Genomic DNA, 111,412 nt, shown 5'->3' with positions numbered 1-111,412 from the left:
GCCTTGTCCTTCGCGCGCACCTGGTAGCTGTACGAGGTGGCCGCGCTCAGGCCGCCGTCGGTGTAGGTCGTCGCGGTCGGCGAGGCGATCAAGGCGCCGCCGCGCAGCAGCTCGTAGTTGGCGACGCCGCTGCCCGCGTCGGTCGACGCCGCCCAGCTCAGCGTGATGCTGGTCGTGGTGGCGCCGCTGGCGGTCAGGCCGCTCGGCACGGTGGGCGGCGTGGTGTCGTTGCCGCCGCCGGTGTCGCAGGCGCCCAGCGACTTCCACACATCCCACTGGCCCGCGTTGGTCGCGGGCGAGTTGTTCTGCGTCCACCACTTGGCCTGGTACGCGGTGTTGTTCTGCTTGGCGAGCATGTTGGCGGTGTAGACCGCCGACGCGCTCCATTCGGGGACGGCGCTGCAGTCGTAGGCGTGGGCGCTGCCGGCCGTCATCGCGGCGGCCAGCGCGATCCAGCGCAGGCGAGCCAATCGGTTCGTCATGTCGAGCTCCTGGTTGTCGGGGTTGGTGGGTGGGAGGTCTTCGGGATCACTTGCGCACGGCCGTGGTGGCCGCCTTGGCCGTCGAGGCCTTGGCCGCCGCCGCGGCCGGCACGCCGCCGCGGCGCGCTTCCTGCGCCAGCGCGTAGCTGCGACCGTTGAAGGTCACGGTCCAGTTGCTGGGCATGGGCATGGGCAGGTAGTAGTTGATGGTCAGCGTGACGCTCGCGCCGGGGGCCAGGCTTTGCCAGCTGGGCAGCTTGAAGCTGGCGCGGTGGAAGTCGCTCTTCAGGCCGCCGACGTTGTTGCCGGACGGGTTCGAGCCGTTGCTGATCACCGTCAGCCCGAAGCCGCTCTGGTCCGTCACCGTCGAGGGGATCGCGGTCGGGACGTCGAACTGGAACTCGGCGCCGCCCGGCAGCGTCTGCGTGCTGTTGTTGGTCAGCGTGAGCTTGGGCGTGATCGGGTAGTTGCTGTCGCCCAGCGCGAAGCCGGCCAGCGCGAAGCCGATGTCCAGGGTCTCCGCCGGCAGCGTCGCGGACGTGAGGCGATTGCCGTAGGCCGGCGCGGTCTTGAGCTTGTTGTAGAGCAGGGCGGTCAGCGTGTTGCCGATGAAGTACTCGTTGCGCGCGGTGTCGAAGGCATAGTCGCCCGCGAACTCCCAGAACATGACGCCGCCGATGCCGCGGTCCGCGACGTACTGCGCCTTCACGCCCAGGGACTGCTCGTCCTCGATGCTCAGGAAGACCTTCTTCTGCGCGTTCCACAGCCAGGGCGCGACCAGCGTCGCGTCATAGTTGCGGACGTAGGTGCCGGTGAGCTGGTCGGCCGGATTCGTCGCCGGGTTCAGGCCGTAGGCGGCCAGGTAGCTGCCCGGGCGTCCCGAGGCCAGGTTCATCGTGTGCCACAGCGGGTTGGAGCCGGCCGGCACTTCCTTGCTGGCCACGTCCAGGTCATGCCACAGGTTGTCGATGCCGACCGCGCCGGCGCCGCACTTCTGCACCGTGCCGCCGCCGGTTCCGGGCGGGCACTTGCTCTGGTCGGGCAGCGCGGCCTGGCCCCACAGGCCGTTGGTGCCGCCCGTCACGCCCTGCCAGCCGCGGGTGTAGTAGGGCACGCCGATGTTGATGCGGCCCGCCGGCATCGCGCCGCGGAAGTAGTGGTAGGCCCAGTCGGTGTTGAGGTAGCCGATGCGGGCGTACTGGCTGCTGGAGTAGTAGTTCCAGGCCGTGAGCTCCGCGTCCTTCCCGTCGTCGAAGAGCGCCGCGTTCGGCCCGACGAACTGGTTCCAGGCGCCGTGAAGGTCGTAGCTCATGATGTTCACGTAGTCCAGGTATTGCGTGACCTGGAAGGCCTCCATCCCGCGCAGCAGATAGCCGGAGGAGGGCGCCGCGATCGTGAGCAGGTAGTGGCGCTGGTCGGCCTGGCTGGCCGCGTCGAGCTTGGCGCGCAGCGTGCGCATCAGCACCACGTAGTTCTTCATCAGCGCGGCCCGGCGCGCGTTGCTGATGGCGAAGTCCACCGGATTGCCGGCGTCCTTCATGCTGGTGGGGTACTCGTAGTCGATGTCGACGCCGTCGAAGCCGTACTGGCGCAGGAAGACCACGGCCGAATCGGCGAAGGCGTTGATGCCGGCGGTGTTGGTCGACCCGTCCGCGTTGGTCGTCATCGTGTAGAAGCCGCCCGTCTCGGCCCAGCCGCCGACGGACACCAGCGTCTTCACGTTGGGGTACTGCTTCTTGAGCTTGTTCAGCAGGTTGAAGTGGCCCTTGTAGGCATAGGCCGGATCCATCTCCGCGCCGGCCACGCCGGGCCAGGTCAGGCCGGTGGCGGGATTGGCGGCATCGGCGGTGTCGCCGACCGAGAGCTTGTTGGCCGCATCCACATGCGCGAACGCGTAGTTGATGTGGGTCACCTGCGACCACGGGATCTGATGCGCGAGGAAGGCCGGCTGGCCGGTCTTGCCGGTGCGCCAGCTGGTGAAGTAGCCGATGATGCGGCGCGGCTTGTCGGCGCCCATCTTCTCGCGGCCCTGGTCGTCGTAGACCTTGCAGTAGGCGGGCGCGGTGCCGGCCGTGGTGAGCAGGCCCTCGGGCCGGCAGCGCTCGTCGCCGGTGACCTGGCCCTGCACGGTGATGCGCACCGCGGCGCTGGTGGTGGTGGCGCCCTTGTCGTCGGTGGCGCGGGCGGTGATGTCGGCCACGCCGGCAGTGGCCGTCCAGCTCACGCTGAAGGGCGCGGTCGTGTCCTCGGCGACCAGCGCCCCGTTCACGTAGAAGCCGACCTTGGCGACCGTGCCGTCGCTGTCCGCCGCGTTGGCCGACAGCGTGACCACGTCACCCGCCGTCGGGCTGGTGCCCGCCGACGGCGCGCTCAGCGACACCGTCGGCGCCTGATTCGTCCCGCCGCCACCGCCCGTGTCGCAGGCGCCGAGCACCTTCCACACGTCCCACTGCCCGGAGTTGGTCGCCGGCGCATTGTTCTGGGTCCACCACTTGGCCTGATAGGCGGTGCCGTTCTGCTTCACGACGGACGCGCCGCCGTAGGCGGTCGCGGCGTTCCAGTCGGACACGCCGCTGCAGTCGTAGGCGGTGGCCGAACCGCAGGCCAGGGCCAGCGCGAGCGGCACGACCAGCGGCAGCAACAGGGGCCAGGCGGGGTGCGCGTGGGGGCGGACTCTCATGGGGGATCTCCTTGATGTGTTGTGGCTCTTGTGGGACGAGGGGGCCGCGCGGCGGACCGCAGGGCTGAGCGATGCCACGCCGCGGCTGCGGAGGCAGCGCGGCGGGGCAGGGCTCGAGGGGAAGAAAAGGCGCCGGTGACGCTGTCCGGCCGGTGGCCGGACGGACGTCAGCCGGCCAACGCGGCCGGACGCGGAGACATCACGCCGGCCATTCGGGGACGGGGGACCTGTCGGGGTGGGTGGGCGCGGCCGGGAGCGATGGGGCCGGGATCGGCGCGAGACGGCAGGGCGCGCGCAGGGCGCGGCGGGCGGTCCGGGAGAAGGCGCGTGCAGGCATGGAAGTCATTCCTCGCGATCGACGTGCTGTCCGCGGGTCGTGTGTGCGCCGGGGTTCCGGCGGTCGCCCGCTGCGGCTAGGAGATCGGTACCGCGAGTGATCTCATAGTGGTATGCAATGTAGATACCACTAGAGTCCAGTTCATTCAGGTTAACCCTCGGACATCAAGTAACTCCCCGTAATGATGTCGCTGTAACCGTCAAATGGCGTCAGTTGAGGCGCAAATGAGGTTTTCTCTGAAGCACCGGGTGCTTTGTCAGAGAAAACCAATGTGGGACCAATGTTTGCCCGCGGGCGCGCGTCCGCGAGGGGCATCAGAACGCGCGGGTGAGGCGGACCCGCAGCCCCTTGCCGCCCGGCGACACCGCCAGACGCGTGGCGCCGATCTGGGTGGTCAGCGCGAGCGGGAACTCCGGGCGACGCGCCTGCGCGCCGCGCAGAAGGGCGGTGGTGAAGGCATCCGTCGCGAGGCGATCGGCGGCGGGCAGCAGCATCAGCCGGGGCGCCGAGGCGAGGCGGTGGCGGACGCCCCCGAGACCCGTCGGCATCGTCGAGTCCATCGCGGACAGGGACGCGGAAGGGGCGGCGGAGGCGCCGGCCTGGGCCGCGGCGCCGCCGGCCAGCGTGATCAGCAGGGGGGCCGCCGCGGCGGCACGGAAGAAGCTCATGGGACGCTCCCGGACGAGATGTCGAGTGTTGGAGCGCCCTGTGTGGGTGTCGCGCCGCGGCGCGCGGCGTCCGCGCGCCATGCGCCGTGAAGCGGTTCACAGGCGGCGTCGTCGGCCGGCGCGCGCCTTGCGAAAGCTCAAGTCTGTCGGGGATCGACGCGTTCCCACTGCCCCTCCCGGAGCAGCTCGTGCGGCAGGAAGCGCGCCTTGTAGGCCATCTTGTCGCTCTGCGCGATCCAGTAGCCCAGATACAGGCGCGGCAGGCCCAGGTCCTCCGTCTGGCGCAGTTGCCACAGCACGTTGTAGGTGCCGTAGCTGGCGCCGGCCTCGGGCTCGTAGAAGGTGTAGACCGCCGACAGCCCGTCGCCCAGGATGTCCAGGATGGACACCATCTTCAGCGCCCCGGCCGCGTCGCGGAACTCGACCAGCCGCGAGTTCACGCGGCTCTGCAGCAGGAACTGGGTGTACTGGTCGACGCTGTCGTGGTCCATGCCGCCGCCCGAATGCCGGCCGGCCTGATAGCGCAGGTAGAGCTGGTAATGCTCGTCGCTGTAGCCCAGGCGCATGACGCGGGCCTGCAGGTCGGCGTGCTGGGCCCAGGCGCGGCGCTGGCTGCGGTTGGGACGGAACTCCGCCACGGGGATGCGCATCGGCACGCAGGCCTTGCATCCGTCGCAGTAGGGCCGGTAAGTGAACATGCCGCTGCGCCGGAAGCCGGCCGCCACCAGGCTCGAGTAGGCGTCGGCGTGGATCAGGTGGCTGGGCGTGGCGACCTGCGATCGCGCCTGGCGATCGGTGAGGTAGCTGCAGGGGTAGGGCGCGGTCGCATAGAACTGCAGCTCGGCCAGCGGGAGTTCCTTGGGGTGCGTCACGGTGGGGCGGCGTCGGTGAGGCCCAGGTGGGCCCATAGGCGCGGATGATAGGTCCAATCCCCCGGCGCCTGCAGGCCCGTGTGCGCGGCCAGATGGGCCTCGAACGCGGTCCGCGTGACAGGTGCCGCGCCCAGCGAGGCCAGGTGCCGGGTCTGCTGCTGGCAGTCGATCCAGGGGATGCCGAACTCGCGGCACAGGCAGATCAGCGCGGCCAGCGCGATCTTGGAGGCGTCGGTCCTGCGCATGAACATGGACTCGCCGAAGAACATCCGGCCCAGGTTGACGCCGTACAGCCCGCCGGCGAGCTCGCCGTCCATCCAGGTCTCGACGCTGTGGACGGTCCCCTCGCGCGCGAGCTGCAGGTAGGCCTGCTGCATCTCCGGGACGATCCAGGTGCCGTCCTGGCCGTCGCGCGGCGTGCTGGCGCAGGCGCGCAGCACGGTCTCGGTGGCGGCGTCCACGCGGATCTCGCAGCCGGGCGTGCGCATGAACTTCGCGATCGTCTTGCGCAGCGAGCGCGACAGCTTGAAGTCCTCGGTGCGCAGCACCATGCGCGGGTCGGTGGTCCACCAGAGGATGGGCTGGCCCTCGCCGTACCAGGGAAAGATGCCGTGGGCGTAGGCCGCGCGCAGCCGGGCGGGGCGCAGATCGCCGCCGGCGGCCAGCAGGCCCGGCGCGTCGCTGCGCGGGCCCAGCGCGCGCCGCGTCGGCGGGAAGTCCAGGGAGTCGTCGTCGAGCCAGGGAATCATCCGCTTCATGGTAGCGTGCCGCCTTCGCATCCCGCTGTCCCCGACTCTGTCCCGACTCCCATGATCACCGTCTACGGCATCCCCAACTGCGACACCGTCAAGCGCGCCCGCACCTGGCTCGACGACCAAGGCCTCGCCTACCAGTTCCACGATTACAAGAAGCAGGGCGTGCCCGCAGACAAGCTGCCGGGCTGGATGAACGAGCTGGGCTGGGACAAGGTCCTGAACCGCGCCGGCACGACCTGGCGCAAGCTGGACGACGCGACCAAGGCCGGCGTCACCGATGCCGCCAGCGCCGCGGCGCTGATGGTCGAGCAGCCCAGCGTGATCAAGCGCCCGGTGGTGGAGTGGGCGGACGGCCGCCTGTCGCTGGGCTTCTCGCCCGAGCTGTTCGCGTCGCACGTCTGATCGTCAGGAGGATCCCATCATGTTCACCGGCATCGTCCAAGGCATCGCCAGCGTCGCGCGGATCACCGACAAGGAGGGGCTGCGCAGCTTCACGCTGGACTTCCCCGAGGGCTTCTGCCAGGACCTGGAGATCGGCGCGAGCGTCGCCTGCGACGGCGTGTGCCTGACGGTCACCGCGCTCCAGGGCGACACGCAGGCCGACTTCGACGTCATGCAGCAGAGTCTGAACCTGACCACGCTGGGCGGCCTGGCGCAGGGCGGCCGCATCAACGTCGAGCGCGCGGCCAAGGACGGCGCGGAGATCGGCGGCCACCCGCTGTCGGGCCATGTCGACTTCATGGCGACCATCGCCTCGCTGCGCCAGCCGGCCAACAACCACGTGATCCGCTTCGCCGTCCCGGCCCCGTGGATGCGCTACATCTTCGCCAAGGGCTACATCGCGGTGAACGGCGCCAGCCTCACCGTGGCGGAGGCCGGCCGCGAGGCCGACGGCTCGGGCTGGTTCGAGGTCTGGCTGATCCCCGAGACCCTGCGCATGACGACCTTCGGCGAGAAGGGCGTGGGCGCGCAGGTGCACATCGAGATCGAGCGTCAGACGCAGGTCGTGGTGGACACGGTGCGCGACGCCGTGGCCGAGAAGATCGGCGCGCTGCTGCCCGCGCTGCGGCTCTTCGCGAAGGAGCGGGGCCTGGATGTCGGCCTCGATTGAGACCTCCCCGCAACACTTCATGACCTAAGTCATGCCCGTCGGGGCAGGCCGGTGCGCGGGGCGCGCCGCGCCAAGTCCCTGACCGCCGCAGGGATCCGGGAGGATCCCTCGCTTCCCCGCGGGACGCGGGGATCCCGCTGCCCATCGGCCCTCCCGCCGCTCCCTGCCATGCCGCGCCGTTGCTCGCGATCGCGGGGTCAGGCCATGCCGTACGGCGTCTCGTGCGGCCTGCGTGCCGGGCAGCCTCAAGAGCGCACCGCGCGCCATCCCTCCGTCTAGGGTTCCGTGGCATCCACCACGATGGGGGCCTCGCTTTTTCCGATGCGCCACAGAACAATCCGCGCCATCCTTTGATCTCAGAATCATGCAGGGGGAGTAAAAAAATGATGGCCAGAGGCCTGATGGCAGCCGGACTGCTCGCCGCGTCGATCGCCGCGATCGCCCAAGTCCCGTACGTGTTCACGTACAACCCGGGTCCGACCCGGGGCACCAAGTGGGTCGCCAAGGCCTCCGACGGTGACACCGAGGGCTCCGCCCCGGTCATTTCCTCCGCCCCCCGCGCCGTCTGGGCCCGTGTCTGCTACACGATCGGTCCCTCCGACAGCACCGTCTCGCTCTACGCGCAGACCCGCAACGAAGACCCCCGCGCCCTGGAGATCGCCTGGGGCGGCTGCGCCGACGTCTTCGGCACCAACGTCTGGATCGGCAACCCGCACGGCCAACCGGTCGGCGGCTATTACGGCATCGCCCCCGCGACGCCGGCCGACTGATCCCGGACCGCCCCCGCTTCGCGTCGCGCACCCCCTCGGCTCCGTCCCCGATCCGGCGCGCCCCGACACGACGACCCCGCTCCCCCCGGCCGTTCCGGCCAGGTCTCTGACCGGTCCGGCTTCTCTCGCCCGTTCCGATAAAAACTGGAGGATTCCATGCTTGCCACTCCCGCCCGTCTCGCCAGCTCCGCGCTGAAGTCCGCTCTCCTGCTGTCCCCGCTGCTGCTGACCGCTTGCATGGCCACCGCGCCGACCATGGGTGACAACAAGGGCACCGTGTCCGGCGCCGCCGGCGGCGCGACGGCCGAGAACAAGAACAGCCAGCTCGAGCATTGCGACGAGACGCTGGGCACGCTGGCGATCTTCGAGGACACCAACGCCCCGTGGTGGGCGCAGCTGCGCGAGCGCCAGCTGGGTTCCACCCTGCCGGTCCTGCGCCTGATGGTCCAGCAGTCCAACTGCTTCGTCATCGTCGAGCGCGGCCGCGCCTTCGCCAACATGGAGCGCGAGCGCGCCCTGATGCAGTCGGGCGAGACCCGCGCCGGCAGCAACTTCGGCCAGGGCCAGATGGTCGCCGCCGACTACACGATGAGCCCCGAGATCCAGTTCGCCGGCAAGACCGGCGGCGGTGGCGGCGGCATCGGCACCGGCGCGATCGGCCTGCTGACCGCGGTGGCGGCCAACATCAGCCAGAACGAGGCCTCGACCACGCTGCTGCTGGTGGACAACCGCTCGGGCGTGCAGATCTCGGCGGCCGAAGGCACGGCCAAGAACTTCGACTTCGGCATCGGCGGCGCGAGCTTCTTCGGCAACGCCGCCGTCGCGGGTGGCGCCTACGGCAAGACCCCGGCCGGCAAGGTCATCGTGACCGCCTTCGCGGACTCTTACAACCAGATGGTCAAGGCGCTGCGCAACTACAAGGCGCAGACCGTCAAGGGCGGCCTGGGCACCGGCGGCCGTCTGGGCGTGCAGGGCGGTTCCACCGCCGCGTCGCAGGAAGTCGACGGCAAGGCCGCGACCACCGCGACCAAGCCGGCGCCGAAGCCGGCCGCCAAGTCGGCGCCCAAGAAGGCCACGACCACGTCGACGCCGCCGACCAACAACAGCGGCACCGGCAAGTAATCGCCCCCGCCTCCATGAACAAGGGCGCTGACCGCGAGGTCAGCGCCCTTTGTCGTTGGGGGCCGGCCGTTCCCCGAGGCCGGCCGTTTCCGGCCGACGCGATCAGGCCGCCAGCAGCTGCCGCAGCACGTAGGGCAGGATGCCGCCGTGGCGGTAGTACTCGACCTCGATCGGGGTGTCGATGCGCAGGATCAGCGGGACGCGGCGCTCGGCCGCGCCGTCGGCGCGGATCACCAGCGTGGCCTCGGACTGCGGCTTGATCTCGTCGCCCAGTTCGATGTCGATCAGCTCGGAGCCGGTCAGGCCCAGCGATTCCCAGCTGTCGCCGGCGCGGAACTGCAGGGGGAGCACGCCCATGCCGACCAGGTTGGAGCGGTGGATGCGCTCGAAGCTCTTGGCCACGACCGCCTTGATGCCCAGCAGCTGCGTGCCCTTGGCCGCCCAGTCGCGGCTGGAGCCGGTGCCGTACTCCTCGCCGGCGAAGATCACCGTCGGGACGCCAGCGGCGATGTAGTCCATCGCCGCGTCGTAGATGAAGCGCTTCTCGCCGCCCGGCTGGAACAGCGTCAGACCGCCTTCCTCGCGCGCGCCGTCCGGCTTGGCCGGGATCATCAGATTCTTGATGCGGACGTTGGCGAAGGTGCCGCGCATCATGACCTCATGGTTGCCGCGGCGCGAGCCGTAGCTGTTGAAGTCGGCCTTGAGGACGCCTTGCGCCTTCAGGTAGGACCCCGCGGGCGAGGCCTCCTTGATCGCGCCGGCCGGGGAGATGTGGTCGGTGGTGATCGAGTCCCCGAACAGCGCCATGATGCGCGCGCCCTTGACGCCGGCCTCCTGGGCCTCGGGGATCTGGGTGAAGCCGCCGAAGAAGGGCGGTTGCGCGATGTAGGTGCTGGCCGGCCATTCGTAGACCTGGCCGGTGACGCCCTTGATCTTCTCCCAGAGCTTGCCCGGCTCGGCCTTGACCTTGCCGTAGTTGGCGCGGAAGGCGTCGGGATTGAGCGCCAGCTTGAGCAGCGCGTGGATCTCGTCGCTGGTGGGCCAGATGTCGCCCAGGTAGATGTCCTTGCCGCCCTTGCCCTGGCCGACCGGCTCGGTCATCAGGTCGCGGGTGACGTTGCCGGCGATCGCGTAGGCCACGACCAGCGGAGGGCTGGCCAGGAAGTTGGCCTTGATGTTGGGGTGGATGCGGGCCTCGAAGTTGCGGTTGCCCGACAGCACGGCCGCGCAGACCAGGTCGTTGCCGGTGATGGCCTCGTTGATCTCCGGCGTCAGGTCGCCGGCGTTGCCGATGCAGGTCGTGCAGCCGTAGGCGGCCACGGTGAAGCCCAGCTTCTCCAGGTAAGGGAGCAGGCCGGCCTTCTCCAGGTACTCGGTGACGATGCGGGAGCCGGGCGCCAGCGAGGTCTTGATGTGCGGCTGCACCTTCAGGCCGGCCTCGACCGCCTTCTTGGCCAACAGGCCCGCCGCCAGCAGCACGCTGGGGTTGGAGGTGTTGGTGCAGGAGGTGATGGCCGCGATCAGCACATCGCCGTTGGCGATGGACAGGCCCTTCTGCGCGCCGCCCAGCGGGAACTGCTTCGCGAGCTTGTCGGCCGGCTGGTTGAAGCCGTTCTCGGCCACCGGCTTGCTGTACAGCGAGGTGAAGGTCTTGGCCAGATCGGTGATGACGATGCGGTCCTGCGGACGCTTGGGGCCGGCCAGCGAGGGGACGACCGCGCCCAGGTCCAGCGAGACGACCTGGCTGTAGCGGATGTCGCCGCCCTTGGGCACGCCGAACAGGCCCTGCGCGCGGAAGTAGGCCTCGAAGGCCTCGATCTCCTCCTGCGTGCGGCCGGTGCCCTTGAAGTAGTCGATGGTGCGTTCGTCGACGGGGAAGAAGCCCATGGTCGCGCCGTACTCGGGCGCCATGTTGCCGATGGTGGCGCGGTCCGGGACGGACAGCGACTCGGTGCCCTCGCCGTAGAACTCGACGAACTTGCCCACCACCTTGGCCTTGCGCAGGATCTCGGTGACGGTCAGCACCAGGTCGGTGGCGGTGACGCCCTCGCGCAGGCGGCCGGTCAGCTCGAAGCCGACCACGTCCGGGGTCAGGAAGTAGACGGGCTGGCCCAGCATGCCGGCCTCGGCCTCGATGCCGCCCACGCCCCAGCCGACCACGCCCACGCCGTTGATCATCGTGGTGTGGCTGTCGGTGCCCACCAGGGTGTCGGGGTAGTAGACCGGGTCGGCACCGCCGGTCTTGTGCACGCCGCGGGCCAGGTACTCCAGGTTGACCTGGTGGACGATGCCGAAGCCGGGCGGGACGACGCCGAAGGTGTCGAAGGCCTGCATGCCCCACTTCATGAACTCGTAGCGCTCGCGGTTGCGCTGGAACTCGAGCTTCATGTTCAGGTCCAGCGCCTTCTTGTCGCCGAAGTAATCGATCATGACCGAGTGGTCGACGACCAGGTCCACCGGGACCAGCGGCTCGATGGTCTTGGGGTCCTTGCCCTGCGCCAGCGCGACGTTGCGCATGGCGGCCAGGTCGGCCAGCAGCGGGACGCCGGTGAAGTCCTGCAACACCACGCGGGCGACGACGAAGGGGATCTCCTCGTTGCGGGCGGCATTGGGCTGCCAGTTGGCGAGCTGCTCGACGTGCTCCGCGGTGACGCGCTTGCCGTCGCAGTTGCGCAGCACCGATTCCAGCACCAGCCGGATCGACACCGGCAGGCGGTTCACGTTCGGGAACTTCGCCGCCAGCTGGGGCAGCGAGTAGTACTTGCCGGACTTGCCGGAAGCGGTCTTGAAGCTGGCGACGGTGTTGGCAAACGCGTGAGGCATGGCTACTCCTTGGCTTTTTGTTCGCGGCCCCTTCGCGCTCTGTTCACGGTCTGTTCGCGAGGCCGGATCGGGGCCGATTGTGGCCCTGGCGGGCCGCCTTGTGATGACTCGTTTGGGCGAGACGTGCGAGCGCGCAACGGGCCGGCCGGGCACGTCGCTTGCGCCTGTCGCCCAAAGTCCCCTGTCCGGGCGGGGCCGGTGGCCGGGGCCGCCCCCAAAGGGCGGGGCGCGTGGCTAATATGCCCTCAAGACTCCGGGCCGCCGGCGTCAGGTCAAGGTCCCGCCAGACCGCTGGCGAGCAAGAACTGACCCTCCGCCGCTTCCGACCCACATGCTTTCGACCCTTCCGGACGAGGACTTGCATGGATCAGGAACTGATGTCCCCCACGTCGCCGTCGGCCGCCCGCGCCGCCGAGGCGATCGCCAGCGCCGCGGGCACGCCTCCGCTGCCGCCCGCCGGCCTGACCTTGCTGCAGCGGCTGTTCTCCGCCTACCCGGGCCGCATGGGCCTGCGGCTGGGCCACTGGCAGACCTGCCTGGGCCGCGAGGCGGCGCCGGGCGTGGCGCCCGACTTCACGCTGGTGCTCAACGATCCGGCGGCCCTGCGCAAGCTGCTGCTGGGCCGGGATCCGTTGCGCTTCGCCGAGGCCTACTTCACCCAGCAGATCGACGTGGAAGGCGACTTCTTCGCCGCCCTGCAGCTCAAGGACCACCTCCCCGAGCTGACCCTGTCCTGGAGCGACCGGCTGCGGCTGGCCGTGCGGCTGCTGGCGCCGCCGCCCGGCGCCGGCGATGCGGAGCTGCGCTCGGGCCAGGTGCGCGGCCACACGCGGGCCGAGAACAAGGCGGCCATCGCCTTCCATTACGACCTGTCCAACGACTTCTACGCCCTGTGGCTGGACCCGGCGATGGTCTATTCCTGCGCCTACTACGAGACCGAGGACACGCCGCTGGCCCAGGCGCAGTGGGCCAAGCTGGACCACATCTGCCGCAAGCTGCGTCTGCAGCCGGGCGAGGAACTGCTGGACGTGGGCTGCGGCTGGGGGGCACTGGTGATGCACGCGGCACGCCATTACGGGGTGAAGGCCGTCGGCATCACGCTGTCCCAGCGGCAGCTGGACCTGGCGCGGGAACGCATCGCCGCCGCTGGCCTGCAGGGGCAGGTGGAGGTGCGCCTGTGCGACTACCGCGACATGCAGGGCCAGTTCGACAAGATCTCCAGCGTCGGCATGTTCGAGCACGTCGGGCTGAAGAACCTGCCGACCTACTTCGGTAGCGTGCACCGGCTGCTCAAGCCGGGCGGGCTCTTCCTGAACCACGGCATCACCCACGAGGAGGACGGCTGGGGGCAGGCGCTGTCGTCCAAGTTCATCAACCGCTACGTGTTCCCGGACGGGGAACTGGACCGGGTCAGCAACGTGACGCGGGTGATGGAGCAGCAGAAGTTCGAGCTCCACGACCTGGAGGGCCTGCGCATGCATTACGCGCGCACCCTGCGGGCCTGGGTGGCGAAGCTGGAGCAGCACCATGAGCAGGCGCTGCAGTACGTCGACGAGGCGCACTACCGGATCTGGCGGCTCTACATGGCGGCGTCGGCGCTGGAGTTCGAGAACGGCGAGCTGGGCCTGTACCAGATCCTGGCCAGCAAGCGCGACGGCGGGCCGGCCCCGGTCCCCTTGACGCGGCGCTACCTGTACGACGCGCGCTGATCGCACGGACCCCGGTCCGGGCCCCAGGGAATCGCCGGCCACGCGCCGGCGAAACTTTTTTTGCCGCGGCGATTTAAGTCGATCCGGCGGGAGGTCGTCTTGTGCTGGTGAGGGCAGCTGAATGCCCCGACCAACGAAGCGCGAAGGCGCTTGACCACTCTCTAGGAGCGAACACCATGTTGAGCCTGCACACCAATGCCGCGGCCCTGTCGACCCAGAACTCGCTGAGCTCGACGCAAAAGAGCCTGGCCACCTCGATGACCCGCCTGGGTACCGGCTACCGCGTCAACAGCGCGATGGACGACGCCGCCGGCCTGCAGATCGCCACGCGTCTGGACTCCCAGACCCGCGGCATGGCCGTGGCCCAGCGCAACACCCAGAACGGCATCTCGATGCTGCAGACCGGTGAAGGCGCCCTGAATGAAGTCAGCAACATCCTGCTGCGCATGAAGGACCTGGCCACGGAAGCCTTCTCGGCCTCCTCGACCGCCACCGACAAGACCGCCATGCAGGGCGAGTACGACGCGCTGGGCACCGAGCTGACCAACATCGTCAAGAACACGTCCTTCGGCGGCACGCAGCTGTTCTCGAACGGCACGACCATCGACGGCACGCTGGGCAAGATGTCCGCCGCGATGAACTTCCAGATCGGCGCCTCCGCCGGCGAAACGATGTCGGTGAACGCCAGCACGCAGCTGACCGCCCTGACGACCTCGCTGGCCGCGATCTCGACCCAGTACGCCGCCACCCCGGCCGCCGGTACCGAACTGTCGGCCACCGCCAACACGCTGCTGACCACCATCGGCACCGCGATCGACAAGGTCGGTGAACTGCGCGCCACCTTCGGTGCCGCCGCCAACCGTCTGGACCATGTCTACAACAACCTGCAGAACATGAGCACCAACACGTCCGCCGCCAAGGGCCGGATCATGGACACGGACTTCGCCGCCGAATCGTCGACGATGACCACCAAGCAGATGCTGATGCAATCGGGCACCGCCATGCTGAAGCAGTCCAACAGCATGTCCGGCCTGGTCATGTCCCTGCTGGGCTGATCGTCCGCGATCGACCCCGGAGCCCCGGGCGCCTCGCGCGCGCCGGGCTTCCGGTGGGCATCGACACGGCAAGGCCGGGCGGCGACGTCCGGCCTTTCTCTTTGGGAATTCCGCCCGCCGAGCGCCACGCGCCCGGCGGGCCGCCGGAGATGCTCCGGCAGCGCATGCGGAGGTGGCGAGGGACATGGCGGCTTCCGGATCGACATCGGGCGGCGTGAGCGCGATCGGGGCGATCGGCTCCGGCGCGAGCGGCGGCGCCGTCGGCGCGGTGACCGCGACGACGCGGCTGCAGCCGGTGCTGCGCGATCTCCCCGGTCTGGTGCCGGGCAGCGTGCTGCGCCTGGCCGGCGGCCCCATGCCCGGCGCGCCGGAGGCCGGCTGGCGCCTGGAGTCGCTGGACAGCGGCCAGGTGCTGACGCTGATCGAGCCGCCGCTGGACGACCTGCAGCCCGGTGACCAGTTGCTGCTGCGCGTGCGCACGGTGTCGCCGAGGCTGGAGCTGGAAGTGATGGAACGCCGCGCGGCCGGCGAGTCGGTGTCGAGGGCCTGGACCTCGTCCGGCGCGGGGAACGGCGGCAACGGGAGCGGCGTCGCGCCCAGCGCCTGGGGGCAGCTGTCGGCCTTGCGCGCCGACCTGGCGCAATGGCGCCGCCAACTGCTGAGCACGCCCATGCTGGAGGCCGCGTCGGTGCGCACCCCCGCCGCGCTGGTCTCCGCCTGGACGATCGCGCTGGCCCATGGCCAGGTGCCGGCCGGACCGACCGGAGAGCCGCTGTGGCTGCTGCCGCTGCCGTACTGGGTCCGGGTGGATCGCCCCACGACCCCGTCAGCGGATCGGCATCCGCCGGAGGAGGGGGCTTCGTCATCGCCGGGGGGCACCTTGCCGAACGACGAACCCGCGCTGAGCGTGCTGCTGCGCTGGCGGGGCGAGGCCGTCGCCCTGCAGCTGCAGGGCTCGCGCGCCGCGCTGGCCATCACCGTGCTGGCCGAGCACGAGGCCGTGCTCACGGCCCTGCGCGCCGAGCTGCCGCGCGTGCTGGCGGCGCTGGTGCGGGCGGGCTTCCGGCTCAAGCGCCTGAGCTGGCGGCGCCAGCCGCTGTGGGTGCCGGTGGACCCGTTCCCGCCGATGCGATCGGCGCCGGACCTGCTGGCCGCGGCGGCGGAACTGGTGGCGGCGCTCGCCTGAACGGGCGCGCGGGCACTATTCCCCGTTCGTGGGGGCATGCCACATTGACCACCCCCGGGGCCTCGCGCAAGATCACCCGCCATGGGGATCCGTCATCACGAAGTCCGGACCTGGCGGATGGCGGTCGAGCAGGGCGCCTTCGGCGTCTGGGACCTGAATCCGCCGCTGGAGCTGGTGCATTACTCGCCGCGCTGGAAGGAGCACCTGGGCTTCCCGCATCCGGAGCAGCCGGACAGCACCGCGTTCTGGCGCTGCCGCGTCCATCCGGAGGACCTCGAGCCGATGATGCTGTCGCTGAGGGCGCATTTCGACGGCTTCACCGACAGCTATGAGCAGCGATTCCGGCTGCGGAGCAACGGTTCGGGTTACCGGACGGTGCTGTCGCGGGGGCGGGTGGTGGCGCGCGACCATCGCGGCAATGTGCAGCGGATGCTGGGCACGATGGTCGATCTGACCGCGCGGCCGGTCGCGCCTTATGACGATCGGTATCTGGGGGAGAACTTCTCGCCGTCGGCGCTGGGCTGCACGCCGTTCCATGCGCTGCTGGGCGCGCACGACGCGACGGCGCCGGCCGCCGACTTGCTGCCGAGCGACGACGTCTCGCAGTTGCTGGACTTGGTGGCGGAGATCCTGGATCAGTCGTTCAGGCAGGTGATGGCCGCGCCGTGAGGCGTGGGTTCATCAGCGCCCGAAGACCCTCACCCCCGCCCTCTCCCGCAAGCGGGAGAGGGAGTGAACCTGCACCGAGATCAACCGAAGACAGCGAGCTCCACGACTCCCTCGCCCGCTTGCGGGAGAGGGCAGGGGAGAGGGTCTTTCGGGGTCGTCGCAGACCCGTCAAGTCACCGGCGCCGGATTGAACAACACCAGCGCGTTGTGCAGCCCATGCCGTTCCGCCCAGGTGCGCCGCCCGGAGGCGACGTCGAGCATCAACCGGAACATCTCCCAACCCGCTTCCTGGATGGACTTCTCCCCGTCGGCAATCTCGCCGGCGTTGATGTCCATCAGGTCATGCCAGCGGCGCGCCAGGTCGCTGCGCGTCGCCACCTTGATCACCGGGCACTCCGCCAGGCCGTAGGGCGTGCCCCGGCCCGTCGTGAAGACATGCAGGTTCATCCCCGCGGCCAGCTGCAGCGTGCCGCAGATGAAGTCGCTCGCCGGCGTCGCCGCGTAGATCAGCCCGCGCTGATCGCGGCGCAGCTTGTCCCCCGGCGACAGCACCCCGGAGATCGCCGAGCTGCCGCTCTTCACGATCGAGCCCATCGCCTTCTCGACGATGTTGGACAGTCCGCCCTTCTTGTTGCCCGGCGTGGTGTTGGCGCTGCGGTCCACGCTGCCGCGCTTCAGATACTCGTCGTACCAGGCCATCTCGCGGATCATCGCGTCCGCGACTTCCGGCGAGGACGCGCGAGACGTCAGCTGCGCGATGCCGTCCCGCACCTCGGTGTTCTCGCTGAACATCACCGTCGCGCCCGCCCGCACCAGCAGGTCGGCGCAGAAGCCCACCGCCGGATTGGCCGTCACGCCGGAGAAGGCGTCGCTGCCGCCGCACTGCACGCCCACCACCAGCTCCGACGCGGGCACCGTCTCGCGACGGCGCGCGTTCAGGCGCTCCAGATGGACCTTGGCCTGCCGCATCACCGACTCGATCATGGACATGAAGCCCACGTGCTGCGCGTCCTGCAGGCACACGACGTCGAGGCCGCCGGCCGCGGCCGCATCGGTCACCGTGGGCTCGCCGCGTTGATCCGCGATCGGGATGGAGCCCGGCGGCATCAGGCGCTCGGGCTGCAGCTTCTCGCAGCCCAGGCTCACCACCATGACCTCGCCGCCGAAGTTGGGGTTGAGGCTGATGTTGCGCACCGTGCGGATCGGAATCACCGCGTCCGGCGCGTCGATCGCGACGCCGCAGCCGTAGCTGTGTTCCAGACCGACGACGTCGTCGACGTTGGGGTACTTCGGCAGCAGCTCCTGCTTGATGCGCTCGACGGCGAACTCCACCACGCCCGACACGCATTGCACCGTCTGCGTGATGGCCAGGATGTTGCGCGTGCCCACCGAGCCGTCGGCATTGCGGTAGCCCTCGAAGGTGTAGCCCTCCAGCGGCGCCATCACCGGCGCCTTCACCGTGGCGATGGGCAGGCCCTCGAGCTCGCGCGCCGGCGGCATGCGCAGCAGGCGCTCGTGCACCCAGCTGCCGGCCGGGATGGCCTGCAGCGCGTAGCCGATGGGCACGTTGTAGCGGAGCACGGCCGCGTCGGCCGGCAGGTCCACGAGCGCGACCTTGTGGCCTTGCGGCACGTGGTTGCGCAGCACCAGGCCGGAGGGCAGCACCGTGCCTTCGGGCAGTCCGCCGTCGTTGGCGACGATGGCCACGTTGTCGGCCTCGTGCATCTGGATGGTCAGCGGGGAGGAGATCATGGGAGGTTCCTGGGTCGGATCAACCTGGGGAGGGTCAGGACTTGCGCGACGCGCGAGCCGGTCAGACCGGCTTGAGCTCGACGCGCTTGATCTCGCCGACGATGAGCAGATAGCTCAGCACCGCGACCAGCGCGTGGGCGCCGACGAAGACCAGCGCGCCGTTGAACGAGTGCGTCGTCTGCACGATGTAGCCGATGACGATGGGCGTCACGATGCCGGCCACGTTGCCGAAGGTGTTGAACAGCGCGCCCGACAGGCCCGCGATCTCCTTGGGCGAGGTGTCCGACATCACCGCCCAGCCCAGCGCGCCCAGGCCCTTGCCGAAGAAGGCCAGCGCCATGATGCCGACCACCACGGCCTCGATGCCCACGTAGTTGCACGCGATCATCGAGGTCGACAGCAGCATGCCGATCACGATGGGCACCTTGCGGGCGAAGGTCAGCGAGTGGCCGCGACGCAGCAACCAGTCGGAGATCACCCCACCGAGCACGCCGCCGGCGAAGCCGCAGATCGCGGGCAGCGCCGCGACGAAGCCGGCGTTGAGCAGCGACATGCCGCGCTCCTTGACCAGGTAGATCGGGAACCAGGTCAGGAAGAAGTAGGTCAGGACGTTCACGCAGTACTGCGCGATGTAGACGCCCAGCATCATGCGGTTGCCCAGCAGCTGCTTCAGATAGGCGAGCTTGGGACCCGCGTCCTTCTTGTCCGCCTTGCCGGACTTCGCGTTGCCGGACAGCAGCGCGCCGCCGACCTCGATGTGCTCGCGCTCGGCGGCGGAGACGGAGGGATGCTCGGCCGGGCTGTTGTGCATGGTGCGCATCCAGATGACGCTCATCACGATGCCCAGGCCGCCCATGAAGTAGAAGACCTCGGACCAGCCCACCGCATGGACGATCCACGCCATGATCGGCGCGAACAGCACGGTGGCGAAGTACTGCGCCGAGTTGAAGATCGCCGATGCGGTGCCGCGTTCCTTCACCGGGAACCAGGCGGCGACCATGCGGCCGTTGGCGGGGAAGGAGGGCGACTCGGCCAGGCCGACCATCAGGCGCATGAGGAAGAGCGCGCTCACCGCCAGCGGCAGGCCGAAGAGCATCGAATCCATGCCCATGTAATGGACCGAGCCCTGCAGCATGGTGAACAGCGACCACAGCAGGATGCTCCAGGCATAGACCTGCTTGGCGCCGAACTTGTCCAGCAGCCAGCCGCCGGGCAACTGGCCCAGCACGTAGGACCAGCTGAAGGCCGAGAAGATGAAGCCCATCTGGACCGCGTCGATGCCCAGTTCCTTGGACAGGACGGGACCGGCGACGCCGACCGTGGCGCGGTCGGCGTAGTTCAGGACGGTGACGATGAAGATCATCGCCAGCACGCCGTAGCGCACGCGGCCGGCGGTGCCGGCGGCGGAGGAGGAAAGGGATAACTGCATGTTGTCTCCGGATCGAAATCGAGGGCCGGTCTCTTGGGAGTCTCCGCATGCGGAGATCTCCAGCCGGCTTCCATGTCAGCGAACGGCGGGCGCCCCAGGGCCCGTCGTGTCCGTCGCGCATCTCGATCCGGGCCTGGACCCGGATCATGCGCGCGATCGGACTCGTGGTCAGTTCTGCATCAGGTCTGCATCAGGCTCGCATCACGCCTGGGTGTAGGCGGTCTTCACCGTCGTGTAGAACTCGGCGGCATAGCGGCCTTGCTCGCGCGGGCCGTAGCTGGACGACTTGCGGCCGCCGAAAGGCACGTGGTAATCGACGCCCGCGGTCGGCAGGTTGACCATCACCATGCCGGCCTGCGCGTGGCGCTTGAAGTGCGTCGCGTGCTTGAGCGAGGTGGTGGCGATGCCGGTGGCCAGGCCGAAGGGCGTGTCGTTGGCCAGGGCCAGCGCTTCGTCGTAGTCCTTGGCGCGGATCACGCTGACCACGGGGCCGAAGACCTCTTCCTGGTTGATGCGCATGGAGGCCGCGGTCTCGGTGAACAGCGCCGGCGTCAGATAGAAGCCGGGCGCGCCCGCCGAGTTGGTCGGCAGCGCCTCGCCGCCGGCGGCCAGGGTCGCGCCCTCGGCCTTGGCGATGGCGATGTACTCCAGGTCCTGCGCCAGCTGGCGCTCGTCGACCACGGGGCCGATGTCGGTGCCGGCCTTGCGGGCGTCGTCGACCTTGAGCGTCTTCATCTTGGCGACGACCGCGTCGATGAAGCGGTCGTGGATGCCTTCGGTGACGATCAGGCGCGAGGAGGCGGTGCAGCGCTGGCCGGTCGAGAAGAAGCCGCTGTTGACGGCGGCCGCGACGGCCACGTCCAGGTCGGCGTCGTCCAGCACGACGAACGGATTCTTGCCGCCCATCTCCAGCTGGAATTTCGCGCCGCGCGCGACGGCGGCGGCCGCGACGCGCTGGCCGGTCCCGACGCTGCCGGTGAAGCTGATCGCGTCGACGCCGCGGTTCTCGAGCAGCTCGGCACCGACTTCGGAGCCGCGACCCATCACCAGGTTGAGCACGCCGTCCGGCAGACCGGCGCGCTTGAGGATGTCGGCCAGGGCCCAGGCGGAACCGGGCACCAGGTCGGCCGGCTTGAGCACGACGGTGTTGCCGAAGGCCAGCGCGGGCGCGAGCTTCCAGGTGGGGATGGCGATGGGGAAGTTCCAGGGCGTGATCAGGCCGACGACGCCGATGGGCTCGCGGGTGACCTCGACGCCGACGCCGGGGCGCACGGACGGGATCGTCTCGCCGCCGACGCGCAGCGCCTCGCCGGCGAAGAACTTGAAGATGTTGCCGGCGCGCACGACCTCGCCGATCGCCTCGGGCAGGGTCTTGCCTTCCTCGCGGGCGAGCAGGTCGCCGAGCTCGGCGCGGCGGGCCAGCACTTCGTTGCCGGCGGCGTCGAGGATGTCGAAGCGCTGCTGCGGCGTGGACAGGCTCCACTTGCCGAAGGCGGCGCGCGCGGCGGCGATGGCGTCGCGGGTCTGGGCCACGTCGGCCTGGGCGTACTCGCCGACCACGTCGCGCGTGTCGCTGGGGTTGATGTTGCGGGAAACGCGCGGGCCTTCGACCCACTCGCCGTTGATCAGGTTCTTGAACATGGACTGCTCTCTCGTCGCTCTGTGCGCGCAGGTCGTGCTGGACGCCCGCGCCGGCTGCCGCCGATCGCCGTGGCCATCGGCCTTCTGAAGGGGAGGGGACGCGACGCCGGGCGCGGGGCCAGGTCTTGCGTCCCCGGGATCGCTTACTGCGGACCCAGCTTGGAGATCAGCGCGCCCAGCTCGTCGACCTCGGCGGGCTTGAGGTCGGACAGCGGCGGGCGGACCGGACCGGCGGTGTGGCCGATCAGGGTGGCGCCGGCCTTGACGATGGAGACCGCGTAGCCGTGGCCCTTGTTGCGCAGGGCGATGTAGGGCAGGAAGAACTCCTGGATCAGGCGGTCGGTGGTGGCGGTGTCGCCGGCGGCGTGGGCGTTGTAGAAGTCGATGGCGGTCTTCGGGATGAAGTTGAAGACGGCGGACGAGTACACCGGGCAGCCCATGGCGCGGTAGGCGCCGGCGAAGACCTCGGCGGTGGGCAGGCCGCCCAGGTAGCTGAAGCGGTCACCCAGTTGCTGGCGGATGGAGACGAAGGATTCGATGTCGCCGATGCCGTCCTTGAAGCCGATCAGGTTGGGGCAGGTGTCGGCCAGCTTGAGCAGCGATTCCGGCGTCAGGCGGCAGGCGCCGCGGTTGTAGACGATCACGCCGAACTTGACGCTCTTGCACACGGCCTGGACGTGGGCGACCAGGCCTTCCTGCGAGGCTTCGGTCAGGTAGTGCGGCAGCAGCAGCACACCCTGGGCGCCGAGGCGCTCGGCTTCCTGCGCGTACTGGATGGCGACGCGGGTGGGGCCACCGGCGCCCGCGATGATGGGCATCTTGCCTTTGCAGGTCTCGACGGCGACCTTGATGATCTCGCTGAACTCCTTGGGCTCGAGCGAGAAGAACTCCCCCGTGCCGCCGGCGGCGAACAGGGCGGTGGCGCCATAGGGCATCAGCCACTCGAGGCGCTCGGCGTAAGGCTTGGGCGCGAAGTTCAGCTGGCTGTCGAAGTCGGTCAGCGGGAAGGACAGCAGGCCGTGGGAGATGGTGGTCTTCAGGTCTTGGGGCGAGGTCATGGCGGGACTTGTCTCCGGGAGGAATCGTGGCGGTGAACGTGTTGGTAGCGGTACCAATCGGAATTGATGGTAGCGATACCAATGACTCGATTCAAGAAGAAGTCGTACGACTTCGGGTATCTACCTACCGTGGGATCGCGCGGTGTCGCTGACGCGACAAGCGGTGGCACGGCGCCGCCACCGGCCCGAGGCCAGAGGCCGACCCGGCGCGTCGCCAGACGCCGGAGCCCGTCGTCCCGACGAGCTTCCGGATCGCGGCACGCGCGGGTGCCGTGGGTGGATCAGAACATCGTGTTCTTGTTCGCCGCCTTCTCGGGCACGTCCTGGACGACGTCCCAGTGCTCGACGATCCGACCCTTCTCGACGCGGAAGATGTCGACGACCGCGGAGCCGCGGTCGGTGGGTTCGGCGCGGAAATGCACATGCAGATAGACCAGGTCTCCCGAGGTGGCGGTGCGCACGATCCTCGAGCTGGTCTTCGGGTGCTCCTTGAAGAAGCCGCTGAAGAAGGACACGAACGGCGCCTTGCCGTCGGGGACCTCGGGGTTGTGCTGCCTGTAGCTGTCGGCGACCACGCTCGCGGCGCTCACGTCGTGCTTGTTGAAGAAGCGGTCGTAGAAGTCGACCACCAGCGAGCGGTTGGCTTCCTCCTGCTTGAGGTCGCGGGCGTCGGGCGCCGCATGGGCGGCGCCGGCCAGCAGCATCGCGCCGGCCAGGAGGAAGGGCAGGGCGCGGGTGGGTTTGCGCATCGTCAACTCCGATTCGATGGGAGATCAGGAAGGGCTGGCGCACGGCTGGCACGAGCGCCGCATCCTAGCGCGCTCGATCCGCGCGCCCCACCCGCGCGCCTCAGCTGATCCGCCTTCTCCCCACCGCCCACAGCACCGGCAGCAGCCCGACCGACCACAGCAGGCCGGTCCCGGGCTCCGGCACGAAGGTCGGCGCGGGGATGTCGACGAGCGACGGACCGACGATGTGGCCGAAGTCGACGAAGCCCTCGTAGCCCGGCGGGCCGCTGGTGCCGCCCCCGGTGAACAGGAAGAAGTTGTTGGCCGGGTCGGTGCTCACGCCGCGCGTCGTCGAGAAGGAGAACACCAGATTCCCCACGAACGTGGCGTTGGCCTCGGTGCTGATCCACGACCAGTACGAGCCCGAGATCGACAGCGGCGGAGGCGCCCCGCCGGCGAGGATCACGAAGCCGAAGCCGTCGGGTTGCGTCCAGCGGCTGGGCATCGGCCCCGACCAGTTGGCCTGGAGGTTCTCGCGGATGGCGAACTCCACGTAGCCCTGCGACGAGAGCGCGCTCGCGTCGACCGTGTAGGTGTAGGTGTAGAGCTTGGTCGCCGCGTCGTAGTTCACCGCGCCGGTGACCGCGGAGGCGGCCCGCGCCGGGGTCGGCGCGAGCAAGGTGGCCAGCGCGAAGCCGGCGATGGTCAGGATGCGCTTCATGGGACTCTCCCTGGCCCCGGCCGCGGGAAGACAGCGAGAGCCCACCTGGACTCTAGGCCCCGGAGCCCCGAACACAAGGCATCACGCGAGAACGAAGCGCTTCAGAGGGACCTGGCGCGCGCCTTGCCCCTCGCCCATCGCCCATCGCCCATCGCCTGTCCGCGTGGCTTGCCCCTCGCCCGCTGCGCGGGAGAGGGGTTGGGGTGAGGGCCGTGGCACACCAGAGCCTGGCTGTTCGCCCGCCTGCGATTCACGCTCCGCAGCCTGCGACGGCCCTCACCCCCCGCCCTCTCCCGCGCAGCGGGCGAGGGGGCTGAGGGACCGAGGGCTTAGCCCAGAGTCCCCACGACCGCGATCTCCTTCTGATCCGGCACCTCGTTGTACGAGAGCACCGAAAGCCCCGGCGCGAAGAGCCGCGCGTAGCGCGCCAGCAGCGGCCGCACCTGCGGCATGACCAGCAGCGCCGGCGCGGTCCCCAGCGACTTCATCTGATCCCGCGCGCCCGGCATGTGCTGCTGCAGCTGCGACAGCAGCTGCGGATCCACCGGGTAGCTGTCCAGCTGCACCTTCGCCCCACCCGCGCGCGCCTGATTCAGCGCATTCAGCAGATGGTTCTCCAGCTCGCTCCCGAGGTTGAACACCTTCAGCGCGCCCAGGGCTCCCTGCGGCCCCTGCAGCTGCGCCACGATCTGCCGCTTCAGCGCGCAGCGCACCTCGGCGGCCAGCAGCACCGGATCCTTGGTCGCCTCGGCGTTCTCCACCAGCGTCGACGCGATGGTCTGGATGTCCTTCACCGCGACGTTCTCGGTCAGCAGCAGCCGCATCACCTTCAGCAGCTGCGCATGCGTGAAGGCCTTGTCCAGCGCGCCGCCCAGCTTGGGCGCGATCGCGTTCAGCCGCTCCAGCAGCGCCGAGACGTCGTCGAACTTCAGCAGCTCCGGCAACTGCTCGCGCAGCACCTTGGACACGTGCGTCGCGACCACGCTCGCCACGTCCACCACCTGGTAGCCCAGGCCCAGCGCGTGCGCCTTGTGCTCGGTCTCGATCCAGGTCACCGGCATCGCGTAGGCGGGATCGAAGCCCGGGATGCCGTCCAGGTCGCCCCAGACCTGACCCGAGGCGATCGCCATCAGGCGATCGGGATAGACCTCGGCCTGCGCCACGATCGCGCCGCTCAGCGAGATCGAGTACTGGTTCGGCTTGAGCGACAGATCGTCCCGCACCGACAGCGTCGGCAGCAGCACGCCCAGCGTCTCGCTCATCGACTGCCGCATGCCGCGCACCCGCGTGCGCAGCGGCTCGCCCTGCGCCGGGTCGATCAGGCCCACCAGCTTGTAGCCCAGCGTCACCGACACCGCCTCCACCACGGGCAGCGCGCGCCAGTCGATCTCCGGCGGCGTGGCCGCGAGGATCGCGCCCTCGATCGGGTCGGCGGGCTTGACGCGGTCCCGCGCGCGATCGCCCATGCGCCAGGCCGCGTAGGCCAGCGCCACCGCGAAGGCGCTGAAGGCCATCCACGGCATGCCGGGGATCAGCGCCAGCACCAGCATCACGCCGGCCGCGCTGTACAGCACCTGCGGCGAGGCCAGCATCTGCTCGCTGACCTGCTGCTCGAACTCGCCCGAGTCGCTGACCCGCGTCACGATGATGGCCGCGGCGGCCGACAGCAGCAGCGCCGGGATCTGCGCGACCAGGCCGTCGCCGATGGTCAGCAGGCCGTACTGGCGGATGGCCTCGCCCAGGCTCACGCCGTGCATGAAGGCGCCGATCGCGACACCGCCCACCAGGTTGATGATCAGGATCAGGATGGACGCGATCGCGTCGCCGCGCACGAACTTGCTCGCGCCGTCCATCGCGCCGTAGAAGTCGGCCTCGGTGCCGACCTCCTGCCGCCGCTTCTGCGCCTGCTCCTGGTTGATCAGGCCGGCGTTCAGGTCGGCGTCGATGGCCATCTGCTTGCCGGGCAGCGCGTCCAGCGTGAAGCGCGCCGAGACCTCGGAGATCCGCTCCGCGCCCTTGGTGACGACGATGAAGTTCACCACCATCAGGATCACGAAGACCACCAGGCCGACGATGAAGTTGCCGCCGATGACCACGTTGCCGAAGGCCTCGATCACTTTGCCCGCGGCATGCGTCCCCTCATGGCCGTGCAGCAGCACCACCCGCGTCGACGCAACGTTCAGCGACAGCCGCATCAGCGTCGTCGCCAGGATCACGCTGGGGAAGATCGAGAAGTCCAGCGGCCGCTTGCTGTTCACGCTGACCAGGATCACCACCAGCGCCAGCACGATGTTGAAGGTGAACAGCACGTCCAGCAGCACCGGCGGCAGCGGCAGGATCACCATCGCCAGGATCGCCAGCAGGAACAGCGGCGCCGCCACGCGCAGGTCGCGCAGCTGCGCGCCCAGGCGCGCGAGCCCGGAGGCGGACGCGGTCGACGGGGAAGGGGTCTTGGTCTTCATGGGGACTCCGGATCGGAGAGATGTCGCGGCACCGGCAGGTCGGCCGCCAGGCTCGGTTCAGTCGGACGACGGCCGGCCTGGAAGGCCTTCAGCTGCATGACGTAGCTCAGCACCTGCGCCACCGCCTGGTACAGCGAGGCGGGAATCTGCTGCTGCACCTGCGAGGTGTTGTAGAGCGCGCGCGCCAGCGGCGGCAGCTCCAGCAGCTGCACGCGGTGCTCGCGCGCGAGCGACCGGATGTACATCGCCATCTCGTCCACGCCCTTGGCGACGACGTAGGGCGCCTCGGCCTTGTGGCTGTCGTAGCGCAGCGCGACGGCGTAGTGCTCGGGGTTGACGATGACCACGTCCGCCTCGGGCACGGCCTTGCGCACGCTGCGCCTGGCCAGCTGCTGCTGCAGCTGCCGGATGCGCTGGCGGACCTCGGGACGGCCTTCGTTCTGCTTGTGCTCTTCCTTGACTTCCTGCTTGCTCATGCGCTGCTGGCGCAGGAAGAGCAGGCGCTGCAGCGGCACGTCCACCAGCGCATAGGCCATCAGCACCGCGGCCAGCGTCAGCAGCGCGTCCATCACCAGCGCCGCGGCCTGCGACAGCGCGTCGGGCAGGCTCATGGCCTGCAGCTGCACGTACTGCGCGGCGAAGCTCGTCGTCACCCAATAGAGCACGACCAGCACGCCGCCCGTCTTGAGCAGCGTCGCGGCGAGCTCGCTGTAATGCTTGGTCGTGAAGAAGCGGCCCAGGTTGGACATCGGGTTCAGGCGCGAGAACTTGGGCGCCCACAGGCTGGTCGTGAACACGAGGCCGCCGCCCAGCTGCGTCGCGACGATCACCGCCGCCGGCAGCGCCAGCAGCGGCATCAGCAGCTTGGCCAGCAGCCACAGGGAAGCCAGCGCCGCCTCGCCCCACAGTCCGTCCAGGCCGGCCAGCGCGTCGGGACCGTCCATCGGCGCGAGCGCCAGCCGGAACAGCCGCCCGAAGTCCTCGAGGTACATGGGCGCGATCAGGGTCAGCAGCTTCAGGCCCGCGAAGAGCCCGATCGCCGCGCCGATGTCCTTGCTGCGCGCGACCTGGCCCTGCTCGCGGGCCTTGCGCAGCTTCTGCTCTGACGGCTTCTCGGTCTTGTCGGCGCTGTCGGACTCAGCCATGCGCGCCTCCCGGTCCGGGCACGCCGCGCATGCCTTGCTCCAGCGTGCGCAGCAGCTGCTGCGTCATGCGCAGGTAGTGCTCCGGCACGTGCGCCAGCACCTGCGTGAGCATGAACAGCCCGAACAGCGTCACCAGCGAGTAGCCCAGCGAGAACAGGTTCAGCGCCGGGGCCACGCGGTTGAGGAAGCCCATGCCCAGCTGCACCACCAGCGTCGCGGCCACCACGGGCAGCGCCAGCAGCAGCGCGGCGGAGAAGACCCAGGCGAGGTTGTAGACCAGGTTCTGCAGCGTGAGCAGGGACAGTCCCGCGCCGATGGGCCAGGCGCGGAAGCTCTCGCCGAGCACGGCGGTGAACAGCAGATGGCCGTCCATCGAGAAGAAGGCCAGCACGCACAGCACGTTCAGCAGCGCGCCCACCACGTCGGAGGAGCTGCCGTTGATCGGATCGTTCAGCACCGCCATCGCCAGGCCCAGCTGCGAGGACAGCAGGAAGCCCAGCACGCCGATGACGGCCATCGCCAGGTGGAAGGTCAGGCCCATGGCCAGGCCCAGCACGGCCTGCTCGGCCGCGGCCAGCACGCCCTGCATCGAGAAGATGTCGATGTGCAGCGCCGTCGACTGCGAGACCGGCATCAGCACCACGGCCAGCACCAGCGACAGCAGCACGCGCGCGGACACCGGCATGCCGGCGTCGCCGATGGTGGGGGCCGCCGACAGCATCGCCACGACGCGGCAGAAGGGCCACCACAGCGCGCTGAGCCACAGCGTCAGCTGGCTGAAGTCGATCTCCACGATGCGGCCCTAGGTGACGAGCTGCGCCGCGCGCTCGAAGATCGAGACGCAGAAGTCCATCAGCAGGCCCACCATCCAGCGGCCCGCGATGCCCAGCACCAGCAGCGTCACCATCAGGCGGGGGAGGAAGGCCAGCGTCTGCTCGTTGATCTGCGTCGCCGCCTGGAACAGCGCGACCAGCAGGCCCACCACCAGCCCGGGGAGGATCAGCACCAGCACCAGCAGCATGGTCAGGTGCAGGCTCTCGCCGATCAGGTCGGTGGCGATCTCCGGCGTCATCCCGCCACCCCGCGCACGCTGGAGATCAGGGTGTTGACGGTCAGCGTCCAGCCGTCGACCAGCACGAACAGCAGCAGCTTCAGGGGGAGCGAGATCACCAGCGGCGACAGCATCATCATGCCCATCGCCATCAGCACCGAGGACACCACCAGGTCGATCACCAGGAAGGGGATGAACAGCATGCAGCCGATCTGGAACGCGGTCTTGAGCTCCGACAGCGTGAAGGCCGCCAGCTTCACCGGGAAGCTGTGCTCCTCGGGCTTGGCCACGTTCGTCTCACCGGCCAGCTGCGCGATCTGCGCCAGCGCGCTCTTGCTGGTCTGCGCCAGCATGAAGCGCGAGATCGGCTTCTCCGCGATCTGCAGCGCCTGCACCAGCGTGATCTTGTCGTTGTCGTAGGGCTGCATGGCCTGCTCCCAGATCTGCGTCCCGATGGGCTTCATCACCAGGATGGTCAGGATCAGGGCGACGCCGGTCACCAGCCGGTTGGGCAGGCCCTGCTGCAGGCCCAGCGCCTGGCGCAGCAGGGAGAGCACGATCACGAAGCGGGTGAAGCTCGTCATCATGAGCACCAGCACGGGCAGCAGCCCGAGCAGGGTCATGATGACCAGGACCTGCGTCTTGAGCGTGAAGTCGCCGCCGCCCGCGCCGGCGCCGGCGATGCGGATCGCCGCCTGGGCCGGGCCGGTGGCCACGGCCAGCAACGCCGGGAGCGCGAATGCCGCGACGCGCGTCAAGGCGCGCCCCGGCAGCGCGCTCGGGCGAGCGCGCGCCCGCGCGACGCGCGGATCCGCCTCGTCAGGGCGCGTGGCGGCGATCCGGGACCTCATGAGCCCAGCCGGTCCAGGTCCAGGCCGTCGATGTCCAGCACGCGCAGCGCGTGGCTGTCGCCGCTCACCACGACCTCCGCATGGCCGATGGGCGTGCCGTTGACCTTGATGATCAGCGGCGCGCCGGCCAGGGTGTCCAGCTCGACGACGCTGTCGGCCTGCAGCTGCGCCAGGTCGTGCAGCGACAGACGCGCCTCGCCGACCTCCAGCGTCAGCGTCACGGGGATCTTGCGCATCAGCGCGGGCAGGTCGCGGCCGGCCGGCTTGGGCTCGATCACCGGAACGTCCTGCACCGGTTCATCCAGCAGGCCCGCGATCAGATCGGTATCGCTCATCATCAATCACTCCAGGTCTTGGAAAGAGGTCAGGCACAACTTGCCCTGGTGCTCGGCCACGGCCGCGCTCATCAGCGCCGAGCCCTCGACCATCACGGTCGCGTCGGCCAGTCGGATCGGGATCAGCGCGCCCGGCGCCAGGTCGAGCACGGATCCCAGGTCCAGCTCGCGCTCCAGCAGCCGCGCCTGCAGCGTCAGCGTCAGTCGGCGCGTCAGCGGGGGCGCGCCCACCGCCGAGCCGGACCGCGCCGGGCGGTGCTGCTCGGACAGGCGGCGCAGCAGGGGCTGCAGGTAGGCGCCGTCCAGGATCAGGCTGAGAGTCATGTCTTGCGCGGGCGACGCCACCGGCGCGGCGGTCGACGCGTCGGCCGTGACCGGGCCGGACGGCGTCGCGGCGGGATCGGCCTGTTCGTAGGCGCCATCGGCCTCCGGCTCGGCCGCGGCGGGCTCCGGCTTGAAGGAGGCGTTCGCCGGCATCGCCGGGGGCAGGGCGGGCGTCATGTCGCGCATGGCCACCGTCAGCGTCCAGGCGTCGTTCAGCGTGGGCAGCGGACCGGATTGCAGCGCCGGCAGGTCGACCAGCGGGGTCAGGTCTTGCTCGGCCTCGTCCTCGGGACGCGCGGCCAGCGCCAGCCATTGCAGGCTCAGACCCGCGAACTGGCCGGCCAGCAGGTGCAGCAGGCGGTCCTCGGTGGCGGTGGGCGGCGTGTCGGCGGTGGCCAGGGCCGTGTCGGCGCCCAGGCCCAGGCGGCGCGCCATCAGCCCCAGCACCAGCGGCCGGTCGATGCGGCAGGCCAGCGGGCCGGCGGGACCGTTGGCCCGCAGCCAGCGCGGTGCCACGCCCGACGGCGCGAGGGCCGCGGCGTCCTGGCCGGCGGCGAAGGGCCGCAGCGTCAGCGCCTGCAGTTCATAGCGGCTGTGATAGCGGCGGTTCCACGGCTGGACCAGCGCGCGCTGCAGCGCCTCGCGCAGGCGCAGCGCGACCTGGGGCAGCAGATGCACCGGCCGACCCAGGGTGCGCGTGTCGAGCGCGACAGGCCGGGCGGGCGGGGTGGGGCGGGACGATGGGGTCATCGTGGATCCGGTGAGGGGTGATCGGGTGGGTCGGGCCGTTTCCGGCGACGCTCCGGATGCAGGTCATCCAAATGTCATGAGGAAATCAGCCATAACCCGCGAATTCTAGGAATCGATGGCGATTTAGACCAGCATTGGAAACGTGTACGTTAGCGGTCGGAGGAATAAATCACAAACAACGAGTCGCGAATCGCACGCGCACCAGGAAAGCGATTTAAGTCCCCGAAGTGGCGCGTCGTCATATCCCGGCAAGCCGCAGGTATTTTATTTTTCATCTTTATCAATACCGATACAGATCGGGCGCACAGCGTCCGGTCCGGCGGAGGTTTCGTGTCGCGTACCGTGAACTTCTTCACGGCGCTGAAACCTGCCTTGACGCAGTGCACAATTGGTTCTTGTTGCGGACGAACACACCGTCTACAGTCCGACACATCAGGGCACACCCGAACGAAAGTCGGGGTCGCAAAGCCTCCGGTCTACCATCCGACGCGCTTCATGAAGGAGCGCCGGATCACGATAGCGGGGTTGCCAGACCTGAGTCTGTGGGCTGCGTGACGCGCGGTTCCTAGGCACTCGCCTGCCAGGCCCCACCCGGGCCTGTTGTGACCTGCTCGGCTCCCGCCGAGGTGATGCCCGCCCCTGCAAGCCACTTGCATCAGAGAGGACGGACATGGTCATTCGCCGACAGCTTTTCACCCCCTGACCCGCATCGGTGCCGCCTGATCCTGGCGGCGCCTGGAGTTCCGCGCGGCTGCGCAGCCGCGGCGCTCCAGGGGGTTTCCGACATTCACGCGTTGTCGTCGCGTTGGTATCGCTACCGAGTTTATGAAAACTCGGCGCGAGGGATTCGCTTCGCCTGAATATCGGTGGTTGAAACTGTCTGTAAATACCGTCGAATATGTCGCGGAGAAAATACGCGCAACGAATGCGCGTCAAATTAAGCGGCGACATTGAGGTTCTCATCGAATCTTCTGAATCAGGGGATTCATGAAATGACGGCTGGTTCTGAGCCATTAACCTGAGGTAATGGGAGGGGCCGCCGATGCATCGGTCAGAGAAGTCTGAAACAGTCGCCGGGACGACAGATCGGGAAAACCCGAGTCGTGCCGGCCAACGCTCGGGAGCCCAGGAATGTCGGTCACGACGCTCAATTCGGCCATCGGCCAATCGGCCATGGAATCGCTGCTGAACCAGGACGCCGTACGTCTGCAGCGCGACGCGCAGTCCATGGCGCATGGTGCGGGCGATAACCCATCCATGCCTGCTTTCGAGCAGATGCTGCGCCGCGTGGACGACCGCGATCAGGACGCCGCCGCGCGCATGGAGGCGGTCGAGCGCGGCGAGAGCGACGACCTGGTCGGCGCCATGCTGGCCAGCCAGGAAGCGGGCCTGTCCTTCTCCATGCTGATGCAGGTGCGGAACAAGGTGGTCGGCGCCGTGGACGAGCTGATCAAGCTGCAGCTCTGAGGCCCCCGGGAAACACGCGATGAACGATCTGCAAACCCTCTCCGGCGGCAACGCCGAGCAGCCCGCCTGGCGTCGCCGCCTGGGCGGCCTGCTCAGCGGCCTGGGCCAGGCCGCGCCGGCCGCCGGCGCCGGACTGCGCGGCGCCGCGCCGCTGCTGGTGCTGGCCGCCGTGGGGACGGCCCTGGTGCTGACGCTGCTGTGGCGCGACCAGGCCGGCTACAAGCCCGTCTTCGGTCAGCGCGAGCACGTGCCGACCGCCGACGTGCTGTCGGTGCTGGACGCCGAGCACATCGGCTATCGCCTTCATCCGGACAGCGGCCAGGTGCTGGTGCCCGAGGCCGAGCTGGGTCGCGCGCGCATGCTGCTCGCCGCCAAGGGCGTGGTCGCCAAGCTGCCCGCCGGCCTGGAGCTGATGGACAAGAACGACCCGCTGGGCGTGAGCCAGTTCGTGCAGGACATCCGCTTCCGTCGCGGCCTGGAGGGCGAACTCGCGCAGAGCATGATGGCGCTGGACGCCGTCGAGTCGGCCCGCGTCCACCTGTCCATCGCCAAGAGCAGCTCGTTCGTGCTGAACGACGGCCAGAAGAGCTCCGCCTCGGTGGTGCTGACGCTCAAGCCGGGTCGCTCGCTCAACAACGAGCAGATCGCCGCGGCGATCAACCTGGTCGCCGGTTCGGTGGCCAATCTGGAGCCGGCCCGCGTGAGCCTGGTCGACCAGCAGGGCAACCTGCTGTCGGCCCGCGTCGACATGAGCGAGGGCTTCGACGGTGGCGCCCAGGGCAACGAAGCCCAGCGCCGCATCCAGGACGAGGTGCGCCGCAACGTGCACGAGCTGCTGGCCCCGGTGCTGGGCGAGCAGAACTATCGCCTCAGCGTCACCGCCGACGTCAACAACGACCGCGTGCAGGAGACCCGCGAGCAGTACGGCGACGCGCCCAAGCTGACCAACGAGGCCATGCGCGAGGAGCAGGACCGCGAGCGCATCGCGCTGGGCGTGCCGGGCTCGCTGAGCAACCGTCCGCCGGCCGCGCTGGCCGCCGCCGCGGCCTCCGCCGCGCAGGGCGAGGACCCCAACGCCGCGGCCAACGGCAACAGCAACACCGCGCGCAAGAACGCCTCGACGCGCCAGTACGCCTACGACCGCTCGATCACGCAGGTGAAGAAGAGCCGCGGCCGCCTGGAGCGCCTGAGCGTGGCCGTGCTGCTGAACACCGCCGCCGCGCCCGGTGGCGCGAAGGACTGGTCGCCGGCCGACGTCGCCAAGATCGAACGCCTGATCAACGGCGGCCTGGGCATGGACACGAACCGTGGCGACAAGCTGAGCGTCTCGACGCTGGCCTTCCCGCAGGCGCCGATCGCCGAGCCCTGGTACCAGCAGCGCGACACGCTCGTCGAGTTCGGCGGTTGGGGCGCCTACGCGCTGGCCGCGGTGCTGGGCTACTTCCTGCTGGCGCGTCCGCTGCTGCGCATGGGCCAGCACGCGCTGGGCATGGGCGGTCGCAAGGCCGCGAGCCGCGCGACCGAGCGCCGCCCCGGCGCGCCCGAGATCACGCCGCTGGAGCCGCTGCCGGGCAGCGGTGGCGCGGCCGCCGCGGCGCCCGCGCTCGGCGCGGACAGCGGTCCGGCGCTGGGCCTGCCCGGCCTGGCCGGCGCGCCCGCCGCGGTGCAGCAGTCCGGCTCCGCCGTGACGCCGCTGCTGGAGAACTTTGAGCTGCCGCCCCCGGGATCCCCGGTGGACGTGCTGGTGGACCACCTGAAGGTGCTCGCGGCCAAGGAGCCGGAGCGGGTGGCGGAAGTCGTCAAGCAATGGGTGCAGAAGAAAAATGGCCGAAGCGAGTGATTTCATTCCGCCCGGCAGCGCCGCGTCGCTGAGTCCGGTCGAGCGTGCCGCCATCGTGCTGCTGAGCATGGGCGAGGAGCCCGCGGCCGCCGTGCTTCGCTGCCTGTCGCGCGAGGAGCTGCTGGACGTCACGCAGGTGATGTCGCGCCTGTCGGGCATCAAGGTGGACTGGGTGAAGACGGCCCTGCAAGGCTTCTTCGACGACTACCGCGAGCAGAGCGGCGTGCACGGCGCGTCGCGCAGCTACCTCAAGCGCTCGCTGGACCTGGCCCTGGGCGGCCAGATCGCGTCCAGCGTGCTCAACAGCATCTACGGCGACGCCATCCGTCCCAAGATGCAGCGCCTGCAGTGGGCCTCGCCCAAGTGGCTGGCCGAGCAGATCAGCCATGAGCACCAGCGCATGCAGGCCGTGTTCCTGGCCTTCCTGCCGAGCACGCTCGCCAGCGAGGTCCTGGCCGCGCTGCCCGAGGGCGCCGCCGGCGGCCGCGACCGCGTGCTGCTGCAGATGGCCCGCCTGTCGGAGGTCGACGCCGAGCTGCTGGCGGAGCTCGAGGAGCTGGTCGAGCGCTGCCTGTCCGGCCTGGGCCAGCAGGGCGCCGCGGTCGAGGGCGTCAAGCAGGTCGCCGAGATCCTGAACCGTCTGCCCGGCCAGCGCCAGGAGATGGTGGAGCTGCTGCGCGCGCACGACGCCGCGGTGGTCGCCGAGATCGAGACCTCGATGTACGAGTTCTTCATGCTGTCGCGCCAGAGCGAGGCCACGCTCACCCGCCTCATCGAGGAAGTCCCGATGGAGCTGTGGGCGGTCGCGCTCAAGGGCGCCGAGCCGCCGGTGCGCGATGCGCTGCTGGCCGCGATGCCGCGCCGCCAGGCGCAGAGCTTCGAGGACCTGATGCGTCGCGGCGGCCCGATGCCGCTGAGCCGCGTCGAGCAGGCGCGCGCCGAGATCATGGCCCAGGTCAAGGCCCTGGCCGACGCCGGCGAGATCCAGGTCCAGCTGTTCGCCGAGGACGTCGTCGAATGAAGACGCTGCGCCCGCACCGCTTCCCGCCGCTGGCGCAAGTCGGCCGCGCCGCCGCCCTGGACGGCCAGAGCGGCGCGCAGCTGCAGGCCAGCCTGGCGCAAGGCTTCCAGGAAGGCCTGGCCAAGGGCTACGAGGAAGGCTACGCGAGCGGTCTGGGCACCGGCACCGACGAGGCCCGCGCCGCCGCCGAGGCGGCCGGCCACGCCGAGGGCCTGGCCGCCGGCCGCGAGGACGCCAGGGCGCTGCTGACCAGCCCGGTCGCCGCCGTCGACACCTTGCTGAGCCACCTGTGCCAGCTGCAGCAGGACTACCAGTCGGCCATGCGCCGCGAGGTGGTCGAGCTGGTCGAGCGCGTCGCGCGCCAGGTCATCCGCGCCGAGCTGACGCTGCGCCCCTCGCAGTTGATGGCGCTGGTCGACGAGACCCTGTCCTCGATGCCGCCCTCGCACGACGGCGTCGAGGTCTTCCTGAATCCCGAGGACCGCCAGCGCCTGCTGGAACTGGGGCCGGAGCGCGTCAAGGAATGGACGCTGCGCGCCGACGCCGCGCTGGAGCCGGGCGAGTGCCGCGTGCTCGCCGGCGGCCGCGAGGCCGACGCCGGCTGCCGTCAGCGCCTGACCGCCACGATGGCGCAGGTCCGCGGCCAGCTGATGCCGGAGACGACGATCGACGGTCAGGCAAGCCCTGACCCCGTGGCCGCCGCGACCGTCTCGAACGCCGCGACCGCCACCGACGGGGAGGTCGCGCCGTGATCAGCAACGCGCTGCGTCGTGTCGAGCTCGGCGACGTGCCGGTGGCCACGCCCACCGGCCGCCTCGTCGGCGCGTCCGGCCTGCTGCTGGAAGCGTCCGGCTGCACGCTGCGCACGGGCCAGCGCTGCCTGATCGAGGCCCAGGGCGACGGCGCGACCGGCGAATGGCTGGCCGCGCAGGTCGTGGGCTTCCGCGACCAGGTCGCCTACCTGATGCCCTTCAAGAAGCCCGACGGCCTGGCCGCCGGCGCCCGCGTGCTGCCGGCGCCGGAGCGCTCCTCGCTGATGATCGGCCCGCAGTGGCTGGGCCGCATCGTCAACGGCCTGGGCGAACCCATCGACGGCCTGGGCCGTCTCGGTGGCGACCAGCCGCTGCAGATGGTCCCGCCCAAGGTCAATCCGCTGCGCAAGAAGCCGGTCGAGGAACCCCTGGACGTCGGCGTGCGCGCGATCAACGGCCTGCTGACGCTGGGCCGCGGCCAGCGCGTCGGTCTGATGGCCGGCTCCGGCGTGGGCAAGAGCGTGCTGCTGGGCCTGATCACCCGCAACACCGTCGCGGACGTGGTCGTCGTCGGCCTGATCGGCGAGCGCGGCCGCGAGGTGCGCGAGTTCATCGACCTGTCGCTGGGCGCCGAGGGCCTGTCCCGCGCCATCGTCGTGGTCGCCCCGGCGGACGAGTCGCCGCTGATGCGCCTGCGCGCCACCGAGCTGTGCCACAGCATCGCCGCCCATTACCGCGACCAGGGCCAGCACGTGCTGCTGCTGGTGGACTCGCTGACCCGCTACGCCATGGCGCGGCGCGAGGTCGCGCTGGCGCTGGGCGAGCCGCCCGCCACCCGCGGCTATCCGCCGTCGGTCTTCAGCCTGCTGCCGGAGCTCGTCGAGAGCGCCGGCAACGGGGAGGGCGAGGGCAGCATGAGCGCCATCTACACGGTCCTGGCCGAGGGCGACGACCAGCAGGATCCGGTGGTCGACACCGCCCGCGCCATCCTGGACGGCCACATCGTGCTGTCCCGGGCGCTGGCCGAGCGCGGCCACTACCCCGCCATCGACGTGGCCCAGTCCATCAGCCGCTGCATGGCGCTGGTGGCCGACCGGCCCCAGCAGCAGCAGGCGCGCGAGCTCAAGCAGCTGATGGCCCGCTTCGAGCAGGTGCGCGAGCTGATGCCGCTGGGCGCCTACGTGCCCGGCGCCGATCCGGCCACCGACCGCGCCGTCGCGCTGTGGCCGCGCATCGAGCACTTCCTGCACCAGGGCACCCACGAGGGCGCGCCGCTGGCGCAGACACAGGAACGACTCCGGGAGCTGCTGGCATGAGCGCCGACAAGAACACCCTGCGCCGCCAGCTCGGCCGCCTGGCCGAGCTGCAGCAGCTGCAGCTGGACCGCCAGCAGGCCCGGCTCGTCGCGCAGCAGCAGCTGTGCCGCCGCGTGCAGGGCACGGTCGACCGGCTGGAGGCGCTGGGCGCCCACGCCACGCTGGCCGGCGCGCAGCTGCCCGGCCTGGCGCAGAACAGCGCCGCCTACAAGCAGGCCATGCTGGGCTGGGCCGACCGCCAGCGCGAGGAACTGGCCCGCGGCCAGGCCGAGCTGGAAGTGGTCCGCGCCGAGACCCTGGCCGCCGCCCGCAAGCAGGAGACCCTGCGTCAGCTGGTCGAGCGCGCGGACGCCAAGGCCCGCGTCGAGCAGGCCCGCCGCGAGCAGAAGGGCCAGGACGAGATCGCCAGCCAGGCGCCGAGCGCCCGCAACGACAGCGCCTTCGGCGGGCTGAGTGCCTTCGGGGCGCTGGTCGCCCTGAACACGACGCGGGGTCGCCATGGCTGATCGCGCCCGCCTGCTCGCCCGTTCGTCCGGCCGCCTTAAGTCCCGGCCGCTGCCGGTCGTCTTCCACCAGGGAAGTCCCAACCCTGGAATCCCTGGAGGAGCCCGTCATGGCCACTAGTTTCGATCCGACCTCGACCGCCACCAACCTGGCCACCGCCTATGTCCAGCCGGCGCAGACCCTGCTGGACGCCCAGACCAAGGCGGCCCAGACCGCGTCGACCGGACTGACCCAGCTGCAGAGCGCGCTGAGCGCCTTCAAGACGGCCATGGCCGCGCTGTCGTCCAAGCCGGGCCAGAGCGTGACGCAGTACAGCGCCACGCCCAGCGACACGTCCACCATGACCGCGACGGCGACCTCGGGCGCGCAGCCGACCAGCACGCCGCTGTTCGTCGAGCAGCTGGCGACCACGCACCAGGTCGCCTTCCAGGACCTGCCGGCGGTGCCGGCCGGCCCGGGCAGCATGTCCATCCAGCTGGCCAACGGCACGAGCTTCAACGTCGACCTGGCCAGCGCCGACGCCGACGGCGACGGCACGCTGTCGCAGACCGAGATCGCCCGCGCCATCAACACCGCCGCCAAGGGCAGCGCCACCGCCATGGTCGTGACCGTGGGCGGCGCCACGCAGCTGATGCTGAGCTCCGGCGTCAGCGGCGCCGGCGGCAAGCTGACCATCGACACCTCCGGCCTGTCGGGCCCGCTCAAGACCGCGCTGGACGACACGACCAAGCGCAAGGAGCTGGTCGGCGCGCAGGACGCGGTGGTCTGGCTGGGCGCGCAGGGCACCGGCGTGCGCCTGCAGCAGAGCAGCAACACCGTCACGGCGATCCAGGGCGTGACCGTCACGCTGAAGAAGGTCCAGAACGCCGGCGACGCGCCCGTGACCCTGAACGTCGCCCGCGACGACAGCGCCACCCAGACCAAGCTGCAGAACTTCGTCGACGCGTACAACACGCTGGAGAAGGCGCTGGACAGCCTGACCGTGGTCGGCAAGGACGGCACCGCCAACGGCGCCTTCGCCAGCGACGCCGGCGTGCGCGCCATGCGCGACCGCATCGGCAACCTGCTGCGCGCGGACTACGGCGGCAGCAACCTGCGCACGCTGGGCGTGAGCGTCTCCCGCGACGGCTCGCTGAGCCTGGACAGCACCAAGCTGGCCAAGGCGCTGACGGCGACGCCGGACGCGCTGGACAAGGTGATGGGCTCCACCGCGCTGAGCGGGTCCTCGGGCGTGCTGGGCGCGCTCGACAAGCTGGCCGACAGCTGGACCAACAGCTCCAGCGGCCAGATCAAGCAGCGCCAGACCTCGATCCAGGCGCAGCAGAAGAGTCTCAACGACCGTCAGGCCCGCCTGACGGACCAATACAACCAGGCGTACCAGCGCTACCTCCAACAGTTCACGCAGCTGCAGAACCTGCAGTCGCAACTGTCGGGCACAGGCAGCATGTTCGACGCCGTCTCGGCCTGACGGCCGGGAAGACGACCCGCCACCGATGAGTCACGACGCCTACCAGAGCTACCAGACCGTCAACCTGCATGCGCAGACCGCGCAGGCCTCGCCGCTCCAGCTGGTGCTGGTGCTGATGGACGGCCTGCTCGACGAGCTGGCCCGCGCCCGCGCCCACATCGAGGCGCGCCGTTTCGAGCTCAAGGCGGCCAGCCTGGAGAAGTGCGTCGCGATCATCAACGGCCTGTCGAGCGCGCTCGACCTGGAGGCCGGCGGCGAGGTCGTCGCCAACCTGGCGCGGCTGTACGACTACTGCGCCGAGCGGCTGTACCGCGCCGGCGTGGACCTGGACGTCGCGCCGGTGGACGAGGTCCGCGGCCTGCTGACGCAGATCCGCGGCGGCTGGCAGGGCGTGCTCGCCCGCAAGGCCTGAGGAGGGACGCGCGATGCCGGCCTCCTCCCCGATCACCGCCCGCCTGCAGATGCTGGGCGAGCGCCTGCGCGACGCCTGCGCGTCGCGCAACTGGACCTCCGTCGCCCGCACCGACGTCGAACTGGCGCAGCTGCTGGGCACCCTGGACGCCTCCCGGCTGAGCCCCGGCGAGCGCGGCGCGCTGCAGCAGCTGCGCCGCCTGCACGCGCAGGTGCGCGGCGAGTGCGAGCGCGAGCTGGACCGCGTCCGCCAGACCCTGGACCAGATGCAGCAGCAGCGCCAAGGCTGGTCCGCCTACGCGGAAAGCCAGGACTGGGGCTTGGAGGCGCAAGCATGACGATGACGACGACCCCGCGCGCGAACGCGCTGGCCCAGCCCGTGGCCAAGGCCCCCACCGATACCCGCACGAGCGCCCGCGCGGCGCGCGACGACGCGACCGCCGCCGGCGCGCTCGTCGAGGACGCGGATCCGACGTCCTCCGCCAAGGGCGGACAGGACGCGGGGCGCAATGCCTCGAAGGCAACCACGAACGGGACGAACGGTGCGAACGGCGCCGGCGCGAGCGACGCCAGGTCCGCCCAGGCTGGCCCCTTTGCCCGCCTGATGGCGCCGGCGGACGAGGCCGCGAACGCCGTCCCCACCGATGAACCGACGCCGGCCGAGCCGGTCGACGTGCTCGACGCCGCGCTGATGCAGGCGCTGGACGGCCTCCTGGGCCGCGCGCCGGGCAGCGTCGCCGGCACCGAGGCGGCCGCGCTGGGCGTGGTCGGCGCGGTGGGCGAGGGCGCCGACGGCGAGCGCGACGCGACCGCCAAGCCCCATGACGACGAGCAACCGCCGGCCGGATCGACGCCCGTGACGCTGATGTCGATGCTGATGCCGACGCTGCTGCCGACGGCCATGCCGCCGGCGCCGGCCGCGACGACGGACGGCTCGAGCCCGGCCGCCGCCGCGATGGCGCAGCCCTCGACCGCGTCCGCGATGGCGACCGATCCGGCGCGGCTGTTGTCGCTGCAGGCGCAAGGCGTCGCCGCGAACGACACGCCCGCGACCACCGCGACCTCCGCCAATGCCGACGGCGCCTGGCAGGGGCTGCAGCGCTGGAGCGCCGACCTGATGGCCGCGATGACGCCGGCCCCGTCCGCGCCCGCCGCGGGCACCGGCCCGGCACCCACGCTCGCGCTGCCCGCGTCGCGCGACGCCTGGCAGCAGCCGCTGATGCAGGCGCTGGGCGATCGGCTGCAGGTCCAGATCGCGCAGCGCAGCGACAGCGCGCGCCTGCACCTGGAGCCGCCGCAGCTGGGCCGCATCGAGATCGACATCCGTCAGCAGGGCGGGGCGCTGCAGGTGCAGCTGTCCGCCAGCCATGACGAGGTCCGTCAGCAGCTGCGCCAGATCGCCGAGCCGTTGCGCCACGAGCTGGTGCAGCGCCACGCGGGCGAGGTCTCGGTGCAAGTCGCCACGGGCGCGCAGGCGGCCGGTGACGGCCGCGGCCGCGACGGCGCGGCGGGTCAGCCGGGCAGCGGCGGCCAGCAGCGCGAGGCGCAGCGCCAGCCGGGCCGCGCGCTCGGCGACGACAACGACACCGCCGGTTCCGGCGCGTTGGCCTTCGCCGACGCGCTGGACGGCAACACGAGGAACATGCGATGAAGAGCAAGGTCAAGCTGATCGCCATCGTCGCGACGGTGGTGGTGCTCGCCGCGGGCGTCGCCGGTGGCGCGCTGTGGTGGATGCAGCACGACCAGGCCGCGACCGCCAAGGGCGCGGACGGCAAGGAGGCGGCCAAGGCCCCGGCCAAGGACGATGGCAAGCCCGCGCCCGACTACAAGTACGTGACCCTGGACAAGGTGCTGGTGATGCTGCGCGGGCCCAACGGCTCGGCGGTGTCGCACTACATGGCCGTGGACATCGTCTTCAAGACGCTGCCCGACCAGGAGAAGCGCACCAAGGACCACCTGCCGCTGCTGCGCACGGTGGCGGTCAAGGCGCTGTCGGCCTACACGGTCGAGGGCGCGCAGGCCATGAGCGTCGAGGACTTCGCCCGGCTGCTCAACAAGGCCTATGCCGAGAGCTATGCGGTGGACCGGCGCGAAGCGCCGTTCGCCGAGGCGCTCATCGGCAAGCTGATCATCGAATAAGCGGGACGCGCCATGCAGCACGCCTACGCCGAATGGGGCGCCGTCGCCTCCGCCGGACTCGGTGCCGACCTCGAGCAGCGCACGCTGCGCGAGTACGCGCCGCTGGTCAAGCGCGTGGTGCGGCAGCTGTCGGCGCAGGCCAGCGCGGTGATGGACCGCGAGGACATGGAGCAGATCGGCCTGATGGGCCTGCTGGAGGCGCTGCGCCGCTACGGCATGCCGGACGCGGGCTTCGGCGCCTTCGCCGCGCTGCGCGTGCGCGGCGCCATCCTCGACGAGCTGCGCCGCCAGGACTGGCGTCCGCGCACGGTGCGCCAGGAAAGCCACCGCCAGCGCGACGCGCTGCGCGCGCTCACGCGCCAGCTGGGCCGGGAGCCGGCCGAGGCCGAGGTGCTGGCGCACCTGAAGCTCACGCCGCAGCAGTACCAGGACTTCCTGCAGGCCGAGGTGGCCGAGGAGCTGGCCAGCTTCGACGAGCTGGTGGAGGAGCTGGCGCAACTGCCCAGCGACCACCGCAGCCCGGAGGCGCAGCTGATGGTGACGCGCTCGATCGCGCAGGCGCTGTCCGCGCTGAACGAGCGCGAGCAGAAGGTCATCCAGCTCTATTACGAATTCGACGCCAGCCTCAAGGAGATCGCCGCCGTGCTCGATCTCACCGAGGCGCGCGTCTCCCAGATCAACAAGGCCGCGCTCGCCAAGATGCGCGCCTTCCTGCAGCAGGCCTGAGCGCCGGAGAACGGACATGCAACCTCTCGTCGGAATCCTCATCGTGCTGGGCTGCGTCTTCGGCGGCTTCATGATCCATGGCGGCTCGTTCAAGGTGATCTGGCAGCCGGTGGAGCTGCTGATCATCGTGGGCGCCGCCGTGGGCGCCATCGTGCTGGGCAACCCGGGCCACGTGCTGTCGGAGATGCTGCTGCAGCTGCGCAAGCTGGTGCGCCGCAACAGCCACGGCCAGGAGTTCCAGCGCCAGCTGCTGCTGCTGATGTACGAGCTGCTGCAGGCCGCGGCGGGCGGCCTGAAGGCCCTGGACGCGCACGTCGAGGCGCCGCACGAGAGCCCGCTGTTCCAGCGCTATCCGCTGATCCTGCAGAACAGCAAGCTGCTGCACTTCATCGTCGACAACTTCCGCCTGATGGCGATGGGCAAGATCAACGCGCATGAGCTCGAGGGCGTGCTGGAGCAGGAGCTCGAGGCCATCCACGACGAGCTGATGCAGCCGTCCAAGTCGCTGCACAAGATCGCCGAGGCGATGCCGGGCTTCGGCATCCTGGCCGCGGTGCTGGGCATCGTGATGGCGATGAACCACGTCGCCGAGGGCGCGGGCACCGGCGAGATCGCGGTGATGGTCGCGGCCGCGATGGTCGGTACCTTCATCGGCATCTTCTTCTGCTACGGCGTGATGGACCCGCTGTCCAACATGATGAAGCAGCTGGTGCACGCGGAGCTCGCCTCGCTGGAGTCGGTCAAGGTCGTGCTGGTCACGCACGTGGCGGGCAAGCCGCCGCTGCTGGCCATCGACGCGGGCCGCCGCCTGGTGCAGCTCAACATCAAGCCCAGCTTCGCGCAGCTGGAGGGCTGGATCGACGCGCTGAACGGCAACGGCGACGACGCCGGCACGCGCCGCCGTCCGGGCGATCAAGGGGAGCGTCGTGCAGCCTGAACTCGCGACCAGCGGCGGCCGCCCCATCCGCGGCGACGCCCACCCCACCATCGTCAAGCGGTCCTCGCGCCGTCATGACGACGAGGGCCACGGCGGCGCCTGGAAGGTCGCCTTCGCCGACTTCTGCCTGGCGCTGCTGTGCCTGTTCCTGGTGCTGTGGCTGCTGGCCTCGCGCAACTCGGAGCGCATGCAGGTCGTGCTGCAGAACGCCGGGGCCAACCTGATCGAGGACGGCCAGGGCCTGACCAACTCGCTGGCGGCGGGCTCGCGCGGCAGCATGATCGAGCGCCACCCGGTGCCGGCCCGCAGCGAGGAGCTCAGCGCGGGCGACCCGCAGCACGGCTCGACCGACGCGCGCGTCGGCCGCCCCAGCCTGGATTCGCCCGAGCAGCTGCAGGCGCTGGCGCGCCGCATCGCCGGCCTGGCCGCGGAGGAGGGCCTGCAAGGCCATCTGCGCACGGCGGTGACGCCGCAGGGCCTGCGCCTGCAACTGCACGACACCGAGGCCAGCGGCATGTTCGAGCGCGGCAGCGCGCAGCCGGCCGCGCCGCTGCGCGCGCTGCTGCGCAAGCTGGGCCCGCTGCTGGCGGAGATCCGCAACCAGCTGCTCATCGTCGGTCACACCGACGCGACCGCCTACCAGGACAAGGGCCCCGGCGCCTTCACCAACTGGGCGCTGTCCAGCCATCGCGCCATGGCCGCGCGGCATGAGCTGCTGGCCGGCGGCATGCCCGAGTCCAGCGTGCTGCAGGTCAGCGGCATGGCCGACGCCGCGCCGCTGGACGTGCTGCATCCGACCGCCGCGGTGAACCGCCGCATCGAGCTGATGCTGCTGACCAGCGCGCAGGCCCAGACCATCGCCGCGCTGTACGGCCCGGCCGGCCTGCGCGATCCCGCGCCGGATCCGGCCGAGCAGCTCCGCGGCGCGCTGGCGCCGGCCCGTGCCGCGTCCGGCACCCCGAACACCGCCAAGCCCGCGACCGCGCCGGCGAAGACCGTCGCTCCGTCCTCCGCGACCGCCGCGTCCGCCGTCGCGGACCGGCCCGCCGCCCCGCCCGCCGTGCCGGCGGCCTCGCGTTGAGAGGCCCCGCATGCGCACCAGATCCAAGGGTGAACGAATGAAGATCACGTCCTCCGGCCCGCTGAATCCCGTCACCGGCGCGTCCTCCGCGCAGGTGGAGTCCATCGATCGCGCCGCGGGCGGCGCCACCGCCAGCCCCGCGCTGCAGGCCGCCGCGCTGGAGACCGATCTGCTCAAGCCCGCGCAGGCCGACCTGGCCGCGATGCCCGACGTCGACCAGACCAAGGTCGCCGCGCTGCGCGACGCGCTGGCCAAGGGCGAGATCCGCTTCGACGCGAACCGTCTGGCGCAGTTGATCCAGCGCTTCCATGGAGGCCGCTCGTGAGCGCGCTGCTGACCGCGTCGAAGGCGGGCAAGGCCAAGGCCGCCACCCAGGGCGCCGCGTCCACGCTGACCGCCGATGGCGCTCGCCAGCGCGCGCATGCCATCGGCAGCGCGGCCGAGATGATCCGCCAGCTGCACGCCGGCCTGACCGAGGACCTGCAGGGCTACGGCGCGCTGCGCGAGCTGCTGCAGCGCCAGTTCCACGCCGCGCTGAGCCACCAGGCCGAGGCGATCAGCGAGCTGTCCTCCGCCATCCTGACGCAGGCCGCCGAGCTCGACGCGCAGCGCGCGCGCCGCCGTGAACTGCTGGTCGCGCTGCTGGGCCGCCAGGCGCGCCCGGACCTGCGCACGCTGATCGAGAAGCTGCCCGACACCAGCGCCGCGCCCCTGGCCGCCCTGCGTCGCGCGCTCGACCAGGCGCTGAGCGAATGCAAGGCGCTGAACCTGCGCAACGCGCAGCTGATCTCGGAGCAGCAGGCGCTGATGCAGCAGTTGCTGGGCCGCGAGGAGCATGTCTATGAGCAGCGCTGAATTCGGCTTCGGCCGCGGCGCCGGGGAGTTCCCCGCGCTGGGCGGCATGAGCGGCGCCGGTGGAGCGAATGGCCGCGCGGTGCAGGGCAACGGCGCGGGCGCGGAGCGCTTCGATGCGCTGTTCCAGCAACTGAATCGCGAGGTCGTGCGCTACATCGAGCAAGGCGACGGCGGCACCTCCGGTGCCGTGGGCGGCAGCGCCGCGCTGAGCCCCGAGGGCGCCTGGGGACGCCAGCAGGCGATGTCCGCGTTCGGCGTGGACGGGCTGGGTCTCGAGGGTCTGGGGGGCGTCGGCGGTGCCGGCGTCGTCGACGGCGGTGTCAGCGACGAGCAGCGCCAGGCCTTCATCGACCAGACGCTGCCGCTGGCGCGCCAGGCCGGCGCCAAGCTGGGCGTCGCGCCCGAGGTGCTGACCGCGCAGGCGGCGCTGGAGACCGGTTGGGGCAAGTCGCCCCTGCGCGCGGCGGACGGCACGCCCAGCCACAACTACTTCGGCATCAAGGCCACCGGCTGGAACGGCGCCGTCGCGCAGGCGATGACGACCGAGGTCGAGCAGGGCGTGCCCGTCGCGCGCAGCGAGGCCTTCCGCGCCTACGCGTCGCCGGCCCAGTCCTTCGACGACCTGGCCCGCCTGATCGGCACGAGCCCGCGCTATCAGGGGGCGCTCAACGTCGGCAGCGACGCGCGCGCCTACGGCACCGCGCTGCAACGCGGTGGCTACGCCACCGATCCGGCCTATGCGGAGAAACTCGCGCGCGTCGCCGCGCGGGTGCAGGGAGCGTCGAAATGAACGCGCGGCGCGAGCGGCTCCGGGCCATGACCTTGAGCGCCCGGGGCGCCCGGGCTGTCCATGGCGTGCCGGTCGCGCCGTCGGCCGGTCTCGCGCGCGCCTCAGCGCAGCTCGGCGGGTTCGACCAGACCGGGCTCGAGCACACGCGCCTGGATCACGCGGCCGCTGGCGCTGTTGCGCACGCGGATCAGCGCCTGGCGCGCGCCGCTGTCCAGCGCCTCGCCCGCGCCTTCCACGCTGACGCCGCCGCGCGAGGCCTGGATGCGCACGGCGTCGCCGCGCCTGATCACGAGGGCCGCGGCCAGCAGCCGCTTCTGCAGCAACTGGCCGACGCGCAGCGTGCTGCGCGCGGCCTGGCCGGGCTCCAGCGTGGACAGCGCGTCGGGCGTCTGGCTGATGTCGCGGCGCTGCAGCTGCAGCGCGTCCTCGGTGACCGGCTGACCGCTGGCCACCGGCTGGGTCACCACCAGGACCTCCGCGCTGAGCGTGGCGCGCAGCAGGAAGTCCTGCGGCGGCACGCGCGCGGCGTCGTCGGCGCAGCGGGCCACCAGGCGCAGCCGCAGCAGGCTGCGGCTGTCCTGCAGCGCGACGTCCCAGCCGGCCGGGCAGGTCGGGCGGGCGCGGGCGGCGGGCTGCGTGAGTTGAACCTCGGGCGCGATCAGGCCGCTCTGCTGGGCCTGGTCCAGCAGCGCGGCGCGGGCCGCGTCCATCACCTGCGCCTCGAGCGCGTCGGCGCCGGTGGCGCGCGACGCGGCGGGCGCCTGACCGGGGGCGGTCGCGGCCAGGGCCGCGCCCGTCAGACCGGTCATCAGACACAGCGCTGAGACCGCGCGAGCGGTCTTCGGCAGGAACACGGAAACGAAGGAAGGAAGGGAGTCGCGCATGAGCATCGATTTCAGCAAGGCGGCCGGGGTGCATGACGACGCGCTGCGTCTGCGCGCGGAGCGGACCAAGGTCCTCGCCTCCAACATCGCCAACGTCAGCACGCCGGGATACCAGGCGCGGGACATCGATTTTGCCGCGTCGCTGCGCTCCGCCCTCGGAAACGGTGACGGATCGGGCGACGGCTTCGACGGCGAGCTGCCGCTGGACACCGGCGCGCAGGACGCGCTGTACCGCGTGCCCTACCACCCCGCGCAGGACGGCAACACCGTCGAGCTGGGCGTGGAGCAGGCCGCCTTCGCGCAGAACGCGCTCGATTTCCAGACCAGCCTGACCTTCGTGAACATGAAGCTCAAGGGCGTGGCCAAGGCCATCGCCGGCCAGTAACCGCAGCGACGACACCAGGAGCGATCCCCATGTCCTTCAAGCAGATCAGCCAGATCGCCGGCTCGGCGATGTCCGCGCAGACCGTGCGCCTGAACACCATCGCCAGCAACCTGGCCAACGCGCAATCCGCGTCGGGCAGCGAGGCCGCGACCTATCACGCCCGCAAGCCGGTCTTCGCCGCGCTGGCCGCGCGCGAGGGCCTGGGCGAGCAGCAGCTCGCCGGCTCGCGCGTGCAGGTGCTGGACGTGGTCGAGAGCCAGGAGCCGCTGCGCAAGGCCTACGAGCCCGAGAACCCGCTCGCCAACGAGAACGGCGAGGTCTATTACCCCAACGTCAATCCGGTGGCCGAGATGACCGACATGTTGTCGGCCTCGCGCGCCTTCGAGACCAACGTCGAGGTGCTCTCCCGTGTGAAGTCCATGCAGCAGTCCCTGCTGCGTCTGGGCGACGCCTGAAACGCCTGAAGCGAACGCCGAGGACCCCGCCATGACCACGACCGTCAACAACAACACGAGCTCGGGCAGCAGCACGAGCACCGACAACATCGCCTCCAACGGCAGCCTGAGCAACCTGTTCACCACGCTGCTGGTGGCGCAGATCAAGAACCAGGATCCGCTGTCCCCGCAGGATCCCTCGCAGTTCGTCAGCCAGCTCACGCAGCTCAGCCAGGTCGAGTCCATGCAGAAGCTGACCTCGCAGGGCCAGACCAACGCCAGCATGCTGGCCAGCCTGCAGCTGATGACGCTGGGCGCGCAGGTCGGCTCGACGCTGCAGGCCGCGGTGTCGCAGGTCCAGCTGTCGGGCACGCCCGTGGAGCTGCGCTACACGCTGGATTCGAGCAGCCCGGCCAACACGCTGGTCGTCACCGGCAGCGACGGCAAGGAGCAGCGCATCGACCTGGGCGCGCAGGGCAAGGGCGAGCAGCGCTTCACCCTGGACCCGGCCAAGCTGGGCCTGGGCGACGGCCAGTACACGCTGAAGTTCGAGGCCGGCGACAAGCGATCGGTCGCGGTGGAGGCGGTCGCCCGCCTGAACGGCGTGCGCCTGTCCGCCGACGGCAACGTGATGCTGCAGATGGCCGGCCTGGGCGAGGTGTCCAGCCAGGCCATCACTCAGTTCAAGGGCCGCGCGACGTCCTGACGGACCGACGCTTCCCCGATTCCCCGAGTTCTTCCAGTTCCCAGATTCCAACGCCTTCGGAGGCCCCCATGAGTTTCGAAATCGCACGTTCGGGCATCAACGCGGTCAACGCCAGCCTGGAGACCATCAGCAACAACATCGCCAACTCCGGCACCTACGGCTACAAGTCCAGCCGCAGCAACTTCTCCGCCATGTACGCGGGCAACAACCCGACCGGCGTCGAGGTGGGCTCGACCACGCAGAGCATCGAGAACGGCGGCGGCCTGTTCAACACCGGCCGCGGCATGGACGCGATGATCCAGGGCCGCGGCTTCTTCGCCGTGCGCGACACCTCGGGCCAGACCGTCTTCACGCGCGTGGGCCTGTTCAACGTCGACAAGGACGGCTTCGTCGTCGACAGCCTGGGCCGCAAGGCGCAGGGCTACGCCGCGCAGCTGGACGCCAACGGCCGTCCGGTGCAGGGCGGCGGCCTGGGCGCCTTCGGCGACCTGAAGGTGGCCACCGGCCAGATCCCGGCCCAGCCCAGCGACAAGCTGACCTACAACGGCAACCTCAGCGCCGACTGGACCGTGCCGGCCGTGGCCACCTTCGACAAGGACGATCCGCGCAGCTTCAACAGCTCGATCACCTCGACGGTCTACGACTCGCTGGGCACCAAGCACAGCGTCACCCAGTACTTCGTCAAGACCGGCATGGGCGCGGTCAGCGCGTACTACAGCTTCGACGGCGCGGCGCCGACCGGCGTGGGCGCGACGATGACCTTCGACGCGCAGGGCCAGCTGACGGCGCTGCCGGCCGTGACGCTCACCGCCACGCCCACCAACGGCGCGGCCCCGATCTCGATGAGCATCGACTACACCGGCCTGACGCAGTTCGCCGGCGACACGACCACCCGCACCAACGAGACCAACGGCTACGCCGCCGGCACGCTGACGGGCACGACGCTGTCGGAGGACGGCTCGCTGATCGCCAGCTACAGCAACAACCAGAAGCAGACCGTGGGCACGCTGGCGCTGGCCACCTTCGCCAACGAGTCGGGCCTCAAGCCCATCAGCGACACCAGCTGGACCACGAGCGCCGAGAGCGGCGTGGCGCTGTACTCGCGCCCCGGCGCGGGCACGGCGGCCAAGCTGTCGGCGGGCGCGCTGGAACAGTCCAACGTCGACATCACCGGCGAGCTGGTCAACCTGATGGGCGCGCAGCGCAACTACCAGGCCAACACCAAGCTGATCTCGACCGAGAACGACATGATGCAGGCGCTGATGCAGGCCGTCTGAGCCCGCGCCACGTCGACCTCCCCTTGATGACCTGAACGGATCACGACGATGGACGCCCTGATCTACACCGTCATGAGCGGCGCCGAGCGCATCCAGCGCGCGCAGGCCGTGCATGCCAACAACCTGGCCAACCTGGAGACGGCCGGCTTCCGCGCCAACCTGGAGCAGGCCTCGGCCGCCCAGGTGCAGGGCTACGGCTACGACGCGCGCCACCTGGCGCAGGAGCGCTCGGACGTGGTGAGCGCCAAGGCCGGCAGCCAGCGCGACACCGGCCGCGAGCTGGACCTGGCGATCCAGGGCGACGGGCTGTTCGCCGTCGCGCAGGACGGGCCGGACGGCCAGGAGGCCTACACCCGCGGCGGCAACTTCACCGTCGACGCCGACGGCACGCTGAAGCTGGGCCGCCACGTGGTGCTGGGCGAGGGCGGTCCCATCGTCGTCCCGCCGAACGACAAGCTGCAGGTGCTGGAGGACGGCACCGTCAGCATCCTCACCGCGGGCAGCACCGAGTTGCAGGCGGTGGACCGGCTCAAGCTGGTCAAGCCCCCGTTCTCGCAGATGACCAAGAACGAGGCCGGCCTGCTGGTCACGCGCGACGGCAGCACGCCGCAGGCCGACGCGACCGTGAAGGTCGCGGCCGGCAAGCTGGAGGCGAGCAACGTCTCGGCCGTCGAGGAGATGGTCGCGACGATGAACCTGGCGCGCGACTTCGAGCTGCAGATGCGGCTCTACAAGGCGGCCGACAGCATGGCCGAGACCGGCAACCGCCTGGTGCGCGAGTGACGCGCCCGGGACCGACCGCCGACCGACACGACAACCGAAACCGAATTCCCCGAAGGAGCCCCCGATGAACCCCGCCATGTGGATCAGCAAGACCGGTGTGCAGGCGCAGGACGCGAAGCTGCAGGCCATCGCCAACAACCTGGCCAACGTCAACACCGTCGGCTTCAAGCGCGACCGCGTGATGTTCGAGGACCTGTTCTATCAGGTCGAGCGCCAGCCCGGCGCGCAGACCGAGGACGGCACCGCGGCGCCGACCGGCGTGCAGCTGGGCAACGGCACGCGCATGGTCGGCACGCAGAAGGTCTTCACCAACGGCAGCCTGCAGACCACCGGCCAGAACCTGGACGTGGCCATCGTGGGCAACGGCTTCCTGCAGGTCGAGGGCCCCAACGGTCGTCCGGCCTACACCCGCGCCGGCCAGCTGCAGCCCAGTCCGGAAGGCCGCCTGGTGACCGCCCAGGGCCAGCGCATCCAGCCGGAGATCACCATCCCGGCGGGCGCCACCGGCATCACCATCGGCGAGAACGGCGTCGTCACCGCGACGCTGTCGACCAGCGCGGTGCCGCAGGAGATCGGCCAGCTGCGCCTGACGCAGTTCGTGAACCCGGCCGGCCTGCTGGCGCTGGGCGACAACCTGTTCCAGGAGACCGCGGCCAGCGGCGCGCCCACCGAAGGCGTCCCGGGCGAGAACGGCCTGGGCAAGCTCAAGCAGGGCGCGCTGGAAGGCTCGAACGTGCAGGTCGTCGAGGAGATGGTCGACATGATCGCGGCCCAGCGCACCTACGAGATGAACACCAAGGTGCTGTCCGCCGCCGACAACATGCTGCAGACGCTGGCGCAAGCCGCGCGCTGATCGGAGCCGTCATGAAGCGCGTCGCTCCGCTCTCCGTCCTGGCCGCGCTGGCGGTGCTTTCCGGCTGCGCCGCCATGGCGCCGCCGCAGCTGCCCAGCGCCGATCCCGGCCAGCTGCCGCTGCCGATCGCGGCCACGCCGCGGCCGCAGGGCGGCGGCGTCTTCGTCGCGGGCCGCAGCGCCAGCCTGATCGCCGACACCCGCGCCTTCCGCGCGGGTGACGTGCTGACGGTGGTGCTGGAGGAGGCGACGCAGGCGAGCAAGAGCGCCGCCACGCAGAGCGGCAAGAAGAGCGGCTCCGACTTCAGCCTGGACCTGAACGGCAAGTCGCGCGCGTACGGCATCAACGGCAACCGCGACTTCAACGGCAGCGGCAGCAGCACGCAGCAGAACACGCTGCAGGGCGCGATCACCGTCGTCGTGCAGGAAGTGATGGGCAACGGCCTGCTGCGCGTGGCAGGCGAGAAGAGCCTGACCCTGAACCAGGGCGAGGAGCTGATGCGCGTGGCCGGCTACGTGCGGCCCGCCGACGTCGACAGCGAGAACCGCGTGTCCTCGCAGCGCGTGGCCAACGCGCGCATCGCCTACAGCGGTCGCGGCCAGCTGGCCGACGCCAACACCCCGGGCTGGCTGAGCCGCTGGTTCAACAGTCCCTGGAATCCCATCTGAGCGACCCGATCGATCCGATCGATTCGCCTGATCCGACCGAAACGACCCGACCCGGGTGAACCGGCCCCATCGAGGATGACCGACATGAAGAAACTGCTGATCGCGCTGAGCCTGGGCCTGGCCGCCGGAGGCGCCTTCGCCGCGCAGTCGCTGCGCCAGCTCGTGGACGTCGAGGGCGTGCGCGAGAACCAGCTGCTGGGCTACGGCCTGGTGGTGGGCCTGAACGGCAGCGGCGACAGCACGCAGGTGAAGTTCGCCGGCCAGTCGGTGGCCAACCTGCTCAAGCAGTTCGGCGTGAAGCTGCCGGAGAAGACCGAGGCCAAGTCGCGCAACGTCGCGACCGTCATGGTCAGCGCCAGCTTCCCGGCCGGCTATCGGCGCGGCCAGGCCATCGACATCACCGTGTCCTCGCTGGGCGACGCCAAGAGCCTGCGCGGCGGCACGCTGATGCTGACCGAGCTGCATGCCGCCGACGGCGAGGTCTATGCGCTGGCGCAGGGCAACATGGTGGTCACGGGGCTGAGCGCGCAGGGACAGAGCGGCTCCAGCGTCACGGTCAACACGCCGACCACCGGCCGCGTGCCCAACGGCGCGACCATCGAGCGCGAGATCGCCACCGATTTCGACACCCGTCCCGACGTGGTGCTCAACCTCAAGCGTCCCGGTTTCCAGACCGCGACGCAGATCGTCGACGCGGTGAACCGCCGCTTCGGCGAAGGCGTGGCCTCGACCCGCGACGGCAGCAGCGTCGCGGTGCGCGCGCCGGCGGAGCCGACCCAGCGCGTGGCCTTCGTCGCGCAGCTGGAGGCGTTGTCCATCGATGCGGCGCAGGCGCTGCCGCGGGTGATCTTCAACTCGCGCACCGGGACGGTCGTGATCTCCGACGGAGTCAAGGTGCGGCCGGCGGCGGTGTCGCATGGATCGCTCAAGGTGGTGATCAGCGAGACGCCGCGCGTGAGCCAGCCCAACGCGCTGAGCCAGGGCCAGACGCGCACGGTGCCGCAGTCGCAGGTCAAGGTGGACCAGGGCGACGGGCGGATGTTCCGCTGGCCGGCGGGCACGTCGTTGCAGGCCATCGTGGACATGGTCAACAGCATCGGCGCGAATCCGGACGACCTGATGGCCATCCTCCAGGCGCTGGATCAGGCGGGGGCGATCGAGGGGGAGCTGCAGGTCATCTGAAGACCCCCTCGAAAGCGCCGGGCGCTTGCGGCCCCCTCGCCCACGGAGTGGGAGAGGGCGGGGGGTGAGGGACGGTGCAGGCCGGGAGCGTCAGTCGCGAGACCCCGAAGAGCGCTCAGGCCGTGCGACGGCCCTCACCCCCACCACTCTCCCGCGCAGCGGGAGAGGGGAATACGGAGAAAACATGACGAGATCGATCGAACTTCAGCAGGCGCCGCAGGCGGGCGACGCCGCCGCCGACGTCCTCCCCGCCGTCGACGCGCGCACCCAGGCCAAGGCCACCGATGCCGCCGTCAAGTTCGAGGCCTTCTTCATCAAGCAGATGATCAGCCAGATGCGCGCCGGCACGCGCGCGCTGGCCGACGAGGACAGTCCCGACAAGAAGCGCGTCAACCAGGACATGCTGGACCTGGCCGACGGCCTGGTGGCCGACACGCTGGCCCAGCAGCGCGCCTTCGGCATCGCGGACCTGATGCTCAGGCAGGTCCTGCCACAGGCCGCGCAGGCGCAGGCCGCCCGGGCCGCGGCCGGCGCGCCGGGCGCCGACTTAAGTTCCGGCGCCGCCGGGTCGCCTTCCCACGGGAAGACAGCGGCCTGATCGCCACCGGCCTCCCGCCGATGGCCTCACGCAAACGCCCGACGGCCCGGCCCGAGGGCCTCACGCACGAGCACCAGACACCATGAGCATGCTTCTCAACGGCCTCACCGGCGCCCAGGCCGCCCAGGCCGCGCTGACCGCCACCAGCCAGAACGTCGCCAACGCGATGACCCCGGGCTACACCCGCACGGGCGTGCTGCTGGGCTCGCTGCAGACGCCCACCGGCGGCGCGGGCGTGCAGGTCTCGGCGCTGCTGCGCTTCGCCGACAACTTCAAGAACGTGCAGCTCTGGCAGGCCACCAGCCAGCTGGGCCAGTACCAGGCCGGGCAGAACTACCTGACGCAGCTCGAGCAGGTCATGTCCGACGACACGGCCAACATCAACAACGGCATCGACCAGTTCTTCGCCGCGCTCAACGCCGCCAGCGTCCAGCCCGAATCGGGTCCGCTGCGCGAGGCGGTGATCACCGCCGCCGACGGCCTGGTCAAGCGCTTCGACTCGCTGCAGCAGCTCTTCGCCAACCAGCAGACCGCCATCGCCACGCAGCGCGACGGCGTCATCAACCAGGTCAACGCGCTGACCCAGGACATCGCGCTGCTGAACAAGCAGATCGCCGCGGGCCGCAGTGGCGGCACCAACGACGCCGGCCTGCAGGACGCGCGCGACGAGAAGATCAAGGCCCTGTCGGCCCTGGTGGGCGTGCAGGTGGTGGACACGCCGGACGGCGCCAAGAGCGTCTCGCTCAAGGGCGGCCAGCCGCTGGTGGTGGGCGCCGACGCGGCCACGCTGGCGGCCAACGGTCCGTCGCAGCTCACCGTCAACTTCGCCAGCACCTCGTTCAAGATGAGCGACGTGGGGCAGGGCGGCCAGCTGGGCGGCCTGGCCGACCTGCAGAAGCAGGTGCTGGGCCCGATGCAGACCTCGCTCCAGGAACTGGCCGTGGGCCTGGGCAACGCCTTCAACACGCAGCTGGCGGCCGGCTACGCGCCGCCGGCGGCCACGCCGGGCGCGCCGCTGTTCGACACCTCCGGCGGCCGGCTCAAGATGACCGGCATCACCGCCAGCCAGCTGGCCTTCTCCAGCAGCCCCACGGTCAGCGGCGACAGCGGCAACCTGAAGCTGCTGGTCGCGCTGAAGAACAAGCCGCTGACGATGACCACCTATGACTCGGCCGGCAACGCCGTGGGGACCGCGCAGGTCGTGACCGGCGACGTGTTCACGCAGCTGGTGGGCAAGCTGGGCGTGGCGAGCTCGCTGAACCAGGGCGCGCAGAAGACCGCAACCACGGTGCGCGACCAGGCGGAGGAGGACTGGAAGTCCAGCGCCGGCGTCAACAGCGACGAGGAGGCGATCAACCTCATGCAGTACCAGCAGATGTACCAGTCCAACATGAAGGTGGTGGCGGTGGCGAACCAGCTGTTCGACGCCACGCTGCAGATGCTGGGCTGAGCCCCGCGCGACGACTGAACCGACCGACCCCGAGACGCGAAGGACCGCCATGCGCATCGCCAGCAACCAGTACCACACGACGATGAACAGCGCGCTGCAGGCCGCCAACGAGGGCATCGCCAAGGCGATGAAGCAGATGGCGTCGGGTCAGCGCGTGCTGGTGCCCTCGGACGACAGCATCGCGGCGCTGCGCCTGGCGCGCCTGTCGCGCGACGAGGCCTCGCTGGGACAGTACCGCGACAACATCGGCGCGCTGCAGAGCCGGCTCAAGACCAGCGAGGTCACGCTGGACAGCATCAAGGAAGACCTGCAGGCCACGCGCGACCTGCTGGTGTGGGCGGCCGACGCGGGCAACACCGGGCCGGACCTGAACGCGATGTCGGGATCGCTCAAGACCCTGCACGACAGCCTGCTGTTCCTGGCCAACAGCAAGAACGCCGAGGGACGCTACCTGTTCTCCGGCACCGCCAGCGACCAGCCGACGGTGGATGCCGCCTACGCCTTCCAGGGCAACTCGCAGACGCAGGACGTGGCGGTGGCGGACAACATGACCGTCGCGGGCAACGTCTCGCTGGAGACCATGGGCAGCTTCCTGCAGCAGCTCAACGCGCTGCAGGGCCAGCTCGCGACGCCCGGCGTGACGGCCGACGGCGCGCATGCCAACGTGCAGGCCATGATCGACGCGCTGGACCAGCAGTTGAACGCGGTGTCCGGCAAGATCGGCCAGCTCGGCGGGCGTCAGAACATCCTGACCACGCTGGACTCGAACCACGCCTCGGTGAGCCTGGCGAACCAGCAGAGCGCCCTGGACATCGGCCAGATCGACTACGGCGAGGCCTCGACCCGCCTGAACAGCTACACGCTGGCGCTGCAGGCGACGCAGAAGGCCTACGCCAAGGTCAGCCAGCTGAGCCTGTTCGACGCGCTCTGATCGCGGCGCCTTCCCCGGCCTCGGCGCCTCTCCCACGACCGACTGAACGCCACCGCCGACCGCCCCTTCCGAACGACCTTCTCCGCGACGCTTTTCCACGATGCTGCCCGCCACCACCGGCTCGACCTCCACGACGTCCCCGTCCCATGCGCTGGCCGCGCCGGCGCAGCGCGGGCTGCTGAACGCGTCGGGGGACGCGCTGTCGCCCGGGGCGCAGCGCGCGGCCTGGTCCGGTGGCGCCGAGGCGGCCGGCCTCGCGACGCAGGCGTCGTCCGTCGCGGTCGCGACGCCGTCGCCCTCGACGCTCGCGCCGACGACCTTCGCGCCGACGCCGCTGCGCGGTGACGACGCCGCGCCCGCGGCGCGCGAGCCCGGCGCGCAAGGCCAGGTGGGCCGTCTTCAACAAGGCCTGGACTACCTCGATCGCCTCGCGGCGTCGATGCAGCAGCTCAAGGGCGGGCTGAGCGCCACGCTGGCGCGCCAGGCCGAGCCCACCGCCGCGCTGAACAGCCAGGTCGACCAGTTGCGCCAGCTGTGGTCGCAGCGCAGCCGCGACGCGGCCGGCCGGGTCGACGGCGACCTGCAGACCGCGCCGCAGGACGGCGCCTCGCGCCAGCGCTTCAAGCTGCGCGGGCTGGACCTGTCGGTGCTGGAGCAGGGCGGACGCGAGACGCTGCGCCTGCAACTGCCCGGGCAGTCGCAGGACGGCGGCAGCGGCAAGCCGGTGGCCATCGCGGTGACGCTGGACGGCGAGGGCACGCAGCAGCAGCTGCAGGCGCTGGCCAAGGCCCTGTCCCCCGCGGGCCTCACCGTGCAGACGCAGGGCCAGGAGATCGTGTTCAGCGTGTCGGAGTCGCAATGGCCGGCGCTGCGCGACGGCATGACGCTGCGCGGCGAGGGCAAGCGCTTCCCGAGCGGCCAGCCGGTGCGCGCGCTGCTGGATCCGGCGCCCGAGGCGATGCAGCCGCAGCGCTGGGACCTCAAGGATGCGGCGGGCCAGCGCCTGGCGCTGGGTCAGTTGCTGCAGGCCCAGCCCAAGCTCGCGCAGGCGCGCGAGCGCCTGAGCGAGCAGCTCGACGCCGTCGCCTCGCGCTCGGCCTCGGGCTTGGCGCCGGCGCAGGCCGGGGCCTTGGCGGACACCCTGTCGCGCTCGCTTTCCGGCGCGGAGTACACCGACGTCGGCGCGCTGCTGCCGGCGCTGCGCGGCATGCACCGCGATCGCGTGCGGCAGCTGCTGGCGGGCTGAGCGGCCCTCGACCTCATCGTGACGCCGCCTTGACGGCGTCCTGCGAGGCTGTCGCCGACGCAGGCGACGGTGGCCTGAGGAAAGGCACCTCGACGTGACGCTCCGGCGCGGTATCGTGCGCCGCCAAGGGAGCGAAGCATGAAACAGAACACTCGTCGGCTGGCGCGTGTCGCCGTCGGCCTGGGCACCGTGATCGGTGCCGCGATCGGCGTCCTGAGCAGCGTCGGTGTCGCGCAGGCGCAGACCGCCTCGGGCTGCCAGAGCGTCTACCTCGACCCGCAGAAGCGGTTCCCGCGCAACGAGGCGCCGGCGGCCGCGACTGTCGAGCCGCTGCCGACCGGGCAGGCGCTCGGACCGGTGAGCTACAAGCCGCGCGGCAGCACGACGGCGATCCCGCTCGAGGACTACTTCGGCAAGTTCTGCACGACCGGCTTCCTGGTGATGCATGAGGGCCAGATCGTCTACGAGCGCTATCTGCAGCATGCGCAGCCCACGACCTCGCTGCTGTCGGCGTCGATGTCCAAGACCGTCCTGTCGCTGCTGATCGGCATCGCGATCGGCGAGGGCAGGCTGTCGCTCGACGAGCGCGTGGCGGCCGTCTTGCCGGACTTCCGCGACAGCGCCTTCGCCGACGACACGGTGGAAGACCTGCTGCGCATGAGCTCGGGCGTCGCGCTGAAGAATTCGTTCCGGCCGGGCGAGACCTCGGACAACCAGGCGACGAATCCCATGATCGAACCGCTCACCGACGTGCGGGCCTACCTCGCGGCGAAGAAGGACAAGGATCCGGCGGGCAAGGTCTTCAACTACAACGGCGCGGTGACGGCGGTGCTGGGGCTGATGCTCAGCGAGCGCACCGGCATGAGCAACACCGACTACCTCGCCAAGCGGCTGTGGGCGCCGATGGGCGCGCAGGCGCCGGCCTACTGGGTCAAGAACCGCGCGGGGCAGGAGGGCGTGCAAGGGCAGTTCGTCGCGTCGCTGCGGGACTATGCGCGGCTGGGACTGCTCCTCATGAACGGCGGCCGCGTGGGCGAGCGCCAGGTCGTGCCCCAGGCCTGGATCGAGCAGATGACGACGCTGCGTCGCGACAAGCCGCAGCCGGCCAAGGTGCCGTACTACGGACTGCACATCTGGATCCCGCAGGTGGCGGGCGGCCGGTCCTTCGCATGGGGCACGAACGGGCAGAACATCTTCGTCGACCCGATCGCGAAGGTCGTGATCGTGCACACGGGCAACAGCCCGGACGCGGAGTTCAACGGGAACGATCACCTGTTCCCGCTGCGGGACGCGATCACGGCGGCGCTGACGGCGGAGAGGAAATAGAAAGGCGGTCCGACGTCGACATCGACGCTCAGCCGAACGCCGTGTCCATGAAGTCGGCAACCCGTCGGGCGACGACGTCATGCGACCGCGCGAGAGCCGCATCGGCCGCATCGCCCGTCAGCCCCGGGGTCCCGAAGCCGTGATCGCCGTCCACCACGGCGACGCGCATGGCCGCCGTCGAGGCGGTCGCGAATCGATGAAGGTCGCGCGGATCGCAATACGGGTCCTGGTCGCCGCTGACGAGCAGCGAGGGACGGTGGTCGGCCCGGAGCTCGCCGTAGTACCGTTCGGCGCCGTCGGTCGTCGCGAGGGGGGCGGCACCGGGCTGCGACAGCAGCGGCGTCAGCAGGACCGCGCCAGCGAGCAAGGCATCGGCCGCGAAGGCACGCGCGGCGACGACGGAGCCCATCGACTTGCCCGCGACGACCAGGCGATCCGTCCGTAGACGCGCGTCGTCACGCGCGAACGCGATGACCGCCTGCAGCTCCGCGAGCTCGACCGACAGGTCGTCGGAGGGCGCCCCTTTCGGCGTCACGTCGAGATAGGCCCAGTTGAAGCGGAGGACCGCGATGCCGCGCTCGCACAGCACCCGGGCGAGGCGATCCATCAGGGGCTTGCGCAGGTGGTAGCTGGCGCCAGGCGCGAGCACGAGGGTGGGCACAGGGTCCTGCCGTCCGGCGGGCATGTCGAGAAGGAGGGAGGCTGGCAGTGGCGTCGGCATTGGCGGGTGGACCTCGGTGGCTCGGCCCCCTCGGGGGCGCGGTGGCTGATTCTCCGCGCACGCCCGGCGTCCGCGCGCCCCACCTGATTGAGGGGCGCCGCACCCGGGCGAGACACCTGCGCGAGCGCCGCATGCTCCAATCGCCGCCATGCGCATCGCTCCCCACCCCATGGCCCTGGCGCCGGTGCTGGCCCTCGGCCTGCTGTTCTCGTCCGCCGTGCTGGCCGTGCCGGCCACCGGCAAGTCCGAGGTGGCGCCCGTCGAGGTGCAGCCCAAGGGCCTGCTGGCGGTCACGCCCATCTTCGGCGAGGTCTTCGCCCAGCGACTGCCGCAGGCCTTCAAGCCGCAGGCGGAGACCACGCAAGGGCAGATGTACATGCGGGCGATGGTCCTGGCCACCGACCCCGACCAGGGGCCGTGGACGCAGCGCGTGCTGCTGACCGCGATCAAGGATGGCGCCTCGCTGCCCAACGCCTCGGCGAAGACCTATGCGCTGTTCATCGCCAAGGGCTTCAAGGACGCCTGCCCGACGACCTTCACCGGCGGCGAGATGAGCCAGGGGCGGACCGAGACCGGTCACGAGACCTATGTCATGGCGTTGGCCTGCGGCAGCCACTCGCTGACCTCGGACAAGAAGCCGACCAGCGAGATCACCGTCGTCGCCACCTTCAAGGGCGACAAGAACATGTACAGCCTGCAATGGGGCTCGCGCGCCGCGCCGATGAATCGCGAGCCGGTGCTGGACCAGGCGCTGCTGCAGAAGCGGCTCGCCGAGATGACCCCGGTCCGCATCTGCCGCCTCGTCGAGGGCGAGCAGGCGCCGTTCCCGAGCTGCGTGGGCAAGCTGGGCGGCAAGGCGGCCAGCAAGCCGCGCTGACCGGGACGCGTGCCGATCGGGGCTGACCAGGCACCCCTCCCGCAGCGTTGGCACCGCAGGTTCATGGCGGCGATCGCGGCGCGAGGCCGCGGATCGCCGAAGCGCGCTCAGGCGGCGTTCGTCACCGCGCGGGCCGCGTCCAGCTGCGCGCGCAGCGTGGCGATCTCGGCGGCGAAGTTGTCGCGGGCGGTGGTGGCGCCGACCAGCTCCATCTCCGCCGCGAGGCGTGCGTCGGATTCGGTGGCGGAGGTCGCCACCTGGCGTTCCAGCTGCTTGCGCAGGTCGGCCAGCTGCGAGTCCTTGCCCGCGATGGCCAACTGATCCTTGGCCTTGCCCACCAGCGCGTCCGACGCGATGTCGCGCGCATGGCGCAGCTCGACGGTGAGGCGCTCGATGGCCGCGTCGCGCTCGGCCAGCTTGGCCAGCGCCTGATCGCGGTCCTCGGTCACCTGCGCGAGCTGCGTGCCCAGCGACTCGCGCTCGGCCTCGGACTGCTGGCTCGCGTGCAGCGCCGAGGCCAGATCGCTCTCGGTGCGGGACAGGCTGTCGCGCAGGGGCGCCGAGGCGTTCTCCATGACCTGCCGGGCCCAGTCGCCCAAGGCGGCGATGACCGCCTCGGGCACCTCCACGCCGACGGTGTCGTGGGGGCGCGCGGCGAGGGAGGGATCCAGGGGCGTGAGTGCTTGGCCAGACATGTCGATTTCCAGAGAGAGGCGGGGGCCGTCGATGCGACCGTCGGAAATGAAAAGGCGACCGCCTCGGGTCGCCGCTTAAGCCGATCGCGCCATCGCGGCGCCCGGTCGTGCAATCGTGCTCAATCCACCAGGATGTTCTTGTTCTTGAGCGTCAGGTGGATCTTGTCGCCGATGGTGTCCTTGTTGAACGGCTTGACCACGTAGCCCGACGCGCCGAGCTGGGCCGCGCGGATGATGTCCTCCTTGCGGCCCTCGGCGGTGACCAGCAGCACGGGCAGCGCCCGTATCGGGTCGCTCTCGGGCTTGCCGCGCAGCGCGGCCAGGAACTCGAAGCCGTTCATCACCGGCATGTTCACGTCGCTCAGCACGAAGTGCACCGGCTCGCCCGAGTCGGCGGCGCCCTCGATCACGCGCAGCGCGACCTTGCCGTCCTCCGCTTCCAGGATCTTCTTGAAGCCGAGCTCCCGCAGCAGGCCCGCGATGATGCGGCGCATGGTCGAGAAATCGTCCACCACCAGAAAACAGAACTCTTCGCGCTTGATCGTCGTGACCATGTCCAACTCCGTGAGGCCGGAATCGTAGCCTGAACGTTCTCCCACGCACCGCCGGAAGGGGCGATACCCGCGCCCTCACGCTCCCGCGTTGCCGCGCCCGTCGATATCCACCAAACGCCCATCACGATGCCCCCTCGCCCGCTTGCGGGAGAGGGTCGGGGTGAGGGTCTCCGGGGTCCCGGCCCGTCAGATCTTCGTATCCCACGCCTTCGACAGCCGCATCGCCCCGTTGATGATGCCGACCATCGAATACGTCTGGGGGAAGTTCCCCCACAGCTCCCCCGTGACGGGATGGGTGTCCTCCGACAGCAGCCCCAGGTGATTCCGCGACGCCAGCAGCGCCTCGAAGATCTCCCGGGCCTGATCGACCCGCCCGATGCGCGCCAGCGCGTCGATGCGCCAGAACGCGCAGATGTTGAACGAGGTCTCCGGCTTGCCGAAGTCGTCCGGCGCCTCGTAGCGCCGCATGTAAGGCCCGTCGCAGAGCGTCGCCTCCAGCGCGTCCACCGTGCTGACGAAGCGCGGATCGCGCGGATCGATGAAGCCGACCTCGGCCATCAGCAGCACGCTCGCGTCCAGGTCCTTGCCGCCGAAGCTCTCGACGAAGGCCTGGCGCTGCTCGCTCCACGCGTTGTCCAGAATCTTGCGCTTGATCAGGTCGGCCCGTTCGCGCCAGGTCGTCGCCCGCTCCGGCAGCTTGAGCTGCAGCGCGATCTTGGCGAGCCGGTCGCAGGCGGCCCAGTTCATCAGCACCGACGAGGTGTGCACCCGCGAGCGCGTGCGCAGCTCCCACATGCTCGCGTCGGGCTGGTCGTGGATGGCGAAGGCGCGCTCGCCCGCGCGCTCGAGCAGCGCGAACTCGTCGGCGCCCGCGCGCTGGTGCAAGCGGTGATCGAAGAAGGCCTGCGCCGAGCCGAGCACGATGTTGCCGTAGACGTCGTGCTGGAAGTGCTCGTAGGCCTGGTTGCCGACGCGCACCGGCCCCATCCCGCGATAGCCGCGCAGGTGCGGGATCATGTACTCGGTGAGCTTGCTCTCGAGCCCGATCCCGTACAGCGGCTGCACATGGCCGTCGTGCGACTGCGCCACCACGTTGCGCAGCCAGCGCAGGTAGTCCTCCATCGTGCCCGTCTCGGACAGGCTGTTGAGCGCCCGCACCACGAAGAACGCGTCGCGCAGCCAGCAGTAGCGGTAGTCCCAGTTGCGCTGCGTGCCGGGGGCCTCGGGGATGCTCGTCGTCATCGCGGCGACGATGGCGCCGGTCTCCTCGAACAGGCAGAGCTTGAGCGTGATCGCCGCGCGGATCACCGCCTCCTGCCACTCCAGCGGGATCGCCAGACGACGGGTCCAGTCGCGCCAGTAGTTGACGGTCTTCTCCTCCAGCGTCCGGGCCGCGTCCTCGACCGCGCGGTCCAGGGTCTCGTCGGGGCCGAAGATGAAGCTCATCGGCATGTCCAGCGCGAAGGGCGTCTCGTCGTGGACGTAGGTGAGCGGGGCGTTGGTGGTCAGGCGGATGGTGAAGTCCGGTCCGACGAAGCGCAGGTGGTTGCTGCCCCGCGTGCGAGACGGTTGCGCCGAGCCCCACTGGATCACCGGCCGGAGCACCACGCGGATGCGCGGATGTCCCTGCAGCGGCCGGATGCGTCGCACCAGCATCTCGGGCCGGAAGGGGCGGTCGTAGAGGAAGAAGCGCGGCATGAAATCGACGATCTCGATCGCGTTGCCGTGCAGGTCGTAGAGCCGCGTGCGCAGCACCGCGGTGCCGTGGCGGTACTCCTGCTCGCTGTGAGAGAAGTCCTCCAGCATGACCTGGAAGGTGCCGTCGGGGCCGATGCCTTCGGGCGAATCGATCAGCGCGTTGAACACTGGGTCGCCGTCGAAGCGTGGCGCGCAGGCCCAGACGACGCGGGCGCGATCGTCGATCAGCGCGCTCACCGCGCAGTTGCCGATCAGTCCCAGCTTCAGCGATGCCGCTTCCATGCGTGTGCTCCTCTTCTCGCGATGGGGAGGCCCGGCCCCGCCCGGCGGCAGGAACGGACCGGTCGCGCAGCGCGGCAAGAAGCGCTCCCGCGGGGGCGCAAGAGCCCGAAGACCCTCACCCCAACCCTCTCCCGCAAGCGGGAGAGGGGGCAGCCATCGCGCTCTCGCAAGCGGGAGAGGGGGCCGCCAGCGCGCTCTCGCAAGCGGGCGAGGGGGCCAAGAGAGCTCCTCTCCCATGAAGTGGGAGAGGGGTTGGGGTGAGGGCCGTCGCCCACCAGAGCCTGTCTTACTCCCTCGCCCGCTGCGCGGGAGTGGGGCAGGGGAGAGAGTCGTGGCATGCCAGAACCGTCTTGCCCCCTCGCCCGCTTGCGGGAGAGGGTAGGGGTGGGGGTCTTCGGGGTCTAGCGCGCGACCGTGGGAGCGGCGCCACGCAGGAAGAACAGCACCACCACCGCCGTCAACACCGTCACCAGGGCCAGTCCTTGCGCCAGCTGCGAGAACGCCTGCTCATAAGCCACCACGACGTCCGCGGACGACATTGCCGCATGAACTGCCGTTGCTTCGCCCAGCCGCCCGGTCGCGAGCAGCGGCGCCGCCGCCTGCATCTCCGCCGGCAACCGCGCCGCGATCAACGCGCTCAGCGTCGATCCCACGATCGCCAGCGCCACGCCTTCGCCAGCCACGCGGACCGTGCTGAAGATCCCCGCCGCCATTCCCGCGCGCTGCGGTGGCACGACGCTCACCGCGAGGCCGTCCATCAGCCCCCACGGCCCGCTGATGCCGATGCCGATCAGCGCCATCGCGGGGAGGGCCTCGATCCCGCCGGTCGCCCGCGACAGCCACCAGAGCCCCGCCGCCGCGACCAGCAGCCCCGCGCCGCACAGGGTCGAGGGCGAGCACCACCGCGTCGCGCGTCCGGCCACCAGCGGCAGCACCAGCAGCGGCGCCGACAGCGCCGCGATCAGCCAACCGGTGAGCGACGCGGACAAGCCCTCGATGCCGGCGAAGCGGATCGGCAGCATCACCAGCAGCACGACGAAGGCATAGGCCGGCGCGGCGGCCAGCAGCTGGATGCCGATGAAGCGCCGGTAACGGAACAGCGAGAGGTCCAGCATCGGCGCGGGACTGCGGTGCTCGATGCGGGCGAAGACGATGAAGAGCATCAGCGAGGCGACCAGCCCGGCGACGACGCCCGCATCCGACCAGCCGCGCTCCGACGCGTGCAGCACGGCCCAGGTCAGCGCCGACAGCGCCGTCGTGAACAGCGCGGCGCCGGGCCAGTCGAAGGCGGCCACCTGGTCGTCGCGCGACTCGCGCAGCGCGCCGGCGCCGATGAACAGGGCGATCGCCTGGGTCGCCATCACCAGCACGAAGATCGCGCGCCAGCCGAAGGCCGTCGACAGAAAGCCCGCGGAGATCGGCCCCAGGACCAGGCCGATGCCGAAGCTCGTCCCCAGCCAGCTGAAGGCCCGCGTGCGGGCGGGGCCGTCGAACTCCTGCGCGAGCAGCGCGGCGCCGCTGCTGAGGATCGCCGCCCCTGCCAGTCCTTGCAGGCCGCGCAGCAGGTTGAAGGCCCACATCGCCTGCGCCACCGGCAGCAGCGCCGAGGCGATCAGGAAGAGCAGGGCGCCCGCGCGGAAGACGCGGCGACGGCCGATGCGATCGGCCAGCGCGCCCGCCGCCAGCATGAAGCCGCCGAAGGTCAGCATGAAGGCGTTGGTCACCCAGGCCAGCGCGGCCGCCGAGGCGCCCAGGTCGTCGGCGATGCCGCCGAGCGCGACCGCCGCGCCGGTGAAGACCATCGGCATCGTCGCCGAGGCCATGCAGACGGACGCGAGCACGCGACCTTGGCGCGCGGTCTCGGCGCGGCCGGTGGCGAGCGCCGATACGGCGGGCGGGACGGCGGCCGAAACGGTCGGCGAGACGGTGTGCGAGACAGTCGGTGGGGCGTGTGGCGCAACGGCAGGCGAAGCAGCGTGCGGAACGAAGGTGGCGGTCGGGAGGGAGGATGAGGCGGAGGCGGGGTGGGAAGTCGTGGAGCTCATGGCGCCGATCAGGTCGAGTCAATCTCGCGATTGAAGATACGATCGATCGATTGATTGAAAAACAGGCCTTGATTCCAATCACTCTGGAAGGAAAGGATGGAATCGAGGCCGCAGAATCCCCACGCGATGGATCCTTCCTCCGGCTTTTCCGGCCTGCTGGCCTTCGTCCGCACCGCCGATCTGGGCAGCTTCGTCGCGGCGGGGCGGGTGCTGGGCATCTCGGCCTCGGCGGTGGGCAAGGCGGTGACGCGGCTGGAGCAGGAGCTCGGCGTGCGCCTGCTCCAGCGCAGCACGCGCAAGCTCGCGCTGACCGAGGAGGGGCGCCAGTTCCACGAGCGCTGCCGGCGCATCCTCGACGACCTGGAGGACGCCAAGGCCTCGGTCGCGCATGCGACCGCCGCGCCGCGCGGCCGGCTGCGCATCAGCGTCCCCATCGTCGCCTACCACCTGCTGCTGCCGCTGCTGCCGGAGTTCCTCGGCCGCTATCCCGAGATCGAGCTCGACATCGACTTCAACGACCGCCTCGTCGATCTGATCGAGGAGGGCGTGGACCTGGCGATCCGCAGCGGCGACCTGGGCGATTCACGCTTCGTCAGCCTGCCGCTGCGGCCCTACCGCCTGCTGCTGTGCGCCTCGCCCGACTACCTCGCGCGCCGCGGGGAGCCGCGCCATGTCGAGGACCTCGCCGCCCATGACGGGATCCGCTTTCGCTTCCCCAACTCGAGGCGTCTGCAGACCTGGCCGCTCGTGCCGGCGAGCGACAAGGGCATCGCGGACATGGTGCTCTCCGAGACCCCGCCCGAGCCGCGGCTGCGGCGCTCGCTGGTCTTCAACAACATGGAGGCGGTGCGCGGCGCGGCGCTCGCCGGCCTGGGCATCGCCTGCCTGCCCGACTTCCTCGCGCGGGAGACGTTGCGGGAGGGCCGGCTGCGCCGCGTGGTCGCGCTCCACGACCAGCCCGCCGGCCGCTTCCACGCGGTGTGGCCGACCAGCCGGCATCTGTCGCCCAAGGTGCGGGCCTTCGTGGACTTCCTGAAGGAGCGGCTGCGGGACGAATGAGCGCGGAGCGCTCAGCCGCGTGCCGGGTCTTGCCTGAAGAACTCGACGAAGAGCCGGTACAGCCGCGGCTGCTCGGCGAGCAGCTCGCGTGGCGCGACGAAGAAGGCTTCGACGGCGACGGCGTAGAACTCCTCCAGCGAGCTCTCGCCATAGGGGTCGATGAGCGTGGGCGCGCCCGCGTCGACCTGGCCGCAGAACCAGTCCCATTCGGCCTCCATCGTGGCCTGCCAACGCGCACGCAAGGCCTTGTCCGCGATCGGCGGCAGGCCCTCCGCGCCCTCCGGGGCGTCCATCGTGAAGATGTGGGCGAACTCGTGGATCACGACGTTGTAGACCGGATCCATGCCCTCCAGACGGTGGGCGGCCTCGGGGGTGATCTCGTTCCAGGCCAGCATCATCGGCCCGGCGCCGGGGGCCTCGCCGACCACCGGTTCCTCGTAGACCTGGACCACGCCGTCCTCATCCATGACCTCGCGCGTCGCCACGACCTCGCCCTCATGGACCACGATCACGAGGAAGCGGTCATACCAGTCCAGCCCCAATCGCAGCACCGGCAGGCAGGCCTGTGCGGCGATGGCCACGGCCATCTCGTCGGTCACCGCCAAGCCGCGCGCGCCGTGGAATTCCTTCGAGGCCAGGAACAGCGAGCACAGCCGCCGGAGCTCGGCGCGATCGGCGTCGTCGCGGCGCGCAAGAAAGGGGTAGTGGGCGAGCGTCAGCTGCCACAGCGGTTCGGCGATGGCGAAGCGCTCGAGCAGCTTGCGCTCGCGGTGCTCGCGCCAGCGCTGGAGCAGGCCGCCGATCATCGCGGTGTCGCGCCGCCGGACGTGGTGGAGTCCGGGACAGGCAGGCGGGTGGGCGCATGCGTGTGCGAGCCGGTCGCGGCCGGCGCCTGCGTGAGCGGCTCGATGCGACGCAGGCCGTCGGCGTCGATCACCAGCACGTCGCCGCGGGCGGGACCGTGGGCGCCGTCGTAGTCCCAATCGGACAGCACGGCGCGCGTCAGTCCCCCGCCCAGGTCATGGGTGAACGGGCGGTGCGTGTGGCCGTGGATCAGCGTGTCGCAGCCGGAGGCGCGCAGCCAAGCGCGCGCGGCGTCGTCGTCCACGTCGGCCCAGGTCGATGGATCCGACTGATGCAGGCGGCTCTTCGCCCGGAGATGCCGGGCCAGCGCGCGACGCGCGAAGAGCGGTAGCGCGCGCAGGGCCGCGAGGACCTCGGGCCGACGCACCACCGCGCGGGCGCGCAGGTAGCCGACGTCGCCCAGGCAGAGCTGGTCGCCATGGCTCAGCAGCCAGCCGCGGCCGAAGGCGTTCAGCCGCGTGGGATCCGCGAGCAGCCGCATGCCGGCATCCGCCGCCATCGGCTCGCCCAGGGCGAAATCGCGGTTGCCGTGCATGAAGAAGAGGGCGAGCGGCCGGCCGTCCGCGCGGCCGTGGCCGCTGGCGGTGTCGTGCAGCAGTTGCAGCGCGTGCTGCTCGAAGGTGTCGGCCTGCCAGCGCGCGTCGTCGCCGATCCAGGCCTCGAAGATGTCGCCGAGCAGGATGACCGCGTCGGCGGGCGTCGCCGCGAGATGGCCTCGCAGGCGCGCCAGCGTCGCCGGCATGTCCGGCGACAGGTGCAGGTCCGACAGCAGGTCGATCCGCCGCCAGCCCGGCGCCGCGTCCAGCGACGTCAGCGGGCCCGGCAGCGGGAAGTCAGCAGCGGACCTCGGGATCACTCGACCGCGACGGCGCGCTCGATGATGACCGGATCGACCGGCACGTCGTCATGGAAGCCCGAGCGGCCGGTCTTGACCTTCTCGATCTTGTCCACGATGTCCTGGCCGCCGATGACCTTGCCGAACACGGCGTAGCCCCAGCCGGACGGGGACTCGCTCTTGAAGTTCAGGAAGTCGTTGTCGACCGTGTTGATGAAGAACTGCGCGCTGGCGGAATGCGGCGCGTTCGTGCGGGCCATGGCCAGCGTGTACTTGTCGTTCTTCAGGCCGTTGTTGGCTTCGTTCTGGATCGGGGCGTCCGTGTCCTTCTGGCGCATGCCGACCTCGAAGCCGCCGCCCTGGGCCATGAAGCCCTTGATGACGCGGTGGAAGATGGTGCCGTCGTAGTGACCCTTGGCGACGTAGGCCAGGAAGTTGGCCACGGTGCCCGGGGCCTTGACGTCATCCAGTTCGATCGTGATCAGACCGTGGTTCGTGTGCAGTTCGACTTTCTTGCTCATGCTGAGACTCCTTATTTCTCGACCGTGGCCTTGTTGATGAGGATGGGGGTGTTGGGCAGGTTCTGGAACGCCGGGTTCTTCGGCGACTTCGAAGTCTGCACCTCGCGGATCTTGTCCACGACGTCCATGCCTTCCGTGACGTAGCCGAACACCGCGTAGCCGCGGCCGTCCGACGCGTAACCCGGGTCCAGGCCGGGGTTGTCCACGACGTTGATGAAGAACTGGGACGTCGCGGAGTTGGGGTCGCCGGTGCGCGCCATGGCGATGCTGCCGCGGATGTTCATCAGGCCGTTGCCCGCCTCCAGCGGGATCGGGGCCTTGGTCGGCTTCTGCTTCAGATCGGGCGTGTAGCCGCCGGTCTGGATCATGAAGCCGTCGATGACGCGGTGGAAGATGACGCCGTTGTAGTGACCGGCCTTCACGTAGGCCACGAAGTTGGCGACCGTCTTGGGCGCCTTCTCCGGATCCAGCTGGACCTTGATGTCGCCCATCGTGGTCGACAGCTTGACGACCTGCGCGTGCGCGAGCGAGCAGGCCAGCGACAGCGCGGCGGCGCCCAGCCCGAGCAGCAGTTTGGATGTCCTCATGGTGCGGATGGCAGTGAAAGAGATGAAGAAAGAGGCGCGCGGGCGGCGCAGGAGGCTCAGCGCGCCTGCGCGCCCTTGGCGTTGTTGAACGCGACCACGCGCTGCAGCTTGAGCTTGAGCGCCGTGTCGTCGCCCAGCGCCTGCTTGAGCGCGCGCTCGTAGGCCTGCTGCGCCAGACGCATCAGCACGTCGCCCAGGTTCTCCTGGGCCTGTGCGTGGTCGGGCTGCAGGTCCAGCGCGCGCATCAGGTCCTGGCGGGCGGCTTCGTACTCGCCCCGGGCTGCATGGATGACGGCCAGGTTGTTGTAGGGGTCGGCCAGGTCGGGGAAGTCCTCGGTCAGACCGGTGAACAGGACCCGGGCGCGCTCGAGCTGCTGCTGTTCCAGCAGCATCGTGCCCAGCGCGAAGCGCAGGCGAGGATCCTCGGGGGTGGTCTTGAGGGCGTCCTCCGCCATCTTGATCGCCTGGTCGCGCTTGCCGGCGGCCCACAGGCCCTGGGCGTCGTCGAGCACGGCGGCGTGAGACAGAGGAGCGAAGCCCAGTGCCGCCAGGACGAGGCAGCACGAGCGGAGCAGGGGGGTGATTCTTGGCATGGTCGGGCCGCTATACTGCCGGGCATTCTAGAGCGAGCTTTCGTCTCCCGCTCGTCACCCGGCCGGCCCTCCCGCCCCCACCGCACGACACGCCGCACTCCGACGCCCCGCAGCACGCTGCGGGCCCGGTGGTAGCGGCGTCCCGTGCCCGCGGCGGACCGGTGGAGTGGGCGTCCGGCGCGGCACATCCATGTCTTCCTTGCGCATCTACAACACGCTGACCCGTCAGCTGCAACCCTTCGAACCGATCGAGCCGGGCAAAGTCCGCATGTACGTGTGCGGCATCACCGTCTACGACCTGTGTCACATGGGGCATGCGCGCATGAACATCGCGTTCGACGTCGTCTATCGCTGGCTCTCGGCCAGCGGCTACGACGTCAACTTCGTGCGCAACATCACCGACATCGAGGACAAGATCATCCGCCGGGCGCTGGAGCGGGGCATCACGATCCGCCAGCTCACCGACGAGATGATCGCCGCCATGCACCGCGACTTCGCGGCGCTGGGCATCGCCACGCCCACCCACGAGCCGCGCGCGATGGACTTTGTCCCGCAGATGCTGGACATCATCGGCAAGCTCGAACAGAAGGGCCTGGCCTATCAGGCCGACGGCGGCGACGTGAACTACGCGGTGCGCAAGTTCGAGGGCTACGGCAAGCTCAGCGGCAAGTCCCCGGACCAGTTGCGCGCCGGCGAGCGCGTGGCCATCGACGACGGCAAGCGCGATCCGCTGGACTTCGTGCTGTGGAAGTCGGCCAAGGCCGAGGAACCCGCCGAAGCCAAGTGGGCCAGCCCCTGGGGCGAGGGCCGTCCGGGCTGGCACATCGAGTGCTCCGCGATGAGCTGCGCCCTGCTGGGCGAGCGCTTCGACATCCACGGCGGCGGCATGGACCTGCAGTTCCCGCACCACGAGAACGAGATCGCGCAGAGCGAGGGCGCCTTCGGCCATCCGTTCGTCAATGTCTGGATGCACAACGGCTTCCTGAACATCGATGGCGAGAAGATGTCCAAGAGCCTGGGCAATTTCTTCACCATCGCGGAAGTGCTGGAGAAGTTCGACGGCGAGTCGATCCGCTTCTTCATGCTGCGCACGCAGTACCGCAGCCCGTTCAACTTCAGCGACGTCAGCCTGGACGATGCGCGTACCGCGCTGCGCCGGCTGTACACGGCGCTGGACGCGGTCCAGGCCGACGACGTGGCCATCGACTGGACGCAAGGCCATGCCGCCGCGTTCAAGGCCGCGATGGACGACGACTTCAACACCCCGGGCGCGCTGGCGGTGCTGTTCGAGCTGGCCAACCAGGTCAACCGCGATCGCTCGTCGGCCGATGCCGGTCTGCTGAAGGCGCTGGGCGGCGTGCTGGGCGTGCTGCAGCAGCAACCGAAGAGCTTCCTGCAAGCCGGTGCCGGCCTGGACGAGGCCGCGATCGAGGCGCAGATCGCCGCGCGCGCGGCGGCCAAGGCGGCCCGCGATTTCGCCGAGGCCGACCGCATCCGCAAGGCGCTGGTCGAGCAGGGCATCGAGCTGAAGGATTCCACGTCGGGCACGAGCTGGGTGCGCATCTCCAAAGTCGGGGACCAGGCCTGATGGCGCGTGTGGCGACTGCCGGGGTCACCCCGGACTATTGGGACGAGGCCTGCCGTCATCTGGTCAAGCGCGACCGGGTCATGAAGAAGCTCATCCCGCAATTCGGCGAGGCCCGGCTGCAAAGCCGCGGTGACGCGTTCACGACGCTGGCGCGCTCGATCGTGGGTCAGCAGATCTCGGTCAAGGCGGCCCAGGGCACCTGGGACAAGCTGGCCGGACTGATGTCGGGCCCCTCGAACCGGATCAAGCCGGCCGAGGTGCTGACGCTGGACAAGGATGTGCTGCGTGGGGCCGGGTTGTCGGCCCGCAAGGTCGAGTACCTGAGCGACCTGGCGCAGCATTTCGAGTCGGGCCAGGTCCATGTGCGCCAATGGGCGCAGATGGACGACGAACCCATCATCGAGGAGCTGGTGGCCATCCGCGGGATCGGTCGCTGGACCGCCGAGATGTTCCTGATCTTCCACCTGATGCGGCCCAACGTGCTGCCGCTGGACGATCTGGGACTGCTGAAGGGCATCAGTCAGCATTACTTCAGCGACGAGCCGGTGTCACGGGCGGAAGCCCGGGAACTCGGCGAGGGCTGGGCCCCGTATCGCTCGGTGGCCACATGGTACATTTGGCGGAGCCTTGATCCGCTACCGGTGGATTATTGAATGAGCAAGAAACACTTCCTCGAATTCGAGCAGCCGATCGCTGAGCTCGAGACCAAGATCGACGAGCTCCGCTACGTGCAGAGCGAGTCCGCGGTGGACATCTCGGAAGAGATCGACCGCCTGGGCAAGAAGAGCCACCAGCTCACGAAGGACATCTACGCGAACGTCCTCCCGTGGCAGGTCTATCAGATCGCCCGACACCCCCAACGCCCGCAGACGCTGGACTACTGCTCGGAAGTCTTCACCGAGTTCCAGGAGCTGCACGGCGACCGCCACTTCGCGGATGACGCCGCGATCGTCGGCGGTCTGGCGCGCTTCAACGGCCAGGCCTGCATGGTGATCGGCCATCAGCGCGGCTCGGACGCCAAGGAGCGCACGCTGCGCAACTTCGGCATGCCGCGTCCCGAGGGTTATCGCAAGGCCCTGCGCCTGATGAAGCTGGCCGAGAAGTTCGGCCTCCCCGTCTTCACCTTCATCGACACGATGGGTGCGTACCCGGGCATCGGCGCCGAGGAGCGCGGCCAGTCGGAAGCGATCGGCCGCAACATCTTCGAGATGGCCCAGCTGGAAGTGCCCATCATCGCGACGGTGATCGGCGAGGGCGGCTCCGGCGGCGCGCTGGCCATCGGCGTGGCCGATCAGGTGCTGATGCTGCAGTTCTCGGCCTACTCGGTGATCTCTCCGGAAGGCTGCGCGTCGATCCTGTGGAAGACCGCCGCGCGCGCGTCCGAAGCCGCGGAAGCGCTGGGCATCACCGCCCACCGTCTGAAGGCCCTGGGCCTGATCGACAAGATCGTGAACGAGCCCGTCGGTGGCGCGCATCGCGACCAGAAGCAGATGGCTTCGAATCTGAAGCGCGCGCTGGGCGACGCCCTGCGCCAGGTCTCCGACCTGAAGACCAAGGATCTGCTGGAGCGCCGCTACGAGCGCCTGCAGGCCTATGGCCGATTCGGCGACACCAAGAGCCGCTGATCCTGACGCCGCGGCGTCCGGCGCCGCGACCACCCGCCGTGTGATCGCGGTCGCCTGCAGCGGCGGCCGGGACTCCACGGCGCTGCTCCACGCCACCATCGTCGCGGCCCACGCGCTGGGTCAGCGCGTGGTGGCGTTGCACATTCATCATGGACTGAGTCCCCACGCCGACGCGTGGCTGGCGCACCTGCGGATGCAGGTCGACGCCTGGGCCGCGCAAGGCCTGCCGGTGACGCTGGTCCATGAGCGCTTGAGCGGCGCGCCCGCCGCCGGCGAGAGCATCGAGGCCTGGGCCCGAGGCGGGCGCTTCCGCGCGCTGCAAGGCCTGGCCCTCGCCGCGGGCGCGGATCTGCTGCTGCTCGCGCATCACCGCCGCGATCAGGCGGAGACCTTCCTTCTCCAGGCGCTGCGCGGCGCGGGCACGGCCGGGCTCTCGGCGATGCCGCGGGCGCAGTGGCGCGACGGCGTGTGCTGGGCGCGCCCCTGGCTGGACCATCCGCGCGAGGCCGTCGAAGCCTATGTCGCCGCCCATCAGCTCGCCTTCATCGACGACGACAGCAACACCGATGTGCGCTTCGCCCGCAATCGCCTGCGGCAGGCGGTGTGGCCGGGGCTGCTCGCGATGACCCCGGGCGCGGAGACGGCGCTCTCCAATGCCGCCCAATGGGCGCAGGAGGCGGCGGCGCTTCAGCAGGAGCTCGCAGAGGAGGACCTCGCGCGCTGGACCGACGAGGGCGGTCTCGATCAGGCGAGCGTGAGCGCGCTGAGCCCGGCTCGCGCGTCGAACCTGCTGCGGGCCTGGCTGCGTCGCGCCTCGGGTCGCACCGCGCCGGCGACCTTGATCCGCCGCTTGCTGGACGAGGTCCCCGCCGCGACCGTCGCGCGCTGGCCCTTGGGTCCGACCGAGCTGCATCTCTATCGGGGCCGCCTGTTCGTGCAGGCGCGGCCCGTGGCGCCCGCGCGCGTGGAGGCGCCGCCGGCGTCGCTCGCGGGCCTGGGCATCGCCGTCGGCGGCGACGCGCCGTCGATGCACCTCGATCTCGCGCGCCCCGGCCGCCATCCCGTGGCGGCCTGGGGCGGTGCCTTCGATGTCGAACCCGTGACCACGGGGGGTATCGCGCTTTCTGCGCTCAGCAATGCCGAGTTGCGCCCGCGCGAAGGCGGCGAGCAGTTCCAGGCGCACCCGAAGGGCCTGCCGCGCGCGCTCAAGAAATGCTGGCAGACGGCGGGAATCCCCGCTGTTCAGAGGGAAGGGCCCTTGATCTATGTCGACGGACAGCTGCGGTTCGTGCCCGGCCTGGGCATCGACGCGCGCGCGTTCGCGGCCGGCGGCGAAGCACAGATGAGCCTCCGTTGGGTGCCGGATGCATGCGGATCGCGCATGGGTCGCGACGTTGCGGGCAGGGACGCGTCTTAGAATCGTCCGCTGTGGTCGCGGCGCACCTCCTTCCCGCGGTAATGCGGACGTCGGCACGACGTCCCTCAGCAGTCATCTGACACTCCCATGGCATTGATCGTTCACAAGTACGGCGGCACCTCGATGGGGTCGACCGACCGTATCCGCAACGTGGCCAAGCGCGTCGCCAAGTGGGCACGGGCCGGCCACCAGATGGTGGTCGTCCCGTCCGCGATGAGCGGCGAGACGAACCGCCTGCTCGGTCTGGCCAAGGATCTCTCCCCGACCAGCGCCTCGCCCGCGCTGATGCGCGAGCTGGACATGATCGCCTCCACCGGCGAGCAGGTCTCGGTCGGTCTGCTGGCCATCGCGCTGCAGGCCGAGGGCATGGACGCCGTCAGCTACACCGGCTGGCAGGTCGGCGTGGCCACCGACAACTCCTACACCAAGGCGCGCATCGAGAGCATCGACGACGCCAAGGTCAAGGCCGACCTGGACGCCGGCCGCGTGGTCGTCATCACCGGCTTCCAGGGCGTGGACGAGGACCGCAACATCACGACGCTGGGTCGCGGCGGCTCGGACACCTCGGCGGTCGCGATCGCCGCGGCCATCCAGGCCGACGAGTGCCTGATCTACACCGACGTGGACGGTGTCTACACGACCGATCCGCGCGTCGTGCCCGAGGCCCGCCGCATGAGCACCATCAGCTTCGAGGAGATGCTGGAGATGGCGTCGCTCGGCTCCAAGGTGCTGCAGATCCGCTCGGTGGAATTCGCCGGCAAGTACCGCGTGCCGATGCGCGTGCTCAGCAGCTTCACGCCCTGGGACATCGACATCAACGAGGAAGCCAAGTCCGGCACCCTGATCACTTTTGAAGAGGACGAGAACATGGAACAAGCCGTCGTCTCCGGCATTGCATTCAACCGCGACGAGGCCAAGGTGACGCTGCTGGGCGTGCCGGACAAGCCCGGCATCGCGTTCCAGATCCTGGGCCCCGTGGCCGACGCCAACATCGACGTCGACGTCATCATCCAGAACGTGTCGCAGGACGGAAAGACCGACTTCTCGTTCACCGTGCACCGCAACGACTACCAGCGCGCGATGGAGCTGCTGGAGAAGACCGTCGGTCCGGCGGTGCAGGCGGCCAAGGTCGTCGGCGACCAGCGGATCTGCAAGGTCTCGATCGTGGGCATCGGCATGCGCTCGCACGTGGGCGTGGCGTCGAAGATGTTCCGCTCGCTGTCGGAAGAGGGCATCAACATCCAGATGATCACGACCAGCGAGATCAAGACCTCCGTCGTCATCGACGAGAAGTACATGGAGCTGGCTGTGCGAGCACTGCACCGCGCCTTCGACCTGGACCAGGAAATCGAAGCCTGATGATCGCTTTCAACCGGAGTTTCGGTTGAGGGGTCAAATTCCCATGCTATAGTCGCAGCTTCTTCGGTTGGAGACGTGACCGAGTGGCCGAAGGTGCTCCCCTGCTAAGGGAGTATGTGGGCAAAACCTGCATCGAGGGTTCGAATCCCTCCGTCTCCGCCAACCAGATGTGAAACCCCCGTAGCGCAAGCTGCGGGGGTTTTTGCATTCCGGGCGGCCATTCGGATCCGGTGGTGATCGTGGTCACGAATCGGGCGGCGAGGCGACCCGCGGCGGGCGATGTGGCCTACAGTCCTCGTCCATGTACACGCCCAAGCACTTCGACCTCCCGGATCTCTCGCATGCGCGGCTGATGATCCAGGAACATCCGCTCGCCACGCTGATGCTGATCGACCCGGTGCACGGGCTGTCGGCGACGCCGGTGCCCATGATCTGGGGCGCGCCCGGCGATCCCTCGGCGGGCGAGGGCTGGTGGCTGGAAGGCCACCTCGCGCGCGCGAATCCGCATGTGGCGGCGCTGGTGTCCGGCGAGGTGGACCAGGTGCTGGTGCAGTTCAACGGGCCCGGCGCCTACGTCTCGCCCAGCCTCTACGACACCCCGCTGTCGGTCCCCACCTGGAACTACCTGACCCTGCAGGTCCAGGGGCCGGTGCGCGTCATCGACGACGAGCAGGGCAAGGATGCGCTGCTCAAGCGTCTGATCGCGACGCAGGAGCCTGATTACGCCGCGCAATGGCGCGGTCTTCCCGAGGACTTCCAGCGCAAGATGCTGGGCGCGATCGTCGGCTTCCGCATTCCGGTGGAGCGCTGGACGATGAAGGCCAAGATCAGCCAGAACCGCAGCGCCGCGGAGCGCGCGCGCATCCTCGCGCACCAGGAGCACGGCTCGCTCGAGGAGCAGATGCTCGCGAGCTGGGTGAGGGAGCTTTCGCCGCGCTGAGCGCGCCGCACGGGGCCAGGTCTTGCCGATCGCCCAAATGCAAAGGCCCGCCGATGGCGGGCCTTGTCGTTCGCGCCGAGCGCGCGACGCGTGGCTTACATGCTCACGTAGTTCGGGCCGCCGCCGCCTTCCGGCGTGATCCAGACGATGTTCTGGGTCGGGTCCTTGATGTCGCAGGTCTTGCAGTGCACGCAGTTCTGCGCGTTGATCTGCAGGCGCTCGACGTTGTCGTCGGTCTTCACGAACTCGTAGACGCCGGCCGGGCAGTAGCGGCTCTCCGGGCCCGCGTACTTGGTCAGGTTGACGTTCACCGGCACCGACGCATCCTTCAGCGTCAGGTGGGCCGGCTGGTTCTCCTCGTGGTTCGTGTTGGACACGAACACCGACGACAGCCGGTCGAAGGTCAGCTTCCCATCCGGCTTCGGATAGGCGATCTTCGGCATCTCCGACGCGGGGCGCAGGTAGACGTGGTCGGGCTTGTCGCGGTGGAGGGTCCACGGCGGGCTCTTCATGCCCAGCTTGGGCAGCAGCCATTGCTCGATGCCGGTCATCAGCGTGCCGATGGTGTTGCCCTTCTTGAACCAGGTCTTGAAGTTGCGCGATTGATTCAGCTCGTCGCGCAGCCAGCTCTGCTCGAAGGCGGCGGGGTAGGCCGACAGCTCGTCCAGCGAGCGGCCGGCGGTCAGCGCCTCGACGATCGCGTCGGCGCACATCATCCCGGACTTGATCGCCGCGTGGCTGCCCTTGATGCGCGCGGCGTTCAGGTAGCCGGCGTCGTCACCCACCAGCGCGCCGCCGGGGAAGACCTGCTTGGGCAGGCTCAGCAGGCCGCCCGCGGTGATCGCGCGCGCGCCGTAGCCCAGGCGCTTGCCGCCCTCGATGTGCTTGCGGATCGAGGGGTGCGTCTTCCAGCGCTGCATCTCCTCGAAGGGCGACAGCCACGGGTTCTTGTAGTCCAGGCCGACCACGAAGCCCAGCGTGACCTTGTTGCCTTCCAGGTGGTACAGGAAGCCGCCGCCGTAGGTCTCCTTGTCCATGGGCCAGCCGGCGGTGTGGACCACCAGGCCCGGCTTGGCCTGCTCGGCGGGGATCTCCCACAGCTCCTTGATCCCGATGGCGTAGGTCTGCGGGTCCTTGCCGGCGTCCAGCTGGAACTTCGAGATCAGCTGCTTGCCCAGGTGGCCGCGCGCGCCTTCCGCGAAGATCGTGTACTTGCCGTGCAGCTCCATGCCGAGCTGGAAGCCCTCGTGCGGTTCGCCGTCCTTGCCGACGCCGACGTTGCCGGTGGCCACGCCCTTGACGCGGCCCTGATCGTCATAGACCACTTCCGAGGCGGCGAAGCCGGCGAAGATCTCCACGCCCAGCGCCTCGGCCTGCTGCGCCAGCCACTTGGTGACGTTGCCCAGCGAGATGACGTAGTTGCCATGGTTGTGGAAGCAGCCCGGGATCAGGAACTGCGGGGTCTCGCTCGCGCCGGTCTCGTTGAGGAACAGCACCTGGTCGCCGGTGACTTCCTGGTTCAGCGGGGCGCCCAGCTCCTTCCAGTTGGGGAAGAGCTCGGTGATGGCCTTGGGATCCATGACCGCGCCGGACAGGATGTGCGCGCCGGCCTCCGAGCCCTTCTCGAGCACGACCACCGAGATCTCCTGGCCCTTCTCGGCCGCGAGCTGCTTGACGCGGATCGCGGTGGCCAGGCCGGCGGGACCGCCGCCGACGACCACCACGTCGTATTCCATGCTGTCGCGAGGTCCGTACTGGGCGATGAGTTCTTCGGAGGTCATGGTCTTCCTTGCTCGTTCTAGTCGTGGGAGCCACGTCCGGTCGGCGGGATCGGCACAGGCCGGCTCGCTGTCTGGCTGGGGCGGGTTGCGGCGCATTCTAGCCGCGTGAATGGAAAAAAGAACGGTCGTGCTTTTTATGAAATAGAGAAGCGCGTCGACAGCCGCGGGTGAGCGGGCACCGACCCGAACGGGGCTCCCGGCGCGGGCGCGCGCACCGTACGATGGCCCGCGCTTTCCGCAGTCAACCAGAGGACCTCATGACCATCCATCTCCAACGCGACAAGAGCGGCCCGATGCGGCAGACATTGAGCATCCGCGACCATCGCCTGATCGCGGACCAGTCGGTCGAGGGCGGCGGCGAGGACGCCGGTCCGGACCCGCACGAGTTCTACGATTCCGCGCTGGGCGCGTGCAAGGCGCTGACGGTGCTGTGGTTCGCGCGCCGCAAGGGCATCCCGGTGGAGGATGTGCTGGTGGAGGTGGAGCGCGACGGCTCGCAGGAGCGGCAGGGCGTCTACAAGCTCAAGACCTCGCTGACCTTCGTCGGGGACCAGCTCACCGACGAGCATCGCCAGCAGTTGCTCGCCGTCGCCGAGAAGTGCCCGGTGCACAAGCTGATGACGCAGGTGACGACCGAGATCGAGACGGTGATGGCCGGCTGATCGCCGACGGCGCGCATGATCGCCGGCGATCGCGCGCTTGCCGGCGGCTGTCGCAGGGGGATCATCGTCGGCGGACGCTCGCGTGCTATCGTGCCCGGCACCTGTCCGGTCATACGAGAAGTTCTGCGAGAGACCTCCCCATGAGCTACAGCATCGATCTGGAGGGCCGCGTGGCCCTCGTCACCGGCGCGTCCAGTGGACTGGGCGCGCAATTCGCCAGGACCCTGGCGAAGTCCGGCGCCTGCGTGGTGCTGGCGGCCCGCCGGGTGGAGCGCCTGAAGGCGCTGCGCGCCGAGATCGAGGCCGGCGGCGGCGACGCGCACGTCGTGCAGATGGACGTCACCGACATCGACAGCATCAAGGCCGCCGTGGCGCGCGCCGAGACCGAGGTCGGGACGCTGGACATCCTGATCAACAACTCCGGCGTGAGCACGACCCAGAAGCTGGTCGACGTGACGCCGGAGGACTTCGACTACGTGATGGACACCAATGTGCGCGGCGCGTTCTTCGTCGCGCAGGAGGTCGGCAAGCGCATGCTGGCGCGGGCGCGCGGCGCGGCGCCGGGCACCTACACCGGCGGGCGCATCGTCAACATCGCGTCGATGGCGGGATTGCGGGTGCTCTCGCAGATCGGCGTCTATGCGATGAGCAAGGCGGCGGTGGTCCACATGACCCGCGCGATGGCCCTGGAGTGGGGCAAGTTCGACATCAACGTCAACGCCATCTGCCCCGGCTACATCGACACCGAGATCAATCACCACCACTGGCAGACCGACCAGGGTCGCAAGCTGGTGGAGCTGCTGCCGCGCAAGCGCGTGGGCACGCCGCAGGACCTGGACACGACGCTGCTGATGCTGTGCGCCAAGGAGAGCCGCTTCATCAATGGCGCGATCATCCAGGCGGACGACGGTTTCGGCGTCTGAGCCGTCTCCGGCCGCGACGTCGGAGGACGGCCGCGGCCCATCGAACGAAGAAAGACAGAAGAGGACAAGGGCCCGATGGCTGTGAGAGAACTGAGCGCGCTGGAAGCGCGCGTGCTGGCCGTGCTGGTGGAGAAGGCCTCCACCGTGCCGGACAGCTACCCGATGTCGCTGAACAGCCTGACGCTGGGCGCCAACCAGAAGACCGCGCGCGAGCCCGTGATGAACGCGAGCGAGTCCGACGTGGCCGCGGTGCTGGACGAGCTCAAGGCCATGAGCCTGGTGAACAGCGTGAGCGGCAGCCGGGTGGCGCGCTTCGAGCACAACATGAGGCGCGTGCTGGGCGTGCCCGGCCAGGCGGAGGCGCTGCTCGCGGTGCTGATGCTGCGCGGCCCGCAGACCTCGGCGGAGCTGCGCCTCAACTGCGAGCGCCTGCACCGTTTCGCCGACGTGTCCTCGGTGGAGGGCTTCCTCGAGGAACTGGCCACGCGCGAGCCCGCGCTGGCCGTGAAGCTGCCGAAGGCGCCGGGCGCGCGCGAGGCGCGCTGGGCACATCTGCTCAGCGGCGAGCCGGCGATCCCGACGGCCTCGGCCGCGTCGTCGAGCGGCGCCGCGTCGAGCAGCGCGCGTGACGAGGAGATCGCCGCGCTGCGCGCCGAAGTCGACGAACTGAAGGCGGCCGTCGCCCGCATCCAGGCGGAGCTGGGCCTCGCCTGAGGCGGGCCCGATCCCGCACCCCACGCTGCCCACCGCCACCGCTGAAATTCCATGCGCATCGATTTGCCCGACGACAAGAAGCTCGTCCATGAAACCCGCATCCAGATCCGCTGGGGCGACATGGACGCGATGGGCCATGTGAACAACACGGTCTATTTCCGCTACCTGGAGATGGCCCGCATCGAATGGCTGGACAGCCTGGGCGGCGCGCCCGCGCCGGCGGGGCAGGGGCCGGTGATCGTCAACGCCTTCTGCAACTTCCATCGTCAGCTGACCTACCCGGGCGACATCCTCGCGAAGCACTACGTCTCGAATCCGGGCCGGTCGAGCTTCGACACCTGGATCACGCTGGAACGCCTGGACGAGCCCGGCGTGATCTACGCCTCCGGTGGGGCGACCACGGTGTGGCAGGACGCCTCGCTGCAGAAGTCGATTCCGCTGCCGGACTGGCTGCGCGAGCAGCTCGGCTGAGGACCTCTCATGAAACGCACCCTCATCGGCCTCGCGCTCTCGGCGCTGGTCACGCTCTTCTTCCTCTGGCTCATCGTCAGCGGCTTCGGCCAGCTGATGGACATGCTGCGCGGCCTGAACCAGCCCGGCAAGGGCGGCGGCATCGCGCCCTTCGCCCTTGGCATCGCGGTCTTCGTGCCGCTGCTGATCTATCGCCTGCGCAAGAACCGCAAGCGCCGTCATCAGGGCGACGACGCCCGCTGAGCGCGCGGCCTCGCTCTCATGTCGACCGCTTCGCGCCTGCCTTGGGCTTGGCCTTCGTCGCGCGTTGCGCGCCGGACTTGGCGGCCGCCTTGGATCCGGCCTTCGCCGACGCTTTCGCTTTCGCCTTGGTCTTCGCCTGCTTCGGCGCCGGTGTCGACTTCGGCCCGAAGTCCAATGACTTCGGCGCGGCGAGGGTGTCAGCGATCTCGCCTGTCGTCCACTGCGCGGCGTGGGCCTGCAGATCCGGATTGCACGTCGCCGTGGCGAGCCGGCGGTAGCCCGCCGCCGTCAGGTGGATCTCGTTCGCCCAGTCGTTGCTGATGCCGGTCGTGCCCGGTGCCGCCGGCACGCTGCCGCCCCGCGTGTCCAGCACGACGAAGCCGCCGATCGTGGTCTTGACGCGCTGCTCCAGGAAATCGTGGAACCAGTCCACCAGCACCCGCGCGGCGGCCTGCCAGTCGCCCGCGGGGATGCCGGCGCTCGTGAACGCCGGTGCCAGCCAGGGGCCGGAGACCCCGCCCACCGCTGGCGCGAAGCGCGGCGTCATGTAGTCGTAGACGTGGGTGATGATCTCCATCCGCGGATAGTTCTGGTCGCGCAGCGCGTCGAGGTCCAGGTAGGCGTCGAGCAGTTCCTCGCACAGGTGGGTCCATCCCGTCTGGGACAGGTAGCGCGACGGGCCGTGGTCCGGCGGGAGGAATTCGTCCGCGTGCCGCAGCACGCGCTGGGTGAGGTCGTAGCCCGGCCCGCGGCGCGCCCAGTCGATCAGGTCGTTGCCGCCGCCCGAGATCAGCATCGCGCGCCAGTCCGGCATGCCGCGCAGCGTCATCGCCAGGTGGAAGGTCGGGAACTTGCGCGGATCGGGCAGGTCGCGCAGCAGCTGCCCCGGCATCGCGTAGTTGACGATGCCCACGTCCTTGCCGAAGTCCATCTGGTTGAACAGGCTGCCGGTGATCCACGGCGGCAATGAGCCGAACGAGCCCCAGGAGTCGCCATGCGCGATCACGGGGACGGATTGATTGAAGTTGGTGCGTCCCTGCATCAGATCCTGATGCGAGTAGATCTGCGTCGTCATCGAGGTCTCCCTGGGGCCCGGCTCGCCCGAGCGTGGCGTGGATCGAGTATCGAAACGCGCTGCACGGGCGTCATCCCCTAGGGTGTGGAAGGGGCGTCGGGCGCCATCGCGCTAGCACGGCGACCGGCGCTGCGTGGCGTCTTCCCTCCCATCCCCTTGTTGAAGGTCGGGCCCGCTTCCCATCCGGCACGGGATATGCAAGATAGGGGGCATGGACGCACTTCGTTTCATCTCGACGCGGGTCCGCGGGCTCGCCCTGCGGCGCGGCGTGATCGCGCTGGGCGCGATGGCGGCGCTGATCGGCGGGGGCGCGGCCCACGCGCAGACGGCCATCGTCATCGGCGGCGCGCTGCGGATGGACAACGACGCCGTGTGGCAGCGCATCGTCGACGAGGCCGGTGGCCCGGGCAAGGCGCGCTTCGCGGTGCTGGCGACCGCCTCGGTCGCGCCGGAGCGCTCTGCCCAGACCATCATCGACGAGCTGGTGCGCCACGGCGCGCAGGCCGAGCACATCCCCGTCGCGCCGCGGCTCGAGGGCGCGGACCTGCAGAAGAACCTCGCCGACCCCGAGCTGCTGGCCAAGGTGCGCGCGTCCAACGCGGTCTTCTTCTCCGGCGGCGCGCAGGGCTTCATCGTCGACACGCTGCAGCCGCAGGGCCGACCCACCGCGATGCTCGAGGCCATCTGGGAGGTCTACCGCCGCGGCGGCGTGGTGGCCGGCACCAGTGCCGGCGCGGCCATCATGAGTCGCGTCATGTTCCGCGACGCGCTCGACGTCATGGGCGTCATGCGCGGCCAGATGCGCGACGGCCAGGAGGTCGACCGCGGCCTGGGCTTCATCGGCGACCAGCTCTTCGTCGACCAGCACTTCCTCAAGCGCGGCCGCATCGGTCGCATGCTGCCCCTGATGCTCGCCAAGGGCTATCGGCTGGGACTGGGCGTGGAGGAGAACAGCGCCGCGGTGATCCACGACCAGCGCGTGGACATCATCGGCGCGCGCGGCGCGCTGCTGGTCGATCTGCGCGATGCCCGCAGCGATCCCGCGATGGGCGTGCTCAACGTGCGCGGCGCGCGGCTCAGCTATCTGGACAGCGGCGACCGCCACGACCTGCGCACCGGCGTCACCGAGCCGGCACCGCGCAAGACCGCCGCCAATCCCGTGGTGCCGGTCCGCGCCGCGGCGCAAGGACAGCCGATGCCGTCGCGCGGCCCGGTGGACTCCTTCCAGCCGGACATCCTCGGCGACAACCGCATCGTGCAGGCGATGACCGAGCTGCTGCGATCGCCCGCCAGCGAGGTCCGCGCCATGGCGGCCCGCGTGCGGCCCGGCGCGACCGGCGAGCGCGACCGCACCGGCTTCGTGTTCCGGCTCTATCGGGGATCCGACACGCAGGGCTGGGTCGACGACGACGATCCGCGCGACGTCACGTTGCTCGACGTGCGACTGGATGTGCGCCCGGTGCGCCTGCCCGATCCGACCGCCGCCGCACCGCTGCCGCCGGCCACGCTGGGCGTGCCGGCGATCATGCGCTGACGATCCGGCTGCTCGTCGCCGACGACCGCCGACGACCGCGGAAAGCCGATGAAGACGATGATCGACGCGGGCGCCTGCGCGCCGCGTCGTCTCAATGCACGCGCTCGAGCGCCTCGCCGATGAAGTGGCGTGGCACCTTGGGCTTGGGCACGCGCACGCTGAACCAGCGCCGCACGTCCTGCTCCAGGCCGATGCCGTGCATGAAGTTGTAGAGCGCCTTCTTCAGCGCCTCGCCCATGGCATCGTGGTCGGTGCCGGTCGGGTCCACGAAGCCCACGTCGTTTTTCGCGAACGGGGAGGGCGGCAGCGGCAGCAGCTCCACGCCGAAGGCCGCCGGGTCCTGTCCCACCGGTGAATGCACCGTGCAGGCGAAGCGGTGGAAGAAGCCGCTCTGGATGCAGCCGTGCTCGAAGAGCTGGCGCACGTACTCCAGCGCGTCCACCGTGTCCTGCACCGTCTGCGTCGGGAAGCCGTACATCAGGTAGGCGTGGACCAGGATGCCGGACTCGGTGAAGGCCCGCGTCACCCGCGCGACCTGCTCGACCGACACGCCCTTCTGCATCAGCTTGAGCAGCCGATCCGATGCGACTTCCAGCCCGCCGCTGATCGCGATGCAGCCGCTGTCGGCCAGCAGCTGGCAGAGCTCGGGGGTGAAGGTCTTCTCGAAGCGCACGTTGCCCCACCAGCTGATGGACACGCCGCGATCGATGAGCTCCTGCGCCAGCGCCTTCAGCACTTTCGGCGGGGCCGCCTCGTCGACGAAGTGGAAGCCGGTCTGGCCGGTCTCCGCGACGATGGCCTCGATGCGGTCCACCAGCGTCTTCGCCGAGGCCGCCTCGTAGCGCGAGATGTAGTCCAGCGTGATGTCGCAGAAGCTGCACTTCTTCCAGTAGCAGCCGTGCGCGATGGTCAGCTTGTTCCAGCGGCCGTCGCTCCACAACCGGTTCATCGGGTTGAGCATGTCCAGCAGCGACAGGTAGTCGCGCAGCGGCAGGCCGTCCCAGGTCGGCGTGCCCACGTCCTCGAAGGGCACGTCGGGCTCGGCGAAATTGATGTAGCGGACCTGGCCGGCCAGCTCGCCCTCGGACTCGCGCACGAAGCAGCGCACCAGGCGCTGGCGGCCGCGCTTGCCGGCGATGTGCTCGAGCAGCGCCAGCAGCGGCCGCTCGCCCGCGTCCAGGGTCACGTAGTCGACGTAGTCGAAGAGCCGCGGCTCGGTGAGCTCGCGCAGCTCGGTGTTGACGAAGCCGCCGCCCAGCAGTACCCGGATGTGCGGGCGCTCGCGCTTGATCGTCTGGCCGATGCGCAGCGCCGCGTAGACCGCGCCGGGGAAGGGCACCGACAGCAGCACCACGTCGGGCCGCTCGGCGTCGATGGCCTCCAGCGTGAGCTCGCGCAGCAGCTCGTCGACCAGGTTGGTCCCAGCGTCCAGCGCGTCGCGCAGCGGATCGAAGGTGGGCTGGCTGGTCGCCAGCTGCTCGGCGTAGCGGACGAACTCGAAGCGCGGATCGACCGATTCGCGCAGCACGTCGGCCAGGTCGTTCAGGTAGAGCGTCGCCAGGTGGCGGGCCCGGTCCTGCAGGCCCAGCGCGCCGAAGGCCCAGGCGAGCGGATCCTCGCCCTCCTCGGAGACGTAGACCTCCAGCGACTCGAAGCGCTTGCCCTCGGGCAGGAAGGCCCGCGTGTTGATGCGGTGCGCGATCGTCGGATCTCGACCCTGCAGGAAGGCGATGGTGGGGGCGATGGTCGCCAGGTAGCGGTCGAACTGCTCGTCGAAGAGCCGCGAGGCGATGCCGCGATCGGGCAGCGCGATCGCGTGCACGGCGGCGCGGATGCGCTGCAGGCCCTCGCGCGAGAACAGCTTCAGCACCAGCGCCAGCGCCAGGTCGCGCTGCGCCGCGGGCAGGCCGCGCGAGCGCAGGAACCCCGTCAGATAGGCGGTCGAGGGGTAGGGCGTGTTGAGCTGCGTCATCGGCGGGATGAGCGACAGCACGCGGAGATCGGGCGCGGCGGACATGAGCGGAACTGTAGAAGCAAAAAAACAAACCCGGCAAAGGCCGGGTTTGTTCGGGACCGCGGAGCCAGGCCCCGCGATCGGCGCGATCCAAAAGTGATTACTTCTTGGCGGCCTTCTTGGCGGGCTTGGCGGCGGCCTTGGGGGCAGCGGCCTTGGCAGCCTTGGCGGGCTTGGCGGCAGCCTTGCGAGCGGCGGCCTTCGGGTCCACGGCGGCCTTGAAGCCGGCGCCCGGGGTGAACTTCGGCAGCTTGGCGGCGGCGATCTTGATCTTGTCGCCGGTGCTGGGGTTCACGCCGGTGCGGGCGGCGCGAGCGTGCTGCTTGAAGGAGCCGAAGCCCGGGATGGACACGGCGCCGCCCTTCTTCACCGTGGTGACCACGGCGTCCAGCAGCGTTTCCAGGATGCGGCCGGCTTCGGCCTTGGTCAGCTCGTGCTTGGAAGCCAGGTGTTCGATCAGTTCGGTCTTGTTCATTCGATTGGACTCTTGCAAGTTAAGCCCGGCGCCAAGGCCGGACGGCGCGTATTGTGCGCGAGAAATCACGCGCGCATCCCCGGGTTGCCCCGCAAATCACCGATGAAATCGCACATCCGGGGACAGGTCTTGCGCGATGCGCGTGTTGATCGGGGTTTTCGCCCGGTTGTGAGCGCATGCAACGATGTTGCGGGCACGCCATCCGGGCGCGGCCCGGGGCCGTGATGGCGGCTCGCCCGGGAATTTGTCACGGCGTCCCGCATGCTGGCGACAGGCGCCGACGCGATGTCGCAGGCGCTTCACGCGCTCATGACACCAGCAGGCGGTGGACCAGGTCCGGCGTGCTGGCCGCGCCGTACTTCTTCATCAGCCGTGCGCGATACACATCGACCGTGCGCGGGCTCACGCCCAGCTTGCGGCCGATGAGCTTGCTGGTCATGCCCTCGATCAGCAGCGCGGCGATCTCGCGCTCGCGGGCGGTGAGGTCGGCCTTGAGCTGTCGGGTCGCGGACAGGTCCTCGAAGCTCCAGATGCCGCTGGCGTGCGGCCGCGCCGGATCGAGCGCCCGGCCCGACACATGGCACCAGAACATCTCGCCGCCGCGCGCGCCGCCGACCCGCTTCATCACGCGCTCGTCGGCGTAATAGCCGTCGGCATCGAGGCTGGCGATGATGCGCTCGCCGGTGCGCTCGAACTCGGCGGGACTGGGATAGAGCAGCTCGAAGCTCTGATCGATGAGCTGCTCGCGCTGCGCGCCGAACATCTCCAGCAGCAGCCGGTTGCAGTCCTTGATCAGGCGGTTCTCGGAGATCACCAGTCCGATGGGCGCCTGGTCGAAGGCGGTGCGGTAGTCGAGGCTCACGGCGGCGTTCACAGCAGGGCGTAGGTGGTGGTGGACTGCACGGCCAGCCGGCCCTGCTCGTCGAGGAGATCGATCTGGCCGAAGGCCAGGTTCCTGCCGCGGCGCAGCAGGCGAGCCTCGATCGTGCAGCGCGCGCCCGAGACGGGCCGCAGGAAGCTCGATTGCAGCTGGACGGTGGTCATGGGGCGGAACTCGCCGAGCTCGCTCATCATCAGCAGCACCATGGCCGTGTCGGCCGCGGCCATGCTGGCCTGGCCGCACATCACGCCGCCCACGTGCACGAGCTCGGGTACGACCGGCATCTCCAGGCGGAGCAGCCCGTCCTCCGCATGGACGGGCTGGAGGTCGAGTGCGACGATCCAGGGGGCGAAGATGCGCGGGATCTGCGCGCGCAGCTCGTCGAGGGGGAGGGGCATCGGGGTTCCTTGTCTGGCTCGCTGGCGGGGGATGATGCTTAATCAATTCTACGTAGCGCTTACGTAATGCCTTACGTAGTAGATTCGCCGACGGAGTTCGAGCCGCACTCGACATCGCGCCCGGGGGCGTGAGGCGATGGCGGTCGGGAACAGCAACAGGAGACAACGGATGAACAAGCTTTATCCCAGTGCCCATGCGGCGCTGGAAGGGGTCGTCGGCGACGGACAGTTGCTGGCGGTCGGCGGCTTCGGCCTGTGCGGCATTCCGGAGGCGCTGATCGCGGCGCTGCGGGACAGCGGCGTCAAGGGCCTGACGGTCATCTCCAACAACGCGGGCGTGGACGGCTTCGGCCTGGGCCAGCTGCTGGAGACGCGGCAGATCAAGAAGATGATCTCCAGCTACGTCGGCGAGAACAAGGAATTCGAGCGCCAGTACCTGGCGGGCGAGCTGGAGCTGGAGTTCACGCCGCAGGGCACGCTGGCCGAGAAGCTGCGCGCCGGTGGCGCGGGCATCCCGGCCTTCTTCACGCGGACCGGCGTCGGCACGATGGTGGCCGAGGGCAAGGAGATCCGCGAGTTCGACGGCCACCAGTACGTGATGGAGCGGTCGCTGAATCCGGACGTGGCGCTGGTGAAGGCGCATGTCGCGGACAAGAGCGGCAACCTGGTGTTCCGCCGCACGGCGCGCAACTTCAATCCGGCGGCCGCGATGGCGGGCAAGGTGACGATCGTCGAGGTGGAGCAGGTCGTCGAGGTCGGCGAACTGGATCCCGATGCGATCCACCTGCCGGGGATCTATGTGCATCGCATCGTGCACAACCCCAATCCCGAGAAGCGCATCGAGAAGCGCACCATCCGTCCCGCCGCCTGAGGAGATCGACATGCCCTGGACCCAAGACCAGATGGCGGCACGCGCCGCGCAGGAGCTGGAGGACGGCTTCTATGTGAACCTCGGCATCGGCATTCCGACGCTGGTGGCCAACTTCGTTCCCTCGGACAAGGAAGTCTGGCTGCAGAGCGAGAACGGCATGCTGGGCATCGGCCCCTTCCCGACGGATGACGAGGTCGACGCCGACCTGATCAACGCCGGCAAGCAGACGGTGACCACCATCCCCGGCAGCTCGATCTTCGGCAGCCACGACAGCTTCGCGATGATCCGCGGCGGCAAGATCAACCTGAGCATCCTCGGCGCGATGCAGGTCAGCGAGCACGGCGACCTGGCCAACTGGATGATCCCCGGCAAGATGGTCAAGGGGATGGGCGGCGCGATGGACCTCGTCGCCGGCGTCCCGCGCGTGATCGTGCTGATGGAGCACGTCGCCCGCAAGAAGGACGGCACGGAAGATCTCAAGATCATCCCCAAGTGCACGCTCCCGCTGACCGGTGTGGGCGTCGTGAACCGCATCATCACGGACCTCGCGGTCATGGACGTCACGCCGCAAGGCCTGAAGCTGGTGGAGCTGGCCCCCGAGGTCAGCCGCGAGTTCGTGCAGAGCAAGACCGGCGTGCCGCTGATCTGACGCGCGACGCGCACCGACCCGGAAAGCGAAGGGGGCCAGGCAAGACCTGGCCCTTTTTCATGGGGGTGCGGCAAGACCCGTCCCCATCGCGGCGTGTCGGCTTTGTTGCCCGTTTACCCGACGCCGGACAACTCCGCCCGTGCGGAAGTCACGCGGTGACGACCTGTTGCCACGTCTTTCACCTGTTGTACGAATGACGGTGTATTTGGGCGAACTCCTGGTCACGATCCCGCATCCGCCGTTCCGAGCCGATGCCGACATGACTGCCGCACCGACCCTTGCCGAGATCGATCTCCCGAATCCTGAGCCCCAGGCCGACACGCCGGGCCTGCCGAGGGCAGCCGCTGGCGTCGCCGCGGCCGCGCTGGCGACGGCGGCCCTGGCGGCCTGCGGCGGCGGGGGCGGCGATGCCGCCGGCCCCGACAGCGGCAGCGCGGGGAGCCCCGACGCCAATCCCCAGACCGCGACCCCGCCCACCGACGCGCAAGCCGCGCGCTTCCTGGCGCAGGCGGGCTTTGCCGCGAGCACCGCGGACATCGCCTCCGTCAAGTCGCTGGGCTACGCCGGGTGGCTGGACCAGCAGTTCGCCGCGCCGCGCACGCAGAGCCACTACGACTGGCTGAGCGCCAAGGGCTATGCCGTCGACGCCTATCGCAACAGCCTGGCCGGCGTCGACGCGACGCTCTGGCGCAAGCTGATCGGCTCGCCGGACCAGTTGCGCCAGCGCGTGGTGCTGGCGCTGTCGGAGATCTTCGTCGTCTCGATGAACGGCTTGCCTGTCAGCTGGCCGGGTCTGGCCACCGGCGCCTACGTGGACATGCTGGAGGCCAACTGCTTCGGCAGCTTCCGCGCGCTGCTCGAGGGCGTGACCTTGTCGCCGGCCATGGGCGTCTACCTGGCCATGCGCGGCAACCGCAAGGAAGACCCCAAGACCGGCCGCCAGCCCGACGAGAACTACGCCCGCGAGGTGATGCAGCTGTTCACCATCGGCCTGTCGATGCTGAACGCCGACGGCACGCCGCAGCTCAGCAACGGGAAGACGACCGACACCTACGCGCTGTCGCAGATCACCGAGCTGGCCCGCGTCTTCACCGGTTGGGACTTCGACACCGCCGCGCCCAACGGCGCTGATCCCAGCTACATGCAGCGGCCGATGGTCAACACCGCCAGCCGCTTCTCGACCGGCGTCAAGCATGTGCTCGACGTCACCGTGCCCGACAGCGCCGACGGCCCGGCCGCGATGAAGATCGCGCTGGACACGCTGGCCGCGCATCCCAACGTCGGCCCCTTCATCGGTCGTCAGCTGATCCAGCGCCTGGTGTGCTCCAGCCCCAGTCCGGCCTACGTGCAGCGCATCGCCGCCGTCTTCGCCGACAACGGCAAGGGTCAGCGTGGCGATCTGCGCGCGGTGATCCGCGCGATCCTGCTCGACCCCGAGGCCCGTCAGCCCTCGACCGCGCCCGGCGGCGGCAAGCTGCGCGAGCCCATCGTGCGCCTGGTCCAGTGGGCCCGCACCGTGGGCATGAGCTCGCCCGGCGACCTCTGGGCCATCGGCGACACCAGCAACGCCGCCACCCGCCTGGGCCAGAGCCCGCTGCGCAGCGGCTCGGTCTTCAACTTCTTCCGGCCCGGCTATGTGCCGCCGAACTCGCAGCTGGGCGCCAACGCGGTGACCGCGCCGGAGTTCCAGCTCTGCAACGAGTCCACCGTCGCCGGCTACCTGAACTTCATGCAGGGCCTGATCGGCAACGGCATCGGCGACATGAAGGCCGACTACACCGCCGACCTGGCCGTGGCCGCCGACGCCAACGCGCTGGTGCAGCGGCAGGCGCTGCTGATGACCGGCGGTGGCCTGGCCGACGCGACGATCACCGCCATCGCCACGGCCGTCGGCTCGATCAAGGCGGACACCGACGCCGGCAAGCTCAACCGCGTCAAGGCGGCCTGGCTGCTGCTGCTGGCCGCGCCCGACTACCAGGTGCAGAAGTGAGCGGCGCCCCCACGCGCTCCACCGCCCGCCCCACCGCCTGACCGACTCGCGAGGAAACCCGCCATGTCCCACATCTCCCAGCTGCCGGCGCTGCGCCGGCGCGAGTTCCTCAAGCGCGCCTCGGCGCTGTCGGTGGCCGGCACGGCCGCGCCCTGGGCTCTGCAGCTCGCCGCGATCAACGAGGCCGCGGCCGCCGCCGCGCCCGGCGACTACAAGGCCATCGTCTGCCTGTTCCTGTACGGGGGGAACGACTACGGCAACACGCTGGTGCCCTACGACGCCGCCAGCTACCAGGCCTACGCCACCATCCGCCAGAGCCTGGCCACCTCGCGCGACGCGCTCGCGGCGACCGCGCTGACACCGTCGGTCGCGCTGCCCGACGGCCGCCAGATGGCGCTGGCGCCGACCATGTCCGCGCTCAAGCCGGTCTTCGACGCGGGCCGCCTGGCGGTGATGCTCAACATCGGCACGCTGATGCAGCCCACCACGCTGGCGCAGTACAAGGCCGGCAACGTGCCGCTGCCGCCCAAGCTGTTTTCCCACAACGATCAGCAGAGCCTGTGGCAGTCCTCCAGGCCCGAGGGCGCAACCTCGGGCTGGGGCGGCCGGCTGGGCGACCAGTTCCTCGGTGGGAACGGCAACGCGACCTTCACCTGCGTCAACGTCTCCGGCAACGCCGTGTTCATGGCTGGCGGCCAGGCGGTGCAGTACCAGATGAGCCCCAGCGGCGCGGTCGCCGTCAACGGCGCGACCAAGCCGGTGTTCGGTTCGCAGGCCTGCGCCGACGCGCTCAAGGCGCTGGTCACCGCCGACCGCACGCACTGGATGGAGCAGGAACTCAACCGCGTCACCGCGCGCTCGATCAGCGCGCAGGGCACGGTGACGACGGCGCTGGCCTCGCAGACGTTGCAGACCGCCTTCGAGACCAACAACCTGGCGGCGCAGCTGCAGATGGTCGCGCGGCTGATCGGCGCGCGCTCGGCGCTCGGCGCGACGCGCCAGGTGTTCTTCGTGTCCGTCGGCGGTTTCGACCTGCACGACAACCTGGTCGCGCAGCATCCGGGCCTGCTGGGCCAGGTCGGCAACGCGATGGCGAGCTTCGACGCGGCGCTGCGCGAGCTGGGCGTCGCGCAGAACGTCACCACCTTCACCGCCTCGGACTTCGGCCGCACGCTGAGCTCCAACGGGGACGGCTCCGATCACGGCTGGGGCAGCCATCACCTGGTGATGGGCGGCGCGGTCAAGGGCGGGCGCTTCTACGGTCAACTGCCGTCGGTGAGCGTCAACGGACCGGACGACGTCGGCCAGGGCCGGCTGCTGCCGACCACCGCCGTCGACCAACTGGCCGCGACGCTGGCGCTGTGGATGGGCGTGTCGCCGACCGATCTGCCGGGGGTGCTGCCGGGGATCGTGAACTTCAACCAGAAAGACCTCGGGCTCTTCGCGGCCTGAGATCGGCGGCGATCGCGGGAACTGGCGGGTTTGTCGTCGTCAATTACGACGGAGGCGACGCGGCGGGGTGGGAACACGGCGGGCCGCGGCCGCCTCGCACGCGCCGGGTGGCGCCCGCCGCGTGCGAAGTCGCACGCCTGGCTCGACGGGATGGGAAGAAGTACCGCCCGATCGACGACAGGGCCGATGATCACGGGGGAAACGCGCCCGCGTCGAGGTCGAAAGCCACGGTAACCGAATGCGTTTCCGAGGCTTTCCGCTGTTGCGATTGGGCGGCTGATCCGGAGGGCGGAACTCCCTAGAGTGCCGGGCGTCAGCAGTACCGACACCCCGCCGCCATGTTCCGATTCCCCTGGTCTTCCGCCGCCCTGACGGCCACCGCCGCCGCCTTGAGCGCCTGTGGCGGCGGCGGAGGCGGTGGAGATCCCTCCGCCGAACCCTCGGGCACCGCGCCCACGCCAGAGGGGACCGGCAGCCCCGCGCCGGCGCCGATGCCCGCGCCGAGTCCCGCTCCCGCTCCCGCTCCCGCGCCCGCGCCTGCGCCCGCACCGGCAGCGGCCGCGCCGGCCCCGGCGCCCGCGCCGCTGCCCGTCTGGCCGCTGCCCAACGATGCCCAGGCCGCGCGCTTCCTCGCGCAGGCCGGGTTCGGCGCGACGGAGGCCGACATCGCCACGCTCAAGTCCGTCGGCTACGCGTCCTGGCTGGACCTGCAGTTCCTCGCGCCGCGCAGCGAGACAAACTGGGACTGGCTCACCCGCAACGGCTACGCCGCCGAGGCGAAGAAGGCCGCCAACTTCGACGGTTTCCCCAACAGCGTCTGGTGCAAGTTCATCACCTCGCCGGACCAGTTGCGCCAGCGCATGGTGCTGGCGCTGTCGGAGATCTTCGTGGTGTCGGCGGTCGGCTGCACGCTGCCGTGGCGCACGATGATGCTGGCCGCCTATGCCGACCTGCTCGAGGACAACGCCTTCGGGACCTTCCGCGGTCTGCTCGAGGCGGTGACGCTGTCGCCGGCGATGGGCAGCTTCCTGGCGATGCGCGGCAGCAGGAAGGAGGACGGCAAGGGTCGTCAGCCCGACGAGAACTTCGCCCGCGAGGTGATGCAGCTGTTCACCATCGGCCTGGCGCAGCTCAACCTGGACGGCAGCGTGCAGAGCGCGGGCGGCCGCCCGGTCGAGACCTACGACCTGACGACGGTGACGCAACTCGCGCGCGCCTTCACGGGCTGGGACTTCGACACCGCCGCGCCGAACGGTGCCGATCCCTCCTTCATGCGCCGACCGATGGCGCACAACGCGGCCGACTTCGCCGGTGGCGCGAAGACGGTGCTCGGCACCACCATCCCCGCCGGCGCCGACGGCCCTGCCGCCCTGCGCCAGGCGCTGGACATCCTCGCGAACCACCCCAACGTCGGCCCGTTCTTCGGTCGTCAGCTGATCCAGCGCTTCGTGTGCTCGAACCCCAGCCGGGCCTATGTGCAGCGGGTCGCGCAGGCCTTCAACAACAACGGGCAGGGCGCGCGCGGCGATCTCAAGGCGGTGCTGCGCGCCGTGCTGCTGGATCCCGAGGCGCGCCTGATCGACGCCGGCCTGAGCAACTCCGGCAAGCTGCGCGAGCCGGTGCTGCGCTTCGTGCAGGTGGCGCGCGCGATCCGGTTGAGCTCCGCCGGCCAATGGACCCTCCCCGAGACCAGCGACCCGGAGACCCGGCTCGGCCAGAGCCCGTTCTACAGCCCCTCGGTCTTCAACTTCTACCGGCCCGGCTATGTGCCGCCGAACTCGTCCATGACGACGGCGGGCGTCACCGCGCCGGAGTTCCAGCTGCTGAACGAGGTGACCGTGACCGGCTACCTGAACTTCATGCAGACGCTGCTGACGACCGGGCAGGGCGACGCCAAGCCGGACCTGTCGGCGGACATGGCGCTGGCGTCCGACCCGCGCGCGATGGTGGCGCGCCAGGCCTTGCTGCTGGGCGGCGGCGCGATCTCGGACGCGACCCAGCAGCGCATCGCGGCGGCGGCCGCGACCATCGGCGCGACCACCGACGACGGCCGCGTCAACCGGGCCCGCGCCGGCTGGATGCTGCTGCTGGCCTGCCCCGAATACCAGATCCAGAAATGAGCGTGTCGCCCCGCGCGACGCCCTCCGGAGACTCTCCCATGGCCCATGTGTCCCGACTGCCCTCGCTGCACCGCCGCGAGTTCCTCAAGCGCGCCTCGGCGGTGTCCGTGGCCGGCGCGGCCGCGCCCTGGGCGCTGCAGCTCGCCGCGATCGGCGACGCCGCGGCCGCCACGAGCGGCGGCGACTACAAGGCGCTGGTCTGCGTCTTCCTCTATGGCGGCAACGACTACGCCAACACGGTGATCCCGTACGACACCGCCGACTACCAGGCCTACGCGGCGATCCGGCCCACGCTGGCGATCGGCCGCGACGCGCTGGCGGCGACGGCGCTGTCGCCGACCCTCGCGCTGCCCGACGGCCGCCAGATGGCGCTGGCGCCGGGCCTGTCGGCGATCAAGCCGGTGTTCGACGCGGGCCGCCTCGGCGTGATGCTGAACATCGGGACGCTGACCGCGCCGATGACCCTGGCCCAGTACAAGTCCGGCGCGGTTCCGGCGCCGCCCAAGCTGTTCTCGCACAACGACCAGTCCAGCCTCTGGCAGTCGTCCAACGTCGAGGGCGCGCGCACCGGCTGGGGCGGCCGCATGGCCGACATGATGCTGTCGGCCAACGGACGTGCCGGGCTGACCTGCATCAATGTCTCGGGCAACGCGATCTTCCAGGCGGGCGACGCGGCCTTCCAGTACCTCACCGGGCCAGGCGGCAAGAAGCCGATCACCGGCATCGGCAGCCAGATGTTCGGGTCGAGCTCCTGCGCGAAGCTGCTCAAGGCGCTGATCACCGAGGACCGCACGCATGCGATGGAATCGGAGCTCAACCGGGTGACCGCGCGCTCGATCGACCTGCAGGCGGCGCTGAGCACCGCGTTGACGGGCGGCACGACGCTGTCGACGGCCTTCGCGGGCGATGCGCTGGCGCGCCAGCTCAAGATGGTGGCGAGCCTGATCGCCGCGCGCTCGGCGCTGGGCATGACGAGGCAGGTCTACTTCGTCGCGATGGGCGGCTTCGACCTGCACGACGCGCTGGGCACGCGCCATCCGGCGCTGATGCAGCAGGTCGGCGGGGCGCTGGCGAGTTTCGACGGGGCCTTGCAGGAACTCGGCGTGGCCGACCAGGTCACGGCCTTCACCGCGTCCGACTTCGGCCGCACGCTGTCCTCCAATGGCGACGGCACCGATCACGGCTGGGGATCCCATCACTTCGTCATGGGCGGTGCGGTGCGGGGGGGCCGCTTCTACGGGACGGCCCCGTCGGTGAGCGTCAACGGCCCGGACGACGTCGGCCAAGGCCGTCTGTTGCCGACGACCTCGGTCGACCAACTCGCCGCGACGCTGGCGCTGTGGATGGGCGTCCCGGCCACGGACCTGCGCACGGTGCTGCCCAACATCGGCAACTTCGCGGCCAGCGATCTGGGCTTCATGCGCTGAGACCAGCGGCGCGTTCGCGCGTTCCCGCAGGCTGGCGCGACGACGACGACGACGACGACGCGAGGCCACGGCGCGTTCTCGCGCACCGAGACGGTGCTTCATGACACGCGGGGGACGGCGACTCCCGAAATCCGGGTCGATCCGAAACGCGATCCGGGGACGCCGGGCCGGATCCGGTCCGATGCCGGATTCCATCGAAGGAAACCGACATCCCCCGCCCCCCAGGCCTAGGGGGACGGCGTCCGCAAACATCGCTACGCATTCGCGGGGCGTTCTCCTAACATTCGCACTGGCACCCGAATTGCCGGAGCCGGCCTCAGACCGGACGGACGGGCGCCGCGGGCTCGGTGTTCAAGAAGCCGATCAGTGGAGGCCGCAATGGACGGTACGCAGGGGAGGATCCCCGAGTTGGGATGGCTCGTGTCCTATCGCGGGCCGGAACGCCGGCGAGGCACGCCGGATCGATGGTGGCGCCACGCGCTGGAGGAGATCGACCTGGGGGTCTGTCTCGTGACCGGCACGGGGCAGTTGCTCTATGCCAACAGCAGCGCGCGCGGGCAGCTCGACGAGCGCTCGCCGCTGCAGCTCGTCGACGGCGCGCTGGTGGCGCCGCAGCGGCTGGACCAGCAGCGGCTGGAACAGGCGCTGGCCGACGTGCAGCGCGGGCTGCGGCACCTCATCTGCCTCGGACGAGGCGGGGCGCGGCTGTCGCTGTCGGTGCTGCCCTTGCAGGACAGCGCGATGCGGCACGGGCAGGCGCTGCTGGTGCTCGGGAAACGCAGCCTGTGCGGGGAGCTGCCCATGCTCGCCTTCGCGCGCGAGCATCAGCTGACCGCGGCGGAACGGCAGGTCCTGCAATCCTTGTGCGATGGCCTGCAGCCCCAGGAGATCGCGCAACGCAACGGCGTCGCCATCTCGACCGTGCGCACCCAGATTGCGAGCGTGCGGGCGAAGACGGCGACGGAGAGCATCCGCGAGCTCGTGTCGCTGGTGGCGCAGCTGCCGCCCATGCAGGGCGTGCTGCGAGGCATCGAGTTGCGCTGAGCCGCCATCGTCGGAGGACCTCGCCCGTCGGCGAAAGCCGGGGTGGGGGTTCCTCATAAGTCCCAAAATCGTCACCCCCACCCCGGCTTCCGCCGACTCGATCCCAGCTGCCCCCGATCCACCTGCCATCTGCCGCCAGGCTTATGGCTTCTGGCGCCTGGCTCGGTGGCCCCCTCTCCCGCCTGCGGGAGAGGGTCGGGGTGAGGGTCTTTACCCCCGCTTCGGCTCCAGCACCTTCGTATACAGCGACGCCCCCTCCAGGTCCTTCAGCGTGACCGTCATCGCGCGCGTCTTCGCATCGATGTCCACCTGCCCGAAGAACTGCAATCCGCTGCTCGGCGGCGCGTTCGCATAGCCCGGGCCCTTCTGGTACACGACCTGCATCCCGAAGGTCCCGTCGGCCTGGTTCGGCCCGAAGCCGCCCGCGTGCAGCGGGCCGGACACGAACTCCCAGAAGGGCAGGAAGTCGGTGTGCTTGGCCGCCTTCGCCGGATCGAAGTAGTGCGCGGCGGTGTAGTGCACGTCGGCGGTCAGCCACACGATGTTGTGCAGCCTGGCCTTCTTGATCTCGCTGAGCAGGCGCGCGATCTCGATCTCGCGGCCACGCGGCGGACCGTCGTCGCCGTTGGCGATGGCCTCCCACTTGTCGCGACCCTCGGCGTCCTTGCCGTCGTTGACGTGCAGGCCGATGGGCATGTCCGCCGCGATGACCTTCCAGGTCGCCTTGGACCGCTTCAGCCCGTCGAGCAGCCACGCGATCTGCGGGCGGCCCATGAAGGCGCTTTCCGGCGTTTCCTCGGTCTGCAGGTTGGCGCTGTTGGGACCGCGGTAGCTGCGCATGTCCACGACGAACACGTCCAGCAGCGGGCCCTGCGGCAGGTGGCGATAGATGCGCTCGCTCTCGGCGTCGCCGAAGCGGCGCATCGGCGCGTACTCCTGGAAGGCCTTGGTCGCGCGCGCGACCAGCAGCGGGATGTTCTTCTCGCTGTAGCGGGCGTCGCCGCCGACGTCCTTGGAGTCCGAGTAGTTGTTGGTGACCTCGTGGTCGTCCCACTGCCAGATCTGCGGGATGTCGGCCGACATGCGCCGGATGTTGGCGTCCATCAGGTTGTAGCGGTAGCGGCCGCGGTACTCGTCCAGGGTCTCGGCGACCTTGCTGGTCTGCTCGGTGACCAGGTTGCGCCACAGCGTGCCGTCGGCCAGCTTGACCTCGGCCTCGATGGGGCTGTCGGCATAGATGGTGTCGCCCGAGTGCAGGAAGAAGTCGGGGTTGACGCGCCGGATCTGCTCGTAGATCCGCATGCCGCCCCACTGCTCGTTGATGCCCCAGCCCTGGCCGCAGGTGTCGCCGCTCCAGACGAAGCGGACGTCGCGCGTGGCCTTGCCGCCGGCGGCCTGCGGCAGGCGCAGGTGGCCGGGCAGGGGCTCGGACAAAACGCGCTCGTTGCGCAGGTCCTGCAGGACGACGCGATAGAAGATCTCCTGGCCGGCCGGGAGGCCGCGCAGGTCGATGCGACCGGTGAAGTCGGAGTCCTCCAGCAGATGCGGGCCCCGCACGCGCTGCAGGTGGGCGAAGCTGGCGGTGGTGGACCACTCGACCCACAGCCGCGACGGGCGATCGCCGCGGGTCCAGATCACGGCCGCGTCGGCGATCGGATCGCCGCTCTGGATGCCGTGCGGCATCTGCGGCCGCATGGCGTCCCGCGTGATGAGCGCCGGCGCCTGGGCATGCGCGCCATGCGGCGACAGCAGCGTGGCGCCACCGATCAGGGCGCTGGCGTGGAGGAAGCGGCGGCGGTCCATGCGGGTCTCCGGGGTCGTGGCGAAGCAGCGGATGCTGCCGGGAGGGCATGACGGGGCGGTGACGGATCGCGGCCGACACATCTCGTGACCACGTCGACACGGATCTCACGCAGGACCCGGATTCGAGTCATTGAAGCCCGGGACCGCCGCGCGTTGAATCGGGCTTCCTCCCCGATCGGGCCCGCGCCACCCGCGCGGAAACGACAACGGGGCCCGAAGGCCCCGTCGCAGGGATCGATCGACGATGTCAGCTCAACGACGACCCGTCGCGCGGCGCTTGAGCACCAGCAGGCTCAGCAGCGCGATCAGCGTGAACAGCGCGCCGCTCCAGATCTCGTACGGCAGGCCCAGCAGCGAGTACGCCGCGGCCTCGTTGCACGAGGCCGTCACCATGAACACGCTCGGGAGGCGGGCCTCCAGGTCCAGCGCGGTCAGCACGCGATCGGCGAAGGTCATGTCGCAGCTGGCCAGCTTGGAGGCCACCTCGTGCTGATAACCCGCCGCGACCAGACCGGCCACGCCCAGCGCCGCCGTCAGCAGCAGCGCCAGCACGCGGGCGAAGCCCACGCGCTGCAGGATCCAGCCCAGGCCGCTCACGACCGCGATCAGGATGAAGATCCCGCGCTGCATCACGCACCAGGGGCAGGGCTTGACGTTGAACTGGTACTGCGCGACCAGCGCCGCCGCCACGCCCGCGATCGACACCAGCGCGCTGAAGGCCAGCACGCGGGATGCGCTCAGGCCGCGCATCAGTCGGCGATCTCGGCGATCAGCTCGATCTCGACGCAGGCGCCCATCGGGATCTGCGCCACGCCGAAGGCGCTGCGGGCATGCGCGCCGACGTCGGAACCGAAGACCTCGCCGAAGAGCTCCGACGCCCCGTTGGTCACCAGGTGCTGTTCGGTGAAGTCGCCGGTGCTGTTGACCAGGCTCATCAGCTTGACGATGCGCTTGACCTTGTTCAGGTCGCCCACCGCCGCGTGCAGCGTGCCCATCAGGTCGACGGCGATGGCGCGCGCGGCGGCCTTGCCGGTGGCCGTGTCGGTGTCCTTGCCCAGTTGGCCGACCCAGGCCTTGCCGTCCTTCTTCGCGATATGACCGGACAGGAACACCAGGTTGCCGGTGCGGACGAAGGGCACGTAGGCCGCGGCCGGAACGGACACGGGCGGCAGGGTGATGCCGAGTTGCGTGAGGCGGTCGTAGACGGAGCTGGTCATGGGAATCTGCACGGAAGTGAAAAATTGCGTCGCGGATCCTACACCCCGTCCTGGTGCTGGAGCGCGGTGCCGGCAGCAGCCTTGCTCGGCATGGGGACGGTCCACCTGCTGCCCGTCCTGCCCGGTGCCCGCGTGTGGCTGGCGGTCGGTCTGGCGACGGCGCTGGTCGCGATCGCGCTGGCGGTCGACCTCGCGTCCGTCCTCATGCGAGGACCGGGGCGGATCCCCACGCGGCCCTGGCGCCTCTGGGCCCGCGAACGCTGGCTGGCCTGGGCGCTGCTCGCGGCATTGGGCGGATTCGGGAGCACCGCGTGGCGCGCCGGCCTGCGCATGGCCGAGGTGCTGCCCGTCGCGCTGGAGGGCCAGGTCTTGACCCTCACCGGCCGGGTCGATTCGCTGCCGCAGCGCACCGAAGGGATGGGCGGGGTGGAGGGCTGGCGCTTCGTGTTCGACGTCGACGGCGCGGAGCGGGGCGCCGAGGCCGGCGCATCGCTTCAGCCACCGCCCCGCGTGCTGCTCTCCTGCTACGAGATGCCCGCCACCCCCCGTGCCGGCGAGCGCTGGCGGCTGGCCGTCAAGCTGCGCCGGCCCCGAGGCCTCGCGAATCCGCAGGGCTTCGACCAGGCCTTGTGGATGCTGGCGCAGGACCTGCCCGCCGCGGGCAGCTGTCGCCGCCAGGGCCAGTTGCGGCTGGAGGCGGGCGGCTTCGGTGTGACCGCGCTGCGCCAATCGCTGCGCGACGCGATCGAGCGGCATCTCGCCGCGCAGGGCGGGACCGCGGGCCAGGCGGCGCCAGGGGAGATGCGGCGCGGCATCGGCGTGCTCGCCGCCTTGAGCCTGGGGGATCAAGGCGCGGTCGGCGCTCGGGATTGGGCCCTCTACCGGGACACGGGCGTCGCCCATCTGCTCAGCGTCAGCGGCCTGCACGTCACGATGTTCGCGTGGCTCGCCGGGGCGATCGCGGGCGCGGCCTGGCGACGCAGCGCCCGCCTGTGTCTGCGCTGGCCCGCGCCGCGCGCGGCGATGGGGATCGGGGTCGCCGCGGCGGGGGTGTACGCGCTGTTCTCCGGCTGGGGCGTGCCGGCGCAGCGGACCTTCGGCCTGCTGCTGATCCTGGCGCTGCTGCGGCTGGGCGGGGCGCGCTGGCCCTGGCCGATGAGCCTCCTGAGCGCCGCCGCCGGCGTGTGCCTGGCCGACCCCTGGGCGCTGGCGCAGCCGGGCTTCTGGTTGTCCTTCTGCGCGGTCGCGCTGCTGATGGCGGCCGACCTGCGTCCCGAGGCGGGTCTGCGGGGGGCGCTGCGCGGCGCCTGGCGCACGCAGTGGCTGGTGACGCTGGGCCTGGCGCCGCTCACGCTGCTGCTGTTCCAGCAGCTCTCGCCCGCGGGCCTGCTCGCCAACGCGGTGGCGATCCCCCTGGTGACCTACGCGATCACGCCGCTGGCGATGCTGGGCGCGATCGCCTCGCCGCTGTGGACCGTCGGCAGCTGGCTCGTCGGCCTCCTCAACCTGGTGCTGGAGACGCTGCGCGATCTCCCGCTCGCCGTCTGGCACGCGCCGTGGTCGCCCGACTGGGCGAAGGGGCTGGGGCTGGCGGGTGGTGTCGCGGCGGCCCTGCCGTGGCCCGGCCGCTTGCGTCTGGCCGGCCTCGCGCTGTGCGTGCCGATGCTGTGGCCCGCGGTCGGGCGCCCGCCGTCCGGGCAGGTGGAGCTCTGGCTCCCCGATGTCGGCCAGGGCGGCGCGGCGCTCGTGCGCACGCAGGGGCACACGCTGGTCTTCGATTCCGGGCCGCGCTGGGGGCCCGGCTCCGACGCCGGGCAGCGCGTGCTGCTGCCGCTGCTGCGGGGGCTCGGCGAGCGCCGCATCGACCTGCTGATGGTCAGCCATGCCGACCAGGACCATGCGGGCGGCAACGCGAGCCTGCTCCAGGGGCTGCCGGTGACGCGGCGCTTCGGCGCCGTCCCGGGCGGCGCGCCGTGCGAGCGCGGCCAGCGATGGACCTGGGACGGCGTGCGCTTCGAGGTGCTGGCGCCGGAGGTGGGCGAGGGCACGGCGCTCAAGCGCAATGCCTCGTCCTGCGTGCTGCGCATCGACGCCGGCGACCGCCGCGTCCTGCTGACCGGCGACATCGAGGCGCCTCAGGAAGCGCGCCTGCTGCGCCGCGAGGGCGCGCGCGGGCTGGCGGCCGAGGTGCTCGTCGTGCCGCATCACGGCAGCCGGACCTCCTCGTCGGCGCCCTTCGTGCGGGCGGTCGCGCCGCGGGTCGCGGCGATCCAGTCGGGCTATCTGAACCGCTTCGGACATCCGAGGGCGGAGGTCGTGGCGCGCTATCGGGCGGCCGGCGCCCGGGTCCTGAACAGCGTGGATTGCGGGGCCTGGCGCTGGCGCAGTGACCGCCGCGAGCCGCCCGTCGCCGGATGCGAGCGGGCCCAGCGACGGCGCTACTGGCTGCCCGCGGCGCTCGACTCGCCGCCCGTACCGCCGACCGAGTCGTCGCTTGGGGCTTCGACCGCATCCCCGACTGAATCCCCGACCGAATCGTCGGGCGCGTCGTCGACCGAGCCGTTGGAGGGAGAGGCCGCCCTCGAGAATTCCCTGGCGCCGTCTGTCGGCCCGACGGGGCTTTCGACCGTTGACGGGCGCTGACCGGCTACAGTTGCCGCCGGTCCTGACAGACCGATGAGGTAGAGGGGTGGACCGATGAAGACGGCCGGGAAAATCCGATGCGCGGGAATCGCGCTGCTGCTGAGCCTGTGCGGCGCGCAGGCGATGGCGCGGGGCGGCGGCGGGGGCCATGGCGGCGGACATGCCGGCCATGCCTCCCACCTGGGCGCGCCGCACGCCAGCGGGCACCGCGCCGAGCGGGCCGACCTGGGCGGGGCCCCGACCCGGGACCGGACGCGTTCCGGCACCCATCCGCACAGCGGCTTCCGCAGCGTCCACCGCTCGACCGGCGCCTTCGCCCGGGCCCAACGGCCCAGCGCGACCTCGGAGCATCTCGTCGCCTCCCACTACCGCCGCGATGGCGGCTTCGTCGCGTCGCACTACGCGACGAATCCCGACGCCACCCGCAACAACAACTACAGCACCTTGGGCAACGTGAATCCCCATACCGGAGCCGCCGGCACCCAGCCGCGGGACGCCCAATGATGCGTCGCGTCCTCGCGCTCCTCAGCGTCGCCGGTCTGATGGCCTGCGGCCTGCCGGCAGGCGCCACGCCCTTGCCGCAGTTCGCCGACGACGATCTCAGCGGCTTCTCCTCCAACGAGGCCAACCAGCGCGCCCAGGCGGCGATCGACCGGGCCGGCGCCGTCTTCGACAAGGTCAAGGCCAGCGCCGCCAGCTACGTCAAGGGCGCGGCGGGGGGCCGCGCCGACTGCGCCGCCCCCTCGCTGGAGCGCGCCATCGACAGCCTGCGTCCGGTCGACGACGACGCGCGCGCCTACCTCGACCAGGCCTGGTCGCCGCAAGGCGATCCGTCGGACCGCGAGGCGGCGATGGACGTGCTGGACGAGCTCAACGGCGCGATCCTGGACGGCCTGGTCGAGATCATCCGCGCCTACCGCGTCACCGGCTGCACGACCCGGGCGCAGCAGCTGATCACCGACGTGAAGCGCATCTACGCCGGGCCGGCCTATGCGGGCTGGCTGAAGGACATCGACGCGGAGCAGTCCGCCCTGGATCGCGCGATCGCCGCCGCCCGGCAGCGCCGCCCGGTCGCCTCCGCCACGCGCGAGGGCGCCGCGGGGACGGCCGCCAAGAGCCCGACCTCGCGCATGCCGTGAGCGTCGCCACTGCAAGAGCGGCGTCCCGGCTCTGACGCCGGCACCGGCACTGGTACTGGTACTGGTACTGTCACCGCCTCTGGCATCGGCATCGGCATCGGCATCGGCACCGGCACCGGCATTGGCATTGGCATTGGCATTGGCATTGGCGCTCACGCTCATGTTGGTGTCGGCCTCGGCCTTGGCGGCACTCGCGAGGTCCTTGCTGTCCCTCACGCCGGGGCCATGACGGGTCGATGGCGCCGTGATAGCTTGCGTGGCGGGCGCCGGGATGGCGCCGCGGGGAGGCTGCCATGCGACTGCTGTCCGACTTGAAGGTCGGCGTGAGGCTCGGTCTGGGCTTCGCGCTGCTGGTCCTGCTGATGCTGGCCATGGGCGCCTTCTGCGCCAGCCGCGTCTCGCAGGTGCAGGCCAAGGTCGACGACCTGGCCGACAACTGGTTGCCGAGCACGCAGAAACTCGGCCAGATCGGCGAATCCATGAACCAGATGCGGCGCGCCGAGCTCCAGATGCTGGTCGGTGGCGACGCCAAGGCGGTCGCCGACGAGGCCGCCCGCCTCGTGCAGCAGTGGACGGTGCTCCCGCGATTGCTCCAGGACTACGACGGTCTGGTCGCGAGCGAGCGCGAGCGCCAGGCCTTCGACACGCTGCGGCGTCAGCTCGACACCTATCACCGGGCGCAGGACCGCTATGTCGCCGCTTTCACCCAGGGGCGACGCGACGAGGCGGTGGGCATCCTGCGCGGGGACTCGCGCACGGCCTTCCGGGGGGCGACGGACAGCCTGGCGGCGCTGGTGGGCATCAACGGCGAGGGCGCGGTGGCGGCGCACGCGCAGGCGAACAGCGACTACCGCGTCGTGCTCACGGCGATCTGGTCGCTGGTGGGCGTGGCGACGCTGCTCGGCGCGGTGGTGGGCTGGCTGCTGACGCGCTCGCTCACGCATCCGCTGCGGGTCGCGGCCGAGACCGCCGGCCGCATCGCCGACGGCGATCTGCGCGACGTCACCGCGGCCGCGCGGGCCGATGAACTCGGGGATCTGCTGCGGGCGCTGGGCAAGATGCGCGACGCGCTGCATGCCTCGATGTCCACGGTCCGCGCGAGCGCCGACCACATCGCCGAGGCCAGCCGAGAGGTGGCCACCGGCAGCAGCGACCTGTCGTCGCGCACCGAGCAGGCGGCCTCCAACCTGGAGGAGACCTCCGCGGCCATGCACCAGCTGACCGACGCCGCGCGGCAGAGCTCCAGCAGCGCCGACGCCGCCAGCCGTCTCGCGCAGGACGCGGCCGGCGTGGCCAGCCGCGGCGGCGACATGGTGGGCCGCGTCGTCACGACGATGGCTGGCATCCAGCAGTCCTCGCGCCGGATCGGCGACATCATCGGCGTGATCGACGGCATCGCCTTCCAGACCAACATCCTCGCCCTCAACGCGGCCGTGGAGGCGGCGCGCGCGGGCGAGCAGGGCCGTGGCTTCGCGGTGGTGGCGTCGGAGGTGCGCTCGCTGGCGCAGCGCAGCGCCGAGGCGGCCAAGGAGATCAAGACCCTGATCGCGGCCTCGGTCGAGCAGGTGGAGAACGGCAGCCGCGTCGTCGGCGACGCGGGCGCGACCATGGAGCAGGTGGTCGAGGCGGTGAACCAGGTCAGCCGCCTGATCCGCGACATCGCCGCCACCGCCGGCGGGCAGACCCAGAGCCTGTCCGAGGTCAACGCCGCCGTGTCGCAGCTCGACGGCATGACGCAGCAGAACGCCGCGCTGGTCGAGGAATCCGCCGCCGCGGCCGAGGCGCTGCAATCGCAGGCGGCTCAGCTGGCGCAGGTGGTGGCGCGCTTCCGGCTCGCGGGTTGATCGGCGAGGGGCGACCGCGCCGGCGGGTGATCAGGCCGTGAAGACCAGCGCGATCTGTTCCGGCTCGCGCATGCGGCGCGCGGCCGGCTGGGCGGCGGTCTCGGTCGCCTTCAGGTGGTCGGCCAGGAAGCGCACCGTCTCCGGCGAGGCGCTCATCTCGCGCGCGATCACCGCCTCCAGCTCCGACGGCCGCAGGTCCATCGCGGCGCACAGCTTCAGGAAGCGCGACTCGACCTCGAGGTAATGCCGCTCCACGGTCAGCTTGCGCGAGAACAGCCCGATCACCTGGCCCACGCGCAGCACATGCGCGTCCAGCAGGGCGACATCCTCGGCCGCGGACCAGCTGCGCACGATGGTCGAGGCCGTCTTCGGGCCCACCCCGGGGAGCGCCATCAGCCAGTTGCGCACCTCGTAGCCGGCCGCGAAGTCCGGAGCCGACAGCAGCGCGGGCATCACCGCGGCCAGGTGGCGGGCCTTCTGCTCGGCGAAGCGGAAGTTCAGCGTCTTGCCGTTGACCTCCAGCGGCTCGCTCAGCCAGCCGGCCAGCGTGATCTCGCACATGCCCGGCTGCACGAAGGCGCCGCGCTCGCGCACGCGGGTGAAGGCGGCCTCGCCCAGCGCGACGGGGATGCCGGGACCGCCCAGCAGCGAGGCGCCGACCTCCTCGGCCAGCGAGCGGCCCGAGGCCGCGGGCGGCGCCGCGTCCAGGCGGTGCGCCAGCGCCAGCCGGGTCCAGTAGGCGGGGGTGGGGAATTCGTCGAGCGCGCCCCAGCGCACACCGGTCAGCAGGGTCTGGTCAGGATTCGGGAGTTCGCGCTGCAGGGAACCTGCGCGCGCGACGATGGCAACGGTCTGGGTCATGGGGCGACGCTCCGGAGAGCGGCTGGATAAGCGGTGTGCAGCCATTGCGCGAACGCGGCGCGTTCGACGGGGTCCATGGCGTGGACACGTTCTTGCAGGCGCTCGAGGCGCCGTTTCAGGGTTTGACGATCGCGGAAGTTGTCGCCGCGATGGCGAGGGTCATGAAGCACCGCGGGCGGCTCGAAGTTGAACCACAGCGTCTCGGTCCGGACGTCGACCTGCGTCTTGGCCTGGAACTCGCGGGTCCGCCAGCCGGGCAGCATCTCGTCGTAGAGCGGATGCGCGTAGCCGGACAGGATCACCTTGCAGGGCAAGGTCACCAGCACAGACAACAACGCCGCGTGGTCCGCGGCGTCGTATTCATGCCGGTAGATGCGCCGCTGCCGGCGCGTCTCCGGGTGATACGGCGGGTCCGCGTAGACCAGCTCGTCCCCCTGGAACGCGTAGCGCGCGAGGAAATCCTCCGCGCGGGCGCACACCAGCTCGACGCCGGGCGGGACCTCGATCTCGCCTGAGCGCCAGCGCTGGATCACCCGTTCGTCGGCATCGATGGCGATGGAACGCTCGGCCGGCAGCTTGTGGCGCAGGACCGCGCCGCCGCCGACGTGGGTTTCGATGTACACCCGGTGCGGAGGCATCAGGTTGATGACGTGCTGGAACGTCTTGCCTTTGCCACCTGGATACTTCATGCGCCGAATCATCGTCAGAAGTGACGATGGTGTCAAGCCGATGAAGCGACCGCGGGCGCCGGACGGGCGCCGTTCGGACCGGAGATCGCTCAGCCGGCGATCACGGAGCGATCACAGGGCGGTGAGCCAGTCGCAACGCAGGCGTCCCGCGCGGTGCAGGCGGCGACGGCTCCCGGTGTAGGCCATGGGCAGCAGCCAGGCCAGCAGGCACAGCGGCAGCGCCAGCCAGGCCTGGGTCAGCAGGGCGCCCGGCACGCCCATGAAGCCCAGCATCCAGATCGTCAGCACGAGGTTCCAGACCGCCAGTTCGATCGGGTGGCGTGCGCTGTGCATCACCATCCAGCGCTTCACCTGGCTGAGTTCGTTCAAGGTCATGGCGGGGCTCCGGGACGGCGGGAACCGAGGGAAAACCCGATTGTAAGTTTCGGGTCAGAAAAAACCTCTCCCACGTTCTTGGAAATCCGAGCGGCAACCCCGGGAATGTGCGGGTGCCGATCGACATGGGAGAGGGGCTTGTCGCTCGTGTATGGTTCCGCCCTTCAACTTTTGGATGGGACAGGAGTCCTTCTCATGAAACGACTGATGTGGGCCGCGATGGCCCTGGCCGCGTCCGGCGCGCAGGCGCACGAAGGCATGTGGATGCCGCAGCAGCTGCCGCTGGTGGCCAAGGACATGAAGTCCGCGGGCCTGAAGTTCGACCCGGCGCGCCTGTCGCAGCCGCTGGGCTACCCGATGGGCGCGGTGGTCAGCCTGGGCGGCTGCACGGCGTCGTTCGTGTCGCCGCAGGGCCTGGTGGTGACCAACCACCACTGCGCCTTCGGCAGCATCCAGTACAACTCGACGCCGCAGAAGGACCTGCTGAAGAACGGCTTCCTGGCCGCCTCGCTGGCGGACGAGCTGCCGGCCGCGCCGGGCAGCCGCATCCTGGTGACCGTCGCGTTGTCCGACGTCACCGACAAGATCATCGACAAGAAGACCGCCGCGCTGCAGGGCAAGGCCCGCTACGAGGCGATCGAGGCCAACCAGAAGGCGCAGGTCGCCGCGTGCGAGAAGGACGCGGGCCACCGCTGCTCCGTCGGCTCGTACTACGGGGGCCTGATGTTCCAGCTGGTCAAGCAGCTGGAGATCCGCGACGTCCGCCTGGTGCATGCGCCGGCCGAGGGCGTGGGCGTCTTCGGTGGCGACACCGACAACTGGATGTGGCCGCGCCACACCGGCGACTACAGCTTCTACCGCGCCTACGTGGGGCCGGACGGCAAGCCGGCCGACTTCAGCAAGGACAACAAGCCCTTCGTGCCGCAGCACTTCCTGAAGCTGGCGAGCTCGCCGCTGAACGAAGGCGATTTCGTGGCCGTGGCCGGCTATCCGGGCCGCACCAACCGCCATCGCCTTCCCCAGGAAGTGGACTACGCGTTCTCGACGGACCTGCCCACCCGCGTGAAGACCATGGGCGAGCAGCTCGCCCTGATCAAGGAGGCCACCGCCGGCCGCCGCGACGCCGAGATCCAGCTGGCCAACACCGTGGCCGGCGTGAACAACTACTACAAGAACTACCAGGGGCAGATCGCCAGCTACACCGGCAGCGACATCCTGGCGCGCAAGCAGGCCGCCTACGCGCAGATGAAGGCCTGGGTCGAGGCTGATGCCAAGCGCCGCGCCGCCTACGGTCCGGCACTGGCCGAGGCTGAGCGCGTCATCGCCGAGCGCCAGGCCATCTCGCGCCGCGAGTTCCTGCTGTCGTACGCGACGCCGACGCTGCTCAAGAGCGCATCCGAGCTGTACGAGCAGTCGCTGGAACGCCGCAAGCCTGACGCCGAGCGCAAGTCCGGCTTCCAGGACCGTGACCAGCTGCGCCGCAAGCAGTCGCTGGAGACGGTGGACCGCCGCTTCGACGCGGTGACCGAGAAGAAGGTCGTGGCCCACTTCCTGACGCAGTACCTGGCGCAGCCGGCCGACCAGCTCAACCCCGCCTTCCTGAAGGCGCTGGGCGTGAGCGCAGGCATGGATGCGGCGGCCGTCACGGCCCGCGTGGAGGCGCTGTACGCCGGCACCAAGCTGACCGACAAGGCCACGCGCACCGCCTGGCTGGCGCGTGACGCCGCCGACTTCGAAGGCAGCGCCGACACGCTGGTGAAGGCCGCCGTCGCGCTGCACGCCGACGAGGTGGCGCGCGAGGACCGCGACAAGGCCCTGGCGGGCCGCCTGCAGCAGGCCTACGCGACCGTGATGCAAGCCGAGATCGACTTCAAGGCCAGCCGCGGCCAGGCCGTCTATCCGGACGCGAACGGCACGCTGCGCGTGGCCTTCGGTCAGGTCAAGGGCCGCAACCCGGGCGTGGACGGCACGACCTGGACGGCGTTCACGACGCTGCGCGGCATCGTGGCCAAGCACACCGGCGAGGGCGAGTTCAACGCGCCTGCCGAGCAATTGGCCGCGATCAAGGCGCGTACCTTCGACAAGTACGGCGTGAAGGCGCTGGACTCGGTGCCGGTGAACTTCCTGGCCACGCTGGACACGACGGGCGGCAACTCGGGTTCGCCGGTGCTGAACGGCAATGGCGAGCTGGTCGGCCTGCTGTTCGACGGCACGCTGGACGCGGTGATCTCCGATTGGGACTTCAACGACAACATGAACCGCAGCATCTGCCTGGATGCGCGCTACATGCTGTGGCAGATGAAGGTCGTCGACAAGGCGGACCGTCTGCTCAAGGAGATGAACGCGCTGTGAGGGCGATGATCGCCTGACGCGTTTCGACGCCTGAACGCCCCGCCTCGCGCGGGGCGTTTTGCTTGGTGGCTGCGGTTGGGAGATTGGAGGGCAATGGTCGGTGCGGGTGGATGCCCGTCGGTGCTCGGCAGGTTCGGGACTACGGCAATGAGGGGTTGCGGTAGCTCAGATGAGTAGGTTGATCCCAAGCGGCAGACCTGTCGAAGCCATGGAGTGCGACGACGCGGACTTCGACACTGCGGGCCTTCCATCCCAAGCGAGAGCCGTCATGAACGCATCCACCCCGTCCCAGAGCAAGTCCTCCGGAGCCGGCGCCGAGTCGGCGCGCAAGATCAACGGTGTCGTCGTCGATCCCACTCGGCGTGGCGTGAAGCGACCGCATGAGAACGACGTCGAGAAATCGTCCATGCAGGACGGGCCGACAGCGAAGGTGACCCGACCAAACGAGAACGACGACAGCGAAGGCGCGGTCGCCCTGTCGACGTCATCCAGCGGCGATGCCGCTGCAGTCGTGGACAGCGCCGCGAGCTCGACCGCGACATCGGTGAGCGCTTCGAGCGTGGCAGCGTCCGGCCTCAGTCTCACGACGGTCGGCTTGGGCGCGCTGGGCGTGGTGGGTGTGGCCGCTGCGGCCGGCGGCGGAGGCGGTGGAAGCGACGCGAAGGCGAGTCCGAACGCCGAGATGCCTCAAACACCGCAGACACCGCAGACACCCCAGGCGCCGGGCGCCTCCTCAGGTGGCGATTCCCCAGTGCCGCCGGTCAAGGTGCCTGACTCGGGTGGCGCTCCGATCAACGGCCAGGGCCAAGTGCCGATCTCCGGCGTGTCGCCGGATGCGGAATGGGAGTACAGCCTCGACGGGGGCAAGACCTGGCACCAGGGTCATGGCGCAGGCGTTCCAGCGAGCGAGCTCGCCGAGGGGAACAACTCGATCACGGTCGTTCAGACCGACAAGAGCGGCCATCGCAGCGAGCCGGTGGTGGTCGAGGT

General features: G+C 70.2%; 107 protein-coding genes, 1 tRNA gene and 1 riboswitch (1 of these 109 cut by a window edge). Of the genes, 66 read left to right on the top strand and 42 right to left on the bottom strand.

Features of this window, described 5'->3' with window-relative positions; all coding sequences use genetic code 11:
- The 5 genes from MCHT01_RS19855 to aat all read right to left on the bottom strand — a co-directional run.
- Positions 1-482 carry the start of a glycosyl hydrolase family 18 protein gene (locus MCHT01_RS19855; RefSeq protein WP_067067777.1) on the bottom strand. The gene continues 1,558 nt to the left of window position 1, outside the view, so only the first 482 of its 2,040 coding nucleotides appear in the window; its start codon is at positions 480-482; its stop codon lies off the left edge, out of view.
- A gap of 46 nt (positions 483-528) precedes the next feature.
- Positions 529-3,162 carry a chitinase C-terminal domain-containing protein gene (locus MCHT01_RS19850; protein ID WP_067067774.1) on the bottom strand — a complete coding sequence of 878 codons (2,634 nt, stop codon included), beginning with the start codon at positions 3,160-3,162 and terminating at the stop codon, positions 529-531.
- Between the two features lie 651 nt (positions 3,163-3,813).
- Entirely contained in the window at positions 3,814-4,167 is a 354-nt protein-coding gene (locus MCHT01_RS19845; protein WP_067067771.1) for a hypothetical protein, read from the bottom strand.
- 137 nt (positions 4,168-4,304) lie between these two features.
- A complete protein-coding gene (locus MCHT01_RS19840) occupies positions 4,305-5,039 on the bottom strand; it encodes an arginyltransferase (RefSeq protein WP_067067769.1) in 735 nt (244 codons plus the stop codon).
- A complete protein-coding gene (gene aat / locus MCHT01_RS19835; RefSeq protein ID WP_084453058.1) occupies positions 5,036-5,788 on the bottom strand; it encodes a leucyl/phenylalanyl-tRNA--protein transferase in 753 nt (250 codons plus the stop codon). Before aat ends, MCHT01_RS19840 begins: the two co-directional genes overlap by 4 nt.
- 60 nt (positions 5,789-5,848) lie before the next feature.
- On the opposite strand from aat, the gene MCHT01_RS19830 reads away from it, so the two are divergent.
- The 4 genes from MCHT01_RS19830 (at position 5,849) to MCHT01_RS19815 (ending at position 8,797) form a co-directional block, all read left to right on the top strand.
- Positions 5,849-6,196, top strand: a complete 348-nt coding sequence (locus tag MCHT01_RS19830; protein WP_067067764.1) for an ArsC family reductase — start codon at positions 5,849-5,851, stop codon at positions 6,194-6,196.
- Positions 6,197-6,215: 19 nt separating this feature from the next.
- Positions 6,216-6,905 (top strand): riboflavin synthase, encoded by a 690-nt coding sequence (locus tag MCHT01_RS19825; protein WP_067067762.1) that lies wholly within the window; start codon positions 6,216-6,218, stop codon positions 6,903-6,905.
- Between the two features lie 401 nt (positions 6,906-7,306).
- Positions 7,307-7,675, top strand: a complete 369-nt coding sequence (locus MCHT01_RS19820) for a hypothetical protein (RefSeq protein WP_148661627.1) — start codon at positions 7,307-7,309, stop codon at positions 7,673-7,675.
- Positions 7,676-7,831: 156 nt separating this feature from the next.
- Entirely contained in the window at positions 7,832-8,797 is a 966-nt protein-coding gene (locus MCHT01_RS19815; protein WP_067067757.1) for a CsgG/HfaB family protein, read from the top strand.
- Positions 8,798-8,899: 102 nt separating this feature from the next.
- Here the strand turns inward: MCHT01_RS19815 and acnA are convergent, their stop codons facing one another.
- The gene (gene acnA, locus MCHT01_RS19810) at positions 8,900-11,620 is read right to left on the bottom strand and encodes an aconitate hydratase AcnA (RefSeq protein ID WP_067067754.1); all 2,721 of its coding nucleotides are present in this window, start codon (positions 11,618-11,620) and stop codon (positions 8,900-8,902) included.
- A 377-nt stretch (positions 11,621-11,997) separates the two neighbouring features.
- Between acnA and MCHT01_RS19805 the strand changes: the two genes are divergently transcribed.
- From MCHT01_RS19805 to MCHT01_RS19790, 4 genes are all read left to right on the top strand, one after another.
- Positions 11,998-13,329 carry a class I SAM-dependent methyltransferase gene (locus tag MCHT01_RS19805; protein WP_067068059.1) on the top strand — a complete coding sequence of 444 codons (1,332 nt, stop codon included), beginning with the start codon at positions 11,998-12,000 and terminating at the stop codon, positions 13,327-13,329.
- A gap of 176 nt (positions 13,330-13,505) precedes the next feature.
- Positions 13,506-14,384, top strand: a complete 879-nt coding sequence (locus tag MCHT01_RS19800; RefSeq protein ID WP_067067752.1) for a flagellin N-terminal helical domain-containing protein — start codon at positions 13,506-13,508, stop codon at positions 14,382-14,384.
- Positions 14,385-14,568: 184 nt separating this feature from the next.
- The gene (locus MCHT01_RS19795) at positions 14,569-15,570 is read left to right on the top strand and encodes a flagellar hook-length control protein FliK (protein WP_067067750.1); all 1,002 of its coding nucleotides are present in this window, start codon (positions 14,569-14,571) and stop codon (positions 15,568-15,570) included.
- 81 nt (positions 15,571-15,651) lie between these two features.
- Positions 15,652-16,239 carry a PAS domain-containing protein gene (locus MCHT01_RS19790; RefSeq protein WP_084453054.1) on the top strand — a complete coding sequence of 196 codons (588 nt, stop codon included), beginning with the start codon at positions 15,652-15,654 and terminating at the stop codon, positions 16,237-16,239.
- A gap of 168 nt (positions 16,240-16,407) precedes the next feature.
- On the opposite strand, the gene garD is transcribed toward MCHT01_RS19790, so the two are convergent.
- The 13 genes from garD to MCHT01_RS19725 all read right to left on the bottom strand — a co-directional run bounded on the left by garD (position 16,408) and on the right by MCHT01_RS19725 (position 30,486).
- Entirely contained in the window at positions 16,408-17,991 is a 1,584-nt protein-coding gene (gene garD / locus MCHT01_RS19785) for a galactarate dehydratase (protein ID WP_169806172.1), read from the bottom strand.
- A gap of 61 nt (positions 17,992-18,052) precedes the next feature.
- Positions 18,053-19,420: an MFS transporter gene (locus tag MCHT01_RS19780; protein ID WP_067067746.1), complete on the bottom strand. Its 1,368-nt coding sequence runs from the start codon at positions 19,418-19,420 to the stop codon at positions 18,053-18,055.
- 201 nt (positions 19,421-19,621) lie between these two features.
- The gene (locus MCHT01_RS19775; protein ID WP_067067744.1) at positions 19,622-21,061 is read right to left on the bottom strand and encodes an aldehyde dehydrogenase family protein; all 1,440 of its coding nucleotides are present in this window, start codon (positions 21,059-21,061) and stop codon (positions 19,622-19,624) included.
- 143 nt (positions 21,062-21,204) lie between these two features.
- Positions 21,205-22,119 carry a 5-dehydro-4-deoxyglucarate dehydratase gene (gene kdgD / locus MCHT01_RS19770; protein ID WP_067067742.1) on the bottom strand — a complete coding sequence of 305 codons (915 nt, stop codon included), beginning with the start codon at positions 22,117-22,119 and terminating at the stop codon, positions 21,205-21,207.
- A 281-nt stretch (positions 22,120-22,400) separates the two neighbouring features.
- On the bottom strand, positions 22,401-22,868 hold the full coding sequence (locus MCHT01_RS19765; protein ID WP_067067739.1) for a nuclear transport factor 2 family protein: 468 nt from the start codon (positions 22,866-22,868) through the stop codon (positions 22,401-22,403).
- 100 nt (positions 22,869-22,968) lie between these two features.
- A complete protein-coding gene (locus tag MCHT01_RS19760; RefSeq protein WP_067067737.1) occupies positions 22,969-23,568 on the bottom strand; it encodes a hypothetical protein in 600 nt (199 codons plus the stop codon).
- Positions 23,569-23,897: 329 nt separating this feature from the next.
- Positions 23,898-26,030 (bottom strand): flagellar biosynthesis protein FlhA, encoded by a 2,133-nt coding sequence (locus MCHT01_RS19755; protein WP_067067735.1) that lies wholly within the window; start codon positions 26,028-26,030, stop codon positions 23,898-23,900.
- The gene (gene flhB / locus MCHT01_RS19750) at positions 26,027-27,175 is read right to left on the bottom strand and encodes a flagellar type III secretion system protein FlhB (RefSeq protein WP_067067732.1); all 1,149 of its coding nucleotides are present in this window, start codon (positions 27,173-27,175) and stop codon (positions 26,027-26,029) included. Before flhB ends, MCHT01_RS19755 begins: the two co-directional genes overlap by 4 nt.
- Positions 27,168-27,968, bottom strand: a complete 801-nt coding sequence (locus MCHT01_RS19745; RefSeq protein WP_067067729.1) for a flagellar biosynthetic protein FliR — start codon at positions 27,966-27,968, stop codon at positions 27,168-27,170. The genes flhB and MCHT01_RS19745 overlap by 8 nt, the downstream gene beginning before the upstream one ends.
- A 9-nt stretch (positions 27,969-27,977) precedes the next feature.
- Complete coding sequence (gene fliQ / locus MCHT01_RS19740) at positions 27,978-28,247, bottom strand: flagellar biosynthesis protein FliQ (protein ID WP_067067728.1); 270 nt, start codon at positions 28,245-28,247, stop codon at positions 27,978-27,980.
- A complete protein-coding gene (gene fliP / locus MCHT01_RS19735) occupies positions 28,244-29,077 on the bottom strand; it encodes a flagellar type III secretion system pore protein FliP (protein ID WP_084453052.1) in 834 nt (277 codons plus the stop codon). The genes fliQ and fliP overlap by 4 nt, the downstream gene beginning before the upstream one ends.
- Positions 29,074-29,415, bottom strand: a complete 342-nt coding sequence (locus MCHT01_RS19730; protein WP_084453050.1) for a FliM/FliN family flagellar motor switch protein — start codon at positions 29,413-29,415, stop codon at positions 29,074-29,076. The genes fliP and MCHT01_RS19730 overlap by 4 nt, the downstream gene beginning before the upstream one ends.
- A 3-nt stretch (positions 29,416-29,418) precedes the next feature.
- Complete coding sequence (locus MCHT01_RS19725) at positions 29,419-30,486, bottom strand: flagellar motor switch protein FliM (RefSeq protein ID WP_148661626.1); 1,068 nt, start codon at positions 30,484-30,486, stop codon at positions 29,419-29,421.
- 426 nt (positions 30,487-30,912) lie between these two features.
- A riboswitch (cyclic di-GMP riboswitch) is annotated at positions 30,913-31,019 on the top strand.
- 694 nt (positions 31,020-31,713) lie between these two features.
- Here MCHT01_RS19725 and fliE point away from each other — a divergent pair.
- The 17 genes from fliE (at position 31,714) to MCHT01_RS19640 (ending at position 45,793) form a co-directional block, all read left to right on the top strand.
- Entirely contained in the window at positions 31,714-31,953 is a 240-nt protein-coding gene (gene fliE, locus MCHT01_RS19720) for a flagellar hook-basal body complex protein FliE (RefSeq protein ID WP_475852776.1), read from the top strand.
- A gap of 19 nt (positions 31,954-31,972) precedes the next feature.
- Positions 31,973-33,793 carry a flagellar basal-body MS-ring/collar protein FliF gene (gene fliF, locus MCHT01_RS19715; protein ID WP_084453046.1) on the top strand — a complete coding sequence of 607 codons (1,821 nt, stop codon included), beginning with the start codon at positions 31,973-31,975 and terminating at the stop codon, positions 33,791-33,793.
- Entirely contained in the window at positions 33,777-34,814 is a 1,038-nt protein-coding gene (locus MCHT01_RS19710; RefSeq protein WP_067067721.1) for a FliG C-terminal domain-containing protein, read from the top strand. The genes fliF and MCHT01_RS19710 overlap by 17 nt, the downstream gene beginning before the upstream one ends.
- Positions 34,811-35,566 carry a flagellar assembly protein FliH gene (fliH, locus tag MCHT01_RS19705; RefSeq protein WP_084453036.1) on the top strand — a complete coding sequence of 252 codons (756 nt, stop codon included), beginning with the start codon at positions 34,811-34,813 and terminating at the stop codon, positions 35,564-35,566. Before MCHT01_RS19710 ends, fliH begins: the two co-directional genes overlap by 4 nt.
- On the top strand, positions 35,563-36,882 hold the full coding sequence (fliI, locus tag MCHT01_RS19700; RefSeq protein ID WP_067067718.1) for a flagellar protein export ATPase FliI: 1,320 nt from the start codon (positions 35,563-35,565) through the stop codon (positions 36,880-36,882). Before fliH ends, fliI begins: the two co-directional genes overlap by 4 nt.
- Positions 36,879-37,388, top strand: a complete 510-nt coding sequence (locus MCHT01_RS19695) for a flagellar export protein FliJ (protein WP_067067715.1) — start codon at positions 36,879-36,881, stop codon at positions 37,386-37,388. Before fliI ends, MCHT01_RS19695 begins: the two co-directional genes overlap by 4 nt.
- Before the next feature lie 107 nt (positions 37,389-37,495).
- Positions 37,496-38,854: a flagellar filament capping protein FliD gene (gene fliD, locus MCHT01_RS19690; protein WP_067067713.1), complete on the top strand. Its 1,359-nt coding sequence runs from the start codon at positions 37,496-37,498 to the stop codon at positions 38,852-38,854.
- A 25-nt stretch (positions 38,855-38,879) separates the two neighbouring features.
- Positions 38,880-39,266 (top strand): flagellar export chaperone FliS, encoded by a 387-nt coding sequence (fliS, locus tag MCHT01_RS19685; RefSeq protein ID WP_067067711.1) that lies wholly within the window; start codon positions 38,880-38,882, stop codon positions 39,264-39,266.
- Positions 39,267-39,279: 13 nt separating this feature from the next.
- Positions 39,280-39,603, top strand: coding sequence for a flagellar protein FliT (fliT, locus tag MCHT01_RS19680; protein ID WP_067067708.1), 324 nt, complete (start codon positions 39,280-39,282; stop codon positions 39,601-39,603).
- The gene (locus tag MCHT01_RS19675) at positions 39,600-40,916 is read left to right on the top strand and encodes a flagellar hook-length control protein FliK (RefSeq protein WP_067067706.1); all 1,317 of its coding nucleotides are present in this window, start codon (positions 39,600-39,602) and stop codon (positions 40,914-40,916) included. The genes fliT and MCHT01_RS19675 overlap by 4 nt, the downstream gene beginning before the upstream one ends.
- Positions 40,913-41,404, top strand: a complete 492-nt coding sequence (locus tag MCHT01_RS19670; RefSeq protein WP_067067704.1) for a flagellar basal body-associated FliL family protein — start codon at positions 40,913-40,915, stop codon at positions 41,402-41,404. Before MCHT01_RS19675 ends, MCHT01_RS19670 begins: the two co-directional genes overlap by 4 nt.
- Positions 41,405-41,416: 12 nt before the next feature.
- Positions 41,417-42,130, top strand: coding sequence for a FliA/WhiG family RNA polymerase sigma factor (locus MCHT01_RS19665; RefSeq protein WP_067067702.1), 714 nt, complete (start codon positions 41,417-41,419; stop codon positions 42,128-42,130).
- Between the two features lie 16 nt (positions 42,131-42,146).
- Positions 42,147-43,067: a flagellar motor stator protein MotA gene (gene motA / locus MCHT01_RS19660; RefSeq protein WP_067067700.1), complete on the top strand. Its 921-nt coding sequence runs from the start codon at positions 42,147-42,149 to the stop codon at positions 43,065-43,067.
- The gene (locus tag MCHT01_RS19655) at positions 43,057-44,148 is read left to right on the top strand and encodes a flagellar motor protein MotB (RefSeq protein ID WP_067067697.1); all 1,092 of its coding nucleotides are present in this window, start codon (positions 43,057-43,059) and stop codon (positions 44,146-44,148) included. Before motA ends, MCHT01_RS19655 begins: the two co-directional genes overlap by 11 nt.
- Before the next feature lie 37 nt (positions 44,149-44,185).
- Positions 44,186-44,473: a flagellar biosynthesis anti-sigma factor FlgM gene (flgM, locus tag MCHT01_RS19650; RefSeq protein WP_067067695.1), complete on the top strand. Its 288-nt coding sequence runs from the start codon at positions 44,186-44,188 to the stop codon at positions 44,471-44,473.
- The gene (flgN, locus tag MCHT01_RS19645; RefSeq protein WP_067067692.1) at positions 44,470-45,003 is read left to right on the top strand and encodes a flagellar export chaperone FlgN; all 534 of its coding nucleotides are present in this window, start codon (positions 44,470-44,472) and stop codon (positions 45,001-45,003) included. The genes flgM and flgN overlap by 4 nt, the downstream gene beginning before the upstream one ends.
- Positions 44,990-45,793, top strand: coding sequence for a glycoside hydrolase family 73 protein (locus MCHT01_RS19640; RefSeq protein ID WP_084453032.1), 804 nt, complete (start codon positions 44,990-44,992; stop codon positions 45,791-45,793). Before flgN ends, MCHT01_RS19640 begins: the two co-directional genes overlap by 14 nt.
- Before the next feature lie 101 nt (positions 45,794-45,894).
- Here the strand turns inward: MCHT01_RS19640 and flgA are convergent, their stop codons facing one another.
- Positions 45,895-46,602 (bottom strand): flagellar basal body P-ring formation chaperone FlgA, encoded by a 708-nt coding sequence (flgA, locus tag MCHT01_RS19635; RefSeq protein ID WP_067067690.1) that lies wholly within the window; start codon positions 46,600-46,602, stop codon positions 45,895-45,897.
- A 73-nt stretch (positions 46,603-46,675) separates the two neighbouring features.
- On the opposite strand from flgA, the gene flgB reads away from it, so the two are divergent.
- From flgB to MCHT01_RS19570, 13 genes are all read left to right on the top strand, one after another.
- On the top strand, positions 46,676-47,062 hold the full coding sequence (gene flgB, locus MCHT01_RS19630; protein ID WP_067067688.1) for a flagellar basal body rod protein FlgB: 387 nt from the start codon (positions 46,676-46,678) through the stop codon (positions 47,060-47,062).
- Between the two features lie 29 nt (positions 47,063-47,091).
- On the top strand, positions 47,092-47,517 hold the full coding sequence (flgC, locus tag MCHT01_RS19625; protein ID WP_067067686.1) for a flagellar basal body rod protein FlgC: 426 nt from the start codon (positions 47,092-47,094) through the stop codon (positions 47,515-47,517).
- A 31-nt stretch (positions 47,518-47,548) separates the two neighbouring features.
- Positions 47,549-48,202, top strand: a complete 654-nt coding sequence (locus MCHT01_RS19620; RefSeq protein ID WP_067067683.1) for a flagellar hook capping FlgD N-terminal domain-containing protein — start codon at positions 47,549-47,551, stop codon at positions 48,200-48,202.
- A gap of 68 nt (positions 48,203-48,270) precedes the next feature.
- Positions 48,271-49,479 carry a flagellar hook protein FlgE gene (locus MCHT01_RS19615; RefSeq protein ID WP_067067681.1) on the top strand — a complete coding sequence of 403 codons (1,209 nt, stop codon included), beginning with the start codon at positions 48,271-48,273 and terminating at the stop codon, positions 49,477-49,479.
- A gap of 48 nt (positions 49,480-49,527) precedes the next feature.
- Positions 49,528-50,262, top strand: a complete 735-nt coding sequence (locus MCHT01_RS19610) for a flagellar basal body rod protein FlgF (RefSeq protein ID WP_067067679.1) — start codon at positions 49,528-49,530, stop codon at positions 50,260-50,262.
- 64 nt (positions 50,263-50,326) lie between these two features.
- Entirely contained in the window at positions 50,327-51,115 is a 789-nt protein-coding gene (gene flgG, locus MCHT01_RS19605; protein WP_169806170.1) for a flagellar basal-body rod protein FlgG, read from the top strand.
- An 11-nt stretch (positions 51,116-51,126) separates the two neighbouring features.
- On the top strand, positions 51,127-51,783 hold the full coding sequence (gene flgH, locus MCHT01_RS19600) for a flagellar basal body L-ring protein FlgH (RefSeq protein ID WP_067067676.1): 657 nt from the start codon (positions 51,127-51,129) through the stop codon (positions 51,781-51,783).
- Between the two features lie 84 nt (positions 51,784-51,867).
- Positions 51,868-52,965, top strand: a complete 1,098-nt coding sequence (locus MCHT01_RS19595) for a flagellar basal body P-ring protein FlgI (RefSeq protein WP_245643445.1) — start codon at positions 51,868-51,870, stop codon at positions 52,963-52,965.
- Positions 52,966-53,149: 184 nt separating this feature from the next.
- Entirely contained in the window at positions 53,150-53,563 is a 414-nt protein-coding gene (locus tag MCHT01_RS19590; RefSeq protein ID WP_174549070.1) for a hypothetical protein, read from the top strand.
- Between the two features lie 82 nt (positions 53,564-53,645).
- On the top strand, positions 53,646-55,013 hold the full coding sequence (gene flgK / locus MCHT01_RS19585; RefSeq protein ID WP_067067672.1) for a flagellar hook-associated protein FlgK: 1,368 nt from the start codon (positions 53,646-53,648) through the stop codon (positions 55,011-55,013).
- Positions 55,014-55,062: 49 nt separating this feature from the next.
- A complete protein-coding gene (locus MCHT01_RS19580) occupies positions 55,063-55,944 on the top strand; it encodes a flagellin N-terminal helical domain-containing protein (protein ID WP_067067670.1) in 882 nt (293 codons plus the stop codon).
- Positions 55,945-56,044: 100 nt separating this feature from the next.
- Positions 56,045-57,190, top strand: coding sequence for a hypothetical protein (locus MCHT01_RS19575; protein ID WP_067067668.1), 1,146 nt, complete (start codon positions 56,045-56,047; stop codon positions 57,188-57,190).
- Between the two features lie 138 nt (positions 57,191-57,328).
- Positions 57,329-58,516 (top strand): serine hydrolase domain-containing protein, encoded by a 1,188-nt coding sequence (locus MCHT01_RS19570; protein WP_067067665.1) that lies wholly within the window; start codon positions 57,329-57,331, stop codon positions 58,514-58,516.
- Positions 58,517-58,544: 28 nt separating this feature from the next.
- Here the strand turns inward: MCHT01_RS19570 and MCHT01_RS19565 are convergent, their stop codons facing one another.
- Positions 58,545-59,237 carry an alpha/beta family hydrolase gene (locus MCHT01_RS19565; RefSeq protein WP_148661623.1) on the bottom strand — a complete coding sequence of 231 codons (693 nt, stop codon included), beginning with the start codon at positions 59,235-59,237 and terminating at the stop codon, positions 58,545-58,547.
- A gap of 148 nt (positions 59,238-59,385) precedes the next feature.
- Between MCHT01_RS19565 and MCHT01_RS19560 the strand changes: the two genes are divergently transcribed.
- Positions 59,386-60,114: a hypothetical protein gene (locus tag MCHT01_RS19560; RefSeq protein ID WP_067067660.1), complete on the top strand. Its 729-nt coding sequence runs from the start codon at positions 59,386-59,388 to the stop codon at positions 60,112-60,114.
- 107 nt (positions 60,115-60,221) lie between these two features.
- On the opposite strand, the gene MCHT01_RS19555 is transcribed toward MCHT01_RS19560, so the two are convergent.
- The 4 genes from MCHT01_RS19555 to MCHT01_RS19540 form a co-directional block, all read right to left on the bottom strand.
- Entirely contained in the window at positions 60,222-60,809 is a 588-nt protein-coding gene (locus tag MCHT01_RS19555; RefSeq protein WP_067067657.1) for a hypothetical protein, read from the bottom strand.
- 119 nt (positions 60,810-60,928) lie between these two features.
- Positions 60,929-61,363: a response regulator gene (locus tag MCHT01_RS19550; protein WP_067067654.1), complete on the bottom strand. Its 435-nt coding sequence runs from the start codon at positions 61,361-61,363 to the stop codon at positions 60,929-60,931.
- Positions 61,364-61,549: 186 nt separating this feature from the next.
- On the bottom strand, positions 61,550-63,343 hold the full coding sequence (locus MCHT01_RS19545; protein ID WP_084453027.1) for a glycoside hydrolase family 15 protein: 1,794 nt from the start codon (positions 63,341-63,343) through the stop codon (positions 61,550-61,552).
- A 401-nt stretch (positions 63,344-63,744) separates the two neighbouring features.
- Complete coding sequence (locus MCHT01_RS19540) at positions 63,745-65,184, bottom strand: MFS transporter (RefSeq protein ID WP_067067651.1); 1,440 nt, start codon at positions 65,182-65,184, stop codon at positions 63,745-63,747.
- 330 nt (positions 65,185-65,514) lie between these two features.
- On the opposite strand from MCHT01_RS19540, the gene MCHT01_RS19535 reads away from it, so the two are divergent.
- Positions 65,515-66,447: a LysR family transcriptional regulator gene (locus MCHT01_RS19535; protein WP_067067649.1), complete on the top strand. Its 933-nt coding sequence runs from the start codon at positions 65,515-65,517 to the stop codon at positions 66,445-66,447.
- A gap of 11 nt (positions 66,448-66,458) precedes the next feature.
- Here MCHT01_RS19535 and MCHT01_RS19530 read toward each other — a convergent pair whose 3' ends face one another.
- From MCHT01_RS19530 to MCHT01_RS19510, 5 genes are read right to left on the bottom strand one after another with little or no spacing between them, the layout of a single operon-like run.
- Positions 66,459-67,253 (bottom strand): M90 family metallopeptidase, encoded by a 795-nt coding sequence (locus MCHT01_RS19530; protein WP_067067646.1) that lies wholly within the window; start codon positions 67,251-67,253, stop codon positions 66,459-66,461.
- Positions 67,250-68,164 (bottom strand): UDP-2,3-diacylglucosamine diphosphatase, encoded by a 915-nt coding sequence (locus MCHT01_RS19525; RefSeq protein WP_439956180.1) that lies wholly within the window; start codon positions 68,162-68,164, stop codon positions 67,250-67,252. Before MCHT01_RS19525 ends, MCHT01_RS19530 begins: the two co-directional genes overlap by 4 nt.
- Positions 68,164-68,667, bottom strand: a complete 504-nt coding sequence (locus MCHT01_RS19520) for a peptidylprolyl isomerase (RefSeq protein WP_067067643.1) — start codon at positions 68,665-68,667, stop codon at positions 68,164-68,166. The genes MCHT01_RS19525 and MCHT01_RS19520 overlap by 1 nt, the downstream gene beginning before the upstream one ends.
- A gap of 11 nt (positions 68,668-68,678) precedes the next feature.
- Positions 68,679-69,254 (bottom strand): peptidylprolyl isomerase, encoded by a 576-nt coding sequence (locus MCHT01_RS19515; protein ID WP_067067642.1) that lies wholly within the window; start codon positions 69,252-69,254, stop codon positions 68,679-68,681.
- Positions 69,255-69,310: 56 nt separating this feature from the next.
- The gene (locus tag MCHT01_RS19510) at positions 69,311-69,847 is read right to left on the bottom strand and encodes a tetratricopeptide repeat protein (protein WP_084453021.1); all 537 of its coding nucleotides are present in this window, start codon (positions 69,845-69,847) and stop codon (positions 69,311-69,313) included.
- 190 nt (positions 69,848-70,037) lie between these two features.
- Between MCHT01_RS19510 and cysS the strand changes: the two genes are divergently transcribed.
- The 7 genes from cysS (at position 70,038) to MCHT01_RS19475 (ending at position 76,776) form a co-directional block, all read left to right on the top strand.
- Positions 70,038-71,435, top strand: a complete 1,398-nt coding sequence (cysS, locus tag MCHT01_RS19505; RefSeq protein ID WP_067067636.1) for a cysteine--tRNA ligase — start codon at positions 70,038-70,040, stop codon at positions 71,433-71,435.
- Positions 71,435-72,088, top strand: coding sequence for a DNA-3-methyladenine glycosylase family protein (locus MCHT01_RS19500; RefSeq protein ID WP_067067634.1), 654 nt, complete (start codon positions 71,435-71,437; stop codon positions 72,086-72,088). Before cysS ends, MCHT01_RS19500 begins: the two co-directional genes overlap by 1 nt.
- On the top strand, positions 72,089-73,060 hold the full coding sequence (locus tag MCHT01_RS19495) for an acetyl-CoA carboxylase carboxyltransferase subunit alpha (protein ID WP_067067632.1): 972 nt from the start codon (positions 72,089-72,091) through the stop codon (positions 73,058-73,060). It abuts the gene before it with no gap.
- A 40-nt stretch (positions 73,061-73,100) separates the two neighbouring features.
- Complete coding sequence (gene tilS / locus MCHT01_RS19490; RefSeq protein ID WP_245643431.1) at positions 73,101-74,477, top strand: tRNA lysidine(34) synthetase TilS; 1,377 nt, start codon at positions 73,101-73,103, stop codon at positions 74,475-74,477.
- Positions 74,478-74,564: 87 nt separating this feature from the next.
- Positions 74,565-75,836 (top strand): aspartate kinase, encoded by a 1,272-nt coding sequence (locus MCHT01_RS19485; protein ID WP_067067629.1) that lies wholly within the window; start codon positions 74,565-74,567, stop codon positions 75,834-75,836.
- Between the two features lie 69 nt (positions 75,837-75,905).
- Positions 75,906-75,998: transfer RNA gene (locus MCHT01_RS19480), tRNA-Ser, on the top strand.
- Positions 75,999-76,137: 139 nt separating this feature from the next.
- Positions 76,138-76,776, top strand: coding sequence for an FMN-binding negative transcriptional regulator (locus MCHT01_RS19475; RefSeq protein WP_067067627.1), 639 nt, complete (start codon positions 76,138-76,140; stop codon positions 76,774-76,776).
- A 95-nt stretch (positions 76,777-76,871) separates the two neighbouring features.
- Here the strand turns inward: MCHT01_RS19475 and MCHT01_RS19470 are convergent, their stop codons facing one another.
- Positions 76,872-78,557 carry an electron transfer flavoprotein-ubiquinone oxidoreductase gene (locus tag MCHT01_RS19470; protein WP_067067624.1) on the bottom strand — a complete coding sequence of 562 codons (1,686 nt, stop codon included), beginning with the start codon at positions 78,555-78,557 and terminating at the stop codon, positions 76,872-76,874.
- Positions 78,558-78,814: 257 nt separating this feature from the next.
- Between MCHT01_RS19470 and MCHT01_RS19465 the strand changes: the two genes are divergently transcribed.
- The 5 genes from MCHT01_RS19465 (at position 78,815) to MCHT01_RS19445 (ending at position 81,570) form a co-directional block, all read left to right on the top strand.
- Positions 78,815-79,219: an OsmC family protein gene (locus MCHT01_RS19465; protein WP_067067621.1), complete on the top strand. Its 405-nt coding sequence runs from the start codon at positions 78,815-78,817 to the stop codon at positions 79,217-79,219.
- 140 nt (positions 79,220-79,359) lie between these two features.
- Positions 79,360-80,142: an SDR family oxidoreductase gene (locus tag MCHT01_RS19460; protein ID WP_067067620.1), complete on the top strand. Its 783-nt coding sequence runs from the start codon at positions 79,360-79,362 to the stop codon at positions 80,140-80,142.
- A 75-nt stretch (positions 80,143-80,217) separates the two neighbouring features.
- Positions 80,218-80,856 carry a YceH family protein gene (locus MCHT01_RS19455; protein WP_067067617.1) on the top strand — a complete coding sequence of 213 codons (639 nt, stop codon included), beginning with the start codon at positions 80,218-80,220 and terminating at the stop codon, positions 80,854-80,856.
- A 51-nt stretch (positions 80,857-80,907) separates the two neighbouring features.
- Positions 80,908-81,327, top strand: a complete 420-nt coding sequence (locus MCHT01_RS19450) for an acyl-CoA thioesterase (protein WP_067067616.1) — start codon at positions 80,908-80,910, stop codon at positions 81,325-81,327.
- Between the two features lie 9 nt (positions 81,328-81,336).
- Positions 81,337-81,570: a hypothetical protein gene (locus tag MCHT01_RS19445; RefSeq protein WP_067067612.1), complete on the top strand. Its 234-nt coding sequence runs from the start codon at positions 81,337-81,339 to the stop codon at positions 81,568-81,570.
- 16 nt (positions 81,571-81,586) lie between these two features.
- On the opposite strand, the gene MCHT01_RS19440 is transcribed toward MCHT01_RS19445, so the two are convergent.
- The gene (locus MCHT01_RS19440) at positions 81,587-82,645 is read right to left on the bottom strand and encodes a hypothetical protein (RefSeq protein ID WP_067067610.1); all 1,059 of its coding nucleotides are present in this window, start codon (positions 82,643-82,645) and stop codon (positions 81,587-81,589) included.
- 211 nt (positions 82,646-82,856) lie between these two features.
- Here MCHT01_RS19440 and MCHT01_RS19435 point away from each other — a divergent pair, with 211 nt between their 5' ends.
- Positions 82,857-84,179, top strand: coding sequence for a cyanophycinase (locus MCHT01_RS19435; RefSeq protein ID WP_067067607.1), 1,323 nt, complete (start codon positions 82,857-82,859; stop codon positions 84,177-84,179).
- Positions 84,180-84,270: 91 nt separating this feature from the next.
- Here the strand turns inward: MCHT01_RS19435 and MCHT01_RS19430 are convergent, their stop codons facing one another.
- From MCHT01_RS19430 to MCHT01_RS19415, 4 genes are all read right to left on the bottom strand, one after another.
- On the bottom strand, positions 84,271-86,196 hold the full coding sequence (locus MCHT01_RS19430) for a B12-binding domain-containing radical SAM protein (protein WP_067067605.1): 1,926 nt from the start codon (positions 86,194-86,196) through the stop codon (positions 84,271-84,273).
- A gap of 97 nt (positions 86,197-86,293) precedes the next feature.
- The gene (locus MCHT01_RS19425) at positions 86,294-86,668 is read right to left on the bottom strand and encodes an HU family DNA-binding protein (protein ID WP_067067602.1); all 375 of its coding nucleotides are present in this window, start codon (positions 86,666-86,668) and stop codon (positions 86,294-86,296) included.
- 307 nt (positions 86,669-86,975) lie between these two features.
- Positions 86,976-87,542, bottom strand: a complete 567-nt coding sequence (locus MCHT01_RS19420) for a LuxR C-terminal-related transcriptional regulator (RefSeq protein WP_067067599.1) — start codon at positions 87,540-87,542, stop codon at positions 86,976-86,978.
- Positions 87,539-87,946: a PaaI family thioesterase gene (locus tag MCHT01_RS19415; RefSeq protein ID WP_067067597.1), complete on the bottom strand. Its 408-nt coding sequence runs from the start codon at positions 87,944-87,946 to the stop codon at positions 87,539-87,541. The genes MCHT01_RS19420 and MCHT01_RS19415 overlap by 4 nt, the downstream gene beginning before the upstream one ends.
- A gap of 169 nt (positions 87,947-88,115) precedes the next feature.
- On the opposite strand from MCHT01_RS19415, the gene MCHT01_RS19410 reads away from it, so the two are divergent.
- The 7 genes from MCHT01_RS19410 (at position 88,116) to MCHT01_RS19380 (ending at position 97,499) form a co-directional block, all read left to right on the top strand.
- Positions 88,116-88,817, top strand: coding sequence for a CoA transferase subunit A (locus tag MCHT01_RS19410; RefSeq protein WP_067067595.1), 702 nt, complete (start codon positions 88,116-88,118; stop codon positions 88,815-88,817).
- Between the two features lie 10 nt (positions 88,818-88,827).
- The gene (locus MCHT01_RS19405; protein WP_067067593.1) at positions 88,828-89,466 is read left to right on the top strand and encodes a CoA transferase subunit B; all 639 of its coding nucleotides are present in this window, start codon (positions 88,828-88,830) and stop codon (positions 89,464-89,466) included.
- A gap of 259 nt (positions 89,467-89,725) precedes the next feature.
- Entirely contained in the window at positions 89,726-91,456 is a 1,731-nt protein-coding gene (locus tag MCHT01_RS19400; RefSeq protein ID WP_084453088.1) for a DUF1800 domain-containing protein, read from the top strand.
- A gap of 63 nt (positions 91,457-91,519) precedes the next feature.
- Positions 91,520-92,908: a DUF1501 domain-containing protein gene (locus MCHT01_RS19395; protein ID WP_067067590.1), complete on the top strand. Its 1,389-nt coding sequence runs from the start codon at positions 91,520-91,522 to the stop codon at positions 92,906-92,908.
- 338 nt (positions 92,909-93,246) lie between these two features.
- Positions 93,247-95,028, top strand: a complete 1,782-nt coding sequence (locus MCHT01_RS19390; protein WP_276525811.1) for a DUF1800 domain-containing protein — start codon at positions 93,247-93,249, stop codon at positions 95,026-95,028.
- Positions 95,029-95,066: 38 nt separating this feature from the next.
- Entirely contained in the window at positions 95,067-96,455 is a 1,389-nt protein-coding gene (locus MCHT01_RS19385; RefSeq protein ID WP_067067587.1) for a DUF1501 domain-containing protein, read from the top strand.
- Positions 96,456-96,833: 378 nt separating this feature from the next.
- Positions 96,834-97,499, top strand: a complete 666-nt coding sequence (locus tag MCHT01_RS19380) for a helix-turn-helix transcriptional regulator (RefSeq protein WP_148661620.1) — start codon at positions 96,834-96,836, stop codon at positions 97,497-97,499.
- A 210-nt stretch (positions 97,500-97,709) separates the two neighbouring features.
- Here MCHT01_RS19380 and MCHT01_RS19375 read toward each other — a convergent pair whose 3' ends face one another.
- The 3 genes from MCHT01_RS19375 to MCHT01_RS19365 form a co-directional block, all read right to left on the bottom strand.
- Positions 97,710-99,302 carry an alkaline phosphatase D family protein gene (locus MCHT01_RS19375; RefSeq protein WP_067067583.1) on the bottom strand — a complete coding sequence of 531 codons (1,593 nt, stop codon included), beginning with the start codon at positions 99,300-99,302 and terminating at the stop codon, positions 97,710-97,712.
- Between the two features lie 252 nt (positions 99,303-99,554).
- On the bottom strand, positions 99,555-100,052 hold the full coding sequence (locus tag MCHT01_RS19370) for a disulfide bond formation protein B (protein ID WP_067067582.1): 498 nt from the start codon (positions 100,050-100,052) through the stop codon (positions 99,555-99,557).
- Positions 100,052-100,519 carry a RidA family protein gene (locus MCHT01_RS19365; protein WP_067067579.1) on the bottom strand — a complete coding sequence of 156 codons (468 nt, stop codon included), beginning with the start codon at positions 100,517-100,519 and terminating at the stop codon, positions 100,052-100,054. Before MCHT01_RS19365 ends, MCHT01_RS19370 begins: the two co-directional genes overlap by 1 nt.
- A 24-nt stretch (positions 100,520-100,543) precedes the next feature.
- On the opposite strand from MCHT01_RS19365, the gene MCHT01_RS19360 reads away from it, so the two are divergent.
- From MCHT01_RS19360 to MCHT01_RS27855, 4 genes are all read left to right on the top strand, one after another.
- Positions 100,544-103,162, top strand: a complete 2,619-nt coding sequence (locus tag MCHT01_RS19360; protein ID WP_148661619.1) for a DNA internalization-related competence protein ComEC/Rec2 — start codon at positions 100,544-100,546, stop codon at positions 103,160-103,162.
- Positions 103,163-103,216: 54 nt separating this feature from the next.
- Complete coding sequence (locus tag MCHT01_RS19355) at positions 103,217-103,666, top strand: hypothetical protein (protein WP_067067575.1); 450 nt, start codon at positions 103,217-103,219, stop codon at positions 103,664-103,666.
- On the top strand, positions 103,663-104,301 hold the full coding sequence (locus MCHT01_RS19350; protein WP_067067572.1) for a hypothetical protein: 639 nt from the start codon (positions 103,663-103,665) through the stop codon (positions 104,299-104,301). The genes MCHT01_RS19355 and MCHT01_RS19350 overlap by 4 nt, the downstream gene beginning before the upstream one ends.
- Before the next feature lie 293 nt (positions 104,302-104,594).
- Entirely contained in the window at positions 104,595-106,145 is a 1,551-nt protein-coding gene (locus tag MCHT01_RS27855; RefSeq protein WP_084453015.1) for a methyl-accepting chemotaxis protein, read from the top strand.
- A gap of 30 nt (positions 106,146-106,175) precedes the next feature.
- Here MCHT01_RS27855 and MCHT01_RS19340 read toward each other — a convergent pair whose 3' ends face one another.
- The 3 genes from MCHT01_RS19340 to MCHT01_RS19330 all read right to left on the bottom strand — a co-directional run bounded on the left by MCHT01_RS19340 (position 106,176) and on the right by MCHT01_RS19330 (position 108,070).
- Positions 106,176-107,006 (bottom strand): 8-oxoguanine DNA glycosylase, encoded by an 831-nt coding sequence (locus tag MCHT01_RS19340; protein ID WP_067067570.1) that lies wholly within the window; start codon positions 107,004-107,006, stop codon positions 106,176-106,178.
- The gene (locus tag MCHT01_RS19335) at positions 107,003-107,707 is read right to left on the bottom strand and encodes a DNA adenine methylase (protein WP_245643429.1); all 705 of its coding nucleotides are present in this window, start codon (positions 107,705-107,707) and stop codon (positions 107,003-107,005) included. Before MCHT01_RS19335 ends, MCHT01_RS19340 begins: the two co-directional genes overlap by 4 nt.
- 99 nt (positions 107,708-107,806) lie before the next feature.
- On the bottom strand, positions 107,807-108,070 hold the full coding sequence (locus tag MCHT01_RS19330; RefSeq protein WP_067067565.1) for a hypothetical protein: 264 nt from the start codon (positions 108,068-108,070) through the stop codon (positions 107,807-107,809).
- 195 nt (positions 108,071-108,265) lie between these two features.
- Between MCHT01_RS19330 and MCHT01_RS19325 the strand changes: the two genes are divergently transcribed.
- Positions 108,266-110,422: a S46 family peptidase gene (locus MCHT01_RS19325; protein WP_067067563.1), complete on the top strand. Its 2,157-nt coding sequence runs from the start codon at positions 108,266-108,268 to the stop codon at positions 110,420-110,422.
- A 268-nt stretch (positions 110,423-110,690) separates the two neighbouring features.
- Positions 110,691-111,412: hypothetical protein (locus tag MCHT01_RS26405; protein WP_218017917.1), on the top strand; the 722-nt coding region annotated here is incomplete at its 3' end.

The sequence above is a fragment of the Mitsuaria chitosanitabida ATCC BAA-476 = NBRC 102408 genome (assembly GCF_001598255.1).
GTDB classification, from domain to species: Bacteria; Pseudomonadota; Gammaproteobacteria; order Burkholderiales; family Burkholderiaceae_C; genus Roseateles; species Roseateles chitosanitabidus.
Note: the sequence above shows the minus strand (reverse complement) of the source record. Positions and strands in the feature narration are given on the sequence as shown.

Coding starts and splice junctions, on each gene's coding strand:
- MCHT01_RS19390 (WP_276525811.1), top strand. CDS start 93,247: ATGTTCCGATTCCCCTGGTCTTCCGCCGCCCTGACGGCCACCGCCGCC.
- MCHT01_RS19440 (WP_067067610.1), bottom strand. CDS start 82,645: ATGACGACGCAGATCTACTCGCATCAGGATCTGATGCAGGGACGCACC.
- MCHT01_RS19350 (WP_067067572.1), top strand. CDS start 103,663: ATGATGCGTCGCGTCCTCGCGCTCCTCAGCGTCGCCGGTCTGATGGCC.
- MCHT01_RS19385 (WP_067067587.1), top strand. CDS start 95,067: ATGGCCCATGTGTCCCGACTGCCCTCGCTGCACCGCCGCGAGTTCCTC.
- MCHT01_RS19405 (WP_067067593.1), top strand. CDS start 88,828: ATGCCCTGGACCCAAGACCAGATGGCGGCACGCGCCGCGCAGGAGCTG.
- MCHT01_RS19675 (WP_067067706.1), top strand. CDS start 39,600: ATGACGATGACGACGACCCCGCGCGCGAACGCGCTGGCCCAGCCCGTG.
- MCHT01_RS19565 (WP_148661623.1), bottom strand. CDS start 59,237: ATGCCGACGCCACTGCCAGCCTCCCTCCTTCTCGACATGCCCGCCGGA.
- aat (WP_084453058.1), bottom strand. CDS start 5,788: ATGATTCCCTGGCTCGACGACGACTCCCTGGACTTCCCGCCGACGCGG.
- MCHT01_RS19460 (WP_067067620.1), top strand. CDS start 79,360: ATGAGCTACAGCATCGATCTGGAGGGCCGCGTGGCCCTCGTCACCGGC.
- MCHT01_RS19555 (WP_067067657.1), bottom strand. CDS start 60,809: ATGTCTGGCCAAGCACTCACGCCCCTGGATCCCTCCCTCGCCGCGCGC.
- fliD (WP_067067713.1), top strand. CDS start 37,496: ATGGCCACTAGTTTCGATCCGACCTCGACCGCCACCAACCTGGCCACC.
- MCHT01_RS19535 (WP_067067649.1), top strand. CDS start 65,515: ATGGATCCTTCCTCCGGCTTTTCCGGCCTGCTGGCCTTCGTCCGCACC.
- MCHT01_RS19415 (WP_067067597.1), bottom strand. CDS start 87,946: ATGCCCCTCCCCCTCGACGAGCTGCGCGCGCAGATCCCGCGCATCTTC.
- MCHT01_RS19560 (WP_067067660.1), top strand. CDS start 59,386: ATGCGCATCGCTCCCCACCCCATGGCCCTGGCGCCGGTGCTGGCCCTC.
- flgK (WP_067067672.1), top strand. CDS start 53,646: ATGAGCATGCTTCTCAACGGCCTCACCGGCGCCCAGGCCGCCCAGGCC.
- fliS (WP_067067711.1), top strand. CDS start 38,880: ATGAGTCACGACGCCTACCAGAGCTACCAGACCGTCAACCTGCATGCG.
- flgC (WP_067067686.1), top strand. CDS start 47,092: ATGTCCTTCAAGCAGATCAGCCAGATCGCCGGCTCGGCGATGTCCGCG.
- fliE (WP_475852776.1), top strand. CDS start 31,714: ATGGCGCATGGTGCGGGCGATAACCCATCCATGCCTGCTTTCGAGCAG.
- MCHT01_RS19365 (WP_067067579.1), bottom strand. CDS start 100,519: ATGACCAGCTCCGTCTACGACCGCCTCACGCAACTCGGCATCACCCTG.
- MCHT01_RS19410 (WP_067067595.1), top strand. CDS start 88,116: ATGAACAAGCTTTATCCCAGTGCCCATGCGGCGCTGGAAGGGGTCGTC.
- garD (WP_169806172.1), bottom strand. CDS start 17,991: ATGATCTCCTCCCCGCTGACCATCCAGATGCACGAGGCCGACAACGTG.
- MCHT01_RS19620 (WP_067067683.1), top strand. CDS start 47,549: ATGACCACGACCGTCAACAACAACACGAGCTCGGGCAGCAGCACGAGC.
- flgB (WP_067067688.1), top strand. CDS start 46,676: ATGAGCATCGATTTCAGCAAGGCGGCCGGGGTGCATGACGACGCGCTG.
- MCHT01_RS19590 (WP_174549070.1), top strand. CDS start 53,150: ATGACGAGATCGATCGAACTTCAGCAGGCGCCGCAGGCGGGCGACGCC.
- MCHT01_RS19500 (WP_067067634.1), top strand. CDS start 71,435: ATGGCGCGTGTGGCGACTGCCGGGGTCACCCCGGACTATTGGGACGAG.
- MCHT01_RS19780 (WP_067067746.1), bottom strand. CDS start 19,420: ATGCAGTTATCCCTTTCCTCCTCCGCCGCCGGCACCGCCGGCCGCGTG.
- MCHT01_RS19475 (WP_067067627.1), top strand. CDS start 76,138: ATGTACACGCCCAAGCACTTCGACCTCCCGGATCTCTCGCATGCGCGG.
- MCHT01_RS19485 (WP_067067629.1), top strand. CDS start 74,565: ATGGCATTGATCGTTCACAAGTACGGCGGCACCTCGATGGGGTCGACC.
- MCHT01_RS19530 (WP_067067646.1), bottom strand. CDS start 67,253: ATGATCGGCGGCCTGCTCCAGCGCTGGCGCGAGCACCGCGAGCGCAAG.
- MCHT01_RS19470 (WP_067067624.1), bottom strand. CDS start 78,557: ATGACCTCCGAAGAACTCATCGCCCAGTACGGACCTCGCGACAGCATG.
- MCHT01_RS19325 (WP_067067563.1), top strand. CDS start 108,266: ATGAAACGACTGATGTGGGCCGCGATGGCCCTGGCCGCGTCCGGCGCG.
- MCHT01_RS19510 (WP_084453021.1), bottom strand. CDS start 69,847: ATGCCAAGAATCACCCCCCTGCTCCGCTCGTGCTGCCTCGTCCTGGCG.
- MCHT01_RS19775 (WP_067067744.1), bottom strand. CDS start 21,061: ATGTTCAAGAACCTGATCAACGGCGAGTGGGTCGAAGGCCCGCGCGTT.
- MCHT01_RS19730 (WP_084453050.1), bottom strand. CDS start 29,415: ATGATGAGCGATACCGATCTGATCGCGGGCCTGCTGGATGAACCGGTG.
- MCHT01_RS19760 (WP_067067737.1), bottom strand. CDS start 23,568: ATGAAGCGCATCCTGACCATCGCCGGCTTCGCGCTGGCCACCTTGCTC.
- MCHT01_RS19340 (WP_067067570.1), bottom strand. CDS start 107,006: ATGACCCAGACCGTTGCCATCGTCGCGCGCGCAGGTTCCCTGCAGCGC.
- MCHT01_RS19375 (WP_067067583.1), bottom strand. CDS start 99,302: ATGGACCGCCGCCGCTTCCTCCACGCCAGCGCCCTGATCGGTGGCGCC.
- MCHT01_RS19665 (WP_067067702.1), top strand. CDS start 41,417: ATGCAGCACGCCTACGCCGAATGGGGCGCCGTCGCCTCCGCCGGACTC.
- fliF (WP_084453046.1), top strand. CDS start 31,973: ATGAACGATCTGCAAACCCTCTCCGGCGGCAACGCCGAGCAGCCCGCC.
- MCHT01_RS19580 (WP_067067670.1), top strand. CDS start 55,063: ATGCGCATCGCCAGCAACCAGTACCACACGACGATGAACAGCGCGCTG.
- MCHT01_RS19710 (WP_067067721.1), top strand. CDS start 33,777: ATGGCCGAAGCGAGTGATTTCATTCCGCCCGGCAGCGCCGCGTCGCTG.
- MCHT01_RS19850 (WP_067067774.1), bottom strand. CDS start 3,162: ATGAGAGTCCGCCCCCACGCGCACCCCGCCTGGCCCCTGTTGCTGCCG.
- fliQ (WP_067067728.1), bottom strand. CDS start 28,247: ATGACGCCGGAGATCGCCACCGACCTGATCGGCGAGAGCCTGCACCTG.
- MCHT01_RS19610 (WP_067067679.1), top strand. CDS start 49,528: ATGGACGCCCTGATCTACACCGTCATGAGCGGCGCCGAGCGCATCCAG.
- MCHT01_RS19615 (WP_067067681.1), top strand. CDS start 48,271: ATGAGTTTCGAAATCGCACGTTCGGGCATCAACGCGGTCAACGCCAGC.
- MCHT01_RS19355 (WP_067067575.1), top strand. CDS start 103,217: ATGAAGACGGCCGGGAAAATCCGATGCGCGGGAATCGCGCTGCTGCTG.
- MCHT01_RS19795 (WP_067067750.1), top strand. CDS start 14,569: ATGGCGGCTTCCGGATCGACATCGGGCGGCGTGAGCGCGATCGGGGCG.
- MCHT01_RS19550 (WP_067067654.1), bottom strand. CDS start 61,363: ATGGTCACGACGATCAAGCGCGAAGAGTTCTGTTTTCTGGTGGTGGAC.
- MCHT01_RS19845 (WP_067067771.1), bottom strand. CDS start 4,167: ATGAGCTTCTTCCGTGCCGCCGCGGCGGCCCCCCTGCTGATCACGCTG.
- motA (WP_067067700.1), top strand. CDS start 42,147: ATGCAACCTCTCGTCGGAATCCTCATCGTGCTGGGCTGCGTCTTCGGC.
- MCHT01_RS19425 (WP_067067602.1), bottom strand. CDS start 86,668: ATGAACAAGACCGAACTGATCGAACACCTGGCTTCCAAGCACGAGCTG.
- MCHT01_RS19805 (WP_067068059.1), top strand. CDS start 11,998: ATGTCCCCCACGTCGCCGTCGGCCGCCCGCGCCGCCGAGGCGATCGCC.
- fliH (WP_084453036.1), top strand. CDS start 34,811: ATGAAGACGCTGCGCCCGCACCGCTTCCCGCCGCTGGCGCAAGTCGGC.
- MCHT01_RS19575 (WP_067067668.1), top strand. CDS start 56,045: ATGCTGCCCGCCACCACCGGCTCGACCTCCACGACGTCCCCGTCCCAT.
- MCHT01_RS19800 (WP_067067752.1), top strand. CDS start 13,506: ATGTTGAGCCTGCACACCAATGCCGCGGCCCTGTCGACCCAGAACTCG.
- MCHT01_RS19570 (WP_067067665.1), top strand. CDS start 57,329: ATGAAACAGAACACTCGTCGGCTGGCGCGTGTCGCCGTCGGCCTGGGC.
- MCHT01_RS19335 (WP_245643429.1), bottom strand. CDS start 107,707: ATGATTCGGCGCATGAAGTATCCAGGTGGCAAAGGCAAGACGTTCCAG.
- flgG (WP_169806170.1), top strand. CDS start 50,327: ATGAACCCCGCCATGTGGATCAGCAAGACCGGTGTGCAGGCGCAGGAC.
- MCHT01_RS19330 (WP_067067565.1), bottom strand. CDS start 108,070: ATGACCTTGAACGAACTCAGCCAGGTGAAGCGCTGGATGGTGATGCAC.
- MCHT01_RS19820 (WP_148661627.1), top strand. CDS start 7,307: ATGGCAGCCGGACTGCTCGCCGCGTCGATCGCCGCGATCGCCCAAGTC.
- MCHT01_RS19670 (WP_067067704.1), top strand. CDS start 40,913: ATGAAGAGCAAGGTCAAGCTGATCGCCATCGTCGCGACGGTGGTGGTG.
- MCHT01_RS19515 (WP_067067642.1), bottom strand. CDS start 69,254: ATGAGGACATCCAAACTGCTGCTCGGGCTGGGCGCCGCCGCGCTGTCG.
- MCHT01_RS19725 (WP_148661626.1), bottom strand. CDS start 30,486: ATGACCCCATCGTCCCGCCCCACCCCGCCCGCCCGGCCTGTCGCGCTC.
- MCHT01_RS19435 (WP_067067607.1), top strand. CDS start 82,857: ATGGACGCACTTCGTTTCATCTCGACGCGGGTCCGCGGGCTCGCCCTG.
- flgH (WP_067067676.1), top strand. CDS start 51,127: ATGAAGCGCGTCGCTCCGCTCTCCGTCCTGGCCGCGCTGGCGGTGCTT.
- MCHT01_RS19400 (WP_084453088.1), top strand. CDS start 89,726: ATGACTGCCGCACCGACCCTTGCCGAGATCGATCTCCCGAATCCTGAG.
- MCHT01_RS19640 (WP_084453032.1), top strand. CDS start 44,990: ATGAGCAGCGCTGAATTCGGCTTCGGCCGCGGCGCCGGGGAGTTCCCC.
- fliP (WP_084453052.1), bottom strand. CDS start 29,077: ATGAGGTCCCGGATCGCCGCCACGCGCCCTGACGAGGCGGATCCGCGC.
- MCHT01_RS19595 (WP_245643445.1), top strand. CDS start 51,868: ATGAAGAAACTGCTGATCGCGCTGAGCCTGGGCCTGGCCGCCGGAGGC.
- fliT (WP_067067708.1), top strand. CDS start 39,280: ATGCCGGCCTCCTCCCCGATCACCGCCCGCCTGCAGATGCTGGGCGAG.
- MCHT01_RS19545 (WP_084453027.1), bottom strand. CDS start 63,343: ATGGAAGCGGCATCGCTGAAGCTGGGACTGATCGGCAACTGCGCGGTG.
- kdgD (WP_067067742.1), bottom strand. CDS start 22,119: ATGACCTCGCCCCAAGACCTGAAGACCACCATCTCCCACGGCCTGCTG.
- cysS (WP_067067636.1), top strand. CDS start 70,038: ATGTCTTCCTTGCGCATCTACAACACGCTGACCCGTCAGCTGCAACCC.
- MCHT01_RS19790 (WP_084453054.1), top strand. CDS start 15,652: ATGGGGATCCGTCATCACGAAGTCCGGACCTGGCGGATGGCGGTCGAG.
- MCHT01_RS19445 (WP_067067612.1), top strand. CDS start 81,337: ATGAAACGCACCCTCATCGGCCTCGCGCTCTCGGCGCTGGTCACGCTC.
- MCHT01_RS19520 (WP_067067643.1), bottom strand. CDS start 68,667: ATGAGCAAGAAAGTCGAACTGCACACGAACCACGGTCTGATCACGATC.
- MCHT01_RS27855 (WP_084453015.1), top strand. CDS start 104,595: ATGCGACTGCTGTCCGACTTGAAGGTCGGCGTGAGGCTCGGTCTGGGC.
- MCHT01_RS19380 (WP_148661620.1), top strand. CDS start 96,834: ATGGACGGTACGCAGGGGAGGATCCCCGAGTTGGGATGGCTCGTGTCC.
- MCHT01_RS19370 (WP_067067582.1), bottom strand. CDS start 100,052: ATGCGCGGCCTGAGCGCATCCCGCGTGCTGGCCTTCAGCGCGCTGGTG.
- MCHT01_RS19495 (WP_067067632.1), top strand. CDS start 72,089: ATGAGCAAGAAACACTTCCTCGAATTCGAGCAGCCGATCGCTGAGCTC.
- MCHT01_RS19465 (WP_067067621.1), top strand. CDS start 78,815: ATGACCATCCATCTCCAACGCGACAAGAGCGGCCCGATGCGGCAGACA.
- MCHT01_RS19830 (WP_067067764.1), top strand. CDS start 5,849: ATGATCACCGTCTACGGCATCCCCAACTGCGACACCGTCAAGCGCGCC.
- MCHT01_RS19395 (WP_067067590.1), top strand. CDS start 91,520: ATGTCCCACATCTCCCAGCTGCCGGCGCTGCGCCGGCGCGAGTTCCTC.
- MCHT01_RS19765 (WP_067067739.1), bottom strand. CDS start 22,868: ATGCGCAAACCCACCCGCGCCCTGCCCTTCCTCCTGGCCGGCGCGATG.
- flgA (WP_067067690.1), bottom strand. CDS start 46,602: ATGACCGGTCTGACGGGCGCGGCCCTGGCCGCGACCGCCCCCGGTCAG.
- MCHT01_RS19450 (WP_067067616.1), top strand. CDS start 80,908: ATGCGCATCGATTTGCCCGACGACAAGAAGCTCGTCCATGAAACCCGC.
- MCHT01_RS19825 (WP_067067762.1), top strand. CDS start 6,216: ATGTTCACCGGCATCGTCCAAGGCATCGCCAGCGTCGCGCGGATCACC.
- MCHT01_RS19755 (WP_067067735.1), bottom strand. CDS start 26,030: ATGAAGACCAAGACCCCTTCCCCGTCGACCGCGTCCGCCTCCGGGCTC.
- MCHT01_RS19455 (WP_067067617.1), top strand. CDS start 80,218: ATGGCTGTGAGAGAACTGAGCGCGCTGGAAGCGCGCGTGCTGGCCGTG.
- acnA (WP_067067754.1), bottom strand. CDS start 11,620: ATGCCTCACGCGTTTGCCAACACCGTCGCCAGCTTCAAGACCGCTTCC.
- MCHT01_RS19695 (WP_067067715.1), top strand. CDS start 36,879: ATGAGCGCCGACAAGAACACCCTGCGCCGCCAGCTCGGCCGCCTGGCC.
- flgM (WP_067067695.1), top strand. CDS start 44,186: ATGAAGATCACGTCCTCCGGCCCGCTGAATCCCGTCACCGGCGCGTCC.
- flhB (WP_067067732.1), bottom strand. CDS start 27,175: ATGGCTGAGTCCGACAGCGCCGACAAGACCGAGAAGCCGTCAGAGCAG.
- MCHT01_RS19430 (WP_067067605.1), bottom strand. CDS start 86,196: ATGTCCGCCGCGCCCGATCTCCGCGTGCTGTCGCTCATCCCGCCGATG.
- MCHT01_RS19815 (WP_067067757.1), top strand. CDS start 7,832: ATGCTTGCCACTCCCGCCCGTCTCGCCAGCTCCGCGCTGAAGTCCGCT.